Here is a 115,343-nt window from a genome sequence, read left to right as displayed (position 1 = left end):
CATGTGGACGCTCTATTATTTCAGCATGCTGACGATCGCGCCGAGTGTCCACATGTTCGTGAACCGCGTCGCCCTGCCGCTGGAAATCGACCGGCTTTCGCTCGTGTACAATGCTGAGACGGGCGAGCCGGAAGCCTTCGTGATGTCCGACAGCCCGGAGCTTGCCACCGATCCGGCCGGTGAGCTTCACCGCCTGATGCTCGGCCATGCCGAGCCTGTCATCACGGCGATTGCCGCCAATGCCGGCGTGGCGCCGAAGCTTCTCTGGAACAATGTTGCGGCCTATCTCTCCTGGATCCTCAAAGAGATCGCTCATCGCCACGAGCCCGCCCTCGTCGAAGGCGGTCTGGCGCTGCTGAACGATGCTGAGTGGCCGGGCGGCGGGCGCAATCCGATGTTCGGCATGATCCGTATGGCGCGCCAGCAATGCGGGCTGGAATTCGCTCGCCGCAAGGTCTGCTGCCTGCGCTATAACCTGCCGGGCGTCGGCGGCTGCGGCGAGGCCTGTCCGCTGCCGGACGGGCGGCATTAATCTTCCCAACCGCAGTCTAAATAATCGCCGGCTGCCTCTCATTGCCGGCCATCCTTCACGCCCGCCGGCGCAGAACGAACAGCAGCATCGGTGCCCCGACCAGGGCCGAGATCAATCCCGCAGGGACCTGGTAGGGAAAGGCGACCATGCGCCCGGCCCAATCGGCGGTGACGAGCAGGGTCGCGCCGATGAGGGCGGCGGCGAGCAGTTGGATGGATGGCCGGCGAAAGCCGAGCCCGTGGGCAAGGTGCGGCGCCATTAGGCCGATGAAGCTCAAGGGGCCGACGACGAGCGTGGCTGCGGCGGTCATGATCGCCGAGAGCCCGAACAGGATCGCGCGCGCGGGAACGATCCTCAGGCCGAGTTCGCTTGCGGCCTCCGGCCCGAGTTGCAATAGCGCAAGCCATCTGCTGGCGAGAAAGGCCACGATAAGACAGGCAAGCGCAATCAGCATGGCGCTTGCCGCAACGTTGTTGTCTACAAAATAGGTCGAGCCCGACATCCAGCGGATCAGCGCCAGGCCGCGCGGGTCGCCGCTGGCCGCCAGCACCCCGATTCCGGCGTCGAGGATCGCGCCGAAGGCGATGCCGGCGAGCAGCACGCGGTTCGGGCCGAAGCCCGAACGGGCGCTCAAGAGGAAGATCAGCAGCAGAACCGCAAGCGCGCCGCCGCCGGCAAAGGCAAGCTGGACGGTCAGGCCCGGCGCGGCGAAGGCGAACATGGCGGCCGCCACGCCGAGCGTTGCTCCCGCCGAAACGCCGAGCACCTCGGGACTTGCCATTTCGTTTCCGGTTAGCCGCTGCAGGATCAGCCCGGTCACGCCGAGCACGGTTCCGGCGCCGAAGGCGGCGGCGACGCGCGGCAGGCGAAGGGGAAGGATGTCATCCCAGGCGGCGGCCGACAGCCAGGCCCAGCTTCCGTCCGGCGCGCGGCCGAAGAAGATCGCTGCCGCTGCGAGAGCGGCGACCGAGATCAGCAGCAGGCCAAGGGATGCCGTTCTGTTGGCGGCTGCCACTCTTGATGAAACCATACCGGGCAGCGCGCGGGTGGCGGTGGCAAGGCGCGGTAGAAGCGCAATCAGGATCGGTCCGCCGAGCAGCGCGGTTACTGCCCCCGTCGGCACGAAGTCGCCGGGAGCAACGAGCTTGATCGCCTCATCGGTCAGAAGAAGAAGCCCGGCGCCGGCAATGGGCGACCAGATCAATTGGCTGACGACACGGCGTGCGCCTGCCAGCCGGACGATCTGCGGGGCGACCAGCCCGATGAAGCCGATGACGCCGACGGCACTGGTGACGAGGGCGCTCAGCGCAATTGCGATTGCCAGGATGACGCCGCGGGCCCATTTGATCGGCAGACCGAGGCTTGTGGCGCCGGCATCGCCGAGCTGGCTCAGCGCCAGCGGCCTCGCGGCGAGAAAGGCAAGGCCGGCGAGCAGGGTGACTTTGGGCAGCAGCGATATCGGGATCGCCCAGCTTTGCTGCGACAGCGATCCGGCGCCCCAGATAAAGATCCCGGAGAGATATTGATCGTTCATCAGGATGAGAATGGCTGCCGCCGCGCCGCACCAGAGGCCGATGATCATGCCCGACAGGATGAGGGAAAAGGGCGAGAAGCCGTGCCGGGCGCTGATCGAGAAGATGGCGAAGGCGGCAGCAGCACTTCCGGCAAGCGCGACCGCGTCGCGGCCCCATCCCGTCAGCGACGGGAAGGCGAGCATGACGGAGACCAGCGCCAGATTGGCGCCTGTGGAGATGCCGAGCGTCGTTGGCGAAGCCAGCGGATTGCGCAGCACCTGCTGCAGGATCGTGCCCGACAGCGCGAGGGCGGCGCCGGTGATCAGGGCCGTGGCCATGCGCGGAAGCGTCGAATAGAGAAGGAGAAGGTGCTGCGCGTCGTAGCCGCCGGATGTCTCCAGATGCGGCAGCGACGGCAGCAGGTCGAGCAGAGCCAAGCCGAGGCCCGAAAACAGCAGCAGCGCCGCGAGTACGGGCGCGCCAAAGCCGGAAATTTGCGCTTTCATCAGGCGGCAGTCTCCAGAACATCGACCATCAAAGTCGAAAAACGCAGCGCTTCCTGGACCATTCCAAACATCAGCACGCCTGGAACGACTGAGATTCGCTGGCGCCGGACGAAGGGGAGGCTGGTCCAGAGCGGGCTTTCGGAAAGCCGGGTCAGGACATCGGGCGGAAGCAGCGGCGAAACGACGACAAGATGCACCTCTTCATCGAGTTCGGCGAGCTGTTCCAGGCCGATCGTCTGAAATCCCCAGTAGCTCGCCTCGCCCTTCCAGGCGTTCTCGAGGCCGATCCGGCGCATGGCGCCGCCGTAAAGTCCGGGGCCGCCATAGATGCGCGCATGCCTCTGGTCGATGAAGTTGATGACGGCGACCGGGCGCGCGGACAGGCTTTTCATCCGGTCGCGCAGCCGGGCGAAGGTGGCGTCGGCGCGGGCGAGAAATGCCTCCGCTTCCCTCTGCCGCCCGATCATGGCGCCGAGACGCAGTGTTTCGGCGTAGGAGCGGTCGAGCGCCTCGCCATTCTCGGCATAGACGGTGAAGCTTTCCACAGGCGCGATCCGGGACAGTTTTTCATCCATGGCTGCAAGAAATGGTGTGCTGAGGATGAGCGATGGCCGGAGGCTTGTCAGGACTTCGAGATTGATCTCGGCGGTGGTGCCGATATCGACGACGCCTGATGGCATCGCCGGCTCGACCACCCATTCCGGCCAGTTCCTGAGGGAAGCGATTGCGCGCGGAACGCTGCCGAGCGCCAGCATCGTCGACGCCAGCCCATAGTCGAGCGAAACGATGTTGGCATCGCCGGCGCGCGCGATGGCGGGCGCGCCGGTCATTGCCAGCGCGCCAAGAAGAAAGTCTCGTCGTCTCAAAGCGCGGTCCTGCTTAGCTGCGTCTCCATGATCGGTTTGACCATGAACAGGCACGGATGATCCTCATGCCAGAGTTTTGGAAAGACTTCGGCCCTGATGAAGCCGGTCCGGTCATAGAAGCGCCGCGTCGCCTCGAATTGCGGTTCGTCGCGGCCGCGCGGCGCGAGTGTTTTAACCGTCAGCAGCCGGGCGCCCGATTCATGGGCGAAGCGTTCGGCTGCATCGACGAGATGGCGTCCGGCGCCGCGGCCGTGATATTTGGGCCGGGTCGCAATCAGCGCGATCTCGACGGCATCAGGCAGGTGCGGTTTCAAGGCGATCAAGGCGGTGACGACATCCGCTTCGATATAGCCGTACACCGGCAGTTCCTCGACCGCCTGGGCGCTTGCCTCGATGACTTCGGGTTCCGAAAACCAGTCCGGCAAAGCCCCCATGATCGATCGGCATAGCTCCGCCTTGCCGGTCAGAATCTCGACTGTTCGTCCCATCTTTTTCTCGCCTTCGTTCGGTCGATTTAAAACTTGACTCCTGTTATCACCTTAAAATAGACACTGCAATCACATCGTGTAGCTTCCTGCGATAAAGGAATGCCAAGACAGCACCGACCAGCAACGACAGAGCCTGATTTTCCATTTGTAAAAAGGGTACAGGACAATGCGAGCATCGCATCGTGATGTGAACGGAAATGCCGTGGTCAACGCCATGATCGAAAACAAGGATAAGCTCCTCAAAACGATTGAAAGCGTTGTCAAATCAAGATCATATTCTGAGGATATATTTCAGGACGGAGTGATAAAAGCTTACGGGGCCAAAACCGACGACATCCGTTGCCCGATCGGTTACGCATTTCGGATGGTGTATAATCTCGCCCTCGACGAGAGCCGCCGACGACGCCAGCAGGTGAACAGCTATAGGTCGATTGACCAGGTTCAAGAAATGACGGCGCCCATCCCCACCGTTCTCGATCAACTGGTCGCCGCAGAGACCCTGCGCGATGTGCTTGCCTCGCTCGAGGCGCTACCGAAGCGCACCAACGACGCCTTCATCCGCCATCGCCTGAACGGCGTGCCGCAGAAGGATATCGCGGCCGAACTCGGCGTCTCCAGAACCCTCGTCAACTTCATGATCAAGGCGGCGGAGCAGCATTGCCACCTGGCAATCGCCGAGCCCGGCCGCCCCGATCACGAGCGCCTGCGGGATATTACCGCTTCGCGGCGTCCAGCGCCTGCTGCAAATCGCTCCACAGCAGTTCCGGTTCTTCCAGCCCAACAGCAAAACGTATCGTCTGCTCGCTCACGCCGAACCGGATGAATGTGGTCATCCGGTCAGGGATCTGCAGCGCGACCTTGGCCGGAACGACCAGCGTTTCCGGTCCTCCCCAGCTGACGCCGAGACGGATCTCGCGAAGCGCGTTGACGAACCGTGCGACATCGATATCGGGCGTGAGATCAAAGGCGAATAGCCCGGCATAACCCGTGAGCGTCGCCCGCCCGGGATGATCCTGAAAGGCCGGGTGGCGAACGCGCGCGATGTCGGGATGCTGCTTCAGCCGTTCGGCGAGCAGAAGCCCGCTGCGCTCATGCTCCTTGAGGCGCACACGCAGCGTGCGCATGCCGCGCAGCAGCAGCCAGGCCTCGAAGGGCGAGAGCTTGGCGCCGACATAGGGATAGGAGATTGAATTGATCTTCGCGATCGCTTCCTTCGTGCCGACGACGACGCCGGCGACCGTATCGCTATGGCCGCCGAGATATTTCGAAGCGGCGTGAATGACGATATCGACGCCATGCTGGATCGGTTTCTGGAAGAGCGGCGTCGCCCAGCTATTGTCGATGATCGTCGTGACGCCGGCCTCCTTCGCCATGGCTGACAGCGCCACGATGTCCTGAAGCTCGAAGATGAAGGAAGACGGATTTTCGAGATAGAGCAGCTTGGCGCCCGGCAGCGCCTTGCGCACCTCGTCATGGTCGGAGGGATCGACGAAATCGACGGTGACGCCGAGCCTGCCGAGCAGTTTCACCAGAAGGCGGTAGACGTCATTATAGAGATGGCGGACGGCAACGACGCGGTCGCCCGCTTCCACCAGGCTGAGAATGGTCGCGGTGATGGCGGCCGTTCCGCTGGAGAAGGCGCGCCCGTCTTCGGCGCCCTCGAGGCGGGCAACCAGCAGCTCGAATTCGCGGACGGTCGGATTGTCGCCGCGCGAATAGATGAAGTTGCGCGTCCGGCCGGCGAAGACATCCTCCATCGCCTCGTAGCTGTCATAGGTAAAGAGCGAGGTCTGGAAGATCGGCGGCGAGACGGCGTTGAAGGCGGCCGGATCGACGGGCGTGAAGAGATCGTCGGCGGCCGCATGGGCGCCAAGGTCGCGGGGGCTGAACGACTGGTTCATGAAAATCCTCTCATGGACAAAAGCTGGGATAGGGGCGAAGAGCCGTCAGATCGTCGGCCGCGCGCTGCCGGAGCGCGGCGAGCGATCTCGCCAGGCAGAAGCATGACAGCAGGCCGGTCAGCGCCGAGGCCAGGAACATGGCTGCGAGCAGGCCGGAGAAGCCGAAGAAGGGCGGCAGGAGCGCGAGCAGCGGAAAGAGAAGATACCCATTCTGCGCCAGGCCGACGGCAAGTGCGGCTTTCGGCCTGCCCTGAGCCTGGAAGAGGATCAGCACGGTCTGCCGCAGGCCGAACAGCAGGAAGGGAAGATGGGTTGCAATGATTGCCTGGCCGGCGATCGTAAGCACTGAAGCTTCGTCGGTGAAGAACGCGGCAAGGCGCACGGAAAAGATGATCGCTGCCAGCCCGTAGACGCCGCCGAGGACGCTCGTAACCACGGAAAGCATGCGGGCTGCCGCCAGGACCCGGGATATATCTTCGCGGCCCCAGGCAAAGCTCAGGATGGACTGCGCTCCGAGCGAAATGCCGATGACCGGGAGTGCGCCGACCGCAAGCAGCCGCAAGGCGATGCCGACCCCAGCGATACCGTCTTCACCGTGATAGGTGCCGGCGACCGAAAGCATCAGGGCAATCGCGCCAGCCGTTGCGAGGCTCGTCAGCGTCGTCGGTGCGCCCACCGCAAGGACCGGTTTGAGGTGCCTGACATCGGCGAAGCGCCAGGAGAACGTCAGCCGGATCGTCCCGAGACGTCTTGCGTGGTAGGCGCCGTAGATTGAGAGCGCCACGAGCTGGGAGAGAATGGTTGCCATCGCCACGCCCTGCAGGCCGAGGCCGAAGCCGAAGATCATGATCGGGTCGAGGATGATGTTCAGCGCGAAGCAGGCGACCAGTGTCCACATGCTGAAGCGGGCATTGCCCTCGGCGATCGCCAGGAAATCGAGAATGATCTGCGCCATCGTCAGTGGTATCGAGACCGCGATGATGAGGAGATAATGCTGCGCGAGCGGCTCAATCGCGGACGTGGCGCCGAACAGCAGGACAGAGGGAAAGGCGACGATCGCAATCGCGCTCGCCGCGCCGAAGGCGATGCCGGCAGCAAGGCTGACCGAGGCAAGGGTGCTGGCTCTCGACCGGTTGCCGGCGCCGAGCGCGCGCCCGACCTCGGTCGCCACGCCGACGCCGATGCCTTCGCCGAAAGCGGCGACGAGCATCAGGATCGGCAGCACGATCATGATCGCGGCGATCTGGTCTTCGCCGATCATCCCGACGAAGACCATGTTGATCGTGTGATGCGCGGCGTTGATCGACAGGCCGAACATGGCCGGCAGCCCGAGCCTCAGCAGCAGCCTGAACAGCTGCGGACTGGCAAGATCCTCCGGCGCAAGCCGCCGCTTCCGCAGGCTGCCGCTCATCTCGCTCATGTCGTTCATGATGCGGGCACCCAGAGATGATCGCCGAAGAAGCGCTCGCGGGTCAGCATGACGAGAAGCGCCCGCTTATGCGGAAAATCGAAATGTTTGATCTTGGCGAAGCCCGAGCGGTCGAGATTGCGGATCTGCTGCTCGTGGCTGGCGCGCGGCTCGCCGACGATGCGCTGCGTGCGGGGATCGTCGAGGAAGATGAAATGCATCAACGAAGGCAGCCAGGCGCTGATCCATTTCTTGCCGCGATAATCCGCCTCGCCGATCGCCACATGCCAGCCGCGATCGTAATCGTCGGCGTCATAGAACGGGCCAAGCCGGTTCTCCTTGGCCCAATAGACTTCGAAATAGCCGAAAGGGATATCGGCGAAACTGCCGATCAGCGGCAGCACATGCGGATCGGCGAGCCGTTCTTCGAGGATCTCGCGGTGTTTTTCGAGCGAGCCCGAATCCTCCCAGATCGTGTTGACCTGCTCATCGTTCATCCAGCGGTGGAAGGCTGCAAGATCGGTCTCGGGATCGGCCACGCGGAAGGTGATGTCCCGCTCCAGCCAGGGGATGAAGCGGCGATAGACCGTTCCCTTCGGCTTTGCCGGCCGGCGCGGATGATAGCGGCCGGCGGTCATCTCACGTACCGGCGGCAGCGGATAGGTTAGCTGCTGCAGCCACAGCGACGGCCATTGCCAGAGGATCGCGGAATCGAGCTTTCCCGCACTCGAAATATGCCTGGGAAGGCTTGCCTGATGGCCTTGGAAGACAACCGACGTGATCGAGCGATCCTCCGCCGTCACCGCTTCGGCGGCAGCCATTAGAAGCTCCGCCGATTGCGGCGGCTCGCCGTGGTAGAAGGTGAGCGTTGCGACGCCGGCCTCGACCTCGAAGGCGGCTTCGTGCTGTCCGTGCGCGGTCTTCAGGTGGACGATGTTGGGGGCGAGCCTGATGTAGCTCCGCGACTGCAGAGCCCGCCTTTGTTTGGCGGCGTCGAAATCCATGATGTTCTCCTTGATCGACAGGGCTTTTCACGCTGCGAGCATGAAGCCCGCTCCTGTGTCGATTTGGTAGAATGACGATCCGTCTCCGGCCGGATTTAGGGTTTCGCAAAGAAAAAAATTCTCATCAATTTTCTAAACTGCAACCTGCACGATCCGTCATTTGCGCATGACGTCAATCTCAGCAGGAGCTTCGAATGGACAATCTTGAGCCCCGCGACGATCTCTGGATCGTCGTCATCGACACCGAGCACCACTACTCGGTCTGGCCGCAGGACAAGCGGATTCCGGTGAGCTGGGAGGCCGCGGGCTTTGCCGGTTCGCGCCAGGAATGCCTGGCCCATATCCGCGAGATCTGGACCGATCCCCGCCCACTCTCCCTGCGCTCGGCAATGGCCGCTGACGCACGTCTCTGAAACCGTCTGGATGGCAAGATGAACAAGCAGATCACCAATTTCGCCGATGCTCGCCCGACCGACGCAGTGGACGCCGTCTTCGAGAGTTTTCCGCTGACGATCGCGCAGAAGCGCATCTGGTCGCTGGAGCAGATCGGCAACTACACCGTCTTTCCCGACCAGGTCATCGGGCTGCGGTTCAATGCCGCGATCGAGGTCGAGACGATTGCCAGCGCCTGCCGGGCGCTTGTGGCGCAGAATCCGTCGCTCGCCTTCCGTTTCCGCCGGCTGGCGGGCGGCCGCATCGAGCAATATCGCGGCGCATCGAACGCGGTGCCGGTCGAGATGCTCGGCAATGACGGAGTGGTTCTTTCCGAGCCTGATGCCTTGGCCGCACGGAAAGCTTTCCGCGACAAGCGCTTCGATCTCTTGGAAGGCCCCGGTACACGCATCCAGATCATCCGGCTTGCCGAGGGGCAATCGCTGCTGACGATCGTGCTGCATCCAATCATCTGCGACGACCGGGAAAAATCCGCCCTGGCGGGCTCGCTCGCGCGCATTCTCGATGGTGAACCGGCCGGCGAGATGCATCCGGTGGAAATCGCCGCCGGGGCGCAGGAGGCCGATTGGCTGGAGACGGATGAGGCGCGGCAAGCGCTTGCCTATTGGTGCGATGCGATCGGTCTCGACTATGCGGCCTCGACCTTCCCGACCCGGTTCAACAGCGGCGGGCTGGCAGGAGTAGCGCGCGCCGAGCATCGGTTTTCGATCGAGCCCGACCTCTGGGGCACACTCGAACGGCATGCGGGGCACAAGGGCGTTCAGGTCGATCGCGTGCTTCACGCCGCCTTCTGCGCGCTGCTGGCGCGCTACAGCGGCAACTACGCCTTGCTGACCGGCCTCCTCGTCGCGCGGCCCCGCAACGAACATCTCGCCAGCCGCGGCCGCGCCGAGCAGGTTCTGCCCCTCGTGCTTTCGCTGACCTCCAGGCACTCGCTCGACGACGTCGTCGCGACGATCTCGTCAGTGACGGAGGAGGGGCTTGCCCGCCTTCTGCCGCTGGAGCGCATCACGCAGGAACTGGTGGTCGACGAGGCCGCCGCCCAGGAGGCCGTGGTCAAGGCCTTGTTCGAATTCCGCGAACCTTATCCCGATCCCAGGCAGGCGACGAACCTGGAACCCTCAGGCGCACGCGCCGACAGCGAGCTTTCCCTCGTCGTCGAGGCTCGCACGGATGGCGGCGCGTACGGGTTGATCGACTACGCCGGCGATCTCTATGACGGCGCCCTGATTGCCCGTGTCTCCAGGCATTTTTGCCTGGTGCTGGAGCAGATCGTCGCCAAGCCGGATCTCAGGGTCAAGGATATCGAGCTGATGGGCAGCGACGAGCTCGACTGGCTGTCGGCGCCCTATGAGGATGACGTCGTCAACGACGACAGGCCGGTGCACGAGCTGATCTCGGCCCATTCGCGCCGCACGCCTGAGAAGACCGCGATCGTCTATGGCGACGAGGAGTGGAGCCATGGCTGGCTGGAGGCGAGCACCAACCGCCTCGGGCATCGGCTGCGGCAGCTCGGCGTTCGCGCCGAAGTGACGGTCGCCATCTTCATCAAGCGCTCGCCGGAAGCAATCGTCGGCATCCTCGCGACCTTGAAGGCCGGCGGTGCCTATATTCCGGTCGAGCCCGACCACCCGCCGGCGCGCAACCACCACATCCTGCGCGATGGCGGCGTGAAAATTATCCTGACCCATAGCTGGCTGCGCCACCGCCTGCCGGAGGAGCTCGACGCGACTGTCCTCGAACTCGACAAGCTCGATCTCGACGGCGAGCCGGATACGCCGCTCTATGTTCCCACGCACAAGGACCAGCTCGCCTATGTCATGTACACCTCAGGCTCGACGGGATTGCCGAAAGGGGTCGCCGTCGAGCACGGGCCGCTGACGCACCATCTGCAGAATACCTCGCGCGTTTATGGCATGAGCTCGGAATCGCGCGAGCTGCCCTTCCTGCCCTTCAGTTCGGACGGCGGCCATGAGCGGTGGATGAACCCGCTGATGGAAGGCGGCAGCATCATCCTTCCGGACCAGCCGTTGTGGACGCCGGAGGAGACGCTGACGGCGATGCGCAAGCATGGCGCCAACAATGCGAGCATCCCCACAACCTATCTACAGCAGCTGGCGGAATGGGCCGACATCACCGACGGCGCGCCGCCGATGCGCCTCTATTCCTTCGGCGGCGAGGGGCTGGCGCAATCGACCTTCGATCTTCTGTCGCGGGCGCTGAAATCGGAGTGGCTGATCAACGGCTATGGTCCCACGGAAACGATCATGACGCCGATGGTCTGGAAGGTGAGGGCCGGCACGAAGTTCCAGGGCGTCTATGCGCCGCTCGGCCGCGCGGTCGGACTGCGGCGCGTCTATGTGCTCGATCCCGATCTCAACCTGTGCCCGATCGGCGTGACCGGCGAACTCTATATCGGCGGCGAAGGCATTGCGCGCGGTTATCTCGGCAAAGCATATACGACGGCGGACCGTTTCATCCCCGACCCGTTCTCCAAGGAGGGCGGCCGGCTTTATCGCTCCGGCGACCTGACGCGTTGGCGTGAGGATGGAACCGTCGAATTCGTCGGCCGCGTCGACCATCAGGTGAAGCTGCGCGGCTACCGCATCGAGCTCGGCGAGATCGAAGCCGCACTGCTCCAGCAGCCCGGTGTCGGCGAAGCCCTGGTCGTGCTGCGCGATGACGATGCCGGCGGCGAAAAGGCGCTGGTTGCCTATGTCGTTCCGAAGAAGGATGAGAGGCTTGACGTCGAGACGGTCCGTGCCGGCCTCGAACGCAGCCTGCCATCCTATATGGTGCCGGCCGCCGTGGTCGAACTCGAGAAGATGCCGACCAATCCGAACAGCAAGCTCGATCGCTTCGCGCTGCCAGCGCCCCAGCCGGTCAAACGCGCCATCATCGAGCCGGCGACTGCGCTCGAAGAAGAAGTGCTGGATGTCTGGCGCCAAATTCTCAAGCTGGAAGCGATCAGCGTCGAGGACAATTTCTTCACGATCGGCGGGAATTCGCTGGGCGCGATCCGCATCCTTTCGCTGCTCCGGCAGCGCCGGCCGAAGGTGCCGCTGACCGTCGCCGATATCTTCAACAACCCGACCATTCGCGCCTTCGCCGGGGTGATGGAGCAGGGGGAGGAGCGCGATCTCTCCGAGGTGATCGTGCTGCGCGCCTCCGGCGCCAAGCCGCGGCTCTATTGCTTCCCGGGGCTTCTGGTCAGCACCCGCGAATATGTGAAGCTCGTCGATTATCTCGGCGCCGACCAGCCGGCGACCGGCTTCATTTGCCATTCGCTGTCTGAGAAGAAGGAAGTCGGCGCGCCGATCGAAGAGATCATCGAGAGCTATGTCGATTATATCAGGACGCATAGCAAAGGCGCGCCCTGCTATTTCCTCGGCTGGTCCTGGGGCGGGCTTCTCGCCTATGAGGCCGCCCGTACCCTCGGCAATGAGGTCGACGTCAGGATGATGGCGATGGTCGACGTTTGCGACCTCGGCTCGGAATTCGCGATCGGCGCCAAGCCCCGCTTCCGCCTCGGCGAGCGCGACGCGCTGCATCGAGACGTGCAGGCATGGCTGCAGAAAACGGCGATGCGCCCCGAATGGGACCGGCTGCTTTCGACGATGGATGCGGATACTTACGAGCAGTTCCTGCGTTTCGTCGGCGACGAGAAGGATCCGCTTCCGACCGACGGTCCCGACATCAGCAGCCGCGAACATACGTTCTGGGTGCTGATCGACAATGCTCTGATCTTCCGCAAGCATCGGCTCGTTCCCCACGACGTGCCGATCTATCCCTGGGCGGCCGACGACAGCCTCAACCGCGGCCTCAACCTGATCGATTGGCGCCGCCTGTCGCCGCGGGCGCGGGCGGCCGAAATCATCACCGGCACCAACCATCTGCACATGATCGGGTCTCCCGCCTTTCACTCAAGGCTTGCCCTGCGTCTCAAGGAAACAGAGAAGGATAACGCATGACCGTCGCTTTTACCCGCAGGGATGCCCTTAACGAGCCGCTCGATCTTGCCGGCATCGGCATCGGTCCTTCCAATCTGAGCCTTGCCTGCCTGCTGGAATCCGTGCCCGAAGTGCGCAGCCGCTTCTTCGAGCGCCGAGCCTCGTTCGACTGGCATCCCGGCATGATGATGCCCGGCGTCGAGCTGCAATCATCCTTCCTGAAGGACCTCGTCACCCCGGTCCTGCCGACGAGTCGCTGGTCCTTCGTCTCCTATCTGGTGGCGCATAAGAGGCTCTATGCCTTCCTGAACGCCAATTACGAGGCCGTTCCCCGGCAGGAATTTGCGCGCTATCTCGCCTGGGTCGCGAACGGCGTTGACGGCCTGCGTTACGGAACTGACATTCGCGATGTCGAGCACCGCGACAACAGTTTCGTTCTGCGCTTCGACAACGGCCAGGAAGAAGCGAAGAACCTGGTGATCGGCACGGGATCTTCGCCCTTCGTGCCCGATTGGGCGAAACCCTTCCTTGGATCCGATTGCTTCCACAACAGCGAGGCCAAGTCGCGTCTCAAGGATCTTCGCGCCGCCCGCATCGTCGTGGTCGGCGGCGGCCAGAGCGGCGGCGAGGTGGTCGAAGCGCTGCTTGGGGATGCCAGCTCGATGAAGGAGCTGACCTGGATCAGCCGGCGCCACAATTTCGAGCCGATCAACGACACGCCGTTTTCGAACCAGGTCTTCTCGCCGGAATATGTGCAGGCCTATCTGAAGCTCAGCGGCGAGCAGAAGCAGGCGGCGCTGAAGAACTCGATCCTGACCAGCGACGGCCTGTCGATTTCGACGATCCACTCGATCTACCGCCGCCTCTACGCGCTGCGTTATCTCGATCAGAGCACGCTGAACGCATCTCTGTCGCCGAACCGCGACGTGATCCAGATGGAGCGGAACGGCAATGCCTATCGGCTGATCGTCCGCAACCACTTCGACGGCGGGATCGAGGTGCTGCATGCCGATGCGGTGGTGCTGGCAACCGGCTACAGGTTCCGATTGCCGGATGCGCTCGGCTCGCTCAGCGAAAGGATCAGCCTCGACAGAAACGGCTATCCCACCCTGAACGACGACTACACGATGCAGTGGACTGGCCCGAGGACAAACCGGCTGTTTGCGCAAAACGCCGGCCGATACTCGCACGGCATCGCCGACTCTCAGCTCAGCCTGATGGCCTGGCGCAGTGCCAAGATCGTCAACGCGCTTCTCGGCCGCCAGCATTTCGATGCCGAGCCCGACAATGCGCAGCTGGTCTGGGCGACGGAGGCCGCTTCCGCCATACCGCATCAGCTCCGCGCCGGCTATTCGGACGGCATGCTCTCGTCCTGAAACATCCGGACGTGAATGCCGGGAGGCCCTGATTGGGAGCGGACGGCCAGCGCGACGACGTGCTGGCCGCCGTTCCTGATCAGCCGGTGATGCCATTGCCGGTTCGGTTCGCCGCTTTGAACCATGACAGGGATGCCGTCCTGCCAGGAAAAGGCGACGCTGCGGGGATCTTTGCGCAGGCCCACCCCGAGCGCCTTGAGATGGCTCTCCTTGAGCGTCCAAAGTGCAATGGCCGCACGCGGCCCTTCGCCCGCAGGCAATTGATCGAGCCAACGCCGTTCGTCCGGACTGCAATAGCTCTCCAACGCCGCCGCTTCGATTTCGGCGTCGGCGCGTTCACAGTCGATGCCGATGCGCTCGCATCCTGAAGCGATCGCGACCGCCACCAGCCCGTCGGCATTGGAAAGGCTGAATTGCAGCCCATTATGATCCGCGACCTCCAGCTTACCGTATGCGTCCGCCACCAACACGAGCTTGTCAGGCGGAGTTTGCGTATGCACGCCCAGCCGTTGCCGCAGCAGATACCGGCCGGCAATGAACGAGGTCCGGTCCCGTTCGAACCGGTAGGCCGTGGCGCGCTCCAGCTCATTCGATGAAAGAGACCGCATCCAGCGCTTCTCATCGCCTTCGTTCTCGGGGTATTGCCAGAGCGCGACATCGATGGCGGCCGCTTGATTGTCTGTTTGCTGCATCAGGCCAGTATGCGTACCGCGGACCGATTGGCAATCGCCGCGGGATCTACTCCGCGGCTTCGATGAAGCGGTGGCGTTCGTAGAGGAACTTGAGCACGGCCTCGCGGCATTTGAGATATGTCCGGTCGGAGGCGAGCTCGATGCGATTGCGGGGACGGGGCATAGTCACGTCGAGGACTTCGCCGATGCGGGCCGCCGGGCCGTTGGTCATCATCACGATGCGGTCGGAGAGCAGCACCGCTTCGTCGACATCATGGGTGATCATCACCATCGTGTTGCCAAGCCGGGCGTGAATTTCCATCACCGCATCCTGAAGATGGGCGCGCGTTAGCGCATCGAGCGCACCGAAGGGCTCATCGAGGAGCAGGATCTTCGGCTCCATGGCAAGCGCGCGCGCAATGCCGACGCGCTGCTTCATGCCTCCCGATATTTCCGCGGGCCGCTTGTCCCTGGCATGCGCCATCTGCACGAGGTCGAGATTGGCCATGACCCAGTCATGCCGCTCGGCCTTGGTCTTCGTTCGTCCGAAGACCTTGGAGACGGCGAGATTCACGTTCTCATAGACCGTCAGCCAGGGCAGGAGCGAATGGTTCTGGAAGACGACGGCGCGTTCCGGGCCTGGCTCGTTGACTTCGCGATTTTCCAGGAGCACGGCGCCTGAAGAAACCGGGGTCAGGCCGGCGATGAGATTGAGCAGGGTGGATTTGCCGCAGCCGGAATGGCCGATGATCGAGACGAATTCGCCCTCGGATATCGTCAGGTTGATATCCTTCAGGACTTCGGCGCGCACGCCGCCGCGGTCGAAATGTTTGTCGATATGATCGAGCTTGAGATAGGCGTTCATCAGAATAGTCCTCAGTTGGCCATGGCGCCGCGGGTGACGAGTTTGCCGAGCGCGGCTACCAGCTTGTCGAGAGCAAAACCGACGATGCCGATATAGGCGAGCGCGACGATGATGTCCGAAAGGCGGGACGAGTTCCACGCGTCCCAGATGAAGAAGCCGATGCCGACGCCGCCGGTCAGCATTTCAGCCGCGACGATGGCGAGCCAGGAGAGGCCGACGCCGATCCTGAGGCCGGTGAAGATGTAAGGAGCTGCCGACGGCAGCATGATCTTCCAGAAGAATTCGAGCTGGTTGAGCCGCAGCACCTCGGCGACGTTGCGATAATCCTGCGGAATATTGCGGACGCCGACGGCGGTGTTGATGATGACAGGCCAGATTGAGGTGATGAAGATGACGAAGATCGCCGAAGGATTGGAATCCTGGAAGGCGGCGAGCGACAGCGGCAGCCAGGCGAGCGGCGGCACCGTGCGCAGCACCTGGAAAATCGGATCGAGGCCGCGCATCGCCCAGACCGATTGGCCGATGATCGCCCCGATGATGACGCCGGCGATCGCGGCGAGGCCGAAGCCGTAGGCGACGCGCTGCAGCGAGACCAGCACCCGCCAGCCGAGCCCGATATCCTGGGAGCCGTAGTTGAAGAACGGGTAGGCGATGAGGTCGTAGCTATCCTGCCAGACCTGATGCGGCGCCGGCAGAGAGGCATCCGCCGATGAACAGAGCGCCTGCCAGAGGAGGAGGACGAGCGCCAGCACGACGGCCGGTGGAACGACGTTGTGAAGTGCGGTCAGCGCCGCACGGCGAACATCGATCCGCGATCCTTGTTTGCCGGAGAATGACAGAATCTTCGCCGCCGGCTTGGCGGAGGCGACGATCGAGGGAGTTTCTTTATTTGCCAGGGCGGACATCAGCGCGCTCCTCACGGGAATGGAAGGCCGGCGCGCCGCGCGCGCCGGAGGTGGGATCAGGAGACGGCCTTGATCGAAAGGCTGTCGAGATAGGCGGAGGGATTTTCAGGATCGAAGACCTTGCCGTCGAAAAAGGTCTCCTTGCCGCGCGACGAGGAGGCGGGAATGTCGGCTGCCGCGACGCCCAGATCCTTGGCGGCCTCGCGCCAGATGTCCTCGCGGTTCACCTGATTGACCAGCGCCTTGATGTCGGTCGTACCAGGGAGATTTCCCCAGCGGACATTTTCGGTCATGAACCAGGTGTCGTGGCTTTTGAACGGATAGGAGGCGCCGTCCTTCCAGAATTTCATATAGAGGTCGGTGGCCTTGGCCTCGCGGCCGTTGCCGTAGTTGATGTCGCCCTTGAGGCGGCCGAGCACGTCCTTGGTCGGAACGTTGAACCATTGGCGCTTGCCGAGGATCTCTGCCATCTCCGCCTTGTTGTCCATGCTTTCGCACCATTGCTGCGCCTCCATGACGGCCATCAGCAGGGCCTTGGCGGCGTTCGGGTTCTTTTCGATCCACTCGGCGCGCAACCCGAGCGCCTTTTCGGGATGGCCCTTCCAGAGCTCGCCGGTGGTCGCCGCGGTGAAGCCGATGCCCTGGTTGACGAGTTGCTCGTTCCACGGCTCGCCCACACAGAAGACATCCATGTTGCCGACTTTCATGTTGGCGACCATCTGCGGCGGCGGCACGACGATTGTGGAAACGTCCTTGTTCGGATCGATGCCGCCGGCGGCGAGCCAATAGCGGATCCAGAGGTCGTGGGTGCCGCCCGGGAAGGTCATGGCGGCCTTGATCTCCTTGCCTTCCGCCTTCTTTTTCTCGAAGGCAGCCTTCAGCTTGGAGGCATCGAGCTGCACGCCGGTTTCGGCATATTCCTTGGCGACGGAAATGCCCTGGCTGTCGAGATTGAGCCGGGCAAGGATTGCCATCGGCACCGGCTTGTTGTTCTGCGTCACCTTGCCTGTCTGCATGAGGTAGGGGAGCGGCGAGAGAATGTGAGCGCCGTCGATGCCGTTGGCCGCGCCGCCGAGCACCAGATTGTCCCGGGTGGCACCCCAGGAGGCCTGTTTGGCGACATCCGTTTCCGGCAGGCCGTGCTTGTCGAAAAAGCCCTTTTCCTTGGCGATGATGAGCGGCGCGGAATCGGTGAGAGCGATGAAGCCGAGCTTGACGCCTTTCACTTCAGGGCCCGCTCCGGCGGCGAAGGCGCCGGAGGGAAAGGCGGTCTTGACGGCGCCGATAAGGGCGGCCGCCGCCGTCGTCTTGAGCATGCTGCGGCGGGTGATGCCGCTTGTCGAAATCCCAGTCGTCGAAATCTTTTTCATTTGCAGGTTCCCCTCTGCTTGGTGAATTCGGACGCAAAAAAAACGCCGCCGGTATCTGCGTTCGGGGTGGGAAATCCCGGACAGCAAAAACCTTGCGACGTCGGTGTCGAAGTCGGCGCCTAAGCCGCGCCTCTCTGCCTCAGTCGCCGTTGACCGGGCGTTTGAGAACCTGCAATCAGCGTGCCAGTTCCAGAGGATGGCCGGTAACAGCAGGAAGCGAAACAAGAAAACCGGAAATTTCGGAAGTGATTATTTGTTGTGCACATGTCGAATGTGATTACGAATTGTGCTGCTGCGAATGCGGGGCGCACCCGCGGAGCGCCATATTTGTGCAGTGCACATAAAATGGCCACGCGGATTTAGGCCCTGCGACCCCATAGAAGGCTGCACGCTCGCGTTCAACGGTTGAAGGTGTTAAGCGGGCTGGTTGCATTCCCATGCTCTCCCTCTGGCGAATCGCGACGCAGTGGCAGTCCGAAGGCGCCCGTCTCGCGGATCTCCACGCACGGTGAAGTCGTAATTCTTTATATATTCCAGTAACTTTGAGGGGAGCTGGCCTTCGGAATGATCGCGGAAGTAAATGCGACGACCAGCGATTTCGAGACCTGAACGAATCTCTCTGTTTAGTTAATACTAAATTATCGAATCCGATGGGAAATTTTGCCTTAACCGGCAGCGACCGTCCCAAGAGGAGACCCGCATGAAGCGCCCGAGTATCAAGCAAGCCCTCATCTTAAAGCTATCCATCATCAGCATGTTCATAGTTGGTCTGTCCTACGTCTCGCTGGACACCATTTCCTCGCTTCGCGCAAATGCCGAACAGGTCGGTACCTTCTGGGTGCATCGGCTGGTGACGGCGCGTGAAATCAAAGCCAACTTTCTTGATCTGAAACTTGCCCACACCCGGTATTTGCTCGAAGACACGGTGGAAAACGACAGAACCGGAAAGCAGGCGATCGCGGCCGCTGCCGCGGGGCTCGAGACGGCTGTTGGCGAATACGACAAGGGCGTGCGCACCGAGCGCGGACGCCAGCTCATTAATCAGATAAAGCCCGAACTCGAAAAATACCGCGCGTTGGCAGAGGAAATGACAGCGCTCGAAGATAGCGGCAAGACAGCCGAGGCAGTCCGGCTTTTTAAGGAAAAGATGGTGCCGCAGGCCGAACTGGTGAACAATGGGGTGGCGGATCTGGTGGCATTCATTCTCAGCCAGACCGAAAGCTTTGTCGCGGCAAGCGATGCCGATGCGAAGTCCGCTTTCATAATGACGGCCGCGATCGCCTCTCTCGCCTTGCTGGTCGCTCTGGCGGGGATCGTTTTCGCGATTTCCGGCATTGCCCACCCGATCCGCAATACGGCGTCCGCCATGAAGCGGTTGTCGGCGGGCGATCTCGACAGCGATATTCCCTATGCCGGCCGCGCCGACGAAATCGGCGAAATGGCCGGGGCGGTCGAAGTGTTTCGTCAGAATGCTCTCAACGTCGTCAGGCTTGAGAGGGAGGCTGCCGAATCCCGCAGTGAGGGCGAGGCGGCGCGCGCCGCAGCCCAGCAGCGCGCCGAGCGCGAAGCCGAACAGTTGCGCTTTGCGACCACGACCTTGGGCGGAGGTCTGCGCCGCCTTGCCGCTGGCGACATATCCTTTCAGCTCTCGGAGCGATTTGCCGCTGAATACGAATCATTGCGCGACGATTTCAATATTTCGCTGCGGCAATTGGGCGCGACGATCGGCGCGGTGCTGCAGACGGTTCACAGCATAGACAATGGCACCGGTGAAATAGCATCCGGTGCCCAGGACTTGTCGAAACGCACTGAACAACAGGCTGCTTCGCTCGAGGAAACCGCAGCCGCGTTGGACGAGATTACCTCGAATGTCGCGATGGCGTCGAAGCGCACCGAGGAGGCGCGCACTATATCCGCAGAAGCCAATGTCAGCGCCCAGCGCTCGGCAACAGTCGTGTCGGAGGCCGAGCAGGCCATGCGACGCATCGAGGACAGTTCGCAGCAGATTTCCAACATTATTGGCGTCATCGATGAAATTGCTTTCCAGACGAACCTCCTGGCGCTCAACGCCGGTGTCGAGGCGGCGCGAGCCGGTGAGGCAGGAAAAGGTTTCGCGGTGGTCGCACAAGAAGTCCGCGAACTCGCGCAGCGTGCCGCGCAAGCGGCCAAGGAAATCAAAGGTCTTATTCAGAATTCATCGACTGAAGTCCAACATGGGGTGAAACTGGTTCTCGAAACCGGGACGTCACTGAAATCGATCGGCGAACGCGTTGCCGAGATCAACCGAGCCATGGACGCGATCGCCACCTCGGCGCGCGAGCAGGCGACCGGGCTTTCCGAGATCAACACGGCTATCAATCAAATGGATCAGGCAACCCAGCAGAATGCGGCAATGGTCGAGCAGTCCACGGCCGCCGCCTCTTCGCTAGCTTCCGAAGCAAGCCGCCTGCGCGAGTTGGTTAATCAGTTCCAATTGGATGGTGACAGAGGCCCTGTGAATGCCCAGTACAACACGCGCTCCTTGGAAAGCAGCATGCCATCGCAGGTGGTCGCTTTGCGGCCCGCGATGCAGAGGTAAATTGCGGCCGTCTTCAATCTCGCAGCCTGCAGGCAGAGATTCCCGCTGACGAGAAGAGCTGGCCGCAGCTTCGGTCGAGGAAACGGTGCGGTTGCGCTTGCCGGGACTTATCAGCAAAATCGACGCTTGTTCGGCAATGGCCGGTGAGCGGAGACATGATGAACGACACGGTCGTCCTTTTTCACGGTATTGCCCGAACGAAAAAAAGCATGGAGAAGCTCGCCGGCTTCTTGTCCGGACATGGCTACCGCGTCGTGAATGTCGCCTACCCCTCCACCAAATTTTCGCTGGAGGATCTCGTTGGCCTCATCCGCCCGCAGATCGACGACGCTGCGACAAACGCCGGCGAAGGGCGTATCCATCTTCTCGGCTATTCGATGGGTGGGCTGGTTATCCGCGCTCTTCTCAAGGATTATCGTCCCGCCAATCTGGGTAGAGTGATCATGGTCGGAACGCCGAACAACGGCAGTGAGGTCGCCGACTTCCTGAAGGGCTGGTTCTTGTACCGGAAGCTCTATGGACCGGCCGGGCAGCAGCTGATTACGGATCAAAGGACAATGATCGGTCTCTTCGGCGCGGTGGATTACGAACTTGGCATCATCGCCGGGAATCGCACGATTGATCCGGTTTCTTCGCTTATTGTCGGTCTTGGGGTTCCGAACGACGGAAAGGTTTCGGTCGACAGCACGCGTCTCGACGGAGCGACGGCTCATATCGTCTTGCCGGCAAACCATACATTTTTCCCGGTGAACAAGGTAATGTGGCGCCAAGCCTTGTCGTTTCTCAAGGACGGCCGGTTCTTGAGCTGACATGGAACCAGATCTGCGATTGGTCAGATTGACGCCAACGGACTGCTCTCGATTAGCACTCTTTAAAATGTTCAATGCGACATTCGGGCGAACGAAATAGCGAGATCGCCTTGAGCAACAAACTATCCAGGACAAATGTCGAGCTTGAGAACCTGCTTCGCCAGCTTGGACTGGCCCTTGAAGCGTCCGGGGTCGGGATCTGGCAGCACAACATCGCAAAAAACCAGACGAGATGGGATGAACAGCTCAAATCGATCTATGGGGTTCCGAAAGCGCCGCTCGACGTGATCTGGCTCGACAGTATCCACCCCGACGACCTGGTGGCGACAAACGAAATATTTCTGCGCGCGATCGAAACCAGATCGGATTATGCATCCGAGTTTCGCATTATTCGGCCGGATGGAGCGACCCGCTATCTGCGTTCGCGTGCTCGTTATTTCATCGATGCGGCCGGCGATCCATGCTTTGTGGGCGCCGAATGGGATGTGACGGACGATGTGCTTCTCAACAAGGAGCTGGAGAGGAGCCGGGCGGAGGCGCGGTTCGCGGCCGATCACGATCACCTCACCGGCCTGTTGAATCGGCGCAGCTTCGATTTCGCCCTGTCCGAACTTGCCAGACAGGAGAGCGTCAAGGTTGCGCTTCTTCATATAGACGTGGACCATTTCAAGGAGATCAATGACCGCTTCGGACATGCGGTCGGCGACCTCGTTCTCTGTCACGTCAGCAAAATCCTGCTAGAGGCCATTTCCGCTGGTGACGTGGCGGCACGGCTCGGCGGCGATGAGTTCGCTGTCGTCATCACCGAGGACGAGTGTGACAAAACGATTGCGGTGCTCGATCAGATTCAGAGACGTCTGGAAAGCCCGCTTCCTGTCGGCGGTCAGACGCTCATCGTGCGGTGTTCGATCGGCGTTGCGAGCGCCATGAGCGCCGATTTCGCAAGGCTGCTCTCCCAATCCGATCTGGCGCTGTACCACGCCAAACGCAACGGCCGGAATCGGGCCGAGATTTTTTCCCACGAAATGGCGTCGACCCTGGCGAACGAAAGGCAGCTCGCCCAGGATCTGCGGTCCGGGCTGGCGCTCGGCCAGATCCGCCCGTTCTACCAGGTGCAGGTCGACGCCAGATCTTTCCGAGTGAATGGTGTCGAAGCTCTGGCGCGGTGGCATCATCCCACCCGAGGAATTCTCGCCCCGGCGCATTTCCTGTCCATCGCCTCGTCGAATGGATTGGTCGCAGAGCTTGACGATGTCGTTCTGAAGGCTGTTCTGTCGGACATAAAATCCTCCGCTTCCCCGCTCAAAGGCATCCGGGTGTCCGTCAATCTATCCGCCGATCGTCTCGACGATCCCGAGCTGACGGCGAAGCTCGACGGCTATGACATCCCGCCCGGCCGGTTAAGTTTTGAGCTGATAGAGACGATATTCCTGGACAGCATGAGTGACCAGGTGCGGCAGAACATCCAGGCGATCAAGTCTTTCGGCATCGACATCGAGATCGACGACCTCGGCTCGGGTCACGCCTCCCTGTTGGGCCTGCTCGAGCTGCGGCCGGATCGCGTCAAGATCGATCGCCAGCTTGTGACGCCGATCCTGCAATCGGTGCCCAGCCGTCGGCTGGTCGGCTCATTGGTCGACATAGCGCGGGCGCTGGATATGGAAGTGATTGCCGAAGGCGTGGAAACGCTCGAGCACGCCAACGTGCTTGCCGCGCTCGGTGTCCACACCCTCCAGGGCTATGCGTTCGGACGACCGCAGTCGTTTGCCGATCTGTCGGCGCGTTTAGAGCAGGAGATATTCGATTGCGAGCGGGCCGAAATTGTTGGGGCCGGTCGATAACGAATGGTTCTGCGCTTTCCTTAAAAGCTGACTCGCTCTAGCTTGCTTTAACTTGCTTTCCAGTTCGCATTATCGGGGATTGACCGCTGAGGCACGACGACCTGGATGATGGACGGACTGTTCAGGTTTTCTTTGGCGCCGCTTATGGCATCCTCGAGTTCGCCATAGGTGTCCACTTTCCAGCCCCGGCAGCCAAAGACCTCTGCCAACTTGCTGTAATTCCATCGGTGCAGGATGCATGAGTTGTAGAACGGCTTGTCACCATGGAAAACCGATGCATCGGCAAGCCATTGCTCGACGCCATAGATGCCGTTGTCCATCACGAAAATGATCGGGTTGAGATTGAAACGGGTTTGTGTCGAGAGGCATTGAGCGGTCATCTGAAACCCGCCATCCCCGGCAAAGACCAGCAGCCTCTGGTTAGCTTGCTTCGCCAGCGAAACTCCGGTCGCGGCCGGGCCGATATAACCGATCGCCGAATAGGATGATTGGACGATGAAGCCGCGGCGAGCCCCCACTTCAAGAAGCAGGCTGCCGAAATAATTCAGACTGGCATCGGCACCAACGATGGTATTTTCGTCGATCTGCTGCTGAATGAGATCGTAGAAACCCTGATAGGTAATTTCGCCTGCCGGATTCACGACCGGCGCTTGCCGGGCCGTTTTCGCCGGAAGGCTTTGGGCTTTGCATGTCAGCCTTTTGTCGATCAAGCCGTTGACGAGATCCGCCAACGAAACCTGTGCGTTGAAGATCGTGCCGTATTTCACTGTATCCCAGGAGGCGAATGCGGTCTTAGCAACATCGATAGGCCAGCCCAAATCGTTGATATCAGTCAACCAGACGCCCAGCGCCAATACGAAGTCGGAGTCTTTGACGAAAGACTGGACATAGGGTGATGATGATTGGCCATCGAACACCCCGGCAAATTGGACATCGTCTTCCGACAGGATGGCTTTGCTCAAAAGCTCGGTCACGTAGGGAATTTTGAGGTCCCGAATGAGCCGCTCCGCCTGGTCGTGGAGGCCGAACCGGTCGATCTCGACACCGATCCAGATCAGCGGTTTGGTGGCATTCTGCAATCTTTCGCTGATTCGCGCGATCGACTGATTGAGACTGTCCTCGTCGGATATGTCAGGCGCCGCTCTTAATGCAGTCGACGGGCGCGCGCATTCCAGGTCGACCATATCCTCCAGCAACTCGATATAAACAGGACGTCTTTCCGTGATGCACTGTGTCAGCGCATAATCTATCAGCATTGGCGCAAGATGAGGGCTGTCGATGCGGACGGTAGCGGCGGTTATGTATTCGAACACCTGACGATCCGTTTCCCGCCCGCTGATGAAGTGGTGCGAACTGTAGCCGGTTTGTTCGAATGTCAGCGTTTTCTGGATGCTTGGCGCACCGTTGATCAGGACGACCGGCACTTTCTCGACGTAAGATCCGGCGATCGCATTTGTTGCGCAAAGCGAGCCTGCGGAATAGGTGACGCACAGCGCACCAATTCCTTTCAGTCTCGCATAGCCGTCGGCCGCATAACCGGCATTCAGTTCATTCACCTCTTCGATGACCTGAATATCGCTTTTTTCGACATAGCTGTTCACCCATTCGATCGAATAATCGCCCGCCACGGAAAACAGGTGCCCCAGGCCTAGTTCGCGAAGTCTATCGACCAGATATTGCCCAACCGTGTATGTATCGCCCATGTTCCAACGGCTCCCCTGTTGACGAGAATTGACGAATATTAGAACTCGCTCGCGTTATCGAATAAGCGCGGTATGTATATGTCGAATATTCCGGGGCATTTTCGTTCGGGAAATCTTTCCAGCAGGAAGCGCTTGAAAGCATCATTGGTGAGTCCGTTGCCGGCGGCCTCCATGGCGACGGACAAATACTCTATATTTTTGGCAACCTCGTTTTTGTCAGCCGGAAAGCCGTGACCGGGAAGGAACAGCTCATAGTCGGACAGCAGCATGCCCTGCAAAATCCCGATCCAATGCTCCATATATTTCGTCAGATAAAGGTGCGTTCCGCTGTAGATCAGGTCTTGCGCAATAAAAACGCCGACATCAGGAAGACCTATGGTGAGGAGAAAATCGATCTCCGTATCAACGACTTCATCAAATACGTATTTGACACCGTCGATGATCTCGTGGCCGGCACGGACGGTTTTTTCGGGAATTACCAAGCTCGTCGGAGCGAGGTTGCCCAGTTTCCAATGGTCATTCAGGGAATCCTGCCCATGCTGCCTCAGGAACTCCTTCGTTTCCGACAGTGCATGAATCGGAATGTCGCTGAATGCGGCTCCCAGGCCGAACCAATGGTCGGGGTGCCTGTGCGACAGGTAAATCCGGTCGATCTCCTTGCCGATACTGTCGGCATAGGCCCTGAATTGCAGCGCATAGGGAACGAGGAATTGCCCATCGACAAGAACAAGCTTGTTCCTGCTCTCGATGATGTGCGTCGCATTGGCGATATTGTCATCCGTGAAAGCCGAAATGAAAGTATGAATACGGACATCGCCTGCTCGCCTGACGATTTTAATGGGCTCCGGCAATTGGGCCACCATCGGTATCTCCCTGTTTGAAGGTCGTTGACTGAGGTTTGACGTTCACCCGGGCATGGCGGAGATTTGATTCCCCAGCATTCGCCGGCTGTTTCCAACATTTGCGCGCCGGAGCGCCATCACGGATGAGATCGACGACCGTGGGACGCGATCTTTTCCTCCAATGTCCTCAGGGCGGTGCGCGCAACGTCGTAGGCGCTGTCGACATCAGCCTCGGGCGCGTCCTCGCCGGGCCGCCAGAAGCGTCTGCGCGTCATTCGCATCGAGCTCTCGAAGGGGGGAATCGCGTTGAAGACTTCGACGAGATAAGGGCCGGAATAGACCGGTACGATTTCGTCCAGCATGATCTCCCAGGGAATCCAGCTATCGCTGACAGCGCCCCGGTCCGGCGCTGAGATATGAACGTAATTCAGCCGGCTCTGCTGTGCTGCCCGGGCGACATTTTTCCTGAAGATTGCCGGCCCCTGGCTTTCCATCACGACCTGGGCTGTATCGATCGTGACGCCACAGACCGGAATGTCGGCGCTTTCGAGAAAATCCAGCGCTTCCGAGACCATTGTCGGCCCGGGCGTTTCCCAATTCTTGACGGGTTCGATGGCGAGCTTCACCCGCTTCTCGGCGGAATATTGCGCCAATTCTCGGAAGATGGAGGCCGCCGCCGCGTATCGCGGCTTCATCCAATCCTGAAGCGCGTCGCTCCATATCCCTTCACCGTCATCCGTCAGCGGAAAGATGCCATAGGGGTAAAGGAACGGCCCTGACATGATCGTATTCTCGCCGCCCAGCACCGAGGTGATGTCGACGCGGGACTTGAGATAGGACAATGCCTGCTTACGCTGTTCCTCGTAGGGCGAGGTCGGATCGAAGCTTCGCGTGGTCCCCACATTGGTTGTGAACTTCACATCCCGGAAGCCGGCCCGATCGAACGCTCGTCTGAGGCTGATATAGCTTTCGACCTCAGCGTGATGATCGGCATGGGCCGGTCCTGGGGCGATATGCACATCGAAGCCGGTGTAGCCGATCTCGGTGAGAGCTTCCAGATGTCTGACGAGAACCTGGGTATAGGCAGCGTCATTCGGCCTCAAGTCCGCTGTAAACATAAAGAAGCTGAAATATATATCTCGCCTGCGTGCCTCTTCCATCTTCATCACTCCAGCTGTGGCTATCCAGTAATGCGTGGTTCAGGGTGATGTCTCGCCCGGCATTGTGATGAGGCGAGATCCGTCCCCGCCTCCTTCACATTGTCATCGGGGCGAAACAAACGGTCCGCGCCGGGCTACCATCCAAGCAGCTTGCGCAGATATTCGCGGCCCATTTTCGCGTATTGCAGCGGATTGGCCTTGGCCGGGTCCTGCTCTGCCTCGATGCAGATCCAACCGGCGAAATCCGCCTCGGCCAACGCATCGAGGATTTCCGGAAAGGTTTCTATGGAGCCGTCGCCCGGCACGGTGAAGATCCCCGCCTCGATCCCTTGCTGAAAGGACAATTCTCTGTTGTGAATGTTCTTAACCACCTCGGCGCGAATGTCTTTCAGGTGAACATGCTTGATGCGGTGGGCGTATTTTCTGGCCAGCGCCAGCGGATCGACGCCGGCGGCCGCCTGGTGCGCGGTATCGAGAAGCATGTTGACCAGGCGAGGATCCGTCTCGTCCATGAGCCGGTGGATCGCTTCCGTCTTCATCACCCCGGTTCCGAGATGCGGGTGATAGCAGAGCCGGCGGTTGCGGGCCCTGGCCTTCTCTCCGGCTGCGTGCAGGCCTTCGATCAGCTGTTTCCACTGGTCCTCGGAGAATTCGGGGCAATTGGGAAACAGGGCGACCGGAAGCGGATTGACCGCTCCGCCAAATTCGGCGACGACGAGATCGGCCCTGCGCGGATCGTCGCTGCCGCCTTCCATGGCTTCGAGGAAGTCGAGCTGAGCATCGACGCTTTCAAGCGTGTGACGATTCATCGCCTTGATGGTGAAGTAAGTGCTCACCCAAGGCTCCGAAATCCGCAATCCCCTGAGTTCGAGGACGGGGCGCAAGATTTTCGGATCCGTCGGATATTTATGGCCGACGCCGCACCCGACATAGCCGGCGAGCGCCATTTCACTCAGAGCCTGCTCGTAGGGGATGCCGATGTCGATATTGATGAAATCGTCATTCCACCAGAGCGTGGGGATGACGCCGAGCCAGACCTTAGCGGGCGTCAATCGATGCAGATAATTCGTCATGGCGTTGATCCAGTTCTTTGAAGACAAGCGGAAGTGGCGTCAGGTCAGGTTTTGGAACGGGGGCCGGAGCCGGAATTTTCGGTGGAAAGGCCCAGGAGCCGAAACCCTGCCCCTTGGCGCCCGCAGGGTGAGCTCCGATCGCCTTCCAGAGCAGACCCTCGATATAGGCATCGGGAGAAACGACGAAGGTGGTATTCGCAGGCCTGGGGCCAAAGCGCTCCGTCCAAGCGGAGGGCAGCTCGAACCAAGTGCCGGAATACCAGAGCTTGATCAGCGCGCGGGCGACGTCTCCGAGCAATTCATTGCCGAGGATGGTCGTGCGCAGGGCGTGGATACGGGCCTCACTTTCCGGCGGTGGCAAGGCGGTGAAAGCGGCCAGCAGCGCGTCGGTGATCTCGCTGCCGACCACCGTGTCGAGCGTGGCGAGATAGCGTTCTGCCAGGCCGGTTCCCAACAGATCGAAGTAGGAGAAGGCCGTCAATTCGACGGAAAGGCCCAGAAAGGGCTCGAAACGGCTGCTCATGCGTTCACCTCCGCCTGCCGGGTGACGGCTGGCTGTCTGATGCCGCCGGGGATCTCATAGGTGGGGCTGCCGTTCTTGCCGGGATGCCCCGGCAGCGGATTGCGGATGAGTTCGAGGATCATGTTGCGGAATTCGAACATCATCGGAACGGCTTCCAGCAGCAGGTTTGGCTGGCCGTTATAGGCACGCGTCAAAAGCTGGAGAAATTCGCCATAGCGGGTGTTGAAGGCGATCGCCGCCTCACGCAGTTCCGAACCTTCGTGTATATCTTTTACTTTCAGGTTCTCTTTTATGGGATAGGCGCCCTCCCAATCGACCTGCAGGTGCGGACCTGTGGGCTGGCCGGGCTGGTCGCCCTTCTGGTAGTAGCGGCCTTTGACCAGCTCCTCGAAACGATAGTAATGGGCCAGTTCGTGGTCGTCACCGTCGTAGATACCGCCGCCGTCGCCCTCACCCTGTTCGATGATGAGCTCGATGGCTTCCTGGGCGCTTTTCAGATCGGTGACGGGAAACAGCTCGCCGCCGCCGGAGTAATAATATTCCGAAGTGATCTGGCGCGACCTGTCGCCGGTAAAGATGGTTGTGCCCGCCCCATGCGCTTCGGCTTCCAGATATTTGATGCCTTCCGCAATGGCCGAGTAGAACTCGCCGATACTGTAGAAATGGAGGTCCTCATGCCTCGGATGGCTGGCAAGCGCGGTGATATCGGCGGGAGTTTTGCGGTACATCAGGCCCTTGCCGACGAGATGTTCAGGACGCTGGGCCGGCCGCTCGATTTTCAGGAAAGTCGCCAGCGCCTCACGGCCGAATGCCTGGATACCGACCCTGAAATCGGTCTCACCGTCCGGCAGGGCGGCCGGATAGCTGGCGACGAAGTCCGGCCTGACAAGATCCGGCTTACCGCCGATGGCATTGAGAATATTGGCCGCGATCGTCAGATGCAGCATTTCTTCCACGACGATTACGCGCAGAACCTGGGTCGCGTCCTGGTTGATGCTGGGCTTGATCGAGTAAAGCGCCGTCAGATACGGAGGAATCGTCGCATGTTCGAGCTGCATCGCCCGGTAGAGAAACTCTTTCAGCTCATCGAGCGTCTTGATGCTATAGGAATCCATGCTCATGCTCCGTGAAAGATAAAATGGGTGCACCTGCCGGCTTCGTGTCGCATCGGCTCGTTCCGCGCAGGGGATGCCGGTCTTCGTTCAATGCAGAGACTTCAGAATGTCGCGACCGCTGCGGAAGCACATGGCGGCCAGCGTCAAGGTGACATTGGCCGTGCCGATCGTCGGCATGCTGCCGCCGCCCACGAGATAGAGATTTTCGTGGTCCCAACTGCGCTGGTTTTTGTCCACGACGGAATTGGTCTTCGTCGTTCCCATGATATGGGTGCCGGCCAGATGATTGCCGCCGCGGATCGCATAGCCTTGTCCCTCATAGGCCACATAGCCGTAATCGCTGGGGTCGTACTGGGTATGATCCTGCGCGCCCAGGCGCGCAAAGACGGTGCGCGCAAACTGGCGGCCATAGGCGGCGCCCTTCATGGTATATTCCGGAACCGTGAAGGACAGGATGGGCCGCATGTTGCCCAGAGCATCGGTATATTGCGGATCCACCGTGATGCGGTTGCTGTCGACGGGCATGACCTCGATCATGAACGCCAGCAGCAACTGCCGCGAAACCTGGTCGACCATGCCGCGCCGAAGATCGGCCCCGTAGAGGTTGCGATCATCCACCAACTCCAGAAGGTCGGAGGTCGGCGCACCCGTGGCCCAACCCCAGCCGTCGTTATGGATATCGATGGCGAAGGCGGCCTGCTTTTCCCGGAAGGGGCCGTCCCGCAGGTCGACGATACCGCCCGTCGAACTGGTTCCGCGCATTGTGCCGCAGATCTCAGGCATCAGCGCCCAGTTCAGCAGGTAGGCGTGGTCCATCAGATTGCGTCCGACAAGACCGCTGGTGCTGCGCAGGCCGGAGGCCAGCATGAGACGCGCCGTTTCGATGGCGCCTGCCGCAAGCACGAAAACCTTACCCTTCACGGTGATGGTCTCATGGGCCGGTGAGGCCGGGTCCTTGTAAATCTTGACCTCGAGAGAGCGGACTTTCCCGCTATCCGGATCGATGTTGACCTTCGATGCGACCGCCTGCGGTAACATTTCGACAAGCCGCTCGCCGCCTTTCCCGTTTACCGCGAACGCCTTGGCAAGCGTTTTGCCGGAGTGGTAGCGCGCTTGCACGGGACAGAGCGGTACGCAGTTGGTGTTGCCCTGGCAGCGACCGCCCTCTTCGACCTGATGCGTATCGACCGCGCCGATTGGACGGTAGCCCTTCCCACCGTCATAGGCCGGGTTTGGTATGCCGTTGCGCCCCTGCGGAAAGGGCCTGACCTTCAGGGGATAGGTCTTGTCGTAAAGTTCGACGCTGGTGCCCTCGATGCCCTTGTTGACCTGCTGATCCAGATAGGAAAGCGGCAGGCCGCGCATGGGAAAGACATAGTCGTCCGGGAAGGTCTGCCCGAGATATTGCTGATCTTCGACATTCGCCGATACGCCGATTTCCCGCTCGGCCAGGCGGTAATCCTCCTCGACTTCCTCAAAGCTCAGCGGCCAGTCCAGCCCGTGGCCGAAAAGCGTGCGCGTTTTGAAATCGGAGCGAAGCAGACGGGGCGTTTTCGCCTCCCAGTGCATGGTCGTTCCGCCGAAAATACGGGTATATACCGTATCACTGACATAAGGGCCGGATTGAACGATATAGTTCGAGCTATCGGTTTCCCCCGCCTGCAGCTTGCGAAGCTGCGGGCTGCGGGGTATGGCCGCGTTCGCATTTAGCGGAAAGGGCGACTGGTTGTCCTTCGAGGCTGCCGAATAGAAGGTCGTCAGTAGATTGTCGTAGCCTGCCAGAGTGACATTGGAACCGGTTCCGGCTTCAAGGATAAGGACACGTTTGCCCGCTTCCGCAGCCTGCTTGGCAATGATTGCTCCGGAAATGCCGCTGCCGACGATCACGATATCGTAGTCGCCAGACTCTGCGACGGTCTTGGCATCGGCTCTTATTGCCGATTCGAGGGGAAAAAGCACTTTGGTCCTCCATTAATCCCGGAAAGCCGATCAGGGCTTTGCGAACCATGCCGTTCTGGACTCGATCGAGATTTCAGGCCCTGCGGCCTTCAATCGTCATGATTTCGGGCCGCGAGAGTTTCGGGGCTTGGACTTGGCGGCCGGCGCGGCGGCGCGGGCTCTGACTGCCGAGAGGAAGGAGGCATAGCTCCAGGTCAGATTCCGGACGCTTTTCTCGTAGCCAACGGTTCCATCGAACTGTTCGCTCAGCTCATAGTGATCGCTGTGATAGACGATGGCGCGCAGCATGGCGTCAGACGAAGCCCGCAAGGCAGCCGACGCATCGGCGGCGCTGCTGGATGCGCCAAGTCCCAGTTCCGCGAAGAAGGGTTCGGAGAACTGATCGAGGGGGATGGCGCCGCTGGCATCGATGGCATTGGCAAGCCGATATTGAAACTCGGCGAAGTTGGCGGTGCACAGAGCCCAAGGATGCCCGCCGGCAACCGGAGCCGCCACATCGCCATCGTAATAGTCGCCCGGATAGCGCCCGAAGAGTGGTCCGAGCCCGTTGGCCGCGTCGGCGCCATTGACCGGGTAATAGGTCGAAGACGAAGGATCGGCCCACTGGCGCCGCAGGATGGCCGCCGTTGCCAGAAGCTTGGTATCGGTTGGCTCGATCCCGCCATAGCAGACCGAAGAGACGATATCGATGTTCGCGTCGTAACCGGCTTGCTCCGCGGCATCCAGAATGCTCACATAGAGCTGCCCGTTCCAGTGGGTTGCCAGCTGGGTTTCCAGCCAGGAGATGGCATCCGATACCCCGGCAGGCACCGCAATGCCGATCGTGTTTGTGGAAACTTCGCGGAAAAAGCGCAGCTGTACGGCTCTTGCGAAAAACGAATACCCCTCATACTCCTCCCAGAGATTTGTGGTCTTGTTCTGGTAAACTTCGAGAAGATAAGCGAGGTTGGCCTGGACCAGTTGTTTGGCGATCGTCTGCGTGGCGCCATCCAGCTGATCGAACAGGGTCAGGATCGCAATCGACTGAATGGCCGGCCCGTCATTCTGCTCCGACCACGGGCGAACCTCGCCGGTGATGGTGAAGCAGGCGTGGCCAAGTGTGACGGTGTCGGAATTCTTCGCATTCGCTTGGCAGAGCGCGGCGAACTTCACATAGTCGACCAGGCTTGGCAAAATTCCGCCCGGAACGGGCAGCAAGCCGGCAAGCGCGATCTCGATCGCCGTAATCGCCCCGTCGCGGACCCAGTTGAAAACATAGTCCTGGTCCACACCCGGCGTGTTCGCTGGATAGGAGGGTGCGGCGATGACGCAGCCCGGGGCCGAAAAGACGCCGGGCGATGTGGGATCCTCGATGACATAGCCATCGCTGGTGATGTTGCGCATCATCAGAAGAGAAAAATAGCGTGACAATGCGACCAGATCGGTCTGCGCGAAGGCAGGCCGTGGTTTGACCGTAGGCGCATTGGCGCCGATATGGGCCGGGTTCGCACCCGTCATTGACTGACTCCAAAGCGCAACTGTCATTGACTGACTCCAAGATCGGTTGAGACTTGCCGGGTCCAGATCGAGAAAATTCCGAACCCGGATGAGCGAAATATTGCGGCCGAATGGGCGGCGAGCGTGAACACAAGGTCTCTGCGGAGGGCTGGGTGGTTGGCCATCCTGCCCTTGCTGCAATTGAACCTTTAGCTAGAAAGATCGTCGACGATCTGCCATTTAGCAACCTGAAGCCGTTGAGCTCAGGTCAATTAATCTCGGAGAATTGCGCTTGGCGTTACGCATGCTCCGGCGGGATGGATTCGACCAGGCCGACGAGATTGGACCGTGTTGCCGCAGACCGGTTGCGCAACGCCAGAACCATTTGCAATTCCGTGGCGGAGATCGCGCTGTTCCTATGCCAGTCCATCGTGCCGCGCCCGAGCAACAGCCAGTCGAGGGAGACATCCAGCAGGTCGGCGAGCGCGCAGGCGCTTTCCAGCGAGGTATGTCCGCCATTCTGCCAGCGTGAGACGGCGGCGACGGACACGTCCAGTTCGGCCGCCAGGGCGTGAACTTTCCGGAACTTGCCGCGGGATATCGCCTCTCGAATACGTCTGCCGCGCGCCATGTCATGGGTCATCAACAATCCTCCCCGTTGTTGCGTCAAATTACCAAGAGCTTCCGATCGACGAACATCAGAAACTTCTTATGGAAGGGAAGGCAAAGCCAAGCACCGGTCAACCTGGTGAAATATCCAGATTGCTCCCGCTCGGCCTCCTGTTGTGAAACGTCAGCACATCAGGAGGGACGGATATGTTGCGGATACTCACCAAAGACATGCTCGAGACCGATCGAGGTGCATTTGATGAAATGTTCCGGGCTCGCGCCGCCGTTTTTCGCGATCGGCTGGGATGGCAGGTCGATGTCCGGGATCAATGGGAGAGGGACCGATACGACGAGGCCGAAGATCCCGTCTATCTCGTCACGCAACGACCTTCCGGCACGCTGACGGGTTCGCTGCGCCTGCTGCCGACCACCGGAGCGACGATGCTCAAAAGCGAGTTCCGGCATTTCTTCGATCAGCCTATCGACGTCGATAGCCCGACGACCTGGGAATGTACCCGCTTTTGCCTTCATCCGCATGCCGGACACATTGAGCAATCGCGCGCAGTCGCCACGGAACTGCTCTCAGGGCTTTGCGATCTTGCCCTCGACACCGGTATCGAGAGCATTGTCGGCGTCTATGACGCCGCGATGGTTGCTGTGTACCGGAGGATCGGCTGGAGGCCGATGCCGCTTGCCCGATCCCGGCCCGAGATCGGCAAGCTGTATGTTGGCCTATGGGATGTGACGGCGGACAATTGTCGGACACTGCGGGCCAACCTGTCCCGACTTCTGGAGCAAGCCTCTTCCTATAGTGCCGGAGCCCTTGTCGATGGCGGCGTGGGGTAAGCTCAGTCGCGGTCCCGCCGCCCAGCATAGGAGATCTCGCGAGCTCTTTAACCTGTTCTTCACATCGCGTCATGGTTGCCAAAAAAGTATCTGTTCTCGGTAATCGCGAAATGTTACCATGGCGAGCAGTTATGAAACAACGCAATCACGAGTCCATCTCATGCTGAGCAGTTCTCGTTTTTTCTACTGTCTGGACCGGATCTCCGCATCGCCGACATTGCAGGATCTGGAAGCAGCGCTGGATGAAGTCCGCCACATCTATGCGATATCGCATATGGTTTTGCACGTGACCCGCTCATCGGGGGCGACGGTCAGCAATCCATTGCTGATGCTGACCTACCCGCCCGAGTGGGTGAAGCAATATCGTGCCCGGGATTACTTCAGCATCGACCCTGTCGTACGTCTCGGCCGACGTGGCTTCCTGCCCGTAGAGTGGTCTGCGTCCAAATGGGATTCGGGCAAGGCCTATGGCTTCTTCAAGGAGGCGATGGCCTACGGCGTCGGCCGGCAAGGCGTTACTCTGCCGGTGCGGGGACCTCAGGGGGAGCGATCGCTGTTTACGGTGACCTCCAATCACCCCGACACCTATTGGCGGCAGTTCCGTATGGACAGCATGCGCGACCTCCAGTTTCTCGCCCATCATCTCCATGACAGGGCCATGGTGCTGGCCGGCATGAGGGAGATTGCGGATGTTCCGCATTTGTCGCGCCGCGAACTGCAATGTCTGGAGATGACGGCCAGCGGCTTTCTGGCAAAGCAGATTTCCGCCCGGTTGTGCATTTCGATCAGTGCGGTGCAACTCTATCTCGCCTCGGCGCGCCGGAAGCTGACCGTTGCCACCACGAGCGAGGCGGTCGCCAAGGCCACGGCGCTGGAGTTGATCTAGGCTAGCGGATGGCGGTTCAGCGCCTGCCCCGCGTGCGCGTCGCCAGAACATTGCGGATCGAGAAGCTGGAATGAATCCGGAGGACGCCGGGCAGGGTCGACAATATCTCCTTGTGAATCCGTTCGAACTCGCCCGCACTGGCAACCTCCACGCGCAGCAGGTAGTCAGATCCGCCGGTCATCAGAAAACATTCGCGGATTTCCGGATGCCGACGCACCGCCGCTTCGAAGCGATCGAGATGATCCTCCGTCTGCCGTTCGAGGGTGATGTTGATGATCACGGCGATCGTCTCATCCGCATTGCCGGTATCCACCAGCGCCGTATAGCCGCGAATGACGCCTGATTTTTCCATGATCTTGATGCGTCTGAGGCAGGCCGACGGCGAAAGCCCAATCTCGGCGGCGAGTTTGGCGTTGCTCATGCGCGCGTCAAGACGCAACAGCCTGAGGATAGCGCGGTCGACCGTGTCGAGGGCGGGCATGACGGTTTCCTTCACATCTTGGCTGATTATGCGAATAATGTGCAGTATGCGCAATATTAAGCGACAAAATCATCGGCAATTTCGCTCATTATTTCATAAGCTGCTGATATCGAGATGGGGTGGACATGGATAGCGATATTTTGGTTTCCCGCGCACGCACCGCTACGATCACGCAGGGAGCCACGGGCTATCTGACGATCGATCTTGCCGCGCTCGGCCGCAATTATTCGAAGCTTGCATCGATGCTGGCGCCGGTCCGCGCGGGAGCCGTCGTCAAGGCCGATGCTTATGGCCTCGGGGCTGAGCGGGTCGCCCAAACGCTCTACGATCAGGGGTGCAGGCATTTCTTCGTCGCCCAGTTCGTCGAGGCCGTAAGGCTGCGGCCGGCCCTTGCTGAGGGTGCTCAGATATTCGTGCTGAACGGCTTGCAGCCCGGCAACGAGCTCGCCTGCGCCGAAAGCGGCATTATTCCGGTTCTCAATTCGCTCGCGCAGTGGCGGCAATGGTCGGCGACGGCGCGTCGGCTGAAGCGCAGCCTGCCGGCCGTTTTGCAGTTCGACACCGGCATGTCGCGGCTCGGTTTTCCCTGGGAAGAGCGAGCCGAATTGGCGGCAGCCATCCGCGACGGCGTCAATGTCGAAATCCTGTTCATCATGAGCCACCTGGCCTGCGCCGACGAGCTGGAGAGCAGCCAGAACGGCGAACAGATTGCCGAGATGGCGCGCATTGCCGATGAATTTCCCGGCTTCGATATCTCCTTCGCCAATTCCGGCGGCGTCTTTCTCGGCGATGCCTATCATGGTGTGCTCGCCCGCCCGGGCATCGCCCTTTATGGCGGCGCACCGAATGCCGGCGGTAACAACCCGATGGAACCGGTCGTCAGGCTGGATGTCGCGGTCGTGCAGACGCGCACCGTACCTTCAGGCGCCAAGATCGGTTATGGCGGCGCGCATGTGACGCGCAGGCAAACCCGCCTCGCCACCATCGCCGCCGGTTACGCCGACGGCCTGCCGCGCAGTCTCGGCGACCGCGGCGCCGTTTATCACAAGGGCATCCGTCTGCCGATCGTGGGGCGCGTGTCGATGGACAGCACGACCGTCGACATCACGGCTTTGCCCGAAGGGGCGCTGAGCCTCGGCAGCCTCGTCGAAGTGCTTGGTCCCAACCAGACGCTCGATGACGTGGCTGGCGATGCCGGAACGATATCTTACGAAATACTAACCGGTCTGGGCGATCGTTACGACAGGCAATATTGCTGAGAGCCGGCCGGCATTGTTCTTGAGGAAATCATGAAAGTCATCGTTCTGGGTGCCGGCATCGTCGGCGTCACATCCGCCTATCAGCTGGCCAAATCAGGTCATGAGGTTACCGTCGTCGACCGGCAATCGGGGCCGGCGCTGGAGACGAGCTTTGCCAATGCCGGCGAGGTCTCCTTCGGTTATTGCTCGCCATGGGCTGCCCCCGGCATTCCTGCCAAGGCCATGAAATGGCTGGTCATGAAACATGCGCCGCTCATCCTGCGCCCGAAACTCGACATGGCCATGCTCGCCTGGATGACGAGGATGCTGTCCAACTGCACCTCCGAGCGTTACGCGATCAACAAGAGCCGCATGCTGCGCCTTGCCGATTACAGCCGCATCGCGCTCGCCGAGCTTCGCGCCGAAACCGGAATCGCCTATGACGAACGCATGCAGGGAACCCTGCAGCTGTTCCGCACGCAGCAGCAGCTCGATGCCTCGGCGAAAGATGTCAAGGCGCTGGCAGCCGACGGCATTCCCTATGAGGTGCTGGACCGGGACGGCTGCATCCGCGTCGAACCGGCGCTAAGGCACGTGCGCGACAAGATCGTCGGCGGCCTTCTGACGCCCAAGGACGAGACCGGCGACTGTTTCAAATTCACCAATGCGCTGGCCGCCAAAGCCGAAGCGCTCGGCGTCCGCTTCGCCTACGGCACGACGATCAAGGCGCTGGACGTCGAAGCCGGCCGGGTGCGTGGGGTCGTCACCGCTCGCGATCCCGATCGCGAGCGCGAACGGATGAGCGCGGACGCGGTGGTGGTTGCGCTCGGCAGCTATTCGCCACTGCTGCTCAAGCCGTTCGGCATCAGCCTGCCGGTCTATCCGGTCAAGGGCTATTCGCTCACCATCCCGATCACCGACGCCTCGCGCGCGCCGGAATCGACCGTCATGGACGAAACCTACAAGATCGCCATCACCCGGCTCGGCGAGCGCATCCGCGTCGGCGGCATGGCTGAAATCTCGGGCTACACCAACGATCTCGGCCTCGCCCGCCGCAGCACGCTCGAGCATTCCGTCACCGATCTTTTCCCCGGCGGCGATGTGTCCAAGGCCTCCTTCTGGTCGGGTCTGCGCCCGATGACACCGGATGGCACGCCGGTCATCGGCCCCACGAAGATCGTCGGCCTCTTCCTCAATACCGGTCACGGCACGCTCGGCTGGACAATGAGCACCGGTTCGGCAAGGCTCATCAGCGACCTCGTCGGCGCCCGTACGCCTGAGATCGATGCGCGGGATCTTGCGGTCAGCCGCTACGCGTGAAATCCCGCCGAGGTAACGCAAAAAAGAACAGATTTTATTGGAGAGAATCGATTATTACTCGCTGGAATAGTCGTGAGGTCGTGAATGTCCGTTAGTTCCGATAGGCACTTCCTTTATCCGGCAGTGCAAAGCCCGTCGTTTTCGGAAACGGCATACACCGGAACAGACCCGGATGCCCTGTCGGAAATATTGTCGTCATCGGCCTCTCCGATCAAGGTTGCGGCGCAAGCCAATGCCTCCATTGCATATCGATGCAATTTCGTCTCGGCGGGAAATCTGTCCATAGCCGACTGCGCCTATGAGGGCGCGATCTCGCTCAGGCGGGAGGCGCCGACTAGCAAAGTGATCATATTCCTGCCGGTGGAGGGAGATGCGGTCTTCGATGCCGGGCAGGAGCCGATCCATTCAGGTCCAGGTCGCGGCACCATTCTGGGAGCAGGTCGCGCCACCGGCGCCCAACTGCTCGGCCCTCGCCGTCATCTCGGTTTGTTCGTCGATCAGGAGAGGATCAACCGGCATCTCACCCATATGTTCGAGCGAACGATCACCGGTGACGCCGATTTTCATCCCCATATCGGTCTGACGGCCGGCCCGGGGCTGTTGTTGCAACAACTCGTTACGAATCTGTATCGCGGACTTGGCGGGGGCGGGCTGTTGCAGGAGTCGCCGCTGGCCGTCAGCGCGCTTTGCGACGCGACGGTCTACCTGCTTCTCGAGGCCTTTCCGCATCGCTATTCGAACGAGCTGACGCTTCCAGCGCCGGCGCCGACTCCGCGCCATGTGAAATGGGCCATCGATTTCATGCATGCGCACATCGCGGAGCCGATCTCGCTCAGCGAGATCGCGACGGCAGCCAAGGTCAGCATTCGGACTTTGCAGCAAGGTTTCCGGCAATTCAGGAATACCACCCCGATCGCCTACCTCCATGAAATCCGAATGGCCGCTGCCCATCGCGACCTGCTCGAATCCGGTGCGAAGCAGGCCGTCGCCGATATCGCGCTCAGATGGGGATTTACCCATCTTGGCCGTTTCGCCGCCGAATACAGGAAGCGCTTCGGTCAACTGCCATCGCAGACCTTGAAGCGCTGAACTCCGCCTCGGCGTGCCGGATGGTTCCATCGGCGACGGACCGAGCATCCGATCGCCGACGGGAATTGCGGGCGCCGGATGCAGATCTAGGCCGCGCGTTTCAGGGCATCCCCAAGCGTCGAGACGAGCGTGTCGATCTGGTCCTTCTCGATGATCAGCGGTGGAGACAGGGCGATGATGTCGCCGGTCACACGGATCAGCAGTCCCTTGTTGAAGCAGTCGACGAAGACGTCGTAGGCGCGTGTTCCGGGAGCGCCGTCACGCGGCGCCAGTTCGATCGCGCCAACCAGTCCGAGGTTGCGGATGTCGGTGACGTGCGCGAGGCCTTTCAGTGAGTGGAGGGCTTCCTGCCAATATTCTGCCAGCTCGGCTGCGCGGGTCAGCAGCCCTTCTTCCTCATAGATTTCGAGGGTCGCGAGCCCGGCTGCGCAGGCGACCGGGTGGCCGGAATAGGTATAGCCGTGGAAGAGCTCGATCGCATTTTCCGGTCCGACCATCAGCCCGTCATAGACCTTGCGGCTGGCAAAGACCGCGCCCATGGGAACGGCGCCGTTGGTGAGGCCCTTCGCCGTGGTGACGAGATCGGGTACGACGCCGAAGTAATCGACCGCGAAAGGTGTGCCGAGACGGCCGAAACCGGTGATGACCTCATCAAAGATCAGCAGGATGCCGTACTTGTCGGCAGTGGCGCGCAGCTTCTCCAGATATCCCTTCGGCGGCAGGACAACACCCGCCGACCCCGACATCGGCTCGACGATGACGGCTGCGATGGTTTCAGCGCCGTGCAACTGCACCAGGCGCTCGAGATCATCCGCCAGTTCGACGCCATGGGCGGGAAGCCCCTTCGAAAACGCGTTGCGCCCGATGTCCAGCGTATGGCGCATGTGATCGGCCGGGATCTGCGGGAAGACCCGCCGATTGTTGACGAGACCACCGACGGAAATGCCGCCGAAGCCGACACCGTGATAGCCTTTTTCGCGGCCGATGATCCGGGTGCGCGTACCCTGGCCGATGGCGCGCTGATAGGCGATGGCGATCTTCAGAGCGGTATCGACCGATTCCGAACCTGAGCCGGTGAAGAAGACCCTATCGAGCTCGGCGTCAGCCCCGCCCGGTGCGTTGGCGGCGAGCTTGGCGGCGAAGTCGAAGGCGATCGGATGCCCCATCTGGAAGGTCGGCGCATAGTCGAGCGTGGCAAGCTGCCGCTCGACCGCCTGGGCGATCTTCCTGCGGCCGTGGCCGGCGTTGCAGCACCAGAGCCCAGCGGTGCCGTCCAGCACCCGATTTCCATCGACGTCGGTGTAATACATCCCTTCGGCAGCAGCCAGCAGGCGCGGCGCGGCCTTGAATTGCCGGTTGGCGGTGAACGGCATCCAGAAATTTTCGAGTACGGGCGCGTTCGTCTTGCTGATCTGGTCCATCCTGGCCTCCTTTGAAATCGCCTGGAGAATGGCAATTTCCATCCTTCAAACAAGTCCTTTTCTTTGGTGATGCAAGTTATTGAAATTCAACAACGAACAAGATAGTTTTTGCGATATTCTGGACAACGCAAACGGATCCATCATGTCAGTCGACATCGGCAGCCGCCTTCGCCATCTGCGCCTCGCCCACAAGCTTTCCCAGCGTGAGCTCGCCAAACGCACCGGTGTGCCGAACTCGACGATCTCACTGATCGAATCGAACGCCTCCAATCCTTCGGTCGGAGCGCTGAAGCGAATCCTCGACGGCATTCCGATCGGGCTGGCGGAGTTCTTTGCCTTTGAACCGGAGCGTCCGAAAAAGGCCTTCTACGCCGCCGAGGAACTGGTGGAGATCGGCAAGGGTGCCATTTCCTACAAGCAGGTCGGTGAAACCCTGTTCGGGCGCAGCCTGCAGATGCTGAAGGAATGCTACCAGCCGGGTGCCGACACCGGAAAAATTCCCCTTGTACACGAAGGGGAGGAGGGTGGGATCGTGCTCTCGGGAAGACTCGAGGTCACGGTCGACGACGAGCGGCGTATCCTTGGACCGGGAGACGCTTATTATTTCGAAAGCCGGCGCCCGCATCGGTTCCGCTGCGTCGGACCGGTGCCCTGTGAGGTTATCAGCGCCTGCACGCCGCCGACTTTTTGACTCAGAAAATGCGCGCAGTGGTTTCGGAAAGATGATTCCGGAGGCGGATCGGTAAGGACCCGCCTCCGGCAGTTGATCTTGACTTAGTCGTTCGCCGATACCTTGACGCCGAGCACCGTAGGAATGGTGTTCGGCGCACCCATGGCAGCACCGACGATCATCGGCACGGGAACGGGCTTTTCCGGAGCGGCGCTGATCGTCAGGCTCTTCGGCCCGTCGAGATAGGTGTTGAGGGCCGCCGATATCTGGTTTTGCAGTTCCGGCATGTTGAGTTGCGCCATCATCATCGGAACCAGCGCCTTCAGCGATTGTGCCAGTTCGTCGCCCGTGACGCCCTGCTTCGCACCGGCATAGTCGAGCGCCTTTTTGGTGATCGAGGCGTCGTCGAAGCGGATCGAGGCGCTGTTGAACGTCAGCTGCTGCATCAGCCCCATCATCGCAAGTCCGGCGGCCTGGTTGGCCTCTTCCTTGTTCGGATTGGCTTCGGCTGTCTTGACCGCCTCCTGCAGCGACTTGATGAAGCCGAGCGTATAACCGGAGAAGTCGACGGCGAAGTTCAGCCGGCCGACATTCTTGAAATCGAAAGCATATTCGTCGAGGACAACCTTGCCGCTTTCGACTTCCCAGCTTCCCTTCATCGTCATGGTGCCGTCGAGCGTCGTCAGTCCGAGCTTCTCGATGGCCTCCTTGGCAGCTGCGTCCTCGACTTGCGACAGGTCGGCCTTGAAGCCGGCGACGTTGGCGTCGTAGGCAAAGCCGCCGGCCTGGCGCCCCATATTTGCCTCGACGGCTTCGATCGCCAGCACATCCTTGCCCTTGATGTTGAGCGCGATCGGCCCGGTGCTGGCGGTTTCATAGAGGAGGATATCGTCCAGCGTCTCGCCGGTCGCATTGGCGGGAATCGTCAGGCCGGTGAACAGAATCTCCTTGGCAGAAAAGCGTCCTCCCTCCTGGCTGATATCGACATCCGGGAAGGAAAGGGTCTTGGCGTAATAGGCGCCGCCTTCTTTTTCCTCAACGCCCTCGAAGGTGAGGTCGCCGATCTTCAGCGTGTCGCCGGGCAGGTTCGCAAATCCCACCTGGACGCCTGTTGCCGTCACCGTGTCGCCGTCGACTTCGGCTTTCTCGAAGGTGATGACCGTGCCGCCCGCGTTGGATGCGGCGCTGAGCTTCTTCATCATATCCGCGCCGTCGAGGGCGAGCGCCGGGCCGGCCAGCGTCAGGAACGCGGTGCTTGCCATCATCAGGTGGAAATTGCGCATAGGCTTCATAGAGATGTCCTTGTGATGAAAGTAGATGCGGGAAATTTATGGAATATGCCCCGCCGCGCTCCGCTCGCAGAGCGGCCGGGACGTCACGGTTCGTCAGATCAGCTAATTGGGGGTGACGCGATCGGGATCGGCCGGAGCCGGCAGGCCGGAGACATTCGGCCACCCCGCCGCTGGGGGCCGGGCGAAGATATTTTCTCTAGCAAAAGTAGTTTTCTGACTCATCGCCAGAGCTAAATTGTATTTTTTCGATTTTTGCAACCGCGAATTTTCGTTGGTGGAGCGGAATCAGTCACGCTTGTCGGCGAGGCCGACGCATTCGAGGATGGTCGTGCGGCAAACACCCGCCTCCCGCAGTAGGCGAGGCTGCGCGCGCCAGTTCTGGTAGGCGATCCGGAATTCTATATCTTTGTAAAAATAGGTCCTGGCTTTTTGTCGCGAGCGGCTCCTGTTCGACGCATCGGCCGTGACCACGACATGGGTGGTTAGCCGCTTGAATTGCCACGGCGGCGCGCGTCGCTCCTTCTCGATCACCTCGACGTGGTAATAGGGATCGTCTTCCCCGGGATCGGGGGCCTTGTGGACGGTGGCCCAACGGTCCGAGGTGAGACGGAGAGAATGATGGCGGAGATGGTCGGTCGCTCCACCGATTCGGCGCGCGCCGAAATCGTCTGGCCTAAAATCGCGGTGACTGTGAAAAGGACGGTAAGGGATTTTCGCCTGGGGTGCACGCGCTTCAGTTGTTGCGGCCCTCGATGCGAGCGAGCACGCCATCGAGCGCTGCGGTCAGCGCAGCAAGGCCGCCCTGCTTGTCGACGTCGGAAAGAACCTGCTCGTTCAATCCGCCCTTGGTGGCGAATTCGCGGCTCAGCGCGCTGAACGGCTCGGTGCCTGGGCTGTTGGCCTTCTGCGCCAGACTTGCGAAAAGCGGCGCGATGTAGGCATTTGCTTTCGGCCTTTCCAGGCCGCTTTTTTCCAGCCAGACGGCTACGGTTTCCATGATGCCGAAATAGGTCGACATCATTGCGCTCGCCGCCGCGAGCAGATCATATTCCTTTTTCGACTTGCACTGGACAGCGGTTCCGAGCGTGTCGAACAGGGCCGCGACGGCGGCATCGGGCGGGAGGATGGCGGTGACGCCTTGGCGCTGCGCGACGAAGGGCAGGGGGATGGCCTGGACGAGGTGCACGTCGGCACCGATCCAATTGAGAAGAGCCTGGCGCTCGGTCGCTGCAACGAGGCTGACGACCACCTGGCCGGTTCTGAACGAAAGCGCCCGTACGACCTCCTCGGCGATCTGCGGCCGGATCGCCAGGAACACCATGTCGCTGCGATCGACGACAGTCTGGTTGTCCCCGGCAATCCTGACGGCGGTGAACTCCTGGGCCAATGTCGCGGCAATGTGCGCGCTCCGCGGCGATACGTGGATCTCGGAGGCGTAGGCCGGTGCGGCTAGAAGCCCGCGAACCATCGCTTCGGTGATCGCGCCGGTGCCGACAAAGCCAATGCTGTTGATCATCACCTTTTTACTCCGCAGCCCGCAGCGGTCCGATTTGGTCGACACGCTGTTGACACACATGGTCGTCAGTCGACACGCAGCCGACAAAGAATAACAGAAGCGGCTGGAGCCGACGAGTGGAACCGTGCGCTTAGCGCACAGCAAAAGTGGAGCGCCGGACACTTTCGAAGTTGATCACGTCCGCCTTGCGGGCGCTGCCCGCATCGCCTGCGGCGATGATCCCGCTTTCGTTTCGGGCGTCTTATGTTTACAAGCGGAGGCTGTAAACATACGACCGAACGGAGGCATCGATCTTGCATATCCTGCGTCGCTCGCTCTTGGGGTCCTTGTGGGCCATGATCGGCTGGAAACCGGCTTTCGCCGGGGAAGCGAGCCCGGAATCGGCGATCCGGGAGGAGGCGTCCTCGGTGACGCCCCGGCATGTTCTGTGTTTCCTCGGGAAGGATCGCGACCTCAGCCGCTTGTCCGAGGCAGCAGCCCAAGCGATTCGGGACTTCGCCGATGGATTCAGCGTCGACGAGGAATATTCGCAGGCAGAACCGGATGATCGCATGAGCCGATCGTTCGATGTCTGCTGGGATCGGGTCGAAGCGGATGTGTGGAACGAGGCGGATGAGAAAGCCGTCGCCGATCATCAGTCCGTCCTCTATGTGCTCGGGCCGAGCATGGCGCAGGCGGAGACGGTGAAGGTGTCGATGACCGCGCTGCGTCTCGTCGAGCGACTGATCGCGGCGGGAGCGGTGGCGGTCAAAGGCGAAAGCGCCGGCATCGCCCATGGCCTCGATCGATGGAGAGCGCTGATCGGCCAAGGTGCGGAGGCGGTGAAAGCGGCAGATCCGCTCGCCCAGCAGCGCATCGGCCGGCTCGCTTTCGCCAAGCGGCCGCTCTCGGCGCGGGGATATCTGGAGAGTGTCGGCTTCCATCTCGTCGGGTTGCCGGAAGTCTATGTGCCGGAGACCGCCGGCAGTGAAAGGAAGGTCGTTGCCATTATGGATGCGGTTGCCGACGAGATTGGCGAGCAGGGGCTCGATCCGACGCTCAAGGCGCGCGGGGCCAGGCTCTCGTTCGATTCCACCTATGAAGTGGACGAGTTCAAGTTCAATCCCTACGGCATCGTCAAGCTCGCCGGGTGAGCCTCGTTCCACTCAGTAAAGGCTGTAGTGATAGTCGTAGCTGCGCAGCCAGAGCCGGGGCTTCTTCGGCCCGTCGAGATTGAGCTGCAACAGATTGCGCGCATGAGCAGTGTCGACGACAGCATGGGAACTCGCGATCGCGGCCAGCAAGATCGGCACGACGGCGGACAATTGCCGTATGCCGCCGGAACCTCTTCCTGCCGTCATTTCAAGTTCCTCATATTCACGATCATGCATTGCGATTCACTGGAAAAGCCGATCCCGCCGAGCGGCCGAAGCAATGCATCATTGTCGGCCCGGCGACAATGATCTGAATGGCGGGCAGCCTGCGGCTCAATTGTATTTGATCGTGTCGCTGACCCTGGGACGCGTGAAGAAATGGTGGTCGAAGCTGTAGCTGTCCATTCCCGTGAAGTTTGAAAAGAATGCCGAGACGGGCGTCGTCAATCGATATTGCACGCGGGTCAGCACCACCTGCACCCCGGTCTCCTGTATCTTTTTCGGTATGTCGATGGCGCTTGCCGTGCCGGAAGCAAGCGGCGAGGTGTTGAACGCGGCCGACCAGTTGATGGTTGCCTTACCGCTGTTGTCGACATCGTTGACCGTGACCATAATAGTCAGCCCGGTGGTTTCATAGGGTTGGAGGATGAAGCTTGCGCCGGAGAGAAGCTTAGCGACGTCGGTCTTCGCCCAGGTGCTCTGCTGGGCGATCATGTCGCTCGTGCTGGAAGCGATCTCGTCTATCTTGCGGCTGACGGTCAGGGCATGGCCGAGATCGACGGTGCCGAACAGCAACACGATCAGGATCGGCAGCACCAATGCGAATTCCACGCCGGAAGCCGCCGAACGGTCGCGGGCGAGCCGGCGGATACGGGAGCTGATGAAGCTGATAAGGGGGAGGCTTCGTTTCATCACCATGTCAGAAGGGCTCGTTGCGGAACAGAGCGGACGATCCGAGGAGATAGCTGCCGTTCGAGAGCTTGGCGCTCGACAGGCTGAAGAAGTTGACGGTGGCTCCCCAGGGCAGGAATGCCTGCACCAGAATGTAGTCGCTGCCCTTGCCGATATCGTAGGTCTCGGTGACGGTGAGGTTGCCGCTGTTGTCGATAGGATCGGCGCTGGTGGCGGAGGACAGGTCGGAAAGCACGCTGACCTTGACGACGAGACCGCTGGAGCAGCTGAAGGCCAGAATCATGTCGTCGCAGATCCTGCTCTTGAATCCGGCCAGTGTGATCTTGGTCGAGGCGACCTCGCCGGTGCGGATCATCCGGGAGATCTTGTGAACCGAAGCGTCCAGCGCGGAGTTGACGAAGAACATCAACGACACTTCGATAATGCCGAATATCATGATGAAGAGCGGCAGGGCCAGGATCGCAAATTCGATCGCGGCCACCCCCTTGCGATCGCCGAGCAGGCGGCGAAACGGCGCAAAGCGTTTTCTTGCGGTCATTGAGTCAGCCGGACGGAAGAGAGGTACTGGGTAAAGAGCGTCGACAGGCCTTCCGTGATCTCAGACGACGACGATGCCGAGATGAACAGGCTCTTCGACGATGCGCAGCCGGCAAGCGCATAGGGGATGTAATCCCGCCGCGTGATGCTGCTCGAAACGCCGCTGTCCATGGTGCCGCCCCAGGTGCTCTTCCAGTTGGCGCTGGCCATGGTCGAGCCGACGGTGGCGTTGTAGCCCCAGTCCGAAGTGATCGGCAGATATTCGGTATAGAGCACCGCCATCGTATTGGACTGGTTCTTCAGATAGCCGCACCACTCGGGATTAAGCGGCGCCACCTTATTCCAGTATGAGCCGGAAATCGCCTTTCCCTTGCTCCATACCACTCCGTCGGTGACCCATTCGCGCTGCGACTGCACGCCGTCCGTCAGCAGGAGAACCAGCTTGAGCGGCGAGCCTGAGGTGGTTCCGTCCCCTCCGGCGCCGACTTTCTGCTTGAGCGTTGCAAGCGATACGTCGAAATAGGTGGCGGCCTTCGAGGTCGAGCTGGTGAGGCCGTAGCTCGCGTCCGCCAAGCGGGTACGCGCCGTATCCGTGCTCAGCGTCGGGGTCAGAACTTCGGTGAGCGTATCTCCCAGGCTGTAGAGTCCGACCTTGATCCGTTCATGATTGGCGTCGGATTCGTCGATCATGTCGAGAACTTCGCGGACGGCGTCGCCGGCGACATCGGCACGCAGTTTTATCTTCTTTTCCGAGCTGTATTCATAGTTGTTGGCATATGTCTTCTTGCCGATCATGTGCGCGTCGCCGGTGTGGCAGGCGAACTGGCATCCGATGCCGGCATACATCGTCGCCTGGCCCGATGTCGTTGCCGCCAGCAGCATCGAGGGCGAGGTGTCGATGACGATATAGACGTTGAGATAGGAGGTGGCCGGTCCCTTGACGGCACTCGCCACGCTGACGTCGACGGTCTCGATGTTGGCGATCTTCATGAAGGTGGTCGGAACGGTGCCGCTCGCCGTCGCCGTGATGTTGTGGTTGGCCGTATCGATCTCGATCTCACCCAACGTGTAGCTGTTGTCCACCTGTGCGTGGAACCAGTCGGAAACCTTCTTCTTGAGAGCGTCCGCGTCCTCGACATTGTCGATCTGTTTGACCGCGGCGATCAGGGCCGCGTCAAGGTCGCTCTGCATTCTCTGCCGGACATTGTAGCTGCGGATGTAGTCGAAGCTCGCGCCGACTGCGACGAGCATCGGCACCAGGCTGAGGGCAACGACGATCGCGACATTGCCGGTTCTGTCGCTTCCGAGACCGCGAAGCGTGTGCAAGCATCGACCCAATGAAGATGAAAAAACTGACTTCAAAAAACCACCAACACGCCGGAATGAAAATCGTGATGGCAAGATGTTTCAACGAAGCTGAAGTCTTTGTTAAATCTTGTGAGTTGCAGCCGCCAGCGGACTGGCGGCGGGCTGTTTGCTGCGCTTATCGTACATCTCTGCGAATTATGGATATTCGTGCCGTACTGCGGTACCGGCCTTCCGTTGCCTTCAGCGCTGCATCAGCAGATCGTGCAGGCGCTTCTGAACCTCGTGCGGCGACATGTTCCTGTTGTTGAAGAAGTCGCCGACCACGGCGATCCAGCCTTCCGACATCTGGGTCGGCATGGCCTGGGACTGGGCGCTGACTTCTCCCTTATGCGCCTTGATCATCTCCAATCCAAGTTTGCCGCAGCGATCGAGTCCTGATGGATCGACATCGGTGCGGACGGGCAAAGAGCCCTTGATCCGGCTGAAGGCAACCTGGTTGTCCCGATCGAGCACCATGCGCGCGAAAGCCTGCTGCGCTTGCGCTGTGCCTTCCCGGTTGGTCAGCGGAAAGGCGAAGGCATCGATCACCATGAAATAGGCGATGGAGGTGCCGGGAACGAGGCTGCAGTCGAAATCCTTGTCGACGCTGTAGCCGCGCGCCGCAAGTTCGCCCTTGGCCCAGTCGCCCATGAACTGCATGCCGGCCTTGCCCTGGCCGACCGCCGCAGCCGCATCAGCCCATGTCTTGTCTTTTCGCTGTTCGATCGGCTCCACATAATCGGACAGGCGCAGCAGCATATCCAGCGCCTCGATCATGCGCGGGTCCTGCACCAGTTCTGCATCGCCGCTCATCAGCCGGGCATAACCTTCCGGCCCGAACTTGTGATAGACGATGTCGTTGAAGATGAGCGACACCTCCCATCGGGCGCCGCCGAGCGCGATCGCCCGGCGTCCCGTCGCCTGGATTTTATCGGCCGCATCGAAAAGCTCGTCCCAGGTCTGCGGCGTCTTCACTCCCGCTTCGGCCAATGCCGCCGTGCTCGTCCACAGCCAGTTCTCGGCATGGATATTGGTCGGCGCAAAATAAACCTTTCCCTTGGAGGAGATTCGGTCGAACACCGTCGCGGGAATGACATCGCGCCAGTGATCCGCCTGGGTGACATCGTCTATATCGAGCACGATGCCCATTTCCGGCAGTTCGCGTGATCCTTCGTTGGCATTCCACTGCATCACAGCCGGCGCATATCCGTTGGCAATGCGGTCGCTCACGACCCGCTGGACCGCGACCTTATTCTCCGCCGGCATGTCGACCCATTGGTTGCCGGCCGCTGCCCAGGCCTTGCGGTAAACATCGAGCGCCGCCGCCTCGCTTTTAGACACCCAGAAATGCACGACGTCCACCGCCATGCCCTCTGCCGCGAAAGCCTGCGCCACAGGAGCTGCCGTCGCCAGGGTCGTGGCGAGCCACGTCCGTATGATTGCCCGTCTCATTCGATTTCCTCTTTCGTCGATGATTGTGCCGCCCCGTGCCCGTGCAGCGCGGTTCAGGAGACCATTACAGCCGGCGATTTGCGGGATCGCCCTGATATTCCGCGCACCGGCGGCCGGCGAACCAATCGTTCCGCCACGAGGGCCGGTTCCGGTTTGCCGAACAGATAACCCTGGCCGATGTCGCAACCCGCATGCAGGAGGAAGTCCCGCTGGACCTCCTCCTCGATGCCTTCCGCCACGCACCGTTTGCCGAGGTTGCGCGCCAGATCGATGATCGCCCTGACGATCTGTTCCGATCGGACATCCTTGCCGATTTCGGCAACGAAGCTGCGGTCGATCTTCAGTTCGTCGAAGGGGAAGTCACGCAGATGGACGAGCGACGCAAAGCCGGTGCCGAAATCGTCGAGCGAGACCGAAACTCCATGCTTGCGGAAGCGGGAGATGGTCTCGGCGATCTGATTGGCGCCGCGATTGAGAAAGACGTCTTCAGTGATCTCGATGGAAAAATCGAGCCAGTCGAGCCGGTTTGCTTCGACCGCCGCGGCGATAAGGTCGTAACCGTCATCGCCGACCAGCAGGGCCTCCGGCAGATTGATGGCGACCGATCCCACGCTGAGCCCGGCTGCCTGCCATGCTCTGAGGTCGCGGGCGACGGTGTTGACGATACAGCGCGTCATCCCCTGTATAAGGTGACCTTCCATAAGCGGCAGGAAGCGTCCCGGCGGTAGAATGCCGAGCTGGGGATGACGCCAGCGCACCAATGCCTCGAAGCCGAGGCGCCTGCCGGTCTGCAGGTTGACCTTCTGCTGGTAGTAGACGACGAACTCGTCGCGATCGGCGGCGAAGGCGAGGGCGCTCGCAAGCCGGTTCTGCTCCAGACGCTGGGCGAAGGAGCTTTCGTCGAAAATGACGGCGGTATTGCGCTTGGCCTTTGCGGCATAAAGCGCCAGATCGGCAACGCGCATGAGGGTCGCCTCGTCTGAGGCATGGCCCGGCACGACCGCGCCGCCGAGGCTGGCCGAAACCGGCAGCGACCGGCCCTCGAACTGGCATTCCGTCGCAATGGCTGCGACTGCGCGCCCGGCAATTCCTTCCAGCGTCGCCGCATCTGAAATGCCCGGAAGCAGTGCGGCGAACTCGTCGCCGCCAAGCCGCGCGACGATATCGCCGGACCGGAACGTCTTCTGCAGCGCGCGCGCGACATGGCTCAGAACCGCATCTCCCGCCGGATGACCAAAACTGTCATTGGTGGCCTTAAAGTGGTCGAGGTCGACCAACAGCATGGAAAAGCCTGCCCCCGTCCGCTCAAGGGAGCCAAACAGCCCGTTCAGCGCCTCGTTGAACGACGATCGGTTGCCAAGGCCCGTCAAGGTATCGGTATGCGCCAGATGCGTCAGCTTGATCTCGAAATCCAGGGTCCGGCGGTGTTCGGTGCGCAATTTGACGAGGAGCGGTATGAAAAGGATGAGGGTCGCAAGGATGAGCGTCGCGGCGGTGAGGCTGAGCAGCACGGCACTGATAAGGCGCGTGTGATCGATGCTGACATCGCTCCGGTCATGCGCGCTCTCGATCAAGGCGCTGAACTGACGCATCAGCGTGCTGTCCGAGGAAACGGCAAAGTCGATTGGTCCCCAGAAGCTCTAACGTTCCCGTCGATCCTGCAGTTTTGCTGACACGACGCGTTCGGCCCTCTGAAGGAAATCCTCCAACCGTCCGTCGAGTTCGCGCCGCAATTTCTCGGACGCGCCGTCCTGTCCGTTCAGCCGTTCCAGAAGGTTCGCCTCGACCTGCGTATTCAGCCCCTTCAACTCCACGCTCATGGAGTGGATGTCGTCGATTGCCCTCTGAACGTCCTCGACCATCGGCCTGATAACATACAGGCATATTCGGGTCGGCCGAAGCGCGCATGATGGCGCGCGTCTGGGTGGCCAGTTGCTGGAAGCGGATGAATTGGCGTCCGATCACATAGCTGATGTTCTGCTGCAGCGAATGGCGATCGAGAGCCACCTTGACCGTCAGGAAGGTTGACCCGATCAGAACTGTCATGACCACGACGGCGAGGACGTAATGGCGCCCGATGGAGCGGATATATTTCGCTACGGAGGAATGGGACTCACCGGCCGGCATCACTGTATTTTCCAAATCCGAACCCCACCATTCGCGCTTCATCAAAACAAGACAGGCCGAACGGCCTCCGGGACAACTGCTTCACAATCATTTGCAAGAGATCGGCCATCATGGCCCGGTCCTGCGCGTCGGGTGCGGCGCGCCGGGAGAATGGAGTTCAGATCGCCGCCTGCCTTGGACCGATCTCGTGATCGACGTCCAGCCGGCGACATCTTGTGGGAGCTTTGAGCAAGCCAGGGCGGCGCGATCCGCGGTCAGCTATTCCAGGGGGCGAGGATATTCAGCATCGCGATCGCGCCCGCTGTACTGCCTCTGGATTGATGGTCATAGGCATGCGTACTATCAAACATTTCCACCTCTGAACGCGCTGTCGAACAACGCGGATTTTTGGCTCGTCTCTGAACCCGTCTTCATGGCGGAGAAGTACAAGCAGCACCTCGTTCGGTGGCCCAGCTTGTCGTTCCCTGGTTTAAGAAGCGTAAAAAAATGCAACGAAACCAGGTCCTTGCCACAGGCCCATACGAAATCGTCGTGATCTGGCCAGAGGGTTCGGATTCCGGATAATTGCCTACCTGATTTCCAAACCTAGGCCTTTTCGGACGTGCCGTTTAAACAAAACGCAAGGTAGACCACGACAGGCAAGGCAGTGTTGCCGGAGAAGACGAGAAATTATGAGTATCCATATTGCGTCGACGCGATCCGCTTCGCGCGACGAAATTTGCTGAGCTGCCGGAGACCACAGCGATCTCTTAATTTTCTGGCCGCAATATCCGATGCCAAGCCGACATGCTTGGTCGCGGCGGACCGGAGTCTTTGCATCCGATCTCAGGCCATAACTTCCCCTCAAATGATTTGGGTGGCCTTTGCTAAAGATTCTCGACCGGATGGATGACGCATCCGGTTGTTGCCCATGGTTGAGGAAGATCAATGATGACCGTGTCCCAGTCGCTTCGCCAGCCGGCCCTCCGTACAGAAGGGCACGACCAAGACGCGGCAGTCGATCGGGAGGCCCTGCTCGGGGCCTTGCTCGGCACCTTTCCGCTTCCGGTCTTCTACAAGAACCGGCATGGGCGCTACCTTGGCTGCAACAAGGCCTTCGAGAGTCTGCTTGGTCATGCACGCAATGGGATCATCGGGAAAACCGACGCCGATCTCGATCCGCACCATCATACGGAATGGCATCTGACGCAAGACGATGTTTGCCCCGAAAGCGGCGGGGCCCAACACTGCGAGACCAAAATCACGACAGCTGGCGGTGCGGTGCGTGATGTCGTCGTCAACAAGGTGGTGTTGTCGGGAGCAAACGGCGCCGCCGGCGTGATCGGCGCCATCGTCGACATTACCGAGCACAAGCAGGCGGGGCGGGATCTCAAGAAGGCGCTTGAATTTGCCGAAGGAATCATCACCGCCATTCCCGATGTCCTCTTCGAGGTGGATGAGGACGGCCGGTATCTTCAGGTCTGGACACGAAATCCGGAACTGCTGGCCCAGCAGAAGGAGATGCTGCTCGGAAGGACTGTCAATGACGTCCTTGCGCCCGATCAGGCCGCCATCGCGATGGAGGCGTTGCGCGAGGCCGCCAAGGAGGGCGTTGCCTATGGGCGATGCATTTCCATCGCCCTGCCGAACGGCGAGAGGCGGTGGTTCGAACTCTCCGTGGCCAGACGGCCGAGTGCCGATCCTGCTGCCGCGACCACGCTCCTGGCGTTCTCGCGCGACATTACCGAGCGGAAGCAGGCGGAAGACGCCATCAACCTGGTGCGAATGCAGCTGCTCAGCGTGCTTCGGACCATGCCCGATATGGTGTGGGTCAAGGACATGGACGGTGTCTATCTGCTGTGCAACCACGCCTTCGAGCGGCTGACCGGATTGGCGGAAGCCGACGTTGTCGGGAAAACCGATTTCGAGCTGTTCGACGTCGAAAGGGCGCGGTTTTTTCGGGAATCGGACAAGGCGGCTGTCGAGGCTGGAGAATGCATCCTCAGCGATGAGGAATGGGTCATTTCTCAGGAGAACGGGCAATCTGTTCTGCTTGAAACACGCAAGGTGCCGGTCATGGATGCAGGGGGAGGCGTCGTCGGGGTTCTCGGTGTGGCGCGCGACGTTACCGAATTGAACGTCTCGCGCCAGAAAATCCACCAGATGGCCTTTTACGATCCCCTGACCTCCTTGCCGAACCGATCGCTGTTCAACGACCGGCTGCGGCAGATGATCACTTCAGCCGTGTCGCGAGGTCAGCGGGCCGGCGTGGCGCTGATCGACATCGACCACTTCAAGGTGGTCAACGATACGATGGGGCATCCCGTCGGCGATGAACTGCTCTGCCAGGCGGCGGCCCGCCTCAAGGCGAGCGTCCGCGACTACGACACTGTCGCCCGTCTCGGCGGCGATGAATTCGCGATCCTGCTGCCGGAGATCCGTCAGGGCGACGACCTCGGCCGGATTGCCGGCACGATCCTCGAGAGGTTCAAGGAAGGCTTTCTGCTGGATGGCAAGGAAGTGTTCATTTCGTGCAGCGTCGGCATCGCGCTCTATCCCGATGACAGCGCCGACGTCAACGATCTCGTGAAATACGCCGACTCCGCGATGTATCTCGCCAAACGCTCGGGGCGAAACAGCTTTCGCTTCTATTCAAAGGACCTGACGGCGAGCGCCGAAGAGCGCATGCGGCTGGAATCAGATTTGCGCCGTGCCATCGAGCGTGGTGAATTGGAGTTGCACTACCAGCCCAAGGTGCTCCTGGACAGCGGCGCCATGATCGGATCCGAGGCCCTGTTGAGATGGCGCCACCCGGACATGGGCATGGTTCCTCCCTTCCGCTTCATTCCGGTCGCGGAAGATACGGGGCTGATCGTGGAGCTCGGCCGATGGGTGCTGCGTGAGGCGTGCGAGACGGCCGCCGAGCTGAATGCCGACGGCCGGATACCGCACAAGGTAGCAATCAACCTGTCGGTCAAGCAGTTCCAGTCCGCCGGCTTGATAAAGTCTATCGCCGAGATTCTTGAGGAGACCGGCTGCCGCGCCGAATGGGTCGAAATCGAAATCACCGAAAGCCTGCTTCTGGATCAGAAGGATGAAACGTTGCATATGCTTTCCGAGCTTCGGAGCATGGGATTTTCGATCGCCATCGATGATTTCGGCACGGGCTATTCGGCGCTGAACTATCTGGCCCGTTTTCCCATCGACACGCTGAAGATCGACCGCTCTTTCATCAACAGCGCCGACAAGCGTAACGAGGAACTTGTCAAGGCGATCCTCTCCATCGCGCGCTGCCTCGGCCAAAATGTGGTGGCCGAAGGCGTCGAGACCGCCGAGCAGGCAGCCTTCCTGGCGGCCCACGGATGCGCATCCGCGCAAGGTTTCCTCTACAGCAAAGCCCTGCCGAAGATGGAAATCATGGCTCTGCGGCTGGCCTCTTCGATGGGCGAGTCTCCCGCAAGCGCGATGCCCTAGCCCTCAGCCGCCGATTTCCCTGGAGCCGTGTTCGACGCCGTCCTGACGTCCCCGATCTCGGACCGTGCCCGAAAGCCTCGTCCGAAGCTCCGCCATCAGCCATCTCGCCGCAGGTCCGGGCGGGTTTGCAACGTTGCGTATCACGTGGATCGGATATTCATCCTGATCGAAGGCAGGAAACCGGAGATGGACGAGACGGCTATCGGCAAGATCGTCCTTGACTAGATAGGCCGGAAGCCCGCCCCAGCCCAGTCCGCCGCGGATGAAAAGATGCTTCGTTGCATTGTCGCTGACCCGCCAAGTCTTGAGCGAAAATACGTTGAAATCGCGGCCCTTGGTCAGCCCCGAGGCGTCATAGACGACGAGCTGGGTTTCATCGCGCACGTCGGCAAGGTTTAGCGGCCGGCGCAGCATGCCGAGAGGATGGTCGGCGGCGGCGACCGGGATCATCGCCGACTGGCCGATCCGCTCGAAAACGATCTGATCGTTCCTGGTTGCCATGGCACCGCCGAAGCCGACGGCGGCCTTTCCTGCCATGACCGCATCCATGACGATCCCGAGCGTGCCGACGGTCACGTTCAGTGAGACGGTCGGATAATGAGTGCGGAAGGCGCGCAGCACGTCGACGACGATATCCGACGGCACGATGGCGCTCATCGCGACATTGAGTTCCGCCTCCAGTCCATCGCTCAAAGCGCGCACGCGTGCCCGCATCAGGTCGAGGTCGCCGAGCAGCCGGCGCGCATCCTCCAGCACGGATCGGCCGGCCTCCGTAAGCTGCGGCCGCTTGGTGCCGGAACGGCTGAAAAGCGCCACGCGCAGCTGTGCTTCGAGATTGGCGATCGTATAGCTAATGACCGACTGCGTGCGGTTCAGCGCGCGGGAGGCTGCCGAGAAACTGCCTTTCTCCACCACGGTCAGGAATACGTGAAGCTGATCCAAGGTCGGATGCGGCTGCATATCTCATCGATCCTGTCGATAAATTATTTCGAAAATATACCGATTTTCACGATGGGTAGCCAGCTTTATCTGTAAGGCTAATTCAAGGCTGCCTGCCGCAGCCAGCCATCGTTCAGGAGGTTCGAGTTGTCCAATGCTACGACCATTTCGCCAGCGCCCCGTGCGGGAAGATTGCTGCAGATCGCGATATGGTCCGCGCAGGTGCTCATCTTCGCCGCTTTCACCTTGTTCGGCTGCATGAAATTCTTCATGCCGGTCGATCAATTGGCGGCGATGTGGGTCTGGCCGGGCCAGGTTCCCGCCTGGTTTTTACGGCTCATGGGCATCATCGATTTTGCCGGCGGCGTCGGCGTCCTGCTGCCGGCCCTGACCCGCATCCAGCCGCGTCTGACCGTGCTTGCGGCGATTGGCTGCGTGCTGCTGCAGATCGCTGCGATGATCTTTCATCTCTCCCGCGGCGAAGCGCCGGCCCTGCCGCTCAACGTTATCCTGCTTGGCCTTTCCGCCTTCATCCTCTGGGGCCGCGGCAGGCGGGCGCCTGTAACGCCGCGCGGATAAAGAACGACCGCTTGCGAGTTCGCCTCGCAGCAAGGCGAGCGGCCGGGGATTTCCCATTTTGCCGAATTCCTAAGCTGCAGATACGGTCGGTTCTCAAAGCTGACGATTGCCTTATCCGAATTTCGCAATGCTGTCCGGTCGGCGCAGCAAAGCTCCGGACTGAGCCGCCCGCAGGGGAAAAGTAAGAGTTTGTTAAGGTTGACAAGGCGTTTACTGGCTGCCGGGACGAACGCAACGCATTGAAATGAAAAGCGAAGACGTTCCCGCCGATTGGCAATGAAACACGCCGAATCCTGGAGACATGAGAGTTTCCATCCTCCCAGGCACAACGAAAAAATAATGAATGAGAATGGCTGAAATTATCCAGTTTCCAAATCCGGTCTCCAATATTGCGACGAATGCTCATGACCTGCAGACCGCAGCCGGACCGTCCGGCGGCTCCGACATTGACCAGATGCTCCAGGCCCGCGCCCGCATCGAAAGGGTTCTGCACGAACTCGACAGATTGACCGGTGAGCTCGGCCAGTTGTTTATCGAGGGCTGACAGCGGAATGTTCGGTCGGCGCGTTCTTGCTTACTCCGATGACGTCCCAGCAAGACGCAGCGGGATGCAGAGCGGCCGGCCGTGAACGGGATCGGTTATGACCCTTGCCTGCACCCCGAAGACGTCGGCGACCATCGCCTCGGTGACCAGATCGGCGGGCGCCCCCGTGGCGACGATCTCGCCGCCCCGGAGAAAAACCAGCGTGTCGCCGTAGCGCGCTGCGAGATTGAGGTCGTGCAGGACGAGGACCACGGTTCTGCCGAATTGCTGCTTGAGACGGTCGACCAGTTCGAGGCATTCGAGCTGGTGGGCGAGGTCGAGATGGTTGACCGGCTCATCGAGGCAGATGATGTCGGTCTCCTGCGCCAGAACCATGGCGATCCAGGCGCGCTGCAACTGGCCGCCCGAGAGCGAGCCCAGCCTGCGGTCACGCAGATGCCCGACGCCGGTGCCTGCCATCGCCTGCTCGATCGCCTCCGCGTCGCCGGCGTTCCAGGGCTGCAGCAGCGTCTGGTGCGGATAGCGGCCTAGCCGGACGAGCTCCTGCACCGTCATGTCTTCGGGGGCTGAAGGACTCTGGGTCAAGAGCCCGATCTTCCTGGCGAGCGCCTTTTCCCCGAGGCTGTGAAGGCTCAGTTCCTCAAGGAGGACCTCGCCCTTGCTGGGCTTGTGCAGCCTGCGGATCGCTCTCAGCAGGGTGGATTTGCCGCAGCCGTTCGCGCCCGCCAGCACGGTGATCTTGCCCCTGGGGATGGCGAGCGACAGGGAATGCAGGACGTTGACCTTGCCATAATCCAGGCTCAGCCCTTCGATCGATATGACGTTTCCGGTGGGGGTCGCACTAGCCATGGCGCTGGTTTCTCATCAGGAGATAGAGGAAATACGGAGCGCCGATGACGGCCGGAACCGTTCCGGCAGGCACCTCCGTCGGCGAAAAGAGCAACCGGACGATAATATCCGCGCCCACCAGCATCGACGCTCCGATGAAGAAGCTGCCGATCAGGCCGAAATGGACGCCTCGTCCGATCAGCCGGCGCGCCAGATGCGGCGCCATCAGGCCGATGAAGCCGACGCCGCCGACGAAGGCGGCCGAAAGTGCGGAGATGGCCGCGGCAAGGACGAAGATCTGAATGCGGAAGCTCGGCAAGTTGAGGCCGACGCTTCTGGCCGACATCTCGTCGAGGTCGGCCGGCGGCAGCCTGCGGGCGACGATCAGCACGACGAGGGTCAGCGGGAGCATGCCGATCGCCGTGATCCGGATCTCGTTCCAATTGATCTCGTTGACTGCGCCGGCGATCCAGCGGGCGGCCTGTCCTGCCTGGTAGACCGGGCCGACAAGCATGGCGATGACCGTCAATGATTTGAGCACCGCGGCAACGGCGGTGCCGAAGAGAAGCAGACGGATCGCCGACGCCGCCTGGCGGCCGGCAAAGGCGAAGACGACGAAGATCGCCGCAATCGATCCGGCAACCGCTGCGACGGGCTGATAGGCGACCGAGGTGACGAGCGCGTTCGACTCATTGGAGAGCGCCGCAAGGAAGCAGACGACCGCCAGCGCGGCGCCGTCGACGACGCCCAATATGCCGGGCGATGCGAGTTCGTTGCGGGTGACGCGCTGGAGAAGATATCCGGCGACCGCAAAGCCCCCGCCCGCCAGAGCAGCGATCACGACACGCGGCAGGCGGAACTGCAGGATGATGACGGTTTTGCCGCGAACCTCGGCGCCGAGAAGGACGTCCCAAACCTGGGCAAGCGGGATCCAGGTGGAGCCGAATGCCACGCCGGTCGAAGCGAGAGCGAGGAAGAGCAGGACGATCGCCGCGAGCGTCAGAGTAGTTCTGGAGGCTGCGAGCGGCCGGACAGGCGAGGTCATGCCGCTCTCCGTTTAAGCAGGATGAGCAGCGTGATGCCGCCGACGGTGGAGGTGATCGCGCCGACCGGAGCCTCAGTGGGATAAATGATGAAACGCGCGAGAATATCGGCCGCAGTCGTGTAGATGGCGCCGATCAGTGCCGAGGTGAGGATGAGGCGGCGATGGCTGAGGCCGACGAGCCATCGGGCGAGGTGCGGCACGACGAAACCGACGAAGCCGACCGGACCGGCCATGCAGACGCCGGCTCCCGTCAGTAGCGAGACAGTCAGGAAGCCGGCCCAGCGCACGACGGCGAGCGGCACGCCGAGATTTGCTGCTGTCGTATCGTCGGCCTGCAGGGCGTCGAGCGGCTGCGCGAGCATCCATGCGGCCGCCAGCCCGGCCATGACCACGGGTGCGCCGCCGATCGCAAAGGCGATCGGCCGGTCGGCAAACGAGCCGGTCAGCCAGAAGAGCAGCTCCTTGAGCTGGGCTTCGTTGGTGGTCAGGATGATCTGGACGATCGAAAATGCCAGACCGCCGACGGTCACGCCGACGAGCACGATGCGGATCGGCGAGAAGCCTCCCGAAGTGGCGGCGACGCCGAAGACGAGCAGGCTGGTCGCCAGTGCGCCCGAAATGGCCGCCACCGACATCCCGGCAATCGAGCCGATCCCGAGCCAGACGCTGGAGGCGACGACCGCGAGAGCTGCGCCGGCATTGATGCCGAGCGTATCGGGGGAGGCGATGCGATTGCGCGCCAGCGTCTGAGTCAAGACGCCGGCGACACCGAGAGCGGCGCCGACGAGCGGCGCAAGAAGAGCCCGGGGGATGCGCAGCGTGGTGATGACGACGGCGCTTTCCGATCCGTCGAAAGCGAAGATGGCGTTCCAGATCGCAGCCGGCCAATATTGCCGATATCCCACTGCCACGCTGGCTGCGACGAAAAGGATGAGGATCGCCGGCAAGGCGATCGCCAGCAATGTCATCGGCCGCGAAGACGTGGAGAGGGGGATAGAGCGCACGAGTTTCAGCTTGACTTTAAGTGGACAATGTATCTCATCTTATGACCCAACCGATTGGTCGAAAAATCATTCAATTGTCAAGTTCGAGGCCTGTGTGCGTACGAAATCCATTCTGCTGGCGGCGTTCGCTGCCATTCTGTCCCTCATCGCCGTAACGGCGGTCGGCGCGCGCGAAGTAACCCATGCCATGGGCGTTACCGACGTCCCTGATGCGCCGAAGAGGATCGTCGTGCTGACGAACGAGGGAACGGAAGCGCTGTTGGCGATGGGCATCAAGCCGGTCGGTGCCGTGCGGTCCTGGCTCGGCAAACCCTGGTACGACCACATCGCCCCTCAGATGGAGGGCGTAACCGTCGTCGGCGACGAGTCGGCCGTCAACCTCGAACTGATCGCCTCGCTCGAACCCGATCTCATCCTCGGCACAAAATTCCGGCAGGAGAAGATTTATTCGCAGCTTTCGGCCATCGCCCCCACGGTCCTTTCCGAACGAATCAGAAGCGACTGGAAAGGCAACATGAAACTTTATGCCGCCGCCGTCGGGAAACTGCCGGGAGCGGAAGCGGCCTTCACGGCCTATGACGACCGCGTCGCCGCGATCAGCAAGGCGCTGGGGGATAAAAAGGCCGAAAAGATCTCGCTCGTGCGCTTCATGCCGGGGCGAACGCGGATTCTGCTGAAGGATACTTTTGCCGGCAATGTTTTGAGCCAGATCGGCTTTGCGCGGCCAGCAAACCAGGATCGGATGGAATTCGCCGACGAGGTGACGAAGGAGCGCACGCCCGAATTCGAAGGCGATCGGCTCTTCTACCTGGTTTATGACACCGGTGACGGCAAGACGGCCGCCGCCGCGGCCGACTGGACGTCCGACCCGCTCTGGAACAATCTTGCTGTTGTCAAGGCCGGCAAGGTCGGCGCCGTCAGCGACGCCGTCTGGAATACGGCCGGCGGGATTGTCGCCGCCAACCTGATGCTCGACGATATCGAAAAGCTATACGGGCTGCCTGCCTCGCGCTGACGCGTCGCAGGCCGCTTTCCGCAACCCCCACGCAGCGGCACTGTCAATCTGTCCCCGACCTCCCGTGGCAAAGGGCCGCGACGATACGATCGGCCATGAAAGCACAGCGCGCGCCATCGAACGGGAACAGGGCGGCGAATGCGCCGGAGAGCTGTTTTTCGATCGATTGCCGCATCATCTTCCGCGCCCGGTGCAGCCGGGTCTTGATGGTTTCAGCTCTTATGCCGAGGCAAGATGCCGCCTCCTCGGTGCTCATACCCTCGACGTCACGCAGCACGAAAACGGCGCGGAAGTCTTCCGGGAGTTCGTCGACAGCATGTTCAAGGAGATGCCTCGCCTGGCTCCTGGACAGCTCGGTTTCCGGATCCGTAGCCGACATAGAGGAAGGAAACTGTAATACCTCGCCACCCCGCGACGCCCTCTGCATGTCGATATCCTCAAGCCCGGTCGTGTTCCTGACCGCTCGCACGCGACCCATCGCCTCGTTCAGGACAATGCGGGTCAGCCATGTCGACAGTTGCGCATCGCCGCGGAACGCCGCCAGGTTGGTGAATGCCTTTATATAGGCGGCCTGGACGACATCTTCCGCCTCCGCATCGTCACGGATGACAGCCCTCGCCGTCCGGAACAGGCGCCGGTTGTGACGTTGAACGATGGCGCGGATGGCGGGCTCGTCGCCCTTTTTTGCCAGCGGCACGAGGTCGTCGTCGGAAAGCGTCGATATGTCGGGCCGGTGTGGTGCGGCCGGAACCGCAATGGCTGTCATGGAAACTACGCCTGGCTGCTTTGTCGTTCCTTTGGAGTCCGGCCTATGGCCGAACGTCCAGTGTGCCCGTCATGGCGGGATGAAAGCGGCAGTAATAATCGACCGCTCCCGCTCGGCTGATCGTCATGCGGCCCTCCGATTTCGGCGGCAGATCGATGTCGAAACTCTTGTCGCGAGCCGTCGCCGTATGCCGGAATATATCATCGTTTCGCCAGACGATCACGTCGCCAACCTTAAGCTCGGCAGGCGGCGGACCGAATTTCATGCCTGTGATGGTGACCTTATAATCAGCCGCGGCAGCAACCCCGCTGCCTGTCCAGAGCAGCGTAAACAGCAGCAGCGATTTCATCAGCAGGTCCATCGCCAGCCTACTTCATCATCGAAGCAAGATGCTCGGCATGCATCTGGTGTTGTTTAAAGAGGGTCAGGCCCGTTTCCAGGAGCGACTTCAACTCCTTGTTCTGAGCGGAGGGGATAAGCACGTCGGCAAGCGCATCGTTGACCGACTTGTGATAGGTGACTTCGTTTTCGACATAGGCCTTGTCGAAAGCCGCACCGTCGAGAGCGCCGAGCGTCGCCAGTTCCTTGTTCGCCTGTGTCGACAGCGACTGGCTAACGGCATTGTCTTCAGGTGTCACCTTCAGCTTCTTGACAAGGGCAAGCGCCTGATCATTGACGGCCTTGTGGTCGCGCTCCATCGTCTTGGCGAATTCGATGACTTCGGCATTCTTGCTTTTCTTCAGCGCCTGTTCCGCGGCAGTGACGTCGATCTCGCCTGCCGTATAGGCGATATGGGCGATCTGCGGATCGGTCGGCTTGGCATCGGCGGCGACCGCGGCGGTGCCGAGCGAGGCCGCTATCAGGGCTGCGCCGAAAACATGTTTCAACATGATCTGTCTTCCTTGTGTCGTGTGACGGAATGGCCTCCGCGGCAGTGTCGCGCCTTTGGAAGCAGACATTGGATGCAGATCGGTCGAAAAGGTTCCCGGAAATTTTATGTGGGCGGCATCTTATCGGTGCCGGGCGCGATGCTTCGGTCTTTGCCGAGGAAGCGCTGCAGCACGATAGCGTGATTGTGCTGCAGGTCTTTCGCCGCGTAGAGAAGCGTCGCGTCCGATTTCCCGATCTGGCGTTCGAGCTCCTCGACGGCCGACGCGTTCTTTTCGAGTTCGCGCCGGTAACGGCGCTGGAATTCGGTCCATTTGGCGGGATCGTGGCCGAACCAGCGACGCAGCGCCGGGCTCGGCGCGATCTTCTTCAGCCAGAGATCGACTGACGCATCCTGCTTGCTCAACCCGCGCGGCCAGAGCCTATCGACGAGTATGCGGATGCCGTCTTTGTCTTCTTTCGCTTCGTAGATTCGTTTGATGTGCACGGCCATTTGCTCACCCGCATAGGTTCAGAACCGGTTTCGACCGAAGGGACGAGCGTAGGACCTGGTTCCACGTTGATACATATGGTTGCCAATTAGTCACAGCAGACTGCCTCTGAGCTGTCACAATTGATTTTTCGCGTGCAACTGGTATTGCTCGGTCTCCTGCCGCTGATATTTTCCGATTCTCTCAACATTGCCAAAAGGATACCTGATGCGAAAGCTGGCGCCGTTGGTCCTTGTCGCAGTTCTTAGCGCATGCGCCCGGCCATCCGATGGCCCTACTGCCGGTGGTTTTTACAATGCCACCTCACCGCAAACCAACGAGCGGATCCCGGTCGTCAGATTGTCGGAAGCGCCGATGGGCCCGGTTTCGGCCGCCCCGCTTGCCTATGCCTCCTCCGATCTGGGGCTCAGCGCCATGCGCTCGGGCGGATTTGCCGATACCAAGCTCAGGCGTGGCGACGTCATCGACGTGACGATTCTCGATCCCGGCGAGGATGGGCTTTTCTCCTCGACTGAGAGCAAGACCCTCAATCTCGGCCGCTTCACCGTTGATTCGACCGGCAACGTGACCCTTCCCTTCATCGGCAAGCAGCGGGTGGTGGATTCCTCGACCGAGGCGCTGCAGACGCGCATCGTCACCGGCCTGAAGGGCTCGGCGGTCAATCCGCAGGCTGTCGTCACCGTGGTCGACAGACCCTCCAGCGGCGTCACCGTCAATGGCGACGTGCGCTCCGCCGGCCGCTTCCCGCTCACCGCGCGCAAGGAGCGCGTGCTCGACGCAGTCGCACTTGCCGGCGGTGCATCCTCCGATCCGGGATCGGCCACCGTCACGCTGATCCGTGGCAAACAGCGCGCCACCGTGCCGCTGCAGCGCGTCATCGACGACAGCAAGCAGAATGTCTATCTGCTGCCGGACGACCAGATCTATGTCGACAAGGATTCACCGACCTTCACCGCCTTCGGCGCCTTCAAGAGTGTCGGCGAGTTCGAATTCGAACCCGGCCGGCTGACGCTGGCCCAGGCGCTCGGCCGGGCAGGCGGGCTGCTCGATGACCGGGCTGATGCCAGCAATTTCTATGTGCTGCGCAATCAGCCGGTCTCTACGCAGCTGGCGGCAGCGAATGCCAAGACCGCCGCGCCGGTCGTCGTCAGCAGCAAGCCGGTGATCTACCGCGTCAATATGAAGGATGTTTCCAATCTGGCGCTGATGCAGCGTTTCCAGATGATGGACGGCGATATCATCTACGCCAGCAATGCCAGCCTGGTGGACTTCGCCAAGCTCTTCAACGTCTACCAGAAGAGCGTGCCGACGGCCGCAGCGCCGATCCCCGGATCGAGCGGCAACTAAAAATCGACTGGACGTTCCACGGGGCCGCCGAGCAGATGCAAGGCGGCCTTTGCATTTTCTGGCCTGTCTTGCGGATTGCGTTGGGAGAGTTGGACGGCCAACGCCTCCAACTTTTCGTCGCGTTCACCGCTGCAATAGCTGAGCAGCAGGGACAGCAGACGCCCGGCCGCGTAGAGGTCGCACCGCCCGTCGACCGGCTCGCCGGTCGCCTGTTCCGGGGATACGAAATCCGGCTGGCCGGCAAAGGCAAGATCGAACTCTTCGTGCCGGCATCCGGCCTTCAGCGCGATCCCGAGATCGGCGATCTTGAGATGCGCGAGGTCACCATCGAACAGAAGGTTGAGCGGCGACAGGTCGCAATGCACGAGGCCGGCGGCATGGATGGCGTCCACGCCGGAAAGCACCGAAGTCATCACATCGATGATTTCGCGCGGAGATAACGGTCTTTCCTGCAAAAGATCTGCAAGGCGGCTCTCGATCCATTCCATCACCAGGGCGGGGCGCCCATCGTCAAGCCGCAGAACGGTCTGCGTCGCGGCAATGTGGGGATGGCGGAGAGACATGCCGATATCGGCCTCGCGCAGCATGAGTTTCCTGAGCACCGGGTCATCCGCGTGTTCGGGCCGCGGCAGCTTGATCGCATGCAACGTTCCGAGATCGCGATGGCGGGCACGATAGACCTGGGTCGCTGCCCCGTCATGGATCAGCGTCTCGAGCATGAAGCTGTTGGCGACGGTCTCGCAATCCGTGTCGCGAAGCCGGGCCTCGCCACGGTCGAGCGCGTCCCGGACCCGGTCTATCAGGATGTTCCGGGTCTCGAGTGGCCCCTCATTCAACGCCTGCCAGAGACGCGAAAAACGTCGGGCGATTTCTTCGAAATACGCGGGATGATCATGCGTCATCGGTCTTCACGTCGATCACGATGGCGCTGAGGTTGTCGCGACAATTGGCGATCAGCCCCTCCTGGACAAGAATATCGGCCGCCTTTTCGATTTTCGCGGAAATGAGAATATCGGCGATGCTCCGCTCGGGGACGGCGTTCGGCAGCGGGGCGCTGCAGAGCAGCAGCCGGTCACCGGCCTGCAATCCGCCGGCGCGGACTTCGGGAACGAGATGTCCGCGCATGCCGATGGCGCGCGAGAGCGTGCGCCGCAGGCCGATCTCCACATGGTCGCGGGTAAGGCAGCGCATCATGCCGTCGCGCAGGAGGTAGCAGCGGGCATCACCCACCCAGAGCAGCGCGCAGCTCTCACCGAGCACGGCCAGCACGACGATGCTGAGGGCCGACGGCTCGCGATCTGAGGAAAGATAGGCCGACTGGAGCAGGCCGTGGGTGCGGCCGAGCTTGCCTTTGATGTCCTGAACCAGCGCTTCGATGGTCTGCTGCGTGGCGGTTTCGGCCAGCACATGGACGGCGATCTTGCCGATCTCGGCCGCGGCGTTGCCGTCGCCGACGCCATCGGCGACGGCAAACAACGAGGGCGTTTCCGAAACGAGCAGCGCATCGGCGTTGACAGTGAGCCTTGTTCCCGCATGCGTGGCATGACTGTGCCGGAGCACCAGAGGAGGATGCGGTTCGGCGGCAACATGGCGCGGTGCCACGGCTGGTTCAGGTTGCGGCGGAGCCGAGGTCGCTGGCGTCTCGTCGCGCAGCAGCTTCGGAAATTGCTCCGGCTCCGGCGCGCCGCCGACCCCGAACCCCTTGGCTCGCCGATCATCCGGGTCGATCCGCCACCAGATCGTGCCTCGGCTGGAAGCTCTATCCTGCAGTATCTCGTTTTCCGCCAGGTCGGCCGGGCGCAGTGTCCTCAGCCGCTTCAGGCTTGCGGTGAAATGGTTGATGTCGAAATCCCGCTTGGCCGAGCTTTCGGCGATCGCCTCGGCCGCCGTGAACCACGTGTCGTCGAGATAGAGCTGGCGTGGATGCTCGACAAAGCCATGAAGCTGCGCGGCGATGACGAGCGGAAAACTGCGCCCGACGCGGTCGAGGCTTGGAAGCAGCACGCCGGCAACGGTTGCCGGCCCCCAGAGACCGCGCTCGATGATGAAACGCCATGCCGGCATCGAGCGGAAGCGGCGTTTCCAATCCTCGCCGAGCTCCTGCTGCGCCGCCTGCAGCCCGGCCTGCATCCAGGCGTCGAGTGCGGATTGCAGGCTGTGGCCGAGGCCCATCGAAACGAAATCGCCGTGGCTCGGCAGCTTGCCGTAGAAGCCGATCCTGTCGCTTTCGGCCGGATTTCGCTCGAGGGTGGCGCGCTCGTTCATATCAGTCCGCTCAGAATTGCGCCGGGCATGAGAAGGCGCCGAGCGCCTCCAGCCGGAATGGATTGAGCACCGAACCGAACTGCACATCGAACTCCGCCGCCCGGCCGTCCTGCTCAAATTGTGCCCTGAACAGATCGTCGCCCTGCACCGTGACATTGGCATCGTCGAAGAGGCGGAAGGGCGACCAGTCGCCGTTCTCGGTCAAGGCCTGCTGCCAGCCGCCCGGCTGGAAGGCGATGCGCGAGGTGTTGTTCGCTTCCGTCGACGGCCATGTGATCGATTTCGCCTGGACCGGTCCATGGAAATAGACAACGCGTTCGCCCTCGATCTCCAGCATCACCGCGCTGGCGGCATCGGTCAGCGACACCGGCTTCACGTTGATCGTGATCGACGGGTCCTTGCTGCCGGCCGGGAAGAAGGCGCGGTTGATCTTGTCGGCATTCTCGAACTGGGCGATCGCCGCGCTCGGAATGCTCGACGCCCCGAAAGTGCCCTTCCAGCCCCATGGCGAAGCGCTGGTATCGACAAAGGCCTCAAGCTTCTCCTTGAAAAAGGTCTTGAACAGTCCCTCGGGACCGAACAGCCTGACGAAGTCGCTCATCGCCACGTCGCGCGCGGATTTTCGATCGAAGGGATAACGGCCGGCCACGACATTCGAGCAGAAACCGGCACCCTCCGCGGCCCAGGCGTCGCTGATGCGCGAACGGGCGGATTTGACCGCCAGCGATCCGACATCGGCGGCGAGCCCCGCCATCCATGTATCGATCGGCGCCGGCAACTTCCGGGCCTGCTGCAGCAAGTCCTGATTGGCGTCGGTCAGCTGGCTATCGACGTCGAAGACTTTCGCCACTTCGGCCGTAGAGGTCGTCGCCCGCGAAAGCTGCTCCTGCACTTTCTGCAGGATCGGTTCCAGCTGCCCGATTTCCGAGCGCGGCGCCTCCTTCGATTGGTCGGGAAGCGGCGATTGGCCGGCCGGCGTCTTCAGCGCGTCTCGAAGACGGCCGAAGGGATCGGGCGCATTGGCGGCACTGCTCAGCGCCGTTGTTGAGACGCTCAAATTGCCGTCGGCAGCCGAGGCGATCTCGGCGGCGGGGCCGCGCAGATCGGTGGCCGCGGCGATCGAATTCGCGATCGTCTCAACGGGGCCGGGCTTGCCGGCGAGGATCCGGGTGGTCTCAGCCGCGTCGCTGATCGTCTGCGAAGGTTTGACCCTGATATCGGTCAAGAGGGTCGACCAGCGTTGATCGAACTTGTCGAAGTAAAGCTGAAGTGTGGCTTGGGCGATGGTGTCGACCGTGACACCGGCGGGATTGGGGACGCCGCGAACCCACTGCTCGTCGAGTGCCTCCCGCGCGGCCTCGCTGATCTCGGGCAGAACGACCGTGCGGTAGCCGGTCGCGGAAAAAAGGCCGGGGATGCTCTCGCCAAGCGGCGCCTTGGAGGTCCGCTCGAATACCTGTTCGCCGAGCGGGCCGAGCGCACCGGCCGGACTCCAGCCGGGAAGGGCGCGGGAGGCGCGGTATTCCGCCAGGATATCATAGGCGCGGCTGGCGATGTTCTGCGATCGGATGATGTCGCGTGCCTTGGCGATCAGCGTCTTGTCGAGATCGATCGGCGGCAGCGCGCCGCGCGCCATGGCTTCCGCATGGGTGATCAGCGCGTTGCGCGCCGCGGTACGGCCTTCGTCGGGATAGAGCCTGGTGAACATGTCTTCCGCTTCCAGGGAGGCGAAATCCGCATTCATCGGGCCGAGCCCGCCAAGCATGCCGTAGAGTTTCAGAGCGTCGAAGGTTCTGTTGACGTCGGTGGTCTCGGTCATCTCCTTCTGGAGCTGCACCAGCATGCGGGGTAGGAGCAGCGTGTTCAGCGCCCGCTGATAGGCTTCGCGCTGGCGGCTCGCGACCTTGCCGTCCTGATCGAGGCCGAGGCTCACCGGCCAGACGCGCGTCTTGGAAAAATCGGTAGTGACGGCAGCGAGATTATCAAGCGCCGGCAAGATGCGTAGGAAATCCGCATCCGAGACGTCGCGCACCGGCACGCCGCGCACCAGCTGCTCATAGGCATCGATGCGTCTTTCCGCACCGGCGAGCGCCGTGGTGTTCTGGAAGTAGGTGGCCGTCCAGCTGGTCAGCACCACGGCCAGCAGCAGGACCGCGCTCGCGTAAGCGGCGCGGCGGAAGAGGAGCTGCCGGCCGGAAAGCCGCTTGTCGCGGGCGACCAGCGAAGCCTCGCCGAAGATCACCTCCTTGAAGAGGCGCGAGAGGAAATAGCTGCGCCGCATGCGCGGTGTGGCGGCTGCTTCCTCCCTCTGGGTGCCGGAGGCGAAATAGATGCCGCGCAGGAGCGGCGCGTCGACCAGTTTCGAGCCCGAGCAAAGCTCCGTCGTCACTTCATGCAGGCGCTCCTTCAGCGAGGCGAGCTCGGCGGGGAAACGGAAGATGCGGCCGCGCAGCTCCGGATTGGGCTCCTGCTGCAGGCGCTCGATCAGCATGGCGTCGATGCGTTGCTGCAGCAGGGTGAATTCCTCTGTGAAGCGTTCCGGCAGGTTGGCCGCCTTATAGCTTTCGTCGAGCCCGAAGGTCGTGCCCCAGACCTGTTCGCGGTCGCTCTTGTTGAAGCCGTCGAAGAATTCGACGAAGCCGGTCAGGAGATCGGCCTTGGTCAGGAGCAGATAGACCGGCACGCGCGCATGCAGGAGTTCATCGAGCTCGGACAGCCGCTGGCGGATCGCCCGGATTTCCTCGCGCTGGGCTTCGGGATCGCGTGTCAACAGATCGCCGATCGACAGCGTCACCAGCGCGCCATTGATCGGCTGCGACCGGCGATATTTCCTGAGGAGACCGAGAAAGCCTTCCCAGCCGGCCTTGGCGGTGCCGTTCAGATCGTCCTGCGTGGTGTAGCGGCCGGCGGTATCGATGAGGATTGCCTCGTCGGTGAACCACCAATTGCAGTTGCGTGTGCCGCCGATGCCCTGAACCGAGTTGCTGCCGAGCGCATCGCCGAGCGGGAATTTGAGGCCGGAATTGGTGAGCGCCGTCGTCTTGCCGGAGCCCGGCGCGCCGAAGATCACGTACCAGGGCAGCTCGTAAATATAGCCGAAGCGTCGCTTGGTGATGCGGCGCAGGAACTGCAACGCCTCCTTCAGCCGGCTGTGGATCTCGCCGACCTCAGCCTGCTGGCTGGCCGCCGCTTCGGCCTCGGCGTCACGCTCGATCCCTTCGACGAGCTGCTTGTCGCGACGGCGGTCGCGGATCACGGTGAACAGGAGGTAGGCGAGCCATGCCGCAATGATGACGCCAATCAGCGTCAGCCGCGCCGAGGCGCTCGCCAGCGGCTTGAAGTCGCCATAGGCGGCGAGATAGCCGTAGAACCAGATGACGACGCAGATCGCCGCCACCCATATGATCGAGATGAAGCGGCGGCCGAGAAGGCCGGCATAGGCTTCCACATAGGAACGCAGCGTATAGAAATAACTTAAGGGATTCATCATCGCGAAGCGCCTCCTGCGGCGGCAGCCGGTGCATTCGGTCTTTCGGCCTCGATCGGCGCTGTCTTGAAACCGGCGTCGTTCAGCCGTTCGCTCGGATCGGTCAGCACCAGGATCTCGGTGCGGCGGTTCATCTCCCGGCCCTCCTGCGTGTCGTTGCCGGCGATCGGATCGCTGTCGGCGCGTCCCTCGGTCAGGATCGCCCCCGGCCCGGTGAATGATGCGAGGATTTCGCCGACCGCCTTGGCGCGGGCTTCCGACAGGTGCCAGTTGGATGGGAACTGGATGGTGCGGATCGGCACATTGTCCGTATAGCCTACGACGACGGCGCGGAATTTCTCCGCGGCGAGCGCGCCGCCGATGCGCTGCAGGAGATCGTGGAATTTCTCGCTGACTTCGGCGCTGCCGGTGGCAAACAGGCCGGAATTGCTGATACGCACGAGCAGCCTGCCATTCGAATCCGACAGCGTGATAAGCTTCTTCTCGACCTCCGGCTGGAGGAAGGCGAGCAGATTGTCGAGACGGCTCGGTGGCTTTACCTGCGGCGGTGGCGGTGGCGGCGGCGTTTGCGCGACGACAACAGGCGGAGGGGCGCGCGGCGGCTCCGGCACCTTGACCAGCACGCTTGGCGTCTCGCGTGGCGGCAGGTTGGCAAGGCGCTCGAACGTGCCGTCGGAGGCGCGGTTCAGCGAAAGCGTGAAGAACAGGTAGCCGAAAGCCAGGATCAGCGTCAGGACGGAAAGCAGCGTCCAAAGGGCGGCGGCGGTGGGCAGCGGCTGGTGCCGGGCGGAAACGCCTTTCCAATGCGGAGAAAGCTCCCGTTCGAAGACGCCGTATTGGCCGAGCAGCGTCTTATAGAGACTGTCGCGGATGCGGGCGAGCTCCAGCCCGCCGCGCGCGGAAACGCGGGTGCGGCCCTCGAAGGCGAGCGACAGGCAGAGATAGATGAGCAGCAGCAGGTCCTTGTTGGCGCCGGGGCTCTGGTGGAAATGATCGAGCAGATCGAACACCCGCTCGCCGCCGGTCACATCCATATGGAAGGTGGAAACGAGGCCCGAACGGGCCCAGCCGGCGCGCACGCCCCAGGCTTTGCTGAGCACGACGTCGTCGACGGTCGCGCAGACGACATAATGGGCGGCACGCGCCCGCTCGGGGCTGATGCGCGCGCTGGCGAGATCCCGCTCGTAGCGGCCGACCGCTGCGATTGCCACCGACCTCAGTTCATCGATATCGGGCTGCTCGTCCGTGTAGCGCAGGCCATGGGCGAGGTTGAGCAGCGGCGCGGCCGAGCGCACCAAGGTCGGCACGTCTTCGGCGCCGAAGCGGAAATCCCGTACGAGTGTTTCGACCGATGCTCCGCCCGTCGCGAGCGCTGCCGCCGTTGCCTTCTCGGCTTCGGGAAAATCGAGAACGTCCTCCAGCATCTCCGCCATCTTTCGGGCGGATTGCTTTTTCTTCACACCATCCTCGGTGAGTTCGACGATGGTCGGCAGGCTTTGCCAGGTGGAGGCGGGTTCGTTCTTCATTCTCTAAGGGCCCACAGTTCTATTTCGAGCCCGGGGAAATCGCCGGCGAGGTGCACGGCGATGGCGCCGGAGGTATCGAGTTGTTTCCAGAGCGGATTCTTGGTGTCGAGTTCGAAGTAGATGGTGCCGGAGCGATAGGGGAGCTGGCGCGGCAGCACCGGCAGCGGCCGTACGGGAATGCCCGGCAGCGCCACGTTGACGAGGTCGGCGATGCGTTCGACCGGGCCGACCTTGATCTGCGCCGGCAGCTTGCGGCGCACGTCCTCGGCCGGCATCTCTGCCCGGACCGCCAGCACGAAGCCGGCATCCCGAAGCAGGGAACGGTCGTTGATCGTGCCGATCCTGACACCATGCCGGCGTTCGGCGAGCTCGATCGCCACCGCCGCCTGTTCGAGCACCGAGGAAAGCGAGGCTCTGAGATCATCGAAGACGGCGGCAAAGGTCGCCTTCAGGTCGTCGTGGCGGTAGGGCGGGAAGTCGCTCGCCCGCTTGCGCTCGGTGGTGAAGGTGGCAAGCTCGCCGGCAAGCTGGATGCAGTGCTCGTAAAAGACGATCGGATGGATGCGCGTCGCATTGGCCGAGATATGCTTCAGCATCGGATCGGCGCGATTGAGGATCTGCAGGAGCAGGTAATCGCCGACCTCCGCCGTGCCGCGGATGGTGGGATCGCCGATGCGTTCGGCAATGGCTTCGGCGCGGTGGCGCACGATGCCGAGAAGCTCGGTGATCAATTCGTTCAGCCGGCCGGCGGCCGTGCAGTTGAGGCTCGGCAGGATGTAATCGGGGTCGAGAATGACAGCCCTGTCGGAGCGCACCTCGATGATGCGGGCAAGTCCGATCAGCTCGTAGCCGGCCAGCTCGTCGCCGGTCTTGAGATAACGCAGGCTGAGGCGGCCGACATCGATGGGGGCCATGAAGTCGGTCTCGACATTTGCGTCGGGCGCCTCATAGGGCGAGGCCACGAGGCGAACGCTGTTGCGCTGAGCACCGCCATTCAGCGCCACATCAGCCTTGCCGGGCTGGCGGGCGGGAAGTGCGAGATAGACAATCGCATTCTTGGTGTTCTCGTCGAGATCGAGCGGCGGCGGCAGATCGGCATCGACGGGCGCTTCGAACGGCGTGCCGTCGGGCAACACGCCGCGCAGGTTCGACAGCGCGAACTGGCCGATCGCCAGCGCCCCGCGGTCGATGCCGATCTCCGCGATCCCCCAGGGATAGGGCGACAGGCCGTGCGTGGCGGTGCGCACGAGCCGTTCGGTCCAGCGGTCCGCCTGCTGAAAATGCTGCACGCGAAGGAACATGCCCTCGCTCCAGGCCACCCGGTTCTCATTCCTCATGATGCGCGTCTTGTCCTTCCTGGCTGTCTTGTGGACGAGGCCCTGTGTCCCTGCCGTTCATCGCTGCCAGCATGGCGTCGCGAAAAAAGTCCTGGACCGATCGGCTTTTGCCGTCTTTTTCGAATTGCGCCCGGTAGGCCCGCCAGTAGTTCCGGTCCCGACGCCAGGCGCCCGTCTCGACACGCGCTTCCAGGCTGCGCGGCTCCAGCTGGCCCGCCGCCTGGGCGAGGGCTTCGAGCGCGGAATTGAGCTTGAGCTGCCGGCCGAGCAGGGTCTCGATGCGGGCAAGCAGCGCCTCCTCCCTGTCAGGGAAGTCCGGCTGGCTGCCGGAAGGCGGTGCATTCATTTCGAAGACGGCATAGGCACTCTCGACAGCCTCCTCGAGCCGGCCGAGCAACGGCTCCAGCCTGTCGGCGAGGGCTGCGGGCCGGCCGATGCTCAGCGCCGGAAAATCTTCGGATTCGGGTTGCGCATTGTCGTTGACGATGTCGATCAGCGGCGCGGTCCGGCGTTGGGCGATGGGGACTGCGATATGGGTGGCGGAGCCGTGTTCCAAATGGCTGGCGTATTCGGTGTCCTCCGAATTCCAGTCTTCCGGCAGAAGCTGGGTCACGGTGCGAATCTCCGGGGGCCCGCTCCATCCGATCTCGACATTGCGGGATGACGCCGCGCCTTTCTTGCCGGCCTGTTCGGAAAGGCTCCAACCATCGGCCGTGCGCTCGCCGAGAATGCCGTTTGCGGTATGGCCGCCCGGCGCGATGTCGGCAAGGATCGCGGAAATGGTCAGCGGTTCGTCGCTCAAGACGAGCCCGGCATCGGGGTCCTCGATGTCGCGATCCCTGTCGCCGGAGATGTGGACGGAGAATGCAAGTCCGCCCATCTCCAGCCGCGACCTGTCGGAAAGCCTGGCGATTTGGCCTTCATGCACGGCAACGCCATCGACGCGGGAGCCGTTGGCGCTCTGGTCGCGCAACAGGAAGCCGTCGCGGTCGCGCTCGATGATGCAATGAAGTTTCGAAATCGAGCGCCTGTCCGCCGGCAGCTGCCAGTCGCAATCGGGCGCCCGGCCGAGCGTGCGCCGGCCGCGTTCGAAAAACCATTTCGGCCGGCCGGCCATTGTCACCGCGTCGCCGGTGATCTCTCTCAGTTCGAGCCGCATCCTCACCTCCTCACCGCATCTCGGTCGACAGGCGTTCGACGATGATCGCATCGCCGCTGTCCTTTGCCGCCGGTGCGACCCTCGCCCAGCTGTTCCAGCCGAGACGAGGCGGATCGCCTGCCTGGCCGAGCCGGCAGAAGGGAACGTCCTCCTTTTTCAGCACGACCTGTATGTCGAAATCGAGCGCCGAGCCGACATAGAGCCGGGTCAGGGCGAAGAGTTCGGTGATGGCCTTTCCGCCCGGCGCAAGCGTGAGATAATCGGCATAACCGAGCGGGCCGATGACGACGCGGAAGCCGCCGCTGAAATCGTGAACGGCGGCACCGGCTGTGGCATTGACCCCGAGCTGCACGCCCTGCAGCTGGCTCATCCGACTGCGCTCTTCCGGCGGAATGCTCAGCCAGCGGCCGCGGAACAATTCGATCTCCACCGGCAGGCCGCTGAATTCGGTCAGCATGGCGCGGAGGTTGACGGTATTGCGGTTGCGCGCCGCGAAGAAACCGGAAAAGCGCAGGATCAACTCCTCGTCGACGCCGCTCCGGTCGACGAGCCGCTTGGTGCCGAAGCCGGTCAGCGACAGCAGCGTGGTGACGAAAGCATTGCTTGCCCAAACGCCGCCCCAGCGCAGCCGCCTCGCAATCCGGTATTTTTCGCAGGCGTCGGCGAAGAGCTCCGCCATGCGCGCGCCAAACAGATCGAAAAAGCTCGCCAGCCCCCGCGATCGGTTGCGCTCTTCGCGCATGATGAGTTCGTTATAGGCCGATGGCATGGAGCCGAGCGCGCCGACGAGACCGGCAAGCGCACTGCGCACCGTGGCGCGGCCGGCCTTGCGCCTGTATCCGCTCACCGCAAGCGGCGCCGGCGAAACGCCGACATGGGAGGCGACGTCAAGCCGTCCTTCGCCGACCGACGCCTGCGCGACGCGAAATGCCGTCACCGGCTCGAAACGGCCGGGGTCGCGTTCGAGCAGGTCGGTAAGCGCGTCTGGCTTGCTGGCGGCTTGCATGTCCATGATTGACTGGCGGTCCTTTCTCAGAGAAGTGGGCGTTCGGCCGCTCGCGTCGGCCAGCGGGCGATCGGGCTCGACTGCCCCTTCATGCCGACAGTGAGCCGGGTGAAGCTGTTGACCGAGGTGTAGAGGCTGAAGAAGCGATCGAGCACGCTGCCGAACAGGAAGGCCGAAGGTCGGTCGATGGCGGCCGGATCGAATTCCAGCGCGATCTCGGTGCCGGGCACCATGCCGCCGCTGCCGAGACGGGCGGTCGAATTGGCGGCCTTGATCCTGACCAGCGCATCGGCGAACTGCTTGGTCTCCGGACTGTCGCGGAAGGCGTAGAGCGACAGGATGTCCTTCAATGCGGCACCCTCATTGTCGAACAGTGACAGATGATTGAGAAGGAGATGCGACATCAGTCGCCAGTTCCGGCCATCCTGATCGTTCATTCTGACCGACGGTGTCGGCGGGATCAGCGCCTCGACGCCTGCGACCGCCTCATGGCCGGAGGCGAGCTGCAGCAACGGGTGGCCACCGCCGAAGGGAAGCTGTTCCGGCAGGTCGCGGTTGAGGCAGAGCGTATCGACGCTCGCCACCGCATCGACCGAAGCGGCCGGCCGGCGCTGCCGGTCGACGAAGGCGATATCCATATCGCTGGTCCTGTCGTCTTCGTTGAAACGGCGAGAGGCCTGCCAGTAGGTCGCGCTCGCGCCTGCGCGTTGCGATCGTCCGAAGAAGGGCTGGCAGAATTCCTCCTGGCCGCGCGATCCGGTCAGCAGCACGCGGTCGATCGAATAGATCTCACGGGTCTTCTGGCGCCGTGCATCCGGCAGCAGACGGTATTCGGTGCGGGTGCCATCGACGGCGATCGGCTCGCAGACCTGGCGAAACAGGTTGACGACGGGCGTGGCGTTGAGCGCGAAGTCGCGGGCCGAAACCGCCCGCTCCAGCTTGGCGTCGCTTTCCCCGAGGTAAACGAAGAGTTCCAGCGTTTCCCCTCGCCAGCACTCGAGCCCTTCGATATCGAGAAACAGAAATTTCCGCGGCAGCGCGAAAAATTCGGTGAGCAGGCGGTAGCCGATGAAGCTCGGCGCCGGATAGGGCAGCATGGCCTGTTCCGGCTCGAAGCCGACGGGTTTCAGGTTTCTTGCCGGCAGGAAGATCGGCGAACGGTCGTCTGCATGTTTGGCAAGCGCGATGCCGAGCGTGTGGTTGGCAAGCAGTTCGTAGATCGCCACGGCCTGCTGCCAGGCAGAGGGAATATGCAGGTGCAGCCGGCTCAGGCCGAGGCTGCCCAGGGGCTTGCGGGCATCGAGAGAGCGGATGGAGAGCCTGAGGCAGCCGGCAACGCCGGCATAGGACGAAAGCGGCGCATTGATCGGCTGGCCGGAAAGCGCAGCACCCGTGATATCGATCGGTGCCATCTCGACATCCTGCGTAGTGCGGAAGCGGCAGGCTTCGCCTCTCACCTGCTCTGCGAGCACCTCGGTGTGGCGGGGCACGGTCTGGACGGAGGCGAGTGTGTCGCTTGGCCGGAACTTGACGATGCTCATCGACGGCAGGGGTGCGAGATAATGCGGATAGAGCGTTTCAAGCAGGCCGTCGGTCAGTTCGGGAAATTCGTCGTCGAGCTTCTGACGCACGCGCGCCGCCGAATAGGCGAAACTCTGGATCAGGCGTTCCACATGCGGGTCGTCGGCGACGTCGCCGGTCATGCGCAGGCGGCCGGCGATCTTGGGGAAAGCGTCGGCAAAGCGCGCGGCCCGGCGCCGCAGTGCCAGCAATTCCTCATTGTAGCGGTGCAGGAAACCTTCAGCCATGCGCCGCCTCCACGAGGACACGCTGGGTCGACGGATCGATGGTCGATTCGAAGCTGATCGGCGGCATGCCCTCATGCAGGCGGAAGGTCGCCTGGATGCGCATGCGCAGCGCCCGTTCGGTCATCGTCCGGCTTTTCAGGATCGTCACCCTGATATCGGCAAGCCGCGTCTCGAACAGCGCAACCCGCCGCTCGATAGCTTCCGCCAGCTTGAGCTTCGCCTGGTCGGTCATCAGATTTGCCGAGACGATACCGTCGACGCCATAGCTGACCAGGGCGTTCCGCAATTCTGAAAGGTCCGTCGGCGGCGTCGTCGGGCACCGCCGCGTGTTGAGCAGCGCTTCGAGATCGCGGCGGATCGCCTCCCTGACCTCGCGGACCTGGTCGACGAAACTGACCGACGGATCGGCGGCGCGATCCGGGGCCTCGTCGATCAGCCTGTCGAGGATCGAGCGGGACAGGACTCGGTCGCGCTGCCGGTAGCGTTCGAGCGGATCAACCATGCGCGACCTGCCTGCCGGCAGAGCTTGCCGGCTCGATCTCCAAACTTTGGGTGTCATGGAAGGAGACGAGTTCATCGCCGGCGAGGAAGCAGCGCTGACCGCGGCCGGTGGTGATGCCGCTCGCTTCCTCGACCCATTCGGTTTCGCGTCCGAGCCTGAGCGCCGCATCCTTGCCGGTGCCGTGATAAACGGCCGGCAGAAGCACCGATGCAGCGGCGCCGTCGATCAGCGTCAATTCGGCGCGACGGAAGGCGAGATCTCGCGGCCGGGCAATCGGCTCGATGGACAGGGCTGATATCTTGGCGAAGTCGATCCAGAGATAGCCGCCGCCGGTCATGATGACTTCGAGGGCGTGCGGTGTGCGGTCGTCGAGATCGCGGAAATCGGAAATCGCCTTGCCGTTCCGGATCAGCGGGCGCTCGCCCCTGAGGTCTTCGAGCGCAGCGAGGGCCGTTTTCGCATCGTCCGCATTGCCCTCGCGATGGGCGATACCGAGGCGGACGGCGAGCCTGTCGAGTTCGCTCGGCCCTTGCGGAAATTCCGGCAGAGCGGCGCTTTCGAACCAGGCGTCGCGTGCCGCCATCGCCCGAAGTTCATTGCGCAACAGGGCAAAGCCCATCGTCGCGTCGGGAGAGAGGGTAGCGGCAAGGCTGCACTGATTGTCAGCCCGCTCATATTCTCCGGCAAGGACGAGAAGATCGATATAGAGATGCCGCGCCTCCTGATCCGAGGGCTTGGCCTTCAGATGCGCCTTGACCTCTTCGAGCGCGTCCTCGAGGGCGTTGTCGCTGAGCGATCGGGCGATGCTGGCGCAAAGCGTCATGCGGACATCCTCTCGGGTATGGCGACCGGGCGGCTCAGAATCTGGCCGGTGGTTGCGGTCTCGGCGATAAGGTGGAAGCTCGTGGCAACGTCATCGAGCTGAAAATGCGGCTGCAGCCGGACGGTACAGGAGAAGCTGCCGGGCTTGCCCGGAATTTCGGCGACGCCGATGCCGGCCGAGCGCAGCGGGAAACGGGTGCGCAGCGCGATATCGGCGTCGTCATTGCCGAGCGTATAGGCGGTCAGCCAGTCCATGAGCTTGCGCTCGATCGAGAGCGCATCGGAGAGCTGGCCGATTTCATCGCGCATGATGACCTTGAGATAATGCGCGAAACGCGAGGCGCAGAGCACATATTGCAGCATGGCGGCGAGGCGGGCGTTCTGGCGTGCATGCTCGTTGGAATAATGCGGCGGTGCATGCAGCGACTGATTGGAATTGAAGATCGCCGCAGAGGAGAGATAGGTGGTCGCGACGGGAATGATGCCGAGGTCACACAGCTGTTGCTCCTGGCTGCTGGTCAGCTGGACTTCGACCGGCGCCTGGGCGGAAAGCCCGTTGCTCTCCGTGCCGAGATCGTAAGGCGGCAATTCGCTTGTGCTCAGCAGGCCGCCGTCGACGGCATCCTGCGTGACGCCGCGGATCTCCGCAAACCAGCCGGATGCGATGAAATTGCGAATGACGACGGTCGCAAAGGCGAAAGCGGCATTGCCCCAGAGCAACGAACTGCCGTCGGCAGCAATGCTTTCGCGGAAGGGAAAGCCGTCATTGCGATCGCGCGCATGCGGCGCAAGCGGCGAGCGCATCAGGATGCGTGGCGCGACGAGCCCGAGGAACCGCGAATCTTCTCGGGCGCGCAGACCGTTCCAGCGGATGCGGTCCGTTTCCGTGGCAAGCCAGGAGAAGTCGCTGACCCGGTTCAGCTCGTGAAAGTCTTCAAGCCCGATCGAAAGCGGCGCCGCACCGGCGACGAAGGGGCAGAAGGCGGCAGCCGCCACCATGCCGATTTGCGACAGCGTGCTGACCGGATCGCCGTCGGCGGGATCGTGCGGAGACAGGTGATAGTCGCCGACCAGCATTCCGAATGGCTCGCCGCCCGGCATGCCGAACTCGCGGCTGTAGATCAATTCGAAGAGGTGGCTCTGGTCGAAATCGCTGGCACGCTCCATGCTGCGCGCGAGCTCACGCCAGCTGACGCTGAGAAGCTTGACCTTCACCTCGCCGCTGCGGCTTGCCTCGCGCACGAGCATGGCAAGGCCACGCCATCTCGCCTCCATCGCCTGAAAATCGGGATGGTGGAGGATGGCATTGACTTGCCTGTTCAGCGCCTCGTCGATCAGCGTAATCAACTGATCCGCCCGGCGCCGCCATTCAGTGCTGGAACCCATCGTCGACCTGACCAAATGTTTCGGAAGAGCTTGGCGCGGCGGAAAACCGCCGCGCCGGACTCTGATTTCATCAGTTCTTCGAAGGAATCCGGGCGACCATGCGCAGCGAGGTCGTCAATTCCTCCATCTGCAGCCACGGACGCATCCAGGCCACGGCGTTGTAAGCGCCCGGCCTGCCGGGGATTTCCTGGACGGTGACCTTTGCCTCGCGCAGCGGATATTTCGCCCGCGACTCCTCGCCGGCGTCGTCATTGGCGTTGACATAGTTGGAGATCCAGCGGTTGAGCCAGGCCTCGCAATCTTCCGCTTCCATGAAGGAGCCGATCTTATCGCGGCCCATGACCTTGAGGTAATGGGCAAAGCGCGAGGTTGCCATCATATAGGGAAGGCGGGCGGAAACGGCGGCATTGGCGGTTGCCTCCGGCCGGTCGTAGAGCTTCGGCTTGTGGGCTGTCTGCGCCCCGAAGAACACCGCATAGTCGGTATTCTTGTAGTGGCAGAGCGGCAGGAAGCCGAGCTTGCCGAGTTCGGCGTCGCGGCGATCGGTAATGCCGACTTCCGTCGGGCATTTCAGATCGAGATCGCCGTCGTCGCTGGAGAAGATATGCATCGGCAGGCCTTCGACCTTGCCGCCATTTTCCGCGCCGCGAATGGCGGTGCACCAGCCGTTCTTGGCGAAAGCTTCGGTGAGACGCGTGCCCATCACATAGGCTGCGTTCATCCAGCAATAGGAGCCGTGCGGCAGTTCGCCGGTCTTGGAGCCGCCGGTTTCGTCGAAGTTGAATTCTTCGATCGGGCTGGTCTTCGGACCGTAGGGCATGCGGGCGAGCACGCGCGGCATGGCGAGCGTCACGAAGCGGGAATCATCGCTGTCGCGCAGGCTGCGCCACTTGGCGTATTCGACCGTCTCGAAGATCTTTTCCAGATCGCGGGGTTTTGCCAGCTCCCGGAAATCCTCGAAGCCGAACATGCGGGGGCTCGCCGCCGAGATGAACGGGGCGAAGGCGGCGGCGGCGATCATCGAGACGCCTTGCAGAAGCTGGACGTCGTCGAAGGAATTGTCGAACTCATAGTCGCCGATCAGCGCGCCCATCGGTTCGCCGCCTGGAGTGCCGAACTCGTCTTCATAGACCGACTTGAAGAGCCTGGACTGGTCGAACTCGACGGCCTTGGCGAGATCCTTGGCGATGTCTCGCTTGGAGGCGTTGAGCACGCGGATCTTCAGGTTGGCGCTGGTCTCGCTGTTCTTGACCAGATAGTGCAGGCCGCGCCAGGCGCCTTCGAGCTTGGTGAACTCCGGCGACTGCATGATTGCCGCGAGCTGGCTCGAGATCGCCTTGTCGATCTCGGCAATGGCGTTGTTCAAAGTGATCGTGAGGTTACGATCATAGGTGACGGTGCCCTTCAGGGCTTGATCGGTGAGGGTGCGCAGAAGGTCCTGCGCGCGGTCGGGCTCGGTCTGGCGGGTTGCCGCAACGACCTTCGAGAGCAGGCTCTCATCGGGTGCGAAGCCTACTTCTTCCTTTGTCTGCAATTGCGTTTCGGCGGTCATCTAACGATCCTTTTTTGCGAAGCGGCGACCCTCGGGGCTGTGAGGGTTTCCCTTAACAAGGGGCCGCTGCCGGACAACGACTCTTCAGGAATTCGCGCGGCCGCGATCGGCCTGCGATCCCAGGCACTCAATTCAGCACGTCCTTCGCCTCTTCGGCCTTGCCGCCGCCAAGCTGGGCCACCAGCTGCGAGAGATCGGCCTTGTTCTGCAGGATGTCCTCGAGCAGGCGCTCGAGCTCCTCGGAGCGGTCCGCCTTGCTCATCAGGTCGCGCAGCTGGTTGCGGGCGTTGAGCAGCGCCTTCAGCGCCGGCACCTGATCGACGACCGCGCCGGGTTCGAAATCGGCCATGCTTTCGAATTTCAGCGAAACCGGAAGCTCCGTTCCGTCTTTCTCGAGAGTGTTCTCGACCGAAAGCGTGAGGCCCGGTGTCATCCGGCGCATGACGTCGTCGAAATTGTCGCGGTCGATCTGCACGAACTTGCGCTCGCCGAAAGCCTTGAGCGGCTGCGTCGGATTGCCGGAGAAGTCGCCGAGCACGCCCACGACGAAAGGCAGCTCCTTCACCACCATCGCGCCTTCGGTTTCGACTTCATATTTAATATGGACCCGCGGCTTGCGAACCCGTTCCAGTTTCTCATGTACACTTGCCATCGAGGCTCTCCTTCGTCTCATCGGCGGATTACGAATTGCGGATGCTCCAGATTGCGGCCGGGCAGGGCCCGACCTCAGGCCGCTAGCCTCCCTTGTCGGTTACGGGCTGTATGCCGGCCGCTGTCAGCACTGCATTGCGCGTGTGCTGCTCAGGCAGGAGCTCGGCAAGTAGCTCGGAAAAATCCATGCGGCCGCGGCGCACCAAGGTCTCGATCGACATGGAGATCGGTGAATGGGGTTCGGTGCGACGGAAATAGCGCGCAACGACAGCGAGCAGTTCGAAGGCCTCTTCGCGTGAACGAATCATCTCGGCGTCGACGGGCCGCATGCGGACGGCCTCGGACTCACCGATATCGGTTGCCGGCAGCGGCTCCGAGCCTTGCGAGGCAGGGGTTTCGGACATGGCCGAGGGAGCCTCGATGCCGGCGAGCATCCGGATTGCAGATGCCGCTTCCTGCAAAGCATTGCGTGTATTGGAGCTCGGCGGCGCCTGATCCCCGCAGTGATGATCAAGTATTTCGATCATGCGGTCGAAAGCGGCGATGCACTCTGTCACCACCCTGAGATGGGCCGACATCTGTGCGACACCGGCTTCTGCCGCCGCCTGCTGCAATTCCTTGCGCCGCTCGGCTTCGTTCGACCGCTGCGAAAGCTGGAAATCCCAGAGCGAAAACTGAGCGAATTTTCCGTCCGGGATCAACGAAGTCAAACGAATAGCCTGGATAAGCGTTCCTTCGCCGCCCACGCCGTTAAGACCCGCAAAGGGAGCGAACCGCTCCTCGAAATCGCTGTCTCCGATCGAGTGCAAAGTGTCGAAATGCTTGTCTAAAAGCGACGCGGTTGCAACATAGACGTCGCGCAATCCTGAGAAGCCGCGCAGCCGCAGCTGCGCTTCGGCGAGCCAGGCCAATACTTCTATGTCCTTGCTCTCGGAAGAAAGAATTTGCAATCCAAGATTGCTAACATCGTGCCAGGCGGGTGCAAGCATAATAATGTCGCCTGGTGAAATACTACGTTCGGCTGTACGTGCGGCGTTTCTGGCGTCTTTAATTCTATAGTATATTTCACGTGATGCAGTATTGGTCCGAACGTTTTCTCCGCACGGATAATTTTGTTCAAGTGGATTTATGATTTCTCTGACATTCACGCTGTTAAATACCTCAAAAATCTAAACATACTGCGACCGGGCCGGCATTTTGTGCGGCTTGTATTGGCTTGTCAACCATCTCCCGATGATGACGGATTTATGACGACTACTCTAATGCTCGTTTTTGAAAATAGAGTCTTTTTTCTTCTGGACAAGGGTTTATGAGCGCCCTAGTTGTTGCTTCGCATCACGAGGACGCACTGAATTTCGTCGAATAAACGGGACTTGCGGATGTCGAATATCGATCTCAATCGTCTGATAAGAACGCTTGAGCCTAATTTACGTGTCGGACTTGAGACAGCGGCTTCGCTCGCCGTGCGCCACCAGCACGCCGTCGTGGACGTCGCTCATTGGCTTCGCTCCCTTCTTGATATTGCGGCGTTTTCGGCCGTCTTCGAAGAGCTCAAACTCTCCTCGGAAATGCTGAGAACGGAGCTGGATGCGGCGATCGCCGACATTCCGCGGGAGGCCGGTGCCGCGCTGGCGCTCTCCCCCAATCTGCTGGCCCTCGGTCGGGAATCCTTCCTGGTTGCATCGCTGCAGTGCGGCCGTAATGTCGTGCTGCTGGCCGATCTGCTCGCCGCCCTGACCGGCGATTCGGCATTGCGGGTGGTTGTGCGCGGTATCGCCCCCTCGATACGCAATCTCGACCGGGCAATGCTCGACAAATTGCTGGAAAAGGCCTCCGGCCCGTCGGACCAGCTTTCCGTGCCCACCGCGACATCGGCAGGCAATGAATTTCTGCGGCTCTACACGCACGACATGACGGCCGACGCCCGCGCGGGCCGCATCGATCCGGTCATTGGCCGCGACGCTGAGTTGCGGCAGCTGATCGATATCCTGACGCGCCGTCGGCAGAACAATCCGATCCTGGTCGGCGAGGCGGGTGTCGGCAAGACCGCGGTTGCCGAAGCGCTCGCATTGGAGATCGCCGCCGGCAATGTTCCGGCCCGGCTGAAGGATGTGAAGCTGCTGCTGCTGGATCTTAGCCTGCTGCAGGCCGGCGCCGGCGTCAAAGGCGAGTTCGAACGGCGCCTGCATGGCGTGGTCGACGCGGTAAAGACGTCGTCGGAACCGATCATTTTGTTCATTGACGAGGCGCACGGGTTGATCGGCGCCGGCGGACAGGCAGGGCAAGGCGATGCCGCAAATATCTTAAAACCGGCTTTGGCGCGCGGAGAACTCAGGACGATCGCGGCAACGACCTGGAGCGAATACAAGCGCTTCATCGAGAAGGATGCGGCCCTGACCCGCCGCTTCCAGACCGTGCATGTCCGCGAGCCGGACGAAGAGGCCGCAATCCGGATGCTGCGCGGCGTGGCACAAAGCCTTAAAATCCATCACAAGGTGCGTATCCGCGACGAGGCGATCGTCGCCGCCGTCCGCCTTTCGGCGCGATACCTGCCGGACCGGCAGCTTCCCGATAAGGCGATCAGCCTGATCGACACGGCTGCCGCCGCCGTGGCGCTGGCCCGCCAGACGAGGCCGGAGGCTTTGAAACAGCTTACCGACGAACGCGATCTCCTGGAAACCGAGGCAAACTGGCTTGCGCGAGAACCCGAGACACCGGAAAAGGCCGCCCGGCTTGGCGAAATCGCCGTCAAGCAGCAGCAGATCGTTGCGCAGATCGAAGCGCTCCGGTCGCAGTTCGAGGAAGAAAACCGGCTCGTCCGCGAGGCCGACCGGCTGGAGGAATTCTTTTCGCCGGACGATGCCATCGTCCCGTTGGCGCCGGCGGACAGTGGCGACGGCACGAATGTTGCGCCTTTCCCGCCGCAGGCCATGACCGCGGAAGCCGCCCGCGCCGCCTTTGCCGTGACCGAACGGACACTCGCGGCGGTGGCGGATCAAACGGCCCTGTTGCCGCGTGTGGTCGACAAGGACGTCGTTGCATCAATCGTTGCCCGCTGGACCGGAATTCCTGTCGGCAAGCTGCTGGCGGACCAGATCGAAACCGTCAAGACGCTCGATGCCCGCCTGAAGGAGAGGGTGCTCGGCCAGGACGCGGCGATCGAACGCATCGCTTCGGCCATGCGGGCCTCGCGCGCCGGACTTTCCGATCCGCGCCGGCCGCCGGCCGTTTTTCTGTTGGTCGGCATGTCCGGCACCGGCAAGACCGAGACGGCGCTGTCGCTTGCCGACATGCTCTATGGCGGCAGCCGCTATTTAACGACCATCAACATGTCCGAGTTCAAGGAGGAGCATAAGATTTCCATGCTTCTCGGCTCGCCGCCCGGTTATGTCGGTTACGGCGAAGGCGGCGTGCTGACCGAGGCGGTGAGGCGCAGGCCCTATGGAGTGCTGCTGCTCGACGAGATCGACAAGGCCCATCCCGGCGTTCAGGAAATCTTCTACCAGGTGTTCGACAAGGGAACGCTGCGTGATGGCGAAGGTCGCGACATCGATTTCAAGAACACCACCATCGTCATGACGGCGAACACCGGTTCGGAAATGATCGCAGCCCTTGCCGCCGATCCCGAGACGATGCCGGAGGCGGAAGCGCTGGAAGCGATGCTGCTGCCGGAATTGCAGAAGCATTTCAAGCCGGCCTTCCTCGGCCGCACGACCGTGCTGCCCTTCATGCCGCTTGGGCCGGAGACGCTGTCGGGCATCGTCGACATCCAGATCGGCCGAATCCGCGAGCGAGTTGCCGCCACTTACGGGACGACGCTTTCATTGTCGCCGGCAGCCCGCGACGCGCTGATTTCGCGCGCCCGCACCAGCGAGATGGGCGCCCGCGCGATCGAGGTCATGATCGCCCGCGACCTCCTGCCTGTTCTTTCGACGTTTTTCCTCGATGCCGTCGCGGCCGGGAAGAAAATTACGGGGATCACCATCGGTTACGATGGGCAACGCTTCGGCCTCGATGCCGAAGAGGCCGCCCCCCAGGAATTCGGCACGCCGGGGGAAAGCCGGTTGTCGGATGAAGTAGCCCCGAGCCGCAAACGCGCTCGGGGAGCAGGACGAAGAAAGGCGACTACGCCTTAGACGCAACTAGGCACTCAACCGCCAATAGGAGAGCTTACAGAATGCCGATTTATCTTCAGATCGACGGTATCCAGGGTGATGCGACCCACGAACAGCATCGCAAGTGGATGGATATCGAAGCCATCCACTGGAACGTTTCCCGCAACATGAACACCTCCGCTGGTTCGGCGGCCAACCGCGAAGCTTCCGAGCCGACCGTTTCGGAAGTGATCCTCACCAAGGTCAGCGACTCCTCGTCGACCAAGCTCTTCCAGGAGGCCTGCTCGGGCCGCACCGGCAAGCGCTCGGTCATCCATCTCGTCACCACGGGCAATCCCGGCGACACCTATATCGAGTATTCGCTCGAGAACACGCTGATCGCCAGCTACTCGATCGATTCCAACGGTGACCGCCCGGTCGAGACGATCAAGCTGAACTTCACCAAGATGGAAGTGAAGTACACGCCTTACGACGACAAGCACTCGCCGCAGTCGCCGATGATCGCTTCCTACGATCTGGCGACCACCAAGGCCGCTTAATATCCGACTGGAGCGGGCGCCTTTCACGATGGCGTCCGCTCACTTCATTGTCGTCGCGGGCTGAAGGAAGTCTTTCCCATGAGCGGATTGGACATCGATAATGTGAAACTGACGAACTACCATCTTATCGTCGAGGAAGTCTTCGACGAAAGTGTTTTCGGCATGGTGGCGCCCAGCTTCAAAATTAAGGGTGTCAAGGGGCTAGGTACCAGTCATCTTCAGGTGATGCGCAGCGTCTACACGCTTGCGATCGGCGAAGATGTTTATTTCAAGGGCCGCAAGCTGCAGGGTTCGCCGGGCGTGAGGGAACTGCTATCGGAATTCTTTGAATCCGGAACGCAGCTGACGGCCCGCCCAAACGGCCGCACGACGGTGATGCACCGCTATCTCGGCAAGAAGAATATCTTCACAGCCAAGGCGCTGGAGCACTACAAGACCTCCGTCACGTTGAATTTCCTTCGCATCTACGGCGAGGATCCGGCGCCGACGCGTCTGCTCTACGGCAATCCGGCGGTGACTTTCATCCAGAAGACCGGGGAACGGCCGATGGCCGCGGCCTATTTCAACGGCAACAACAATCGGTTGGAACTTCTTCACTATTTCGACCGGCGCACCCTTGTCGACGGCTTCCTGAAGCGCTTCTCGGAAGCATCTGCTGCGGCCGTAGGCTGAGAAGGTCTCTATCGATGAACGATATGTCGTCGGCAATCTGAACTCTTTGATTTTGTGAGCTGGTGGATGAAGTCTTCGCTCGGCAATTGCCGTAATTTTCGCAATATGTGGAAACGCGATAGCTGGATGGGCCCTGTTATGGCCATCCTGCTGCTTGTCGGCGCCGTGCCCGTCCAAGCGCAGCAGTCCGATATCTGGCGGATGAGCAACCAGCAGCTCCTGGAAGCGCTCAAGGGCGATGCCGCGCCGGAAATCACCAATCCGGAACTTCGCCGGCAAATCTCGTACGAGCGTGGCGCGGCCTATGTGGCCGGCGTTGCCGATGCGACAGATGGAAAGACCTGGTGCATTGAGGGCGGTGTCCTCATTCACGAGCTGACGGACCGCGTCTTCAGCCATCTGAAAACTCTGGCGCCGGAGAGCCTGCAGCAGAATGCTGCGATCTCTGTCTCCGCTGCGCTCAGCAAATCCTTTCCCTGCAAAGAAAAATGATTTTGGAGCCGACATGATCAACGTAGCTTTCGATGAGCTTTACGCCAATTACCCGAGCAGCGCCACGTACCGACCTAACTATGTCAGTCAGCAGGACCTTTTTCGTGAGCTTGGTTGGGACGCGCTTCTGAACAATCCGCTCTACGCGAATACCTGCGCCGTGCGCGTCAGCCTCGCCTTCGTGAGGTCCGGCATCAAGATCTCCCCGAAATCCCACAATATCCTCAAAGGCCCACACGCCAACAAGGGCCTGGAGGTCTCCATGCGCCGGCTCGCCGATCTTTTGGCGACCTCACGCTATCTCGGCACTTACGAATCCTACACCTCCGCGACGGCGCAATCCGGCATTGGAGCCCGCAAGGGCGTCGTCGCCTTCAACGGCATACCGGGTTATCGCGGTGGCGGGCATATCGATCTGGTCATCGGGGCCGCCGACGCGGCTCAGTGCGCCTCTTCCTGCTACTACCAATCCCAGTCGATCTGGTTCTGGCCGCTCCTTTCGAGCCGCACGTCCTAAGCTTTGAGGTTCAAGCCATGAACGATCAGCCCTCTGCCGCCGATTTTATCCAGGCAAGCCGCATCCTGAAGGTCGTTTCGCCGCTCGGCGAGGATCAGCTGCTGCCGGAGCGCGTGACGATCGAGGAAGGCATTTCTTCGCTCTTCGAAATCAAGGTTTCGGCGCGCGCCAAGAAGCCATCCGTCAAGCCGGAGGATCTGATCGGCCGGCTGATGGACGTCTCCGTGGAGGTGCAGCAGGGCGATGGCGAAGGCGCGGTGCGCCGGCCGTTCAACGGTCTGGTGACCGAACTCAACGAGGGGCCGCCGATCACCCGCGGCCTCAGATCCTATTCGATGGTGCTGCGGCCGCAGATGTGGCTGCTGTCGCGCCGCTCCGACTGCCGCATCTGGATGGACAAGACCTCGATCGACATCGTCGAGACGCTGTTTTCCGAGCACGGCATTCCGGCGCCCGACACGTCGGGCGTGATCACGCCACCGCCGCCGCAGCATTATTCGGTGCAGTGGAACGAAACCGACCTTGCCTATCTCACCCGCCGCTTTGAAGAGGACGGCTTGTTCTACTGGTTCTCGCATGAGGACGGCAAACACAAGCTGCATGTGGCCGACAGCGCCCGTTCCTGGCTTGGCCCGTCGCCATCGGCGCAGGGAGAGGGGCGGGTTCGCCTGGCACAGGGCTCGGCCGACCGCAATCACATCACCGAGTGGAGCCGGCGTTACTCCTATGTGCCGGGCCAGCGGGCCGGTGCCGACTGGAACTTCGAAACCCCGCGCATGGTGCCAGGCACCATGACGCCGTCGCTGGTGCAGATGCCCGAGGCGACCAAGCGGGAGCTTTACGAATATCCGGCGCGCATCTCCTCCGTGGCCGAGGCGGAGCGGGCGGAAAAGCTCAGGATGCAGGCCTCGGAAGCCGATCATGACCGTGTCTTCGGCGGCTCGACATCGCGCATCCTCGAGGCGGGACGCCGCTTCACCCCCTATGAGGTTGCTCATCCCGACCACGTCTATGAGGAACATGTGGTGGTGAAGACGACCCATACCGTCGTCGACCGCTCCTATGAGACCAACAGCAACGAGCCGGAATATACCAACACCTTCGAGGCGGTGCCGTCGCGGGTGCCGATGACGCCGCACCGCGAGACGAAACGGCCGCGCATCGAGGGCACCCAGGTGGCGATCGTCGCCGGCCCCGCCGGCGAGGAGATCCACCCCGACCAATACGGCCGCATCAAGCTGTGGTTCCCCTGGGACCGCAAGGCCAAAAAGGACGGCTCCGACACCTGCTGGGTGCGCGTCAGCCAGGTCTGGGGCGGCGGCACCTGGGGCGCCCAGGTCATTCCGCGCATCGGCATGGAGGTGATGGTCGCCTTCGTCGACGGCGACCCCGACCGGCCGCTGGTGACCGGTGTGGTGCCCAATCCCAGCAACACAGTCCCTTACGATCTGCCAGCCAACAAGACGCGCATGGTCATGCGCTCGAACACCCATAAGGGCACCGGCTTCAACGAAATGACCTTCGAAGACGAGGCCGGCCAGGAGAACATGTTCTTCCATGCGCAGAAGGACCAGACGACCCGCGTGCTGAACGACCGCATCAAGCGCGTCGACCGGCACGAGGTCTCGGCGATTGGTGGTAATCGCGCGGTGGAAGTCAGTGGTAATCAGAAGCATGAAATCGGCGGTTCCGTGAACACCGTCGTCGGCGGCACCGGGCCGATGGCGATGGCGCTGATGGGTGCGGTCAGCGGTCTCTCGGGACATACCGCCGGGCTCCTGGCGCAGGCCGGGCAAATTGCAGGCGGCGGCGGGGCCGGGCTTGCGGCCTTCGCCGGCACGGTTGCTTCTTCTGCGCTCGGCTTTCTCGGCGCCGGCGGACTGGGCAGCCGCGAGGGCGTGGTGGCAGGGCCGTCGCCAAGAGCGGATGCGGGCACAGCGCTTGCCGGTTCCGGCACAGGAGTGGGCGATGCGGCTTCGGGCCTTTTCCCAATGCCCGGCATCATGAACACCATCGTCGGCGCCTTCAAATCCGACACGATCGGCATAGCGCGGGCCGAGCAGATCGGAATGAGCAAGGTCACCAATGTCGGTCAGACCTCGCTGGAGAGCGTCGGCAAGTTCAAGAAGATCGCGGTCGGCGAGGAATTTGTCATCGAATGCGGCGATTCCAAATTCATCATGAAAGCCAATGGCGAAGTGATCATCCTCGGCAAAACCTTCAACTTCGTTGCGACCGAACACTTCCAGATGCGCGGCAAGCCGATCGACCTGAACTGAGGAGGAAGTTCGCTTGGAACTGATCAATCGGCTTCCCTTTCCGGCTATGGCTTTCCGGCAATTCGACGCGAATGGGGATTTGGATTGCGTCGTGTCGGTTCGCGGAACCTTCGTTCACCGCCAGGGCGATCCGCTCGCCATCGCCGCGAAACAGGAAGATTTCCAATGGGAGGACGCCTATGAGAGCGATCCCCATGCCGGCCCCCTGCTGCGCCAGACCGACTTGACGCCGGAGAAGGCTGGAACCGACATCACATTCCTTGGCAATGCTTATGCGCCGGGCGGCACGCCAGCCCCGTCTTGGCAAGTTGGCCTGCGCGTCGGAGAGCTTTCCAAGAGGCTCGAAGTCCACGGCGCACGTTTCTGGCGCCCTGTGATCAATGAAAAATGGGCGGGCTTTTCTGCCAGAGAACCCAAACGCGTCCTGACGGATTGGCAACTCACGCAAGCCGAGCCGGCATCCCAGGTGCCGATATGCTGGAGCAAGGCCTATGGCGGCCAAATCCCTGGTACGGGCAACCCGGAAACGGAAACACCCGCCGATGTCGAAGCGCGCAATCCACTCGGCTGCGGCATCGTCAATCTCGACATGCCCTCGGATCACCCGCCTGTCGCCGCACCACAAATTACCTCACCCGGTGAGACGCTGAATTGGCGCGAGCCTGCCGAGCCGCAGGGATTGGGCCTCGTGTCGCCCTGGTGGCGGTCCCGCCAGCAACATGCCGGCACTTATGACGATGTTTGGCTCAACGAGCGCCATCCGCTTCTGCCCAGGGATTTCGATGAGCGCTTCTGGCAATGCGCCCATCCAGATCTTGTTGCCGTTCCACATCTGGCCGGTGACGAGGATTATCAGTTGGATGATCTGCACCCGCGCTTTGCGCGCGCCGCGGGGCGGTTGCCGGGAATAACGCTGGGGGTACGGTGTGTTGGCCATGATCGGGACGAATGGCACCTGCTGTCGCTGGACGGCGTACATTTCGACTGGCGAGACGACGAGCGAGTGATGCTGACTTGGCGAGCCCGCTTTGCGCTTGCGGAGGCTCTAGGAACCGAGCTGACGCTGACGCGGGTACGGCTCAACGTCGAGGCTCCAATGGGCGGGGTAGCAGCATGAGCATCCCACGCGACAACTATGTCGGCGAGCCCGATTATCCAAGACCATGGACGACGAAACAACCGCGAGAGGGATTGCGCGACTTGGACGAGGCGCGGGTCGTCTCGCTATCGCCGGATGTCTGCCTGACTCCGGTAGGCTCGTCTGCCGTCCCCGTCCCGTACCCGATCGTCGACTATTGCGGGCACGACAAAGACTACACGCCAACCGTCCGCTTTACCGGCAAGAAGGCGATGGTCATGCGCTCCTGCACGACCCACGTCCATGGCGATGCACCGGGAACGAAAAAGGGTTTCAAATCCGGCACCGTTGAAAATATTTGCGAGCCGATCGGTCATGCCGAGCAGGTACGCGCTGAGGGCTCCCATGTCATCCGCCATCTCGACCGCTTCTGGATGAACAATCGGAACACGCAGGGCGAAGCGATCTTCATCCGTGGTACCGAGACATTCGCAGCGCCGGAAGACGACGATCCTGTTCCGGGGTCTCTCCGCTGGAACGGCAGTGACGAAGGCAGGGTCATCAGCGATGCCTCACCCGAGCCGATTATCATGGGTGCGCAATATGCTCAGGCGGTCCCGGCAACGGTGCCTCAAACGGTTCCTGTGCCGGCCCGACCAGCCCCGGTGCCGCGACCGCCGGGACAAGTCATCCGGCCGAATGTCCCGCAGTGGAATAAGCCTCCGCCCCGACCGTCCATCAAAGTTGGCAAATGGGTCGGAAGGCTCGGCCGATTTGGTCGGGCGATGACTGGCATCGGAGCATTTATCGAGGGTATGTGGCCAACCTCAACGGCAATGCCGTGGTACGACGAAATGCCTCAAGATGATTTCGAAAGCGTACTTTTCCGGAAAGCACGCGAACTCGAGGAGCAAGGCGTCGACGTTGATGACATTCAGGAGTGGTTCCGATCGGAGCGAGCAGAGAATGCGCGACGCCGGAGGCAACAGGAGATCGAGGAAAAACAGAAACCGCAACCACTTCCTCAGACGGAGGGCGCGCGCGTTGATGAGGAAGGCTCCCAACGTCGGTGCATCGTCGGCCCCTATGAGGAGATCGAGCCCATATGTCGGGGCAATGCTCACCATATCGTTCCTGACATGGCTTACAGGCTAGGGCGACGACCTGTTAAATCGGAATATAATTCTACAGAGAATCGTATCCCGAACGCGCCCACGCTTAACCAGGGGATGTCAATTTGTTTGCTAACCCGACAGCATGGGAGCGATAGCGAAGGATTGCATGGCGTGCTCCGGCAACGGTTTTCGGATCTCGCAAGCCCCGTACCGGGCACCGCGCCGATGGGTGCAATACTCGCCGAAAGTCTCAAAGTTATTGAAGATATCCCGGATTTGCCGGAAGAATGTAAAGCATTAGCCGCCGCCATGGCTACAGGCCAGGTCGCATCGAAAACAGGATTCGCAGCTCCTGGGCGAACGAAAGAACGACCGCTCCCGTCCGGCGATGCCGAAACTGTTCTTAGAAGGGGACATTATTAATGATTGGCAGTGACTGGAAGGCGACGATTCAAGCCGCCGCGGCATTTGACGCAGACCGCTTCACAATATGTGTTGGCGAGCTGGAATATGACGATCCGTTTACTGCGATCATTTCCTACGATGGGAGGTTTTCCCAACCTTGGAGCAGAACGGATGTTGAGCGCGAAATCGTCGATATCAGTTATATGGAAGACGCAGCTTCGGGTGGTCCAATACCTGTAGCGCTCAGCAACGAGGGCGACGTGTATGTCCTGAAAAACGAACAGGTGGAGCGATCGAAGATTCTCGGAGCCGGAGTTCTCAGTGACGATGCGGAGGGTTTCGGGGCAGTCAACACCTTGGTGATCGACGGAGATACTCAATATGTCGTCGGGGATAGTCGCCAACTCTACCGCCGAGAGGGCCTTGGAACATGGCAACGGCTTTCTGCGGATAAGTCCCGGCAGGATGGTTATGAGGCTGAACATTTCGGGAATGCGATTTCCTTGGAAGGTTCGCTCCTGATCGAAAGTTTTCAACGACCTTATTCAGCACCGAACGCTGCGCAGTTCGATCCCAAAACTTGGGAAAACGTCAGCCCGGAGCAGTTTCTAAAGATGATGAAGGAGCAACGATCCGAGCGCGTTTCAAGGCCACGCATCCAACGCGTCTATCATTATCTCGACGGCAGCTTCTCTCGATTAACCCTCCCTGAAGATTGCATGATTAGAGCACTATACCGCGACCCGGAGCAGCGCATTTGGCTTTTGGGCGTGGGAGGTCTGATTATGCAGGGAACCATCGAAGGAGGATTTGAGAAGGTCGGCTTCCACGGGGATAAAGAAACTTTGTTCAGCGCCGCGTGGTATCGTTCCGAGTTGTTTGTGGCCACAGACGACGGTCTTCGCCGATTTGACGGCCATAAGCTTAGCATTGTGAAACCCAAACTAAGATCTGCAGCTATAAACCGAAATGTTCCCGCCCCGCTGAAAATTCAATCTTTCGAAAACACGCTGATTTATTTCGACAGGAAGCATGGCGTGTGCAGGTGGGACGGACTGTCATGGGATTGGTATGAGATTCCGGCGTCGCTTCTGCAGCGCGAGTTCAGAGGCTTACCTGCCAGGCAATAGGGCTCGTCTATCGTATGCTTGCAGCCAGGGCAGAATTCCACACACCGGAAAATCTAAGGAGCCGGCGTCTATTCCGACGATGCGACCGACCTCGGATACGTCAACTCAATAGCGCTGATTGGCGACGCCTTGTTCGTAACGGGTTATCACTCGCAGCTTTACCGCCTGACGGATATCGACATCGACTGGTTTCGAAAGGAAAGGCTGCCGCAGGCGCCAGAAACCTATGATTACCTCGTCTTCGGTGATCTGAACGGCATATCAGAAACCAGCCTCTACATGAACGTTAAATATTCTCCAACGAGCACAAAGCGCCAATTGACCGAGGAGGAAGAAGAGTGCGCCGCGGAGCTATTTGAGCTAGGAAAAACCGATGAGGCACTAGCCATTCACCATGCCGCCGAAGGCCAGACGCGTGTTTTGGAGGGCCGCCTCTACCATTGGAACGGGCAAGAATGGCGGATTGTGGCCAAGCCGCGCTCAGGAAAACACTATCCGGAGCCAGAAACCCTTTCTGACATCTTCGTTGAATCAAGAGACAAGATCTGGGCTGTCGGCGGTAATGGCGTCATTTTGTTCGGCAATGCCGAGCATGGTTTTCAGGATATTTCCTTCAAGGGAAATGATGAGAATTTGCGCTCGATTACGAAATTCAAGGATCGGATGGTGATCGCGTCTGATTACGCTTTGCACTGGTTCGATGGACATCTGCTGTCTCCCTTGAAACCCGTCCTTGATCCGAGCATCAATCGCAACATTCCCAACCCGCTCAAAGTCCAGGCTGTTGACGATGTGCTGTATTACTTCGACACGAAACATGGCGTTCATACCTTCGATGGTGAACGCTGGACAGAAATCGAAATTCCGCCTGAGTTGCTGGAGCGCGATTTCAAAGGACTACGGGCGGCCAAGACTCGATGACCGACGCCATTAATGACGATGAAGATTTCGAAGAGCTCTATGGAGCATGGGAGCCGACGCTTTACGCCGCGGCTATGGCGGATGATCGGTACTTTGCGCTTTTGCTCGGCGGTCCGCGCTGGGACGATCCCTATACTATCATTCTCACTCGGGATGCCAAAGCGCAGACATTTTCGCGCCTGGATGTACGACGCGAATTAAGGGATATCAGAGTGGTGCCGCGGGCCGATGACGCGGGCGAGCCATCTTATGTGGCGCTCAGCCTAAACGGCGACATCTATTTGATCAGTCCCAAAGGCGCAGAGCACTCGATCATTCCGGGAACCCAGGCCGAATCCGATGATGCGCCCGAGATCCTGTTCAGTTCCATTCTGCCGGTGGAAGATCAATGGCTGGTTGCGGGTGGCAAAGGCTTTCTGAAGCTTTGTAAAGCAAAATCCTGGCAAGATGTTTCTCCGTCTCCGCCAACAGCGTATCCCTACAACGTGCCCGATTGGACGATCCTTGGGACCAATCATAGCGGTGATATTTTCATCGTGGCGACGCAGGCGGCGAACACGCGGCATTTCAATCTCTATCCTGGCCATCCGCTTTATCGAGACGGAATGTCTGAGGACGAGGAATTTGAGAATCAGAAAAAGCTTTATGCCGAAATGGATCGCTATCCGCGTCTGAAAACACTTTCCACAGGCCGGCCCGGCGCCTGGAAGCAGCAGGTATTACCGGATCGCATCGCTCGGTCTCTTCCCGCTTATGGCTATGTAGCCGATGTCGAGAGTGATGGTGTCGAGGCGGACTACGTCATCGGCTCCGACGGTCTTGTGATGAAGGGTAATCCAAATACCGGTTTTGCCGATATCTCATCGATTGCCGATCGCGAGAAGAATTTCAAGGACGCCGTTCGCTTGCGCAACGATCTCGTTCTTGCGACGGGCACTGAACTCTTCCGGTTCGATGGGCATTTGGCAAAGCCGTTTGTGCCCAAGGTGAAGATGCGCTCCGCCCCCTTTGTCCTGCAGCCGAGTGCGATTTTCGTCCAGAACGACAAGCTCTATGTTTTCGATTACGGGCTTCGCTATTACATCTTGGACGATGCGGGTTGGCATCAATACGATATCCCGAAAGACCTTTCGGCACGGCCGTTCAAGGGTGGGAGCGACAAAGGATCGCCTTGACCGAATCGAGTGGCTGATGAGCAACTGGTGGCCTCACGACAAGAATTTGGAGCCAATATGGCCGCTACACCTCGGCGCCCCCTGCAGGAAATAATGGATGAATTCGGACCAATCAAAGACGGTATAGCGGTTTCCGCTTTGCAGGCTGAGCGCTACCGCGGGAAGTTGCCTGACGCCATGGTTGATTTCTGGATTGAACATGGTCGCGGGCAGTGGCGTGATGGTCTCTACTGGATCTGCGATCCGGAACCGATCATGCCTGTTTTGCATACGCTGTCTGCCGGCGATCCGGAATTCGACGCCGGAAGAATGGTGCCTTTCTTGCGTGATGCATTCGGTGAAGTCAGCATCTGGCATCCCACATTTAAGGTGATCACGCTCAATGTGAATTCCGGCACGGTCACCACCACGGACATTACCACCAAAGTCATCGAGGGTATGCCTCCCTTCGATGACGATATGGCGGTAGCTTCCGCCGTGGACGCCAGTGTTTTCGATATTAACGGCTGGGTGGATTCTACGACCGGCAAGCCAGTTTTCGATGCCGTACGCCGGCGGCTCGGGCCGATTGATGCCAGTCAGGTCTATACTATGGTCCCGCATTTCCGCCTCGGCGGCGCCGGCGCCGCTAAGGATTTTTCAATCGGCGGCTTCATCGAATATCTGGGCGTTCTGACGCAGATGGGACCCTTTACATTTGAACGCTATGTCGATCCGAAGGAGAGTGGACGGGGTGCTTTTGGGCATCTCGAAGCTGTTCGTACGATCGGACATGACCGTCTGGTCGAGAATTGATGTGAAGCGGTTTTCGAACGTCCGAACCTTGTTCTTCGCACCGATCGTCCTGATCGGGCTCGGCGCTCCGGCGGGATTGGCGGGGCAGAATGAATGCGCCGGCCGTACGGCAGACATCATTCGGCGGGCCTATCCGAGCGCGACAAATGCCGATGATGGTACTCTTCTGTTCGAGGGGGCAACCCTCACGTTAGCCAAGGGCGACGGTGTTGATGGCGATCCGCATGCGGTGATCTGCCGGGTTTGGCCGGCTCAACCCCAGCTGACGCTGATTGCGGTTCCGTTGATGACGGAGCAGTCGGATTCGGAAAACGAAGGCGATATCGAACTGCTCGTCGTCGACAGCACCAACCTGCAAGTAAGGCAGCGGCTGCGTCTTGACGGCCTTATGTCCGACGACGCCTTTCGTGTACGAAGCGTCGCCTTCGATACCGCACGTTATCAGCTCGCGCCGAAGAGAACGGCTTTCGGCCTGCGTGTTTCGCGGGATGGCAGCTCGCGCGCCAATCCATTTGGTGAAACGACCTTATGGCTTTTTTCGATCGAAGGTGATCGGCTAAAGCCGGTTCTCGACAATATTGTCGTCGGCGAAAGTCAGGGAGAATGGGATACCGTCTGCGCCGGTGAGTTTAGCGAAACCACCCGCACGCTTTCGATGGTTCCATCAGCGAAAGACACGATTGCCGACATCGTTGTCACAGAGAAAACGAGGACATCCGTCAACACGGTCGGAACGGATAATGGTTGCAAGAGCGAAGATGAGACGACGACCCGCAAGTACCGGCTGCGGTACGACGGATCGGGATATGGCGTTCCCAAAGACCTGAAGCGGGTCGATTAGGAGGAGCTGACCGGGATGGTGCGCCAGGCTGCGCATCGAACCGGCGGCGATGATCCGACGCCATGGCTGCAGGCTGCCGGATCAGGGTCAAAAAGCGCTGATGCTGTCCGTTCTGCGCGGCAATTATCCGGCAGTAGGGGCAAGGAAGGACTTTTTTAAAGCGTCGCTGCCTTGGATGGTCCTGCTTTTGGCAAAGCTGGCGCCGGCGCACTCATGAGCGGCAGCGGCGCAATTGGTCAGTGGGGAATAGAATATGGTGCATGGCTGTGCTGCTCTCTTGATCCGTCACGAGTCCGACGACGGCGGCGTGTTGCGCTAAGGCTGGTGCGTGGTCGAGACATGAACGGCTCCGGACCGAACACGACGCATCAAGGCCGGGATCCTCGCGATCCCGAAAGCGCGGTGGACCTCGAGGATCAGAAGGCCCGATTCTGCGCTGACATCGCGGCATTCGCCGATGGTGCCATGAATGGCGATCTGACGCGGCGAATGAATGCCGACTATACGGACCCGAATTTTAGGCGTTCGGCGACGATGCTCAATGAACTGATGTCGTCGATCGGCAGTAACCTCGATGATTTCAACGATGCGATGGCCGCTCTCGCCCAAGGCGATCTCCATCGCGGCATGCGGGACAAGCACCGCGGCGCATTTGGACCGCTGCAGAAGAACTTCAATCTTGCCATGGCGACAGTCCGCACCGTGCTCGGCGAACAGGGGGCGGAGCGTTTTGCGAACAAGGCTTCAAAATTCCGGCGAATGCTGGCCACGGTGGGGCCGGATGAGACTGGTGGCGAAATCCGGTGCTCGGACGATGGTTCGCGACCGGTTCCGTCGCCGCCACACGATCTTTGGCTGAGGCTCGCCGAGGCGCTGAACGGGTTCCGCCGCTGAAAAGGCCTGCGCGGCCATCGGGGCGAACATGGTCGGTGACATGCCGCAAAACACGAGCTTGCCGTCAGCCATAGCGGCCTCGCAGCGAAGCAGGCGGACCTCCACTTGAAAGATTTGCGGTCCGACCAGCGCCAGGAACAGGTAGGTCAGCCCGTTCCGTTCGATCCCTCGCAGACGGGCGCGTCCGCGCGCATCAAGCCAAGCATCTTCAGGTCTTCCCACAGGGCGCAAGGGATAGGTGTGCTGCGCCCGCGGGCGTTTGACGCAACTTGATCGACCGACTGGCCACCTGGGATGACGGAAACGACAGCCGGATGGAAGAGCGGAAAGTTGAGCGCCGCATCTGCCAGGGCGACGTCGTGCTTCCGGCAGACTTGCTCTATTCGCCGGACCTTGTCGACGATTTCGGAAGGGGCGTCGGAGTAATTATATTGTGCGCCAGCAATCGGCCCCGTCGCCAGGATGCCGGAATTATACGGGCCGCCAAGCACTATGCCGATATCGCGGGCTTCGCACATGGGGAGAAAGGATTCCAATGCCTCCTGCTCAAGCAGAGTATAGCGTCCGGCAAGCAGGAACAGATCGAAATCCCCCCGTTCGGCCAGCGCCTGACACATCTCCCACTCGTTTATCCCGCCACCGATCGCCTTCACGACTCCCTGGTCGCGCAGCGAGATCATTGCCTGGTATCCACCGGCCATGAATTGCCCGACATAGTGGTCGCAGGCTGCTTGCGTGCCGTGATTGAAGACATCCAGGTCGTGTACGAACAGAATATCGAAGCTGTCGAGACCGGTGCGCTCGAAAGATGCTTCGAACGATCGCATGACGCCATCGTAGCTGTAGTCGAAAACTTCCCGACGACTGGGAGTATCGAAGAATTTGCCGATGCCGGTCCGCTGTTCGGGTCGGCAGACCTTCAAGATCCGTCCAACTTTTGTCGACACCACGAAGTCTTCGCGCTTTTTCGTCGCAAGGAAATGGCCGACCCGCCTTTCCGCGAGGCCAAGCCCGTAGAGCGGTGCGGTGTCGAAGTAGCGGATGCCGTATCGCCAGGCTGCATCCAATACGGCTGCCGCCGCATCATCGGTGATTGCTCGATAGAGATTGCCGAGCGGCGCCGTGCCAAACCCGAGTTCCGTAAAAGTGAGCCCGCTGTCTCCCCTGCGATCCCAGTGTCGCGTCTTCATGTCAACTGCCACTACCCTGAAATTGCCTGCCACCGGTACGAGCTTTATCGTCCCGCTTGAGGGTTTGATTTCGACCGCGAACGCTCCCGCAGGCCCTCACTTATCGCGACGTGACAGATAATATGGCGCTCCTACACGGGCTGTCGATATCATCGCCTTTCCGGTGCTCATGGCGCGGAGTCCGGCTGGTCTGTATCAACCGCTCGCGTTGGGATCGCACGCCCAAGGGCAAACCGATACGGTGTAGCTCGGCATGCGTCTGGTACGGGATTGGCGACCGCCGATGCCGCGCATTGCGGCCGCGCGCGCCGGCGAACCCTTGCGGCGACAAGATGTTCGCACACAAGTGGAACACTACGCAGTATTGGTCACCCTCCGATTTAACGAAGCTCAAACCAGTATCGTCGTATAACAGGTTCGTTACATGGTTTGGGAAGGTGGAACCAACGCAGTGAATGGCATCTGGACGCAATTCGGTGGCAACCTTTCCTTCGTATCCCTGGCAATGTCGCTCTGGGCGCTCTTTTCGATTCAGTTTCAGCGCCGGTCGTTCATGCAGGAGAGGATCGCCTTCGGAATCATAGCCGGCGGCGCCTCCATCGGATCCATATTGCTGGCCGTTGAGTTTCATCCGGGCATCTATATCGATCTGCGATTTTCGCCGCTGGCATTGGCCGGCATGTTCGGCGGGCCGATAGCGGCGGCTTTTGCCGCATCGCTGGCGATGGCCTTTCGATTTGCCGTCGGCGGCACGGCGATGCTCGACGGGATCGTCACGATGGCCGTGGCTGCCGGCATTGGTGTGGCCGGCCATTTCTGGACCCGCAAGAGATCTCCGGTGCTTATGGACGTTGCGCTGCTGAGCCTCGCCCTTGGCGTTGCACTGGTTCTATCCATGGCTCTGCTTCCCACTCTCGTGACCGCTCATGTGCTCGCCGGCGTCGGTTTTCCCCTGACCGCGTTGAATTGCCTGGCAACCGTTCTGGGCGGTTCCGTTCTGCTGAAGACACAGCACTGGGAGCTCGAACGCAGCATATTGGTGACGGCATTTTCGCAGTCGCCCGACTATCTCTATGTGAAGGATCGAAACAGCCGCTTCATCACCGTCAATGAAAACATGACCCGGCTTTTCCGGTTCAGGACGACGGCGGAGATGATCGGATTGTCGGATTTCAATCTGATGTCGCGGCCGCTCGCCGAGAAACTCTATTATCTCGAGCAGCAGGTCATAGACACCGGCGTGCCGCTGATCGATTCCACCGAATATATTGAAGGCAGATTCCTGCTTGCCTCCAAGGTGCCGCTCCGGGACAGGCAGGGCCGAGTGATCGGCCTGGCCGGCGTGACACGAGATGTGACCGAGCGCACGGCCTTGGAGCGTGAATTGCGTGAAAGCAAGAACCTCTTGTCGCATGCAATGGCCGGCATGTCCGATGGTATCGCCATGTACGACAGCAAGGGTTTTCTTATCTTTTGCAACGATCAGTACCGCAGCGCCTTTCCGCTGTCCGGCGATGCCCGGGTGGTCGGCGCCCATATCAGCGACATCCTGCGCCGTGTCGTTGAAACCGGCGAGCGGCCGGGCGTGGTCGAGGGTGATCCGGAAGAGTGGATCAAGCTGACCAGCGCGACGTTGCACAGCAACAAGGACGAAGAGGTTCAGCTACACAACGGCGACTGGCGCAGCATTCGCACGAGACTTGCCGAAGATGGCACGGCGATGGCTGTCGTCTCGGACATCACGGCGACGAAGCAGGCGGAAATCGCGCTCAGGCTGTCGGCGGAGCAATTGAGGAATCTGGCCGAGACCGACGGGCTGACCGGTATCGTCAATCGCCGCGCCTTCGATGAAATCTTCGCGCGTGAGACCGCCGGCAGCGCCAGGAAGAACACGCCCTTCAGCCTGCTGATGGTCGATATCGACCGCTTCAAGGCCTATAACGATACCTATGGGCATCCGGCCGGCGACCAATGCCTGCGCGTCGTCAGCAAGTGCCTGCGCCAATCCGTCAGCCGGCCGGCGGACATCGTCGCGCGCTATGGTGGGGAGGAATTTGTGGTGTTCCTTCCCGACACCAGCGCCAAGGGGGCAATGATCGTCGCCGAGCAATTCGCCCGCCGACTGGCCAAGGAGAATATCCTTCATTCCGGCAGCGAATTCGGATGTGTAACCGCCAGTATCGGCATATCCTGCGCGACAGGAGCAACGTTGCGCGCCAGCCCCAACCGTCTACTCGCCGAGGCCGATACCGCACTCTACGAGGCCAAGACGCAAGGCCGCAACCGCATCCTGGCGCATTCGCGCGAGAACGGGCATGCGCTCAAGGAAACCGGTTAGACCGCAATCCTGTTTACCTCCCGGAGAGCTGCGCGCGCTCGATAGGATTTTTCTATCAAACCATCGCTTGTAAGGCCTTGATGTTTGTCCGGCTTCGGCAATACAGGGGCGCATGGACACAAAATTCATTGGGAAGAAATCGGCGGCAGCCGGCGGCTGGGGCGCTTTGAAGAGCTGCGGGAAGCAGTTGCTTCAAAGCGGGATGCCGATCGCTGGGGCGCGAACGATGCTGAAAGCGAACCAGCCGGATGGGTTCGATTGCCCGGGCTGCGCCTGGGGCGACCCGGAACACGGATCCTCGTTCGAGTTCTGCGAGAACGGGGTCAAGGCCGTCGCCTGGGAAGCGACGGAGAAGCGGGCAACGCCGGCTTTCTTCGCGGAAAATACGGTATCCGAGCTTCGCCGGCTGTCGGATTACGAACTTGAGCTCAACGGCCGCCTTACCCATCCCATGCGCTATGATGCAATAAGCGACCGCTACCTGCCAGTGGCGTGGGAGGATGCCTTTACCGAGATCGGCAGCATCCTCAAGGGCCTCGATAATCCCGATCGTGCGGAATTCTATACGTCCGGCCGGGCCAGCAACGAGGCCGCCTTCCTCTATCAGCTGTTCGTGCGCATCTACGGCACCAATAATTTTCCCGATTGCTCCAACATGTGCCACGAGGCCAGCGGCATCGCCATGCGCCAGGCGGTCGGCGTCGGCAAAGGCACCGTTCTGCTGGAGGATTTCGAGGAGGCCGACGCGATTTTCGTGATCGGACAGAACCCCGGCACGAACCATCCGAGAATGCTCGGCGACCTGCGCCGGGCAGCGCTTCGCGGCGCGCGCATCGTCGTCTTCAATCCGATCCGCGAGCGCGGCCTGGAGCGCTTCTCCGATCCGCAGGACAAGATCGAAATGCTGCGGGGCGGTTCGACGGATATCGCCAGCCATTATCTCCAGCCGCAACTCGGCGGCGACATGGCTGCGGTGCGCGGAATGGCAAAGGCCGTGCTGGCTGCGGAAGACGCGGCCGTCGCCGCCGGTCTGCCGCCGGTTCTCGATCATGCCTTTCTTGTCGAACATTGCGCAGGTTTTGCCGAATACCGGGCGGCTGTGGAGGCGACGAGCTGGGCCGACATCGAAGATCAATCGGGGTTGAGCCGAGAGGAGATCGAACGGGCGGCCGATGTCTATATCGCTGCCGAACGGGTCATCTGCACCTGGGCGATGGGCGTGACGCAGCATCTGCATTCGGTGGCGACGATCCGAGAGATTGCCAACTTCATGTTTCTGCGCGGCAATATCGGCCGGTCCGGCGCCGGCCTTTGCCCGGTGCGCGGCCATTCCAACGTGCAGGGCGACCGAACTGTCGGTATCAACGAACAGCCTTCGGACGATTTCCTCGATGCGCTGGAGAAGCATTTCCGTTTCACGGTCCCGCGCCTGCACGGCCACAACGTGCTTTCCGCGATCGGGGCGATGCTCGACGGCTCGGCTGAGGCCTTCATCGGGCTTGGCGGCAACTTTGCCCGCGCCACACCCGACAGCACCCTCGTCGAGAAAGCGCTTCGGCGGCTGAAACTGACGGTGCATATCGCGACCAAGCCGAACCATTCGCATCTGATGCCCGGCGAGACGGCCTTTATCCTGCCGTGCCTCGGACGGACCGAGATGGACCTCAACGCGGCCGGCAATTCCCAGCTCGTGAGCGTCGAGGATTCGATGAGCATGGTGCATGGTTCCGCCGGCATCAATCGTCCGGCTTCACCGCATCTTCTCTCGGAAGTCGCCATCATTGCCGGCATTGCGCAAGCGACGGTCGGCCCTTCCGTGGTCGACTGGACGGAACTTGCCGAGGATTACGATCGCATCCGCGATCATATCGAGGCGACCATTCCCGGCTTCGAGGACTACAATAGGCGCCTGCGCAAGCCGCGCGGCTTCCATCTGCGCAATGCCGCCGCCCATCGGCAGTGGCAGACGCCCACTGGCAAAGCGTCATTTTCCTGCCAGGCGCTTCCCGAGCAGACGGTGCATCAGCGCGCGCGAAAAGGCGAGGGACGCTTCGCCCTCCAGACGTTCCGCTCGCACGATCAGTACAATACCACCGTCTACGGCCTCGACGACCGATACCGTGGCGTCTACGGAGAGCGGCAGGTCATCTTCATAAATCCTGAAGATCTGAGGGCGATGAATGCCGAGGCCGGCGACCGCATCGATGTAGTCGGCGAGCACGATGACGGCATCGAGCGCGTCGCGCGGGATTTCCGCTTTGTCCCCTATGACATTCCGCGAGGCAGCATCGCCGGTTATTATCCCGAGCTGAACGTGCTCGTGCCGCTTGGCAGCGCCGGCGATGAAAGCGATACGCCGACCTCGAAATCGATCATGGTTTCCTTCCGCCGGCGACATGCCGCGTGAGCGAAGAGGCATCCGACGCCGGCCGATTTCTCGCTCTTGTGGCTGCAGCGCAAGCCAGGGATGTCAGGCTGACCTCAATCCAGGCCGGTCTGCTCGTCGCCACAGAGCTCAACATTGCATCTGACAGCCGCTCCTTTGCACGCAGTCTGGGGATCGCGCATGCGCTCGTGCTGCGGGAACTCAACGCGCTCGCCGAGCGAGATGATAGGCTTGAGATCGTCAAGCGGGATCCAAGGACGTTGCGAGTGTTTTACAGATTGGCGAAGTCCTGAAGCATGTCGCGCAAAATTGTGCAGTGATTTTGCGACGACGGCGATGCAGCCCGGCTTATCGGCGGCTCACGCGCTTCCTCGTGTCTGAGGGGTATTCCCCATAGGTCGCCCTGTAGACCGCGGAAAAGCGGCCGAAATGGAAGAAGCCCCGTTTGAGGCAGATGGCCTTCATCGTCTCCTTGCTTTCTGGATCGAGTAGGTCCTGGCGCGCCGCGCGCAGACGAAGCATCAGCAGATAGGCGGCGGGAGATGTACCCTTGAAGGCGCGAAAACCGGTTTCGAGCGCCCTGCTCGAGACGCCTGCCGCTTCGGCCACCTTCGGCATGGTGATCGGTTGATCGATATTGGCCTGCATGAACTCGATCGCCCTGCGCACATGCCTCGGAGCGATCAGCGCCGGCCCCTTTTCGAGAAAATGCGACAGCCGGTGCGGCACCATGCGCACGACCAGATCGGCCAGCGCCTGCGTCATGTGCGCCATGGCGATCGGCGACTGCAGCAAGGGGCCGTCGTCGCGCATCCCTGATATGATCGTTTCGGTGAGATTGCCGATCGTCCGGCCGACCGGTGTCGACAGGTCCAGTTCCGGCAGCAGGTCGAGCGATCCACTGAACGGCATTTCGAACGTCTGGCCGATTGTCTGGAGGATAACGGGCCAGTTGATCAGCAGTTCGTCGATGACGTTCCCCTGCCCATGCATGAGAACGCTATCGGGTTCGAAATTGTTGTAGAGAAGCAATTTTCCTTGCCCGGCTTCGGCCTTGCGCGCCCCATAGGTCACCCCCATGCCGCCGCGGCGGGGGACGACGAGCGACAGATATTCGGCCGTGCTGCCGGTCGGCTCGATGTTGAACTGGAACTCCGCCTCATGATAGCCGGTCAGCAGGACCGCGCTGTCCGCGACCGAAAAATCCAGTCCCCAATGGAAGTCCTTGGCGCGGCCGATGGGCTCGGCATCAAACGCGCCAAATGCACCCCCCAGGGTTTCCACCATGTTGTCGAAGGACGAACCATGGAATCGGAAGGAGAATGGCTTTGCGCTATTATCCGTCATGCTGTTCCCGTCATTTCTTCTGACCGAACGCGGCACGAGGCGTCGGTGGCATGGAGATCGAGATGATGTACGTCCCTCTTTCTCACGGCGTTTGCTAACATCGCCTTTCCCCTTCGCACTTTCGTCAGGACCTGACTGATGGAAGGAGGTGCGAGACCTGAGCGCATATTAGCGAAAATGAGGGCTCAGCACAGCAGGTGGCGGCGCAGCGGCCAAGCTTCAACCTGATGCGGGCGTCGAAAGGTGTTCGGCCAAGCGAATTCGAGTCGACGCAGAACCTGGCAGGTGCTGGAAAAGGGAAGTTTTTGAAGGCTTTATCGACAATCCCCATCGGTCGGGCTTTCCTGGCCGGTTGGCAGGAACTGACAGAACCGGCAGCACTTGGCAAGCCTTGGCGCCGTTGTTTTTAGGGACATTCCGCTGATTAAACGATTAGCCAGCTTGCACAGACGGCGCGCTTCGACGCGCCATGCAAACGTCGCCTGCCGAAGGTTCTAAAGTGGACCGCTCGAGATAGCCTTCGGCAGGCTGACAGGCAGTTGGCATACGCACGGGATGGAGTGCGTATGAATGAGCCCCTCCCATCATTTGGGGTGATCGATAGAGGGGTTTGGCTTCAGACCGTAGACTATCATGGCCCCGGTCACGATTACTTTAGTGTTCCGCAGCCATGGAGCAATTGTCGCGCGTCGATATTGTCGATCGTTCGGCTTTTCGCGACGCAGTCTGGACTGCTCCTGCGCAAAATGTACAGGCTGGCGCTTCACGCTCTCCCGTCTTCGCCGCTAGGCCTCAAAGCTCCAAAACGACTCGCCGGCCCTCGAAGAAAGGCAGAGGGTGCCTGGCGCGGTACGAATGGTCGGAATCTCCATGCGCGCCGACATGGTAGAGCTGCTGGATCGCGGCAGCACCATTTTGCTTGCTTGCGGTCGTTGCCTTTTGAAATGAGGAACGACGCTGTCGTCGCCGGGACGAAAGTTTCCGCGTATGAGCGCGGCGGCGGGAGAACCGGCATCGGCTCGACCACGATCATCCCGGCGCCGCCGATGGCGCGTTCGGCTTAATAGGCGACGTGCTGGTCACCAGGCACGCCGTCCCTGGCCATGTTTGCCTTATGCGCCCCGAAGACGATCCGGTTGCAAGCTGTGTCCGCCCAGGCTGACCGGCGAAAACAGACGCGGAAAAAGTTTCGACATTGGGATACCTCAGAGACAGCCGGCCTTCCGGTTGCATCGTATGGCGGCGCACCGAATATCGGTGTCGCCGACCAAACCGAGAGACGCCGCGCGCAGCTTCAGAGTGCGACCGAAAGAGTGTTGTCGCGCCGGGCGGCCACCTCATGCGAATTCACCATCGCGCCGGCGAGCTGGCGGAAGGTGACGAGCCCCAGGGTTTCTCCCGATGGCGAAACCACCCTTGCATCGTCGGCCGACGTCGAGGCCAGCATCCGGACGGCCTCTTCGACCGTCGTGCCTGCGGCAATCGCCAGACCGACCGGCGCCGCACCGGCGTGCAGCGGCGTCATGACGGCTTCGACATGGACGACCCGTCCCCGGTTCACTTCCTTGACGAAGTTGGCGATGTATTCGTCGGCCGGGCGCAGTACGATGTCCTGGCTGGTGCCCTGCTGGATGACTTCGCCGTCGCGCAGGATGGCGATCTGATCGCCGAGGCGCAGCGCCTCGTCGAGATCGTGGGTGATGAAGACGATGGTCTTCTTGATTTCCTTCTGGATGTCGAGAAGCACCGACTGCATGTCGGTGCGGATCAACGGGTCGAGCGCCGAATAGGCCTCGTCCATCAGAAGCACCGGCGCATCGTTGGCCAGTGCCCGCGCCAGGCCGACACGTTGCTGCATGCCGCCGGAGAGCTGGTTGGGATAGCGCTGCTCGAAGCCTTTGAGACCGACCCGCTCCAGCCAGCGCATGGCGATGTCGATGGCCTTCGCCCGCTCCATGCCCTGCACTTCGAGGCCGAAGATGGTGTTGTCGAGGACGTTGCGGTGCGGCAGCAGCGCAAACTTCTGGAACACCATTGCCGTCTGCTGCCGGCGGAACGTGCGCAATTCGATCTCGTTCATCTTCACGACGTCGACGCCGTCAACCAGCACTTCGCCGGAGGTCGGGTCGATAAGCCGGTTGATGTGGCGGATCAGCGTCGACTTTCCCGATCCCGAAAGGCCCATGACGACCTGGATGCAGCCGGAGGGGATCTCGATATTGATATCCCGAAGGCCGAGCACGTGGCCGTGTTTCTGGTTGAGCTCGCTCTTCGTCAGGCCTTTCTGCACCGCCTCGACATGGGCGGCGGGGTTGGGGCCGAAGATCTTGTAGAGGTGGCGGATCTTGATGCCGCCGAAATGATGCTCAGCCATGGACGGTCTCCCGATGCTTCTGGAGCCTTTTGCCATATGCCTGGCTGACCCGGTCGAAGATGATGGCAATGCCGACGATGGCAAGGCCGTTGAAAATGCCCAGCGTGAAGTACTGGTTGGCGATTGCTTTCAGCACCGGCTGACCAAGGCCCTGGACGCCGATCATCGAGGCGATGACCACCATAGCGAGCGCCATCATGATCGTTTGGTTGATGCCGGCCATGATGGTGGGCAGCGCCAGCGGCAGCTGCACCTTGAACAGTTTCTGCGACCGCGAAGTGCCGAAGGCGTCGGCGGCTTCGAGCACGTCCTTGTCGACGAGGCGGATGCCGAGATCGGTCAGGCGGATCATCGGCGGGATGGCGTAAATGACGACGGCGATCAGGCCGGGCACCTTGCCGATGCCGAGCAGCATGACGACCGGGATGAGGTAGACGAAGCTCGGCATGGTCTGCATGACGTCGAGGATCGGGTTGACGATGCGCTGCAGCCGGTCGGAGCGGGCCATCAATATGCCGATCGGGATGCCGATGGCGATGGAAAGAACGGTGCAGACGAAGATCATCGAGACCGTCCGCATCGTGTCGTCCCACATGTCGAAATAGCCGATCAGCAACAGCGTCACCAGACAGCCGGCGACGACCTTCAGGCTGCGGCTGGCAAACCAGGCGATGGCCAGGATGATCGCGGTGATGATCGGCCACGGCGTCTGCGTCATGAAACGCTCGGCGGCGATCAGGAAATGCTGCAGCGGCACGAACAGGCTTTCGATGCCGTCGCCATAGCTGCGGGTAAATCCGCGAAAGCCGTCATCGATCGCCTTCTTTAGATTGCGAAGCGCGTCATCGTTCATGTGCGGGAATTTGTAAAACCATTCCATCTCGGTTCCCCTTTCGTCAAACAGCCGTGGCAGTCTTTTTGATTTTGTCGGCGCGTGAGAAGCGGTGCGCTTTTCGCGCACCGCTATTTTGTTTTAGAGAGCAGCTTCGATCTTCGCGGCTGCCTCCGGCGAGACCCACTTGGTCCAGATGTCCTTGTTTTCTTTCAGGAAGTGTTTGGCGCCGTCTTCGCCGGTCGCCTGGTTATCGGTCATCCACGACATCAGTTTGTTGACCGTGTCGTTGCTCCAGGAGCGCTTCGCCAGGTAATCCATGACTTCAGGCCCGACCTTTTCCGAGAAGGGCTTGGCAACCAGCGTGACGACATGATCGACCGGCCAGGCCGCCGGCTTCGGATCGGGGCAGTCGGCGACGGTGATGCAGCGCTTCCATTCGGCTGAATCCTCCGGAACGCCGGCTTCGAGCTTGACCATCTGATACTTGCCGAGCAGCGCGGTCGGCGCCCAGTAGTAACCGACCCAGCCTTCCTTGCGTTCGTAGGCCTTGGCGATCGAACCGTCGAGGCCGGCGGCAGAGCCGGTGTCGACGAGAGTGAAGCCCGCCTTCTCCGCGCCGAACGCCTTATAGAGCTGCGAGGTGACGACTGTGCCGCCCCAGCCCTGCGGGCCGTTGACGATGGCGCCCTTCTTCGGATCCTCCGGATCAGGGAAGAGTTCAGGATGCTTCAGCACGTCGCCGATGGTCTTGATGTCGGGATGGGCGTCGGCGAGATATTTCGGAACCCACCAGCCCTGTACGCCGCCGTCCGGCAGCGGCGAGCCGACCTGCACGATGCGGCCTTCTTCCGTGCCCTTCTTGACGACATCCGGCAGCAGGTCGATCCAGGCTTCCGGAGCAATATCAGGCTGACCCTTTTCGGCCATGGACGTGATCGTCGGGACGGTGTCGCCGACGGTGATGTCGGCGCTGCAGCCGTAACCTTCGTTCAGGATGAACTTGTCCAGGTTGGAGAGAACTTCGGCGCTCTGCCAGTTCATGCTGGCGATGGTGACGCTGCCGCATTCGGCAGCGCTGGCGAAAGACGCGCCGCCGAGCAGGCCGAACGTCAAACATGTCGATGCGAGTAGTTTCTTCATTCTCGTTCCCTCTATTTAGCGGCTGATCTAGCAAGGCGGGGTGCCGCAGTACCCGCCCTCAACGGTCGTCAGGAAGCGTCTCCCATACTCACCGATTTCTTGAAAGCTGCCGATAGTCCGTCTGCCACCGCAGCGTCGAACCCGGCCGCGCGCATGCCTTCGATGGCTGCCGCCGTTGTGCCGCGATAGTCGAGAAAGGCCGCAACGATATCGTCAGGAGATTCGTCGCGACGTTCCGCGAGGTGGCCGGCGCCGACCAGCACCGTATTGACGGCGCGACGGGCAATCTCGGCCGAAAGGCCATGAGCGACGGCGTCGCTCATCATGGCGGCAGCGAGCAGTGCCGGAAATGCCGGACCGGATCCTGAAAGGCCCGTGAGGTAGTCGATGTCGCTTTCGCTTGCGACTTCGTCCTGTGATCCGCAAGCCTCGAAAATGGCGCCGACAATGGCCCGGTCATCTGCCGTGACACCGCTCGCGCCGATCCAGGGCGTATAGGATCTGCCCACTTCGGCGGCAGCGTTCGGCAGCGCGCGGACGACGCGACCGCTGTTATGGCGGTCCGAAAGGGCATCCAGTCGGATGCCCGCCATGACCGAGATGACGAGCTTGCCGCCGGCATCGAGCGCCAGGCGATGCCAGTCACCGGGGCGAACGGAGAGAATGATCACGTCGGAGCGGTCGGCAAGCGCCTGATTGTCCGAAGTCCAGAAGGAGTTCGGGAAGCGGCGCGGCTGCTCGCCGCGATAGGAGAGGCAAAGGTTTCGAGAATCGACCAGGCTGGCGTCAATGATCGAGCCGGCGATTGCTCCGCCAAGCCAGCCGCCGCCACCGATTATGCCGATCCTCAAGGAAACGCTCATCTCCAGCCTTCCTCTAACTGGGCCTATAGCCGTGCCGAGAGAAGAAGCGATCAAGCTCCCTCTGCTGCGGCACTTCACCCGTGTAGATCGCAATATACTCCGGAATCCGTTTCATGCGGACGGCGATATCCTCCATCGACTGCATGGAGATGTACCCGATCTGCACGAGGTATGTTGTTCGCGCTCTGACATCTGATGTCGTTTCTGGTACGCCGAACCGCATAAACATGCGCTTCAGCGCCTCCAGCCGGATCTGATCGGCCTGCTGGACTTCGGCCAAAAGCTCGTCCGACTGCAGCGCCCAGCTGCGGATGGCGAACTCGAATTTCGCGTCGAAGAGATCGGTGTTGAGCCAGCAATCGAAGACGTTGAGCATCGCCTCGGCCAGCGATTCCGCGTAAGCCTCCGACTGCTTGATGATGTTGCCGGTGTTTTTGTCGCGCCACCGCGCCACCAACGCGCTCAACAGTTCCTCGCGATCCTTGAAGAACCAGTAGAAGCTCGTCCGCGATAGATTGAGCTTCTTCGCCAAGGGCAGAATTTTCACCGAGTCAACGCCAGACTCGAGCAGGGAATGATAGGCTGCTTCCAGCCATCCCTCCTGCGATCCGCGCCAGCCAGTGTCATTCAGAGCCTGATCCATGAATTATCTCCTATCAAATTACGAGGCGGTGCGCAAGAAAAATGTACATATGTGTCTAAAATAACGACCCAACTGTTTTCTTCGTTGACACATATGTACATTGCGCATAGCGTTCCCTTGTCGTTTTTAATCCGGAACCACGGCCCATGTCGAATGATCCTCTCCTTCAGCCTTACCAGCTCAAGCATCTGAAGCTGCGCAACCGTATCATCGTGACCTCGCACGAGCCGGCCTATCCGGAAGACGGTATGCCGAAGGAAAAGTATCGCGCCTATACGGTAGAGCGGGCAAAGGGCGGCGTCGCCCTGACGATGACGGCGGGTTCGGCGGCCGTCTCCAAGGACAGCCCGCCGGTCTTCAACAACCTGCTCGCCTATAAGGACGAGATCGTTCCCTGGATCAGGGAAATGACCGATGCCGTGCACGAAGAGGGAGCGGCAATCATGATCCAGCTCACCCATCTCGGCCGGCGCACGCGCTGGGACAAGGGCGACTGGCTGCCGGTTGTGGCGCCGTCGCATCATCGCGAGGCTTCCCATCGCGCTTTCCCGAAGAAGCTGGAAGACTGGGATATCGAGCGCATCATCAAGGATTTCGCCGACGCGGCCGAGCGCATGAAGGCGGGCGGCATGGACGGTGTCGAGCTTGAGGCCTACGGCCACCTGATAGACCAGTTCGTGTCTCCGCTCACCAATGAGCTCGACGGCCCCTATGGCGGTTCGCTCGACAATCGCCTGCGCTTCTGTTTCGACGTGTTCAAGGCAATCCGGAAAAGGGTGGGCGACGATTTCATTCTCGGCCTGCGCTATACGGCCGACGAATGTCTTCCCGGCGGCACGGGCAAAGCCGAAGGCCTCGAAATCTCCAAGCGATTGAAGGAGAGCGGCCTCATCGATTACCTGAATGTGATCCGTGGACACATCGATACCGATGCCGGTCTGACAGATGTGATCCCGATCCAGGGCATGGCGAATTCCCCGCATCTCGATTTCGCCGGCGAAATTCGCGCCGCGACCGATTTCCCAACCTTTCATGCGGCGAAAATCCCAGATGTCGCCACCGCCCGCCATGCCATCGCGTCCGGCAAGGTCGACATGGTCGGCATGACCCGCGCCCACATGACCGACCCGCACATCGTTCGCAAGATCATCGAAAAGCGGGAAGAGGAAATCCGGCCCTGCGTCGGCGCCAATTACTGTCTCGATCGCATCTACCAGGGCGGGGCCGCCTACTGCATCCACAATGCCGCCACCGGCCGCGAACTGACCATGCCGCATATCCTGGCCAAGGCCGATGTGAAGAAGAAGGTCGTTATCGTTGGCGCCGGTCCGGCCGGTCTCGAAGCGGCACGGGTGGCCGGGGAGCGCGGCCACATGGTTGTCGTCTTCGAAGCGGCGAACGATCCTGGCGGTCAGATCCGCCTCACCGCCCAGAGCGAACGCCGCAGGGAGATGATCAGCATCATCGACTGGCGCATGAGCCAGTGCGAGAAATACGACGTGACCTTCCACTTCAACACCTGGGCGGAAGCCGACACGATCGAAGCCGAAAACCCCGATGTCGTCATTATCGCGACCGGCGGCCTGCCGCACACCGAAGTTCTTTCGAAGGGCAACGAGCTGGTGATCTCCTCATGGGACATCATCTCCGGCGACGTGAAGCCTGGCACCAACGTCCTGATTTTCGACGATGCCGGCGACCATGCCGCCCTCCAGGCGGCGGAATTTCTCGCCAAGGCAGGCGCCAAGGTCGAGATCATGACGCCCGACCGCTCCTTTGCGCCCGAGGTCATGGCGATGAACCTCGTGCCCTATATGCGCTCGCTTCAAAAGCATGACGTGACCTTCACCGTCACCTATCGCCTGGAGGCGGTCGAGAAGAGCGGCAATCAGCTTGTCGCCCATGTCGGCAGCGATTATGGCGGGATTGCCAAGCAGAGCAGCTACGACCAGATCATTGTCAATCATGGGACCATTCCGCTCGATGAGCTCTATTTCGAGCTGAAGCCCAATTCGAGCAACCTAGGCGAGATGTCGCACGACCAGCTTCTGGCCGGCGAACCGCAGTCGGTCGTTCGCAATCCCGAGGGCAAATTCCAGCTGTTCCGGATCGGCGACGCTGTCGCTGCGCGCAACACGCATGCCGCCGTCTATGACGGCCTGCGCATCGCGAAAGATATATGATTGCAGGAGAGGCCACTGGCTGGCCGGCTGAAATCGTCTGTTCAGGGAGGGGATGGCATGAGTATACGTGAGGAGAGCCTGCAGCTTTTCCTGGAGGCAGCGTCTCAGGCTTTCCAGGTGTTTGCGACAGCCCCGGAGGCCCGGCGCTCGATCCAGCAGTTTCTCGCAAGGCTGGAGCAGCCGGGGGCCGCACGGGCGGGGGACGGGAGCCGGTTGCCGGTCTGCGCTCACCTTGATGTGGCGCTCGCGATCGATACCTCCTATGATCCTTCGCTGGGGCGCTTGGTCGAGGCTTTCAAAGGCATCGAGCCAATGCTTGAATGGCGTCGGCGCACCAAGTATGACCACTCGGCCAGCGACAATTTTGCCGATGGGCATGCCAATGCGATGATCATCGGCCCCGGTGGATTGGAGGAGCGGAGCGATCTGTGGCTCGGGGTGACGTTGATGGCGCCGCACGTGCGCTATCCGGATCATGATCATGAGCCGGAGGAGGTCTATCTCGTGCTTTCCGATGGGGAGTTCAAGCAGGGAGAGGGGGGCTGGTTTTCGCCTGGCATCGGCGGATCGTTCTATAATGTCCCAAGGATCAAACATGCTATGCGGTCGGTCGATACGCCGCTTTTCGCCTTCTGGGCTTTGCTTGCCGAACGGCCGCACTAGCGCCGGGCATAGGTTCAAAATCTCACGATGTCCTTAGCTTGTCTGGCAAGACGCCGGCGCTGTAAAGGGACTAGCATTCGGAATAACAAAGGGGATTGCAAATGAAGATTCTCGTGCCCGTCAAACGGGTTGTCGACTACAACGTGAAGATCCGTGTGAAGCCGGATGGTTCGGGTGTCGAGCTTGCCAATGTGAAGATGTCGATGAACCCGTTCGACGAGATCTCGGTGGAAGAGGCGCTGCGGCTGA

Annotated in this window: 98 protein-coding genes and 3 pseudogenes (1 of these 101 running past the window's edge); 40 read left to right on the top strand and 61 right to left on the bottom strand. The window is 61.2% G+C overall.

Annotation, left to right across the window (positions count from 1 at the left end; all coding sequences use genetic code 11):
* On the top strand, positions 1-532 hold the 3' portion of the coding sequence (gene fhuF / locus C4N04_RS25970) for a siderophore-iron reductase FhuF (RefSeq protein WP_106797383.1). Its footprint begins 254 nt before the window's first position; 532 of the gene's 786 nt are visible here — the last part of the coding sequence; the start codon falls outside the window, past its left edge; it ends in the stop codon at positions 530-532.
* Positions 533-587: 55 nt separating this feature from the next.
* Here the strand turns inward: fhuF and fhuB are convergent, their stop codons facing one another.
* From fhuB to C4N04_RS25955, 3 genes are read right to left on the bottom strand one after another with little or no spacing between them, the layout of a single operon-like run.
* Positions 588-2,552, bottom strand: a complete 1,965-nt coding sequence (gene fhuB / locus C4N04_RS25965) for a Fe(3+)-hydroxamate ABC transporter permease FhuB (protein ID WP_106797382.1) — start codon at positions 2,550-2,552, stop codon at positions 588-590.
* On the bottom strand, positions 2,552-3,382 hold the full coding sequence (locus tag C4N04_RS25960; protein ID WP_106797381.1) for an iron-siderophore ABC transporter substrate-binding protein: 831 nt from the start codon (positions 3,380-3,382) through the stop codon (positions 2,552-2,554). The genes fhuB and C4N04_RS25960 overlap by 1 nt, the downstream gene beginning before the upstream one ends.
* Before the next feature lie 32 nt (positions 3,383-3,414).
* Positions 3,415-3,906, bottom strand: coding sequence for a GNAT family N-acetyltransferase (locus tag C4N04_RS25955; RefSeq protein ID WP_106797380.1), 492 nt, complete (start codon positions 3,904-3,906; stop codon positions 3,415-3,417).
* Positions 3,907-4,072: 166 nt separating this feature from the next.
* On the opposite strand from C4N04_RS25955, the gene C4N04_RS25950 reads away from it, so the two are divergent.
* Positions 4,073-4,729: a sigma-70 family RNA polymerase sigma factor gene (locus tag C4N04_RS25950; protein WP_106797379.1), complete on the top strand. Its 657-nt coding sequence runs from the start codon at positions 4,073-4,075 to the stop codon at positions 4,727-4,729.
* On the opposite strand, the gene C4N04_RS25945 is transcribed toward C4N04_RS25950, so the two are convergent.
* From C4N04_RS25945 to C4N04_RS25935, 3 genes are read right to left on the bottom strand one after another with little or no spacing between them, the layout of a single operon-like run.
* The gene (locus C4N04_RS25945) at positions 4,620-5,807 is read right to left on the bottom strand and encodes a PLP-dependent transferase (RefSeq protein WP_106797378.1); all 1,188 of its coding nucleotides are present in this window, start codon (positions 5,805-5,807) and stop codon (positions 4,620-4,622) included. The genes C4N04_RS25950 and C4N04_RS25945 overlap by 110 nt on opposite strands.
* Before the next feature lie 10 nt (positions 5,808-5,817).
* Positions 5,818-7,236 (bottom strand): MATE family efflux transporter, encoded by a 1,419-nt coding sequence (locus C4N04_RS25940; protein WP_106797377.1) that lies wholly within the window; start codon positions 7,234-7,236, stop codon positions 5,818-5,820.
* Positions 7,233-8,219 carry a GNAT family N-acetyltransferase gene (locus tag C4N04_RS25935; RefSeq protein ID WP_106797376.1) on the bottom strand — a complete coding sequence of 329 codons (987 nt, stop codon included), beginning with the start codon at positions 8,217-8,219 and terminating at the stop codon, positions 7,233-7,235. Before C4N04_RS25935 ends, C4N04_RS25940 begins: the two co-directional genes overlap by 4 nt.
* Positions 8,220-8,413: 194 nt before the next feature.
* On the opposite strand from C4N04_RS25935, the gene C4N04_RS25930 reads away from it, so the two are divergent.
* The 3 genes from C4N04_RS25930 to C4N04_RS25920 are packed head-to-tail and all read left to right on the top strand — an operon-like array spanning position 8,414 to position 13,998.
* On the top strand, positions 8,414-8,632 hold the full coding sequence (locus C4N04_RS25930; RefSeq protein WP_040112391.1) for an MbtH family NRPS accessory protein: 219 nt from the start codon (positions 8,414-8,416) through the stop codon (positions 8,630-8,632).
* 18 nt (positions 8,633-8,650) lie between these two features.
* Positions 8,651-12,643 (top strand): non-ribosomal peptide synthetase, encoded by a 3,993-nt coding sequence (locus tag C4N04_RS25925; RefSeq protein WP_106797375.1) that lies wholly within the window; start codon positions 8,651-8,653, stop codon positions 12,641-12,643.
* Entirely contained in the window at positions 12,640-13,998 is a 1,359-nt protein-coding gene (locus tag C4N04_RS25920; RefSeq protein WP_106797374.1) for a SidA/IucD/PvdA family monooxygenase, read from the top strand. Before C4N04_RS25925 ends, C4N04_RS25920 begins: the two co-directional genes overlap by 4 nt.
* Here C4N04_RS25920 and C4N04_RS25915 read toward each other — a convergent pair.
* Genes C4N04_RS25915 through C4N04_RS25900 form a run of 4 tightly spaced genes read right to left on the bottom strand, consistent with a single transcriptional unit; the run spans position 13,971 to position 17,809 of the window.
* Positions 13,971-14,690: a 4'-phosphopantetheinyl transferase superfamily protein gene (locus tag C4N04_RS25915; protein WP_106797373.1), complete on the bottom strand. Its 720-nt coding sequence runs from the start codon at positions 14,688-14,690 to the stop codon at positions 13,971-13,973. The genes C4N04_RS25920 and C4N04_RS25915 overlap by 28 nt on opposite strands.
* 46 nt (positions 14,691-14,736) lie before the next feature.
* The gene (locus C4N04_RS25910) at positions 14,737-15,534 is read right to left on the bottom strand and encodes an ABC transporter ATP-binding protein (protein ID WP_106797372.1); all 798 of its coding nucleotides are present in this window, start codon (positions 15,532-15,534) and stop codon (positions 14,737-14,739) included.
* Between the two features lie 11 nt (positions 15,535-15,545).
* Entirely contained in the window at positions 15,546-16,439 is an 894-nt protein-coding gene (gene ntrB / locus C4N04_RS25905; RefSeq protein ID WP_106797371.1) for a nitrate ABC transporter permease, read from the bottom strand.
* Positions 16,440-16,495: 56 nt separating this feature from the next.
* A complete protein-coding gene (locus tag C4N04_RS25900; RefSeq protein ID WP_096764129.1) occupies positions 16,496-17,809 on the bottom strand; it encodes a CmpA/NrtA family ABC transporter substrate-binding protein in 1,314 nt (437 codons plus the stop codon).
* Between the two features lie 700 nt (positions 17,810-18,509).
* Between C4N04_RS25900 and C4N04_RS25895 the strand changes: the two genes are divergently transcribed.
* The 3 genes from C4N04_RS25895 to C4N04_RS25885 all read left to right on the top strand — a co-directional run bounded on the left by C4N04_RS25895 (position 18,510) and on the right by C4N04_RS25885 (position 23,037).
* Positions 18,510-20,387 carry a HAMP domain-containing methyl-accepting chemotaxis protein gene (locus C4N04_RS25895; protein ID WP_040142129.1) on the top strand — a complete coding sequence of 626 codons (1,878 nt, stop codon included), beginning with the start codon at positions 18,510-18,512 and terminating at the stop codon, positions 20,385-20,387.
* Positions 20,388-20,545: 158 nt separating this feature from the next.
* On the top strand, positions 20,546-21,196 hold the full coding sequence (locus tag C4N04_RS25890; RefSeq protein ID WP_096764130.1) for an alpha/beta fold hydrolase: 651 nt from the start codon (positions 20,546-20,548) through the stop codon (positions 21,194-21,196).
* A gap of 74 nt (positions 21,197-21,270) precedes the next feature.
* Positions 21,271-23,037, top strand: coding sequence for an EAL domain-containing protein (locus C4N04_RS25885; protein WP_096764131.1), 1,767 nt, complete (start codon positions 21,271-21,273; stop codon positions 23,035-23,037).
* A 47-nt stretch (positions 23,038-23,084) separates the two neighbouring features.
* Here C4N04_RS25885 and C4N04_RS25880 read toward each other — a convergent pair whose 3' ends face one another.
* From C4N04_RS25880 to C4N04_RS25840, 9 genes are all read right to left on the bottom strand, one after another.
* The gene (locus C4N04_RS25880; protein WP_106797370.1) at positions 23,085-24,740 is read right to left on the bottom strand and encodes a thiamine pyrophosphate-dependent enzyme; all 1,656 of its coding nucleotides are present in this window, start codon (positions 24,738-24,740) and stop codon (positions 23,085-23,087) included.
* A 38-nt stretch (positions 24,741-24,778) separates the two neighbouring features.
* Positions 24,779-25,603 carry an MBL fold metallo-hydrolase gene (locus C4N04_RS25875; protein ID WP_040142125.1) on the bottom strand — a complete coding sequence of 275 codons (825 nt, stop codon included), beginning with the start codon at positions 25,601-25,603 and terminating at the stop codon, positions 24,779-24,781.
* A gap of 116 nt (positions 25,604-25,719) precedes the next feature.
* The gene (locus tag C4N04_RS25870) at positions 25,720-26,748 is read right to left on the bottom strand and encodes a sugar phosphate isomerase/epimerase (RefSeq protein ID WP_179363883.1); all 1,029 of its coding nucleotides are present in this window, start codon (positions 26,746-26,748) and stop codon (positions 25,720-25,722) included.
* 128 nt (positions 26,749-26,876) lie between these two features.
* Complete coding sequence (gene iolE / locus C4N04_RS25865) at positions 26,877-27,815, bottom strand: myo-inosose-2 dehydratase (protein ID WP_040142123.1); 939 nt, start codon at positions 27,813-27,815, stop codon at positions 26,877-26,879.
* Complete coding sequence (locus tag C4N04_RS25860; RefSeq protein WP_009991346.1) at positions 27,781-28,338, bottom strand: hypothetical protein; 558 nt, start codon at positions 28,336-28,338, stop codon at positions 27,781-27,783. The genes iolE and C4N04_RS25860 overlap by 35 nt, the downstream gene beginning before the upstream one ends.
* Positions 28,335-29,453: a ferritin-like protein gene (locus C4N04_RS25855; protein ID WP_077988975.1), complete on the bottom strand. Its 1,119-nt coding sequence runs from the start codon at positions 29,451-29,453 to the stop codon at positions 28,335-28,337. The genes C4N04_RS25860 and C4N04_RS25855 overlap by 4 nt, the downstream gene beginning before the upstream one ends.
* An 87-nt stretch (positions 29,454-29,540) precedes the next feature.
* Positions 29,541-31,412, bottom strand: coding sequence for a GMC family oxidoreductase (locus C4N04_RS25850; RefSeq protein ID WP_096764134.1), 1,872 nt, complete (start codon positions 31,410-31,412; stop codon positions 29,541-29,543).
* Positions 31,413-31,508: 96 nt separating this feature from the next.
* The gene (locus tag C4N04_RS25845) at positions 31,509-32,936 is read right to left on the bottom strand and encodes a glycoside hydrolase family 15 protein (RefSeq protein ID WP_096764135.1); all 1,428 of its coding nucleotides are present in this window, start codon (positions 32,934-32,936) and stop codon (positions 31,509-31,511) included.
* 250 nt (positions 32,937-33,186) lie between these two features.
* A complete protein-coding gene (locus C4N04_RS25840; RefSeq protein WP_040112376.1) occupies positions 33,187-33,531 on the bottom strand; it encodes a helix-turn-helix domain-containing protein in 345 nt (114 codons plus the stop codon).
* A 173-nt stretch (positions 33,532-33,704) separates the two neighbouring features.
* Between C4N04_RS25840 and C4N04_RS25835 the strand changes: the two genes are divergently transcribed.
* Together C4N04_RS25835 and C4N04_RS25830 are read left to right on the top strand one after the other, a co-directional pair.
* Entirely contained in the window at positions 33,705-34,343 is a 639-nt protein-coding gene (locus C4N04_RS25835) for an acyl-homoserine-lactone synthase (RefSeq protein WP_096764136.1), read from the top strand.
* A 160-nt stretch (positions 34,344-34,503) separates the two neighbouring features.
* Positions 34,504-35,229: a LuxR family transcriptional regulator gene (locus C4N04_RS25830; protein ID WP_040112374.1), complete on the top strand. Its 726-nt coding sequence runs from the start codon at positions 34,504-34,506 to the stop codon at positions 35,227-35,229.
* 16 nt (positions 35,230-35,245) lie between these two features.
* Here the strand turns inward: C4N04_RS25830 and C4N04_RS25825 are convergent, their stop codons facing one another.
* The gene (locus C4N04_RS25825) at positions 35,246-35,710 is read right to left on the bottom strand and encodes an Lrp/AsnC family transcriptional regulator (RefSeq protein WP_106797369.1); all 465 of its coding nucleotides are present in this window, start codon (positions 35,708-35,710) and stop codon (positions 35,246-35,248) included.
* A gap of 125 nt (positions 35,711-35,835) precedes the next feature.
* Here C4N04_RS25825 and alr point away from each other — a divergent pair, with 125 nt between their 5' ends.
* The 3 genes from alr to C4N04_RS25810 all read left to right on the top strand — a co-directional run bounded on the left by alr (position 35,836) and on the right by C4N04_RS25810 (position 39,357).
* Positions 35,836-36,969: an alanine racemase gene (gene alr / locus C4N04_RS25820; protein ID WP_040112373.1), complete on the top strand. Its 1,134-nt coding sequence runs from the start codon at positions 35,836-35,838 to the stop codon at positions 36,967-36,969.
* A gap of 30 nt (positions 36,970-36,999) precedes the next feature.
* Complete coding sequence (locus C4N04_RS25815) at positions 37,000-38,268, top strand: D-amino acid dehydrogenase (protein ID WP_096764139.1); 1,269 nt, start codon at positions 37,000-37,002, stop codon at positions 38,266-38,268.
* Positions 38,269-38,352: 84 nt separating this feature from the next.
* The gene (locus C4N04_RS25810) at positions 38,353-39,357 is read left to right on the top strand and encodes an AraC family transcriptional regulator (RefSeq protein ID WP_106797368.1); all 1,005 of its coding nucleotides are present in this window, start codon (positions 38,353-38,355) and stop codon (positions 39,355-39,357) included.
* 86 nt (positions 39,358-39,443) lie between these two features.
* Here C4N04_RS25810 and C4N04_RS25805 read toward each other — a convergent pair whose 3' ends face one another.
* The gene (locus tag C4N04_RS25805; protein WP_106797397.1) at positions 39,444-40,778 is read right to left on the bottom strand and encodes an aspartate aminotransferase family protein; all 1,335 of its coding nucleotides are present in this window, start codon (positions 40,776-40,778) and stop codon (positions 39,444-39,446) included.
* 142 nt (positions 40,779-40,920) lie between these two features.
* Between C4N04_RS25805 and C4N04_RS25800 the strand changes: the two genes are divergently transcribed.
* On the top strand, positions 40,921-41,469 hold the full coding sequence (locus C4N04_RS25800; RefSeq protein WP_009996449.1) for a cupin domain-containing protein: 549 nt from the start codon (positions 40,921-40,923) through the stop codon (positions 41,467-41,469).
* Positions 41,470-41,552: 83 nt separating this feature from the next.
* On the opposite strand, the gene C4N04_RS25795 is transcribed toward C4N04_RS25800, so the two are convergent.
* The 3 genes from C4N04_RS25795 to C4N04_RS25785 form a co-directional block, all read right to left on the bottom strand.
* On the bottom strand, positions 41,553-42,740 hold the full coding sequence (locus C4N04_RS25795; protein ID WP_106797367.1) for a hypothetical protein: 1,188 nt from the start codon (positions 42,738-42,740) through the stop codon (positions 41,553-41,555).
* 285 nt (positions 42,741-43,025) lie between these two features.
* Positions 43,026-43,511 carry a DUF5086 family protein gene (locus tag C4N04_RS25790; protein WP_245425662.1) on the bottom strand — a complete coding sequence of 162 codons (486 nt, stop codon included), beginning with the start codon at positions 43,509-43,511 and terminating at the stop codon, positions 43,026-43,028.
* Positions 43,474-44,259, bottom strand: coding sequence for a pyrroline-5-carboxylate reductase (locus tag C4N04_RS25785; RefSeq protein WP_106797366.1), 786 nt, complete (start codon positions 44,257-44,259; stop codon positions 43,474-43,476). Before C4N04_RS25785 ends, C4N04_RS25790 begins: the two co-directional genes overlap by 38 nt.
* A gap of 290 nt (positions 44,260-44,549) precedes the next feature.
* Between C4N04_RS25785 and C4N04_RS25780 the strand changes: the two genes are divergently transcribed.
* Complete coding sequence (locus C4N04_RS25780; protein WP_077988981.1) at positions 44,550-45,389, top strand: hypothetical protein; 840 nt, start codon at positions 44,550-44,552, stop codon at positions 45,387-45,389.
* Between the two features lie 12 nt (positions 45,390-45,401).
* Here C4N04_RS25780 and C4N04_RS31640 read toward each other — a convergent pair whose 3' ends face one another.
* The 7 genes and pseudogenes from C4N04_RS31640 to C4N04_RS32525 all read right to left on the bottom strand — a co-directional run bounded on the left by C4N04_RS31640 (position 45,402) and on the right by C4N04_RS32525 (position 51,876).
* Positions 45,402-45,596 (bottom strand): hypothetical protein, encoded by a 195-nt coding sequence (locus C4N04_RS31640; protein ID WP_096764145.1) that lies wholly within the window; start codon positions 45,594-45,596, stop codon positions 45,402-45,404.
* A gap of 126 nt (positions 45,597-45,722) precedes the next feature.
* On the bottom strand, positions 45,723-46,307 hold the full coding sequence (locus tag C4N04_RS25775; protein ID WP_106797365.1) for a TadE/TadG family type IV pilus assembly protein: 585 nt from the start codon (positions 46,305-46,307) through the stop codon (positions 45,723-45,725).
* A gap of 1 nt (position 46,308) precedes the next feature.
* Positions 46,309-46,839: a TadE/TadG family type IV pilus assembly protein gene (locus C4N04_RS25770; RefSeq protein WP_106797364.1), complete on the bottom strand. Its 531-nt coding sequence runs from the start codon at positions 46,837-46,839 to the stop codon at positions 46,309-46,311.
* Positions 46,836-48,200 (bottom strand): TadE/TadG family type IV pilus assembly protein, encoded by a 1,365-nt coding sequence (locus C4N04_RS25765; protein ID WP_106797363.1) that lies wholly within the window; start codon positions 48,198-48,200, stop codon positions 46,836-46,838. Before C4N04_RS25765 ends, C4N04_RS25770 begins: the two co-directional genes overlap by 4 nt.
* A 186-nt stretch (positions 48,201-48,386) precedes the next feature.
* Positions 48,387-49,637, bottom strand: a complete 1,251-nt coding sequence (locus tag C4N04_RS25760) for an ABC transporter substrate-binding protein (protein WP_096764147.1) — start codon at positions 49,635-49,637, stop codon at positions 48,387-48,389.
* Positions 49,638-49,690: 53 nt separating this feature from the next.
* Positions 49,691-51,764, bottom strand: a pseudogene (locus C4N04_RS25755) (EAL domain-containing protein).
* Positions 51,751-51,876: a hypothetical protein gene (locus tag C4N04_RS32525; RefSeq protein WP_280950831.1), complete on the bottom strand. Its 126-nt coding sequence runs from the start codon at positions 51,874-51,876 to the stop codon at positions 51,751-51,753. The pseudogene C4N04_RS25755 and the gene C4N04_RS32525 overlap by 14 nt, the downstream one beginning before the upstream one ends.
* An 815-nt stretch (positions 51,877-52,691) precedes the next feature.
* Between C4N04_RS32525 and C4N04_RS25750 the strand changes: the two genes are divergently transcribed.
* Positions 52,692-55,217 (top strand): EAL domain-containing protein, encoded by a 2,526-nt coding sequence (locus C4N04_RS25750; RefSeq protein WP_106797362.1) that lies wholly within the window; start codon positions 52,692-52,694, stop codon positions 55,215-55,217.
* Between the two features lie 3 nt (positions 55,218-55,220).
* Here the strand turns inward: C4N04_RS25750 and C4N04_RS25745 are convergent, their stop codons facing one another.
* Positions 55,221-56,177, bottom strand: coding sequence for a LysR family transcriptional regulator (locus C4N04_RS25745; protein ID WP_077988989.1), 957 nt, complete (start codon positions 56,175-56,177; stop codon positions 55,221-55,223).
* Positions 56,178-56,303: 126 nt separating this feature from the next.
* Here C4N04_RS25745 and C4N04_RS25740 point away from each other — a divergent pair, with 126 nt between their 5' ends.
* Positions 56,304-56,735 carry a DoxX family protein gene (locus tag C4N04_RS25740; protein WP_077988990.1) on the top strand — a complete coding sequence of 144 codons (432 nt, stop codon included), beginning with the start codon at positions 56,304-56,306 and terminating at the stop codon, positions 56,733-56,735.
* Positions 56,736-57,084: 349 nt separating this feature from the next.
* Positions 57,085-57,279, top strand: a complete 195-nt coding sequence (locus C4N04_RS25730; RefSeq protein WP_010058939.1) for a hypothetical protein — start codon at positions 57,085-57,087, stop codon at positions 57,277-57,279.
* A 30-nt stretch (positions 57,280-57,309) separates the two neighbouring features.
* On the opposite strand, the gene C4N04_RS25725 is transcribed toward C4N04_RS25730, so the two are convergent.
* From C4N04_RS25725 to C4N04_RS25715, 3 genes are read right to left on the bottom strand one after another with little or no spacing between them, the layout of a single operon-like run.
* Positions 57,310-58,128 (bottom strand): ABC transporter ATP-binding protein, encoded by an 819-nt coding sequence (locus C4N04_RS25725; RefSeq protein ID WP_077988992.1) that lies wholly within the window; start codon positions 58,126-58,128, stop codon positions 57,310-57,312.
* Entirely contained in the window at positions 58,121-59,152 is a 1,032-nt protein-coding gene (locus C4N04_RS25720; protein ID WP_096764152.1) for an iron ABC transporter permease, read from the bottom strand. The genes C4N04_RS25725 and C4N04_RS25720 overlap by 8 nt, the downstream gene beginning before the upstream one ends.
* A complete protein-coding gene (locus C4N04_RS25715) occupies positions 59,149-60,156 on the bottom strand; it encodes an iron ABC transporter permease (protein ID WP_245345101.1) in 1,008 nt (335 codons plus the stop codon). Before C4N04_RS25715 ends, C4N04_RS25720 begins: the two co-directional genes overlap by 4 nt.
* A 94-nt stretch (positions 60,157-60,250) precedes the next feature.
* Between C4N04_RS25715 and C4N04_RS25710 the strand changes: the two genes are divergently transcribed.
* The gene (locus C4N04_RS25710) at positions 60,251-61,171 is read left to right on the top strand and encodes an iron-siderophore ABC transporter substrate-binding protein (protein ID WP_245345100.1); all 921 of its coding nucleotides are present in this window, start codon (positions 60,251-60,253) and stop codon (positions 61,169-61,171) included.
* Positions 61,172-61,214: 43 nt separating this feature from the next.
* On the opposite strand, the gene C4N04_RS25705 is transcribed toward C4N04_RS25710, so the two are convergent.
* The 4 genes from C4N04_RS25705 to C4N04_RS25690 form a co-directional block, all read right to left on the bottom strand.
* The gene (locus C4N04_RS25705; protein ID WP_106797361.1) at positions 61,215-61,937 is read right to left on the bottom strand and encodes an RNA polymerase sigma factor; all 723 of its coding nucleotides are present in this window, start codon (positions 61,935-61,937) and stop codon (positions 61,215-61,217) included.
* A 43-nt stretch (positions 61,938-61,980) separates the two neighbouring features.
* Positions 61,981-62,298: a cupredoxin family copper-binding protein gene (locus C4N04_RS25700; protein WP_009996511.1), complete on the bottom strand. Its 318-nt coding sequence runs from the start codon at positions 62,296-62,298 to the stop codon at positions 61,981-61,983.
* Between the two features lie 7 nt (positions 62,299-62,305).
* Positions 62,306-62,827, bottom strand: coding sequence for a DUF4142 domain-containing protein (locus C4N04_RS25695; RefSeq protein ID WP_106797360.1), 522 nt, complete (start codon positions 62,825-62,827; stop codon positions 62,306-62,308).
* Positions 62,828-62,931: 104 nt separating this feature from the next.
* Positions 62,932-63,318 carry a DUF488 domain-containing protein gene (locus C4N04_RS25690; protein ID WP_106797359.1) on the bottom strand — a complete coding sequence of 129 codons (387 nt, stop codon included), beginning with the start codon at positions 63,316-63,318 and terminating at the stop codon, positions 62,932-62,934.
* A 205-nt stretch (positions 63,319-63,523) separates the two neighbouring features.
* Here C4N04_RS25690 and C4N04_RS25685 point away from each other — a divergent pair, with 205 nt between their 5' ends.
* Positions 63,524-64,663: a polysaccharide biosynthesis/export family protein gene (locus tag C4N04_RS25685; RefSeq protein ID WP_077988998.1), complete on the top strand. Its 1,140-nt coding sequence runs from the start codon at positions 63,524-63,526 to the stop codon at positions 64,661-64,663.
* Here C4N04_RS25685 and C4N04_RS25680 read toward each other — a convergent pair.
* From C4N04_RS25680 to tssA, 14 genes are all read right to left on the bottom strand, one after another.
* The gene (locus tag C4N04_RS25680) at positions 64,660-65,565 is read right to left on the bottom strand and encodes a serine/threonine-protein kinase (protein WP_106797358.1); all 906 of its coding nucleotides are present in this window, start codon (positions 65,563-65,565) and stop codon (positions 64,660-64,662) included. The two genes, C4N04_RS25685 and C4N04_RS25680, sit on opposite strands and share 4 nt — an antisense overlap.
* Positions 65,555-66,928 carry a type VI secretion system-associated protein TagF gene (tagF, locus tag C4N04_RS25675; RefSeq protein WP_077989000.1) on the bottom strand — a complete coding sequence of 458 codons (1,374 nt, stop codon included), beginning with the start codon at positions 66,926-66,928 and terminating at the stop codon, positions 65,555-65,557. Before tagF ends, C4N04_RS25680 begins: the two co-directional genes overlap by 11 nt.
* Positions 66,929-66,938: 10 nt before the next feature.
* Positions 66,939-70,415 carry a type VI secretion system membrane subunit TssM gene (gene tssM, locus C4N04_RS25670; protein ID WP_077989157.1) on the bottom strand — a complete coding sequence of 1,159 codons (3,477 nt, stop codon included), beginning with the start codon at positions 70,413-70,415 and terminating at the stop codon, positions 66,939-66,941.
* On the bottom strand, positions 70,415-71,941 hold the full coding sequence (tssL, locus tag C4N04_RS25665; protein WP_106797357.1) for a type VI secretion system protein TssL, long form: 1,527 nt from the start codon (positions 71,939-71,941) through the stop codon (positions 70,415-70,417). Before tssL ends, tssM begins: the two co-directional genes overlap by 1 nt.
* The gene (gene tssK, locus C4N04_RS25660) at positions 71,938-73,278 is read right to left on the bottom strand and encodes a type VI secretion system baseplate subunit TssK (protein ID WP_077989002.1); all 1,341 of its coding nucleotides are present in this window, start codon (positions 73,276-73,278) and stop codon (positions 71,938-71,940) included. The genes tssL and tssK overlap by 4 nt, the downstream gene beginning before the upstream one ends.
* A complete protein-coding gene (locus C4N04_RS25655) occupies positions 73,268-74,437 on the bottom strand; it encodes an FHA domain-containing protein (RefSeq protein WP_106797356.1) in 1,170 nt (389 codons plus the stop codon). The genes tssK and C4N04_RS25655 overlap by 11 nt, the downstream gene beginning before the upstream one ends.
* Before the next feature lie 10 nt (positions 74,438-74,447).
* Complete coding sequence (tssG, locus tag C4N04_RS25650; protein ID WP_106797355.1) at positions 74,448-75,449, bottom strand: type VI secretion system baseplate subunit TssG; 1,002 nt, start codon at positions 75,447-75,449, stop codon at positions 74,448-74,450.
* Positions 75,450-75,469: 20 nt separating this feature from the next.
* Positions 75,470-77,251, bottom strand: a complete 1,782-nt coding sequence (tssF, locus tag C4N04_RS25645) for a type VI secretion system baseplate subunit TssF (protein ID WP_106797354.1) — start codon at positions 77,249-77,251, stop codon at positions 75,470-75,472.
* A complete protein-coding gene (tssE, locus tag C4N04_RS25640; protein WP_106797353.1) occupies positions 77,244-77,753 on the bottom strand; it encodes a type VI secretion system baseplate subunit TssE in 510 nt (169 codons plus the stop codon). The genes tssF and tssE overlap by 8 nt, the downstream gene beginning before the upstream one ends.
* Positions 77,746-78,576 carry a type VI secretion system accessory protein TagJ gene (locus tag C4N04_RS25635; RefSeq protein ID WP_106797352.1) on the bottom strand — a complete coding sequence of 277 codons (831 nt, stop codon included), beginning with the start codon at positions 78,574-78,576 and terminating at the stop codon, positions 77,746-77,748. The genes tssE and C4N04_RS25635 overlap by 8 nt, the downstream gene beginning before the upstream one ends.
* A complete protein-coding gene (tssC, locus tag C4N04_RS25630; protein ID WP_280954354.1) occupies positions 78,573-79,976 on the bottom strand; it encodes a type VI secretion system contractile sheath large subunit in 1,404 nt (467 codons plus the stop codon). Before tssC (C4N04_RS25630) ends, C4N04_RS25635 begins: the two co-directional genes overlap by 4 nt.
* 55 nt (positions 79,977-80,031) lie before the next feature.
* On the bottom strand, positions 80,032-81,513 hold the full coding sequence (tssC, locus tag C4N04_RS25625; RefSeq protein WP_077989009.1) for a type VI secretion system contractile sheath large subunit: 1,482 nt from the start codon (positions 81,511-81,513) through the stop codon (positions 80,032-80,034).
* A gap of 127 nt (positions 81,514-81,640) precedes the next feature.
* Positions 81,641-82,165 carry a type VI secretion system contractile sheath small subunit gene (gene tssB, locus C4N04_RS25620; RefSeq protein ID WP_009991955.1) on the bottom strand — a complete coding sequence of 175 codons (525 nt, stop codon included), beginning with the start codon at positions 82,163-82,165 and terminating at the stop codon, positions 81,641-81,643.
* 82 nt (positions 82,166-82,247) lie between these two features.
* Positions 82,248-83,312 carry a type VI secretion system protein TssA gene (tssA, locus tag C4N04_RS25615; protein WP_077989010.1) on the bottom strand — a complete coding sequence of 355 codons (1,065 nt, stop codon included), beginning with the start codon at positions 83,310-83,312 and terminating at the stop codon, positions 82,248-82,250.
* Between the two features lie 231 nt (positions 83,313-83,543).
* Between tssA and tssH the strand changes: the two genes are divergently transcribed.
* The 14 genes from tssH (at position 83,544) to C4N04_RS25545 (ending at position 99,132) form a co-directional block, all read left to right on the top strand.
* A complete protein-coding gene (gene tssH / locus C4N04_RS25610) occupies positions 83,544-86,300 on the top strand; it encodes a type VI secretion system ATPase TssH (RefSeq protein WP_106797350.1) in 2,757 nt (918 codons plus the stop codon).
* Between the two features lie 41 nt (positions 86,301-86,341).
* The gene (locus C4N04_RS25605; RefSeq protein WP_009990920.1) at positions 86,342-86,818 is read left to right on the top strand and encodes a type VI secretion system tube protein Hcp; all 477 of its coding nucleotides are present in this window, start codon (positions 86,342-86,344) and stop codon (positions 86,816-86,818) included.
* Between the two features lie 78 nt (positions 86,819-86,896).
* Positions 86,897-87,490 carry a hypothetical protein gene (locus C4N04_RS25600; RefSeq protein WP_077989012.1) on the top strand — a complete coding sequence of 198 codons (594 nt, stop codon included), beginning with the start codon at positions 86,897-86,899 and terminating at the stop codon, positions 87,488-87,490.
* A 66-nt stretch (positions 87,491-87,556) separates the two neighbouring features.
* A complete protein-coding gene (locus C4N04_RS25595; protein WP_199852504.1) occupies positions 87,557-87,982 on the top strand; it encodes a Rap1a/Tai family immunity protein in 426 nt (141 codons plus the stop codon).
* Positions 87,983-87,995: 13 nt separating this feature from the next.
* Positions 87,996-88,499 carry a type VI secretion system amidase effector protein Tae4 gene (locus C4N04_RS25590; protein WP_245424492.1) on the top strand — a complete coding sequence of 168 codons (504 nt, stop codon included), beginning with the start codon at positions 87,996-87,998 and terminating at the stop codon, positions 88,497-88,499.
* 17 nt (positions 88,500-88,516) lie between these two features.
* Complete coding sequence (gene tssI / locus C4N04_RS25585) at positions 88,517-90,778, top strand: type VI secretion system tip protein TssI/VgrG (protein ID WP_106797348.1); 2,262 nt, start codon at positions 88,517-88,519, stop codon at positions 90,776-90,778.
* 13 nt (positions 90,779-90,791) lie between these two features.
* Entirely contained in the window at positions 90,792-91,895 is a 1,104-nt protein-coding gene (locus C4N04_RS25580; RefSeq protein ID WP_077989015.1) for a DUF2169 domain-containing protein, read from the top strand.
* Positions 91,892-93,394, top strand: coding sequence for a DUF4150 domain-containing protein (locus C4N04_RS25575; RefSeq protein WP_077989016.1), 1,503 nt, complete (start codon positions 91,892-91,894; stop codon positions 93,392-93,394). The genes C4N04_RS25580 and C4N04_RS25575 overlap by 4 nt, the downstream gene beginning before the upstream one ends.
* Positions 93,394-94,506: a hypothetical protein gene (locus C4N04_RS25570; RefSeq protein WP_106797347.1), complete on the top strand. Its 1,113-nt coding sequence runs from the start codon at positions 93,394-93,396 to the stop codon at positions 94,504-94,506. The genes C4N04_RS25575 and C4N04_RS25570 overlap by 1 nt, the downstream gene beginning before the upstream one ends.
* Before the next feature lie 129 nt (positions 94,507-94,635).
* Positions 94,636-95,427, top strand: coding sequence for a hypothetical protein (locus tag C4N04_RS31935; RefSeq protein WP_199852503.1), 792 nt, complete (start codon positions 94,636-94,638; stop codon positions 95,425-95,427).
* On the top strand, positions 95,424-96,602 hold the full coding sequence (locus tag C4N04_RS25560) for a hypothetical protein (RefSeq protein ID WP_106797346.1): 1,179 nt from the start codon (positions 95,424-95,426) through the stop codon (positions 96,600-96,602). Before C4N04_RS31935 ends, C4N04_RS25560 begins: the two co-directional genes overlap by 4 nt.
* 93 nt (positions 96,603-96,695) lie before the next feature.
* Entirely contained in the window at positions 96,696-97,397 is a 702-nt protein-coding gene (locus C4N04_RS25555; protein WP_245345097.1) for a GAD-like domain-containing protein, read from the top strand.
* Positions 97,375-98,238 carry a hypothetical protein gene (locus C4N04_RS25550; protein WP_210299568.1) on the top strand — a complete coding sequence of 288 codons (864 nt, stop codon included), beginning with the start codon at positions 97,375-97,377 and terminating at the stop codon, positions 98,236-98,238. The genes C4N04_RS25555 and C4N04_RS25550 overlap by 23 nt, the downstream gene beginning before the upstream one ends.
* 213 nt (positions 98,239-98,451) lie before the next feature.
* Positions 98,452-99,132, top strand: coding sequence for a chemotaxis protein (locus C4N04_RS25545; protein ID WP_245425661.1), 681 nt, complete (start codon positions 98,452-98,454; stop codon positions 99,130-99,132).
* 146 nt (positions 99,133-99,278) lie between these two features.
* On the opposite strand, the gene C4N04_RS25540 is transcribed toward C4N04_RS25545, so the two are convergent.
* Complete coding sequence (locus tag C4N04_RS25540; RefSeq protein WP_096764175.1) at positions 99,279-100,322, bottom strand: aldo/keto reductase; 1,044 nt, start codon at positions 100,320-100,322, stop codon at positions 99,279-99,281.
* A 424-nt stretch (positions 100,323-100,746) separates the two neighbouring features.
* Here C4N04_RS25540 and C4N04_RS25535 point away from each other — a divergent pair, with 424 nt between their 5' ends.
* From C4N04_RS25535 to C4N04_RS25525, 3 genes are all read left to right on the top strand, one after another.
* Positions 100,747-102,660 (top strand): diguanylate cyclase, encoded by a 1,914-nt coding sequence (locus C4N04_RS25535; protein ID WP_183602374.1) that lies wholly within the window; start codon positions 100,747-100,749, stop codon positions 102,658-102,660.
* Between the two features lie 112 nt (positions 102,661-102,772).
* Positions 102,773-105,067, top strand: a complete 2,295-nt coding sequence (locus tag C4N04_RS25530; RefSeq protein ID WP_106797345.1) for an FdhF/YdeP family oxidoreductase — start codon at positions 102,773-102,775, stop codon at positions 105,065-105,067.
* The gene (locus C4N04_RS25525) at positions 105,064-105,339 is read left to right on the top strand and encodes a hypothetical protein (RefSeq protein ID WP_096764177.1); all 276 of its coding nucleotides are present in this window, start codon (positions 105,064-105,066) and stop codon (positions 105,337-105,339) included. Before C4N04_RS25530 ends, C4N04_RS25525 begins: the two co-directional genes overlap by 4 nt.
* A gap of 55 nt (positions 105,340-105,394) precedes the next feature.
* Here C4N04_RS25525 and C4N04_RS25520 read toward each other — a convergent pair whose 3' ends face one another.
* From C4N04_RS25520 to C4N04_RS25485, 7 genes and pseudogenes are all read right to left on the bottom strand, one after another.
* Positions 105,395-106,393 carry a helix-turn-helix domain-containing protein gene (locus C4N04_RS25520; protein WP_096764178.1) on the bottom strand — a complete coding sequence of 333 codons (999 nt, stop codon included), beginning with the start codon at positions 106,391-106,393 and terminating at the stop codon, positions 105,395-105,397.
* A gap of 849 nt (positions 106,394-107,242) precedes the next feature.
* A pseudogene (locus tag C4N04_RS32285) lies at positions 107,243-107,589 on the bottom strand (oxidoreductase); the annotation flags it as partial.
* A gap of 98 nt (positions 107,590-107,687) precedes the next feature.
* Entirely contained in the window at positions 107,688-108,767 is a 1,080-nt protein-coding gene (locus C4N04_RS25505) for a glycine betaine/L-proline ABC transporter ATP-binding protein (protein ID WP_106797344.1), read from the bottom strand.
* Positions 108,760-109,647 (bottom strand): proline/glycine betaine ABC transporter permease, encoded by an 888-nt coding sequence (locus tag C4N04_RS25500; protein ID WP_040112305.1) that lies wholly within the window; start codon positions 109,645-109,647, stop codon positions 108,760-108,762. Before C4N04_RS25500 ends, C4N04_RS25505 begins: the two co-directional genes overlap by 8 nt.
* 93 nt (positions 109,648-109,740) lie before the next feature.
* Positions 109,741-110,742: an ABC transporter substrate-binding protein gene (locus C4N04_RS25495; protein ID WP_106797343.1), complete on the bottom strand. Its 1,002-nt coding sequence runs from the start codon at positions 110,740-110,742 to the stop codon at positions 109,741-109,743.
* 68 nt (positions 110,743-110,810) lie between these two features.
* A complete protein-coding gene (locus tag C4N04_RS25490; protein ID WP_106797342.1) occupies positions 110,811-111,605 on the bottom strand; it encodes a pyrroline-5-carboxylate reductase dimerization domain-containing protein in 795 nt (264 codons plus the stop codon).
* Between the two features lie 13 nt (positions 111,606-111,618).
* Positions 111,619-112,248 (bottom strand): TetR/AcrR family transcriptional regulator, encoded by a 630-nt coding sequence (locus tag C4N04_RS25485; RefSeq protein WP_077989028.1) that lies wholly within the window; start codon positions 112,246-112,248, stop codon positions 111,619-111,621.
* Positions 112,249-112,394: 146 nt separating this feature from the next.
* On the opposite strand from C4N04_RS25485, the gene C4N04_RS25480 reads away from it, so the two are divergent.
* The 3 genes and pseudogenes from C4N04_RS25480 to C4N04_RS25470 all read left to right on the top strand — a co-directional run.
* A complete protein-coding gene (locus C4N04_RS25480) occupies positions 112,395-114,431 on the top strand; it encodes an NADH:flavin oxidoreductase (RefSeq protein WP_106797341.1) in 2,037 nt (678 codons plus the stop codon).
* A 57-nt stretch (positions 114,432-114,488) separates the two neighbouring features.
* Positions 114,489-115,094, top strand: coding sequence for a dimethylsulfoniopropionate lyase (locus C4N04_RS25475; RefSeq protein WP_040142007.1), 606 nt, complete (start codon positions 114,489-114,491; stop codon positions 115,092-115,094).
* Positions 115,095-115,195: 101 nt separating this feature from the next.
* Positions 115,196-115,343 (top strand): annotated as a pseudogene (locus tag C4N04_RS25470) (electron transfer flavoprotein subunit beta/FixA family protein); the annotation flags it as partial.

Origin of the sequence: Rhizobium sp. H4 (assembly GCF_003013335.1) — a bacterium.
GTDB classification, from domain to species: domain Bacteria; phylum Pseudomonadota; class Alphaproteobacteria; order Rhizobiales; family Rhizobiaceae; genus Rhizobium; species Rhizobium sophoriradicis.
The sequence above is the reverse complement of the archived record's forward strand: the minus strand, read 5'-3'. Positions and strand labels throughout refer to the sequence as shown.

Excerpts from the sequence above, each read along its gene's own strand:
- tssL (WP_106797357.1), bottom strand. The coding sequence starts at position 71,941 with ATGAAGAACGAACCCGCCTCCACCTGGCAAAGCCTGCCGACCATCGTC.
- C4N04_RS25750 (WP_106797362.1), top strand. The coding sequence starts at position 52,692 with ATGATGACCGTGTCCCAGTCGCTTCGCCAGCCGGCCCTCCGTACAGAA.
- C4N04_RS25960 (WP_106797381.1), bottom strand. The coding sequence starts at position 3,382 with ATGACCGGCGCGCCCGCCATCGCGCGCGCCGGCGATGCCAACATCGTT.
- C4N04_RS25945 (WP_106797378.1), bottom strand. The coding sequence starts at position 5,807 with ATGAACCAGTCGTTCAGCCCCCGCGACCTTGGCGCCCATGCGGCCGCC.
- tssI (WP_106797348.1), top strand. The coding sequence starts at position 88,517 with ATGAACGATCAGCCCTCTGCCGCCGATTTTATCCAGGCAAGCCGCATC.
- C4N04_RS25500 (WP_040112305.1), bottom strand. The coding sequence starts at position 109,647 with ATGGAATGGTTTTACAAATTCCCGCACATGAACGATGACGCGCTTCGC.
- C4N04_RS25830 (WP_040112374.1), top strand. The coding sequence starts at position 34,504 with ATGCTGAGCAGTTCTCGTTTTTTCTACTGTCTGGACCGGATCTCCGCA.
- C4N04_RS25530 (WP_106797345.1), top strand. The coding sequence starts at position 102,773 with ATGGACACAAAATTCATTGGGAAGAAATCGGCGGCAGCCGGCGGCTGG.
- C4N04_RS25540 (WP_096764175.1), bottom strand. The coding sequence starts at position 100,322 with ATGAAGACGCGACACTGGGATCGCAGGGGAGACAGCGGGCTCACTTTT.
- tssH (WP_106797350.1), top strand. The coding sequence starts at position 83,544 with ATGTCGAATATCGATCTCAATCGTCTGATAAGAACGCTTGAGCCTAAT.
- C4N04_RS25775 (WP_106797365.1), bottom strand. The coding sequence starts at position 46,307 with ATGGTGATGAAACGAAGCCTCCCCCTTATCAGCTTCATCAGCTCCCGT.
- C4N04_RS25815 (WP_096764139.1), top strand. The coding sequence starts at position 37,000 with ATGAAAGTCATCGTTCTGGGTGCCGGCATCGTCGGCGTCACATCCGCC.
- C4N04_RS25935 (WP_106797376.1), bottom strand. The coding sequence starts at position 8,219 with ATGGATTTCGACGCCGCCAAACAAAGGCGGGCTCTGCAGTCGCGGAGC.
- C4N04_RS25900 (WP_096764129.1), bottom strand. The coding sequence starts at position 17,809 with ATGAAAAAGATTTCGACGACTGGGATTTCGACAAGCGGCATCACCCGC.
- C4N04_RS25955 (WP_106797380.1), bottom strand. The coding sequence starts at position 3,906 with ATGGGACGAACAGTCGAGATTCTGACCGGCAAGGCGGAGCTATGCCGA.
- C4N04_RS25885 (WP_096764131.1), top strand. The coding sequence starts at position 21,271 with ATGCGACATTCGGGCGAACGAAATAGCGAGATCGCCTTGAGCAACAAA.
- C4N04_RS25930 (WP_040112391.1), top strand. The coding sequence starts at position 8,414 with ATGGACAATCTTGAGCCCCGCGACGATCTCTGGATCGTCGTCATCGAC.
- C4N04_RS25920 (WP_106797374.1), top strand. The coding sequence starts at position 12,640 with ATGACCGTCGCTTTTACCCGCAGGGATGCCCTTAACGAGCCGCTCGAT.
- C4N04_RS25880 (WP_106797370.1), bottom strand. The coding sequence starts at position 24,740 with ATGGGCGATACATACACGGTTGGGCAATATCTGGTCGATAGACTTCGC.
- C4N04_RS25800 (WP_009996449.1), top strand. The coding sequence starts at position 40,921 with ATGTCAGTCGACATCGGCAGCCGCCTTCGCCATCTGCGCCTCGCCCAC.
- C4N04_RS25940 (WP_106797377.1), bottom strand. The coding sequence starts at position 7,236 with ATGAACGACATGAGCGAGATGAGCGGCAGCCTGCGGAAGCGGCGGCTT.
- C4N04_RS25910 (WP_106797372.1), bottom strand. The coding sequence starts at position 15,534 with ATGAACGCCTATCTCAAGCTCGATCATATCGACAAACATTTCGACCGC.
- C4N04_RS25475 (WP_040142007.1), top strand. The coding sequence starts at position 114,489 with ATGAGTATACGTGAGGAGAGCCTGCAGCTTTTCCTGGAGGCAGCGTCT.
- C4N04_RS25605 (WP_009990920.1), top strand. The coding sequence starts at position 86,342 with ATGCCGATTTATCTTCAGATCGACGGTATCCAGGGTGATGCGACCCAC.
- C4N04_RS25535 (WP_183602374.1), top strand. The coding sequence starts at position 100,747 with ATGGTTTGGGAAGGTGGAACCAACGCAGTGAATGGCATCTGGACGCAA.
- ntrB (WP_106797371.1), bottom strand. The coding sequence starts at position 16,439 with ATGTCCGCCCTGGCAAATAAAGAAACTCCCTCGATCGTCGCCTCCGCC.
- C4N04_RS25915 (WP_106797373.1), bottom strand. The coding sequence starts at position 14,690 with ATGCAGCAAACAGACAATCAAGCGGCCGCCATCGATGTCGCGCTCTGG.
- tssB (WP_009991955.1), bottom strand. The coding sequence starts at position 82,165 with ATGGCAAGTGTACATGAGAAACTGGAACGGGTTCGCAAGCCGCGGGTC.
- tssM (WP_077989157.1), bottom strand. The coding sequence starts at position 70,415 with ATGAATCCCTTAAGTTATTTCTATACGCTGCGTTCCTATGTGGAAGCC.
- C4N04_RS25655 (WP_106797356.1), bottom strand. The coding sequence starts at position 74,437 with ATGCGGCTCGAACTGAGAGAGATCACCGGCGACGCGGTGACAATGGCC.
- tssF (WP_106797354.1), bottom strand. The coding sequence starts at position 77,251 with ATGGCTGAAGGTTTCCTGCACCGCTACAATGAGGAATTGCTGGCACTG.
- C4N04_RS25700 (WP_009996511.1), bottom strand. The coding sequence starts at position 62,298 with ATGGACCTGCTGATGAAATCGCTGCTGCTGTTTACGCTGCTCTGGACA.
- C4N04_RS25495 (WP_106797343.1), bottom strand. The coding sequence starts at position 110,742 with ATGAAGAAACTACTCGCATCGACATGTTTGACGTTCGGCCTGCTCGGC.
- C4N04_RS25825 (WP_106797369.1), bottom strand. The coding sequence starts at position 35,710 with ATGCCCGCCCTCGACACGGTCGACCGCGCTATCCTCAGGCTGTTGCGT.
- C4N04_RS31640 (WP_096764145.1), bottom strand. The coding sequence starts at position 45,596 with ATGACGGCAGGAAGAGGTTCCGGCGGCATACGGCAATTGTCCGCCGTC.
- C4N04_RS25595 (WP_199852504.1), top strand. The coding sequence starts at position 87,557 with ATGAAGTCTTCGCTCGGCAATTGCCGTAATTTTCGCAATATGTGGAAA.
- C4N04_RS25680 (WP_106797358.1), bottom strand. The coding sequence starts at position 65,565 with ATGACGCATGATCATCCCGCGTATTTCGAAGAAATCGCCCGACGTTTT.
- C4N04_RS25895 (WP_040142129.1), top strand. The coding sequence starts at position 18,510 with ATGAAGCGCCCGAGTATCAAGCAAGCCCTCATCTTAAAGCTATCCATC.
- C4N04_RS25690 (WP_106797359.1), bottom strand. The coding sequence starts at position 63,318 with ATGGCCGTGCACATCAAACGAATCTACGAAGCGAAAGAAGACAAAGAC.
- C4N04_RS25590 (WP_245424492.1), top strand. The coding sequence starts at position 87,996 with ATGATCAACGTAGCTTTCGATGAGCTTTACGCCAATTACCCGAGCAGC.
- C4N04_RS25790 (WP_245425662.1), bottom strand. The coding sequence starts at position 43,511 with ATGGCGTGCTCGCTCGCATCGAGGGCCGCAACAACTGAAGCGCGTGCA.
- C4N04_RS25695 (WP_106797360.1), bottom strand. The coding sequence starts at position 62,827 with ATGTTGAAACATGTTTTCGGCGCAGCCCTGATAGCGGCCTCGCTCGGC.
- C4N04_RS25810 (WP_106797368.1), top strand. The coding sequence starts at position 38,353 with ATGTCCGTTAGTTCCGATAGGCACTTCCTTTATCCGGCAGTGCAAAGC.
- C4N04_RS25550 (WP_210299568.1), top strand. The coding sequence starts at position 97,375 with ATGACCGTCTGGTCGAGAATTGATGTGAAGCGGTTTTCGAACGTCCGA.
- alr (WP_040112373.1), top strand. The coding sequence starts at position 35,836 with ATGGATAGCGATATTTTGGTTTCCCGCGCACGCACCGCTACGATCACG.
- C4N04_RS25560 (WP_106797346.1), top strand. The coding sequence starts at position 95,424 with ATGACCGACGCCATTAATGACGATGAAGATTTCGAAGAGCTCTATGGA.
- fhuB (WP_106797382.1), bottom strand. The coding sequence starts at position 2,552 with ATGAAAGCGCAAATTTCCGGCTTTGGCGCGCCCGTACTCGCGGCGCTG.
- C4N04_RS25485 (WP_077989028.1), bottom strand. The coding sequence starts at position 112,248 with ATGGATCAGGCTCTGAATGACACTGGCTGGCGCGGATCGCAGGAGGGA.
- C4N04_RS25770 (WP_106797364.1), bottom strand. The coding sequence starts at position 46,839 with ATGACCGCAAGAAAACGCTTTGCGCCGTTTCGCCGCCTGCTCGGCGAT.
- C4N04_RS25840 (WP_040112376.1), bottom strand. The coding sequence starts at position 33,531 with ATGACCCATGACATGGCGCGCGGCAGACGTATTCGAGAGGCGATATCC.
- tssG (WP_106797355.1), bottom strand. The coding sequence starts at position 75,449 with ATGGACATGCAAGCCGCCAGCAAGCCAGACGCGCTTACCGACCTGCTC.
- C4N04_RS32525 (WP_280950831.1), bottom strand. The coding sequence starts at position 51,876 with ATGATGGCCGATCTCTTGCAAATGATTGTGAAGCAGTTGTCCCGGAGG.
- C4N04_RS25635 (WP_106797352.1), bottom strand. The coding sequence starts at position 78,576 with ATGACGCTTTGCGCCAGCATCGCCCGATCGCTCAGCGACAACGCCCTC.
- tssK (WP_077989002.1), bottom strand. The coding sequence starts at position 73,278 with ATGAGGAATGAGAACCGGGTGGCCTGGAGCGAGGGCATGTTCCTTCGC.
- C4N04_RS25705 (WP_106797361.1), bottom strand. The coding sequence starts at position 61,937 with ATGACAGCCATTGCGGTTCCGGCCGCACCACACCGGCCCGACATATCG.
- C4N04_RS25725 (WP_077988992.1), bottom strand. The coding sequence starts at position 58,128 with ATGGCTAGTGCGACCCCCACCGGAAACGTCATATCGATCGAAGGGCTG.
- tagF (WP_077989000.1), bottom strand. The coding sequence starts at position 66,928 with ATGAACGAGCGCGCCACCCTCGAGCGAAATCCGGCCGAAAGCGACAGG.
- C4N04_RS25875 (WP_040142125.1), bottom strand. The coding sequence starts at position 25,603 with ATGGTGGCCCAATTGCCGGAGCCCATTAAAATCGTCAGGCGAGCAGGC.
- C4N04_RS25760 (WP_096764147.1), bottom strand. The coding sequence starts at position 49,637 with ATGAGACGGGCAATCATACGGACGTGGCTCGCCACGACCCTGGCGACG.
- C4N04_RS25505 (WP_106797344.1), bottom strand. The coding sequence starts at position 108,767 with ATGGCTGAGCATCATTTCGGCGGCATCAAGATCCGCCACCTCTACAAG.
- C4N04_RS25860 (WP_009991346.1), bottom strand. The coding sequence starts at position 28,338 with ATGAGCAGCCGTTTCGAGCCCTTTCTGGGCCTTTCCGTCGAATTGACG.
- C4N04_RS25480 (WP_106797341.1), top strand. The coding sequence starts at position 112,395 with ATGTCGAATGATCCTCTCCTTCAGCCTTACCAGCTCAAGCATCTGAAG.
- C4N04_RS25490 (WP_106797342.1), bottom strand. The coding sequence starts at position 111,605 with ATGAGCGTTTCCTTGAGGATCGGCATAATCGGTGGCGGCGGCTGGCTT.
- C4N04_RS25925 (WP_106797375.1), top strand. The coding sequence starts at position 8,651 with ATGAACAAGCAGATCACCAATTTCGCCGATGCTCGCCCGACCGACGCA.
- C4N04_RS25950 (WP_106797379.1), top strand. The coding sequence starts at position 4,073 with ATGCGAGCATCGCATCGTGATGTGAACGGAAATGCCGTGGTCAACGCC.
- C4N04_RS25845 (WP_096764135.1), bottom strand. The coding sequence starts at position 32,936 with ATGACAGTTGCGCTTTGGAGTCAGTCAATGACGGGTGCGAACCCGGCC.
- C4N04_RS25575 (WP_077989016.1), top strand. The coding sequence starts at position 91,892 with ATGAGCATCCCACGCGACAACTATGTCGGCGAGCCCGATTATCCAAGA.
- C4N04_RS25555 (WP_245345097.1), top strand. The coding sequence starts at position 96,696 with ATGGATGAATTCGGACCAATCAAAGACGGTATAGCGGTTTCCGCTTTG.
- C4N04_RS25730 (WP_010058939.1), top strand. The coding sequence starts at position 57,085 with ATGGCTGAAATTATCCAGTTTCCAAATCCGGTCTCCAATATTGCGACG.
- C4N04_RS25570 (WP_106797347.1), top strand. The coding sequence starts at position 93,394 with ATGATTGGCAGTGACTGGAAGGCGACGATTCAAGCCGCCGCGGCATTT.
- C4N04_RS25600 (WP_077989012.1), top strand. The coding sequence starts at position 86,897 with ATGAGCGGATTGGACATCGATAATGTGAAACTGACGAACTACCATCTT.
- tssC (WP_077989009.1), bottom strand. The coding sequence starts at position 81,513 with ATGACCGCCGAAACGCAATTGCAGACAAAGGAAGAAGTAGGCTTCGCA.
- tssE (WP_106797353.1), bottom strand. The coding sequence starts at position 77,753 with ATGGTTGATCCGCTCGAACGCTACCGGCAGCGCGACCGAGTCCTGTCC.
- C4N04_RS25545 (WP_245425661.1), top strand. The coding sequence starts at position 98,452 with ATGAGCGGCAGCGGCGCAATTGGTCAGTGGGGAATAGAATATGGTGCA.
- C4N04_RS25720 (WP_096764152.1), bottom strand. The coding sequence starts at position 59,152 with ATGACCTCGCCTGTCCGGCCGCTCGCAGCCTCCAGAACTACTCTGACG.
- C4N04_RS25870 (WP_179363883.1), bottom strand. The coding sequence starts at position 26,748 with ATGAAGATGGAAGAGGCACGCAGGCGAGATATATATTTCAGCTTCTTT.
- C4N04_RS25855 (WP_077988975.1), bottom strand. The coding sequence starts at position 29,453 with ATGGATTCCTATAGCATCAAGACGCTCGATGAGCTGAAAGAGTTTCTC.
- C4N04_RS25795 (WP_106797367.1), bottom strand. The coding sequence starts at position 42,740 with ATGAAGCCTATGCGCAATTTCCACCTGATGATGGCAAGCACCGCGTTC.
- iolE (WP_040142123.1), bottom strand. The coding sequence starts at position 27,815 with ATGACGAATTATCTGCATCGATTGACGCCCGCTAAGGTCTGGCTCGGC.
- C4N04_RS25835 (WP_096764136.1), top strand. The coding sequence starts at position 33,705 with ATGTTGCGGATACTCACCAAAGACATGCTCGAGACCGATCGAGGTGCA.
- C4N04_RS25520 (WP_096764178.1), bottom strand. The coding sequence starts at position 106,393 with ATGACGGATAATAGCGCAAAGCCATTCTCCTTCCGATTCCATGGTTCG.
- C4N04_RS25685 (WP_077988998.1), top strand. The coding sequence starts at position 63,524 with ATGCGAAAGCTGGCGCCGTTGGTCCTTGTCGCAGTTCTTAGCGCATGC.
- C4N04_RS25890 (WP_096764130.1), top strand. The coding sequence starts at position 20,546 with ATGAACGACACGGTCGTCCTTTTTCACGGTATTGCCCGAACGAAAAAA.
- C4N04_RS25805 (WP_106797397.1), bottom strand. The coding sequence starts at position 40,778 with ATGGACCAGATCAGCAAGACGAACGCGCCCGTACTCGAAAATTTCTGG.
- C4N04_RS25745 (WP_077988989.1), bottom strand. The coding sequence starts at position 56,177 with ATGCAGCCGCATCCGACCTTGGATCAGCTTCACGTATTCCTGACCGTG.